Source organism: Streptomyces sp. NPDC021020, from assembly GCF_044333285.1.
Classification (GTDB): Bacteria; Actinomycetota; Actinomycetes; order Streptomycetales; family Streptomycetaceae; genus Actinacidiphila.
The window spans coordinates 454,254-567,400 of the sequence record NZ_JBIRQQ010000007.1; the positions used below are offsets into that span (position 1 = coordinate 454,254).

Consider the following 113,147-nt stretch of genomic DNA (forward strand, 5'->3'; position numbering starts at 1 on the left):
CGCGGCGCGGGCCTGCGGCTGCGAGCGCAGCTCGTGCCGGACGAGGGCGGGGTCCTCGGGTATGCCGTGGGCGGCGAGCGCGTCCCGGTAGCCGGCGTGCCGCTCGGCCTGGGTCCAGATGTCGTAGCGGTCGCCGAGGTAGGCGATGCGGGTGTGGCCGTGGCCGAGCAGATGGGTGACGGCGCGTCCGGCGGCGGCCCGGTTGTCGACGGTGACGGTGTCGACGGCGAGCCCCCTGGCGGGCCGGTCGACGCACACCACCTGGGTGCCGCCGTCCATCGGGCGTTTGAGGTAGGCGTGGCTGCCGCTGGTGGGGACGAGGATCAGGCCGTCCACCTGGCGGGCGGTGAAGGCGGCGATCACCTCGCGCTCGCGCTGCGGCTCGTCGTTGGTGCTGCCGACCAGGACGACGTGGCCGCGGCGGTGGGCCTCGTCCTCGACCGAGCGGGCCATCAGGGCGTAGAAGGGGTTGGCGAGGTCGTCGACGACCAGGCCGATGGTGGAGGTGCCGAGGTTCTTCTGGCGCAGGCTGCGGGCGTTGTCGTTGCGCTGGTAGCCGAGCCTGCGCACCGCCTGGCCGACGCGGGCCGCGGTCTCGGGGGCGACGCCGGGCGCGCCGGACACCACCCGGGAGACGGTCATGGGGCTCACGCCGGCCGCGCGGGCGACGTCCTTCATCGTCGGGCGGTTCACGGCCCTCCTCGTCGCTGTGCCGGCCGGCTGGTGCGTCGATGATGGCAGGGCGCCCGCCGCGGGCCGTGGCCGGGCCCGCCAGGACTCCGGCCACCGCGCGACGCCGCCCGTTCCCGGCGGCCCGGCCCCGCGCGGGCCGCCGGTGCGGAGCCGGCGTCAGCAGGCCGCCTGGTAGTAGTACTTCTTGATGTCGGGCTGGTCCATGTTGGCCTTGGTGATGGCGACCATGTCCGTGCCGATGTGCGCGGTGACCTGCTTCTTGTCGATCGCGGCGAGCGCCTGGTCGACGCCCTGCCGGCCGATGGCGCCGGGGTCCTGGGCGACCAGCACGTCGAGGGTGCCGTTGGTCAGCGAGGTGATCTCGTCGGGCTCCGCGTCGAAGGCGGCGACCTTGACCTTGCCCTGCTTGCCGGCCGCCTGGAGGCCGGTGGAGATGCCCTGGGCGGTGTTGGTGTTGCCGGCGAAGACCCCGCCGAGGTCGGGGTGCGCGGCGAGGGTGGACTGGATCTGGGAGGCGGCGGTGGCGGGCAGGTCGTTGTCGTAGAGCACCGGGAGCAGGGTGATGCCGGGGTGGTTCTGCTTCATCTCGTCGGTGAAGCCCTTGATACGGGCGTCGGTGGTGGACACCCCGGGCTTGACGCTGATGACGATCGCCGAGCCCTTGTCGCCCATGAGCTGGGCGAGCGCCTTGGCGGCGGTGCGGCCGCCCGCCTCGTTGTCGGACGAGATGCGCGAGACGCCGACGGAGGAGTCGCTGACGTCGGTGTCGACCAGGACGACCTTGGTGCCGGCGCCCTGCATCTGCTGGAGCGCGGGGGTGAGGGCGGCGGTGTCGACCGGGGAGATCAGCAGGCCGTCGGGGTGCTTCGCGGCGACCGAGTCGATGATCGGGCGCTGCACGGACACGTCCCACTGCGCGGAGCCGTTGACGGTGAGTTTGACGCCGCGCTTCTTGGCCTCCTGCTGGGCCGCGCAGGCCATGGTGATGTAGAAGGGGTCGCTCTTGACGCCGGTGATGAGGTCGAGGGAGTGCGAGCCGGACCCGCCGCCGGAGCCGCCGCCGCAGGCTGCGGTGGTGGCGGCGGTCAGGGCGAGCACGGCGCAGCAGCCGGCGATCCGGACGGTTCTTCTGGACTGGCGGAAGGACTGGCGCATGGCGGGCGGCCTTTCGTGGGTACGAGGGTGGGCCTTGCGGAGGAGCGCGCGGGGCGCGGGCGGTGCGGGTACGGCGGGCGCGCGGCAGCGGCGCGCGGGTCAGCGGCGGTCGGTGCCGCGGCGGCGGAGCTGGTCGACGTACACGGCGGCGACGAGGACGACGCCGATGGCGACGTCCTGCCAGTACTGCTGGACGCCCATGATGATCAGCCCGGTGCTGAGCACCGCGGGGATGAAGACGCCGATGACGGTGCCGAGCACGGAGCCGCGGCCGCCGAAGAGGCTGGCGCCGCCCAGCACGACGGCGGTGATGACCTTGAGGTTGTCGGTGGAGTGCCCGGCGATGGAGGTGCTGCCGAAGTAGGCCAGCCACATCACGCTGCCCAGGCCGGACAGCAGTCCGACCAGGGCGTAGACCTTGACCAGGTGCGCGTCGACGTCGATGCCGACGCGCCGGGCGGATTCCGGGTTGGAGCCGATGGCGTAGGTGTAGCGGCCGAAGCGGGTGAAGGCCAGGACGAGGCCGAAGACGAGGGTGGTGGCGAAGGCGATGACGACGAGCCACGGGATCTGGCCGAAGAGCTTGCCGAAGCCGATGCTGCGCTGGAGCTTGCCGGAGACGGCGCCGGCCGGGTCCTGGCCGCCGGTGATGATCTGGGCGACGCCGAGGGCGGCGCCGAAGCCGCCGAGCGTGACGATGAGCGGCGGGACCTTCGCCTTGGCGACCAGCCACCCTTGCAGCGCGCCCCAGACCAGGCCGGTGACGAGCGCGATGAGGGTGCTGACGGCGATGGTCCCCCAGCCGGCGTTCGCGCCGCCGTGGTGGATCGTGTATTCGGCGGACAGCACGGCGGAGAGCACGAGCACCGAGCCGACGGACAGGTCGATGCCGGCGACGATGACGACGTAGGTCATGCCGACGCCGAGCACCAGGTAGATGGCGGCGTTGGTGGCGATCTGGGTGATGTCGTAGCGGGTCAGGAAGGTGCTGGGCCGGGCGGCGGTGAAGAAGGCCACGAGCAGCGCGAGCACGCCGAAGGTCCAGGACTCGTTGGCGCGGGCGAGCCGCCGCAGCCACGGGGGCACGGCGGGGCGGCGGCGCGCGGGCTGCCGCTGCTCGTCCTTGGGCTGCCCGTCCTTGGGCTGGGCGGGGGCCTGGGCGGTCACCGGGGGCCGTCCTCTCCGCGGTCGGCGGCGGGGCCGCCGCCGGCCGTGTCCAGGGCGCCGGTCATGGCGCCGACGAGGTCCTCCACGCTGGTCCCGGCGGCGGCGAAGCGGGTGACCCGGCGGCCGAGCCGCAGCACCTCGATCCGGTCGGCGACGGACAGCACTTCGGGCATGTTGTGGCTGATCAGCACGACGCAGATGCCGCGGTCGCGGACCCGCCGGACAGTGTCGAGGACGCGGCCGCGCTGGACGACGCCGAGGGCCGCGGTCGGCTCGTCCATGAAGATGATCCGGTGCGCGAAGGCCACCGCGCGGGCGACGGCCACCGACTGCCGCTGCCCGCCGGACAGGGTCGCGACGGGGGCGCCGACGTCCTTGAGGTCGACGCCGAGCTCGGCGAAGGCCTTGACCGCGGAGCGGCGCATGGCCGCGCTGTCGAGGACCTTGAGACGGCCGAGGAGGCCGCCGCGGTAGATCTCCCGGCCGAGGTGGAGATTGGCGGCCGCGTCGAGGTCGGGGGCGAGCGCGAGGTCCTGGTAGACGGTCTCGATGCCGTGCCGGCGGGCGTCCAGCGGGCTCTCCATCCGTACCGGGCGGCCCTCGACGAGGATCTCGCCGCTGTCCGGGGTGACGGCCCCCGACAGGGCCTTGACCAGACTGCTCTTCCCGGCGCCGTTGTCGCCGATGAGGGCGACGACCTCGCCGGGGTAGGCGGTGAAGTCGGCCTCGTCGAGCGCGGTGACATGACCGAATCTCTTGGTCAACCGGCGTGCTTCCAGGAGCGGTTCTGCCATCGACGGTTCCTCCGGCGTCGTGGTGCACGGTGCTTGGTAACGTTCGCAAGCGTGCCGGGGATTCTGCGATCGTGATCATGTCATGTCAAGACATCGCGCACGGACCGGAGTTGCCCGTCCCGCTTCGGCGGCCGAATCAGATCCGGGGCCCCGCGCCGGGTATTGACATGCACTCAGCAGAGCCGCAAGATGCACACCGGCTTGGTAACGTTCACATCGACGGCGCCCCGCGACCCAGTTCGTCGCGGCCGCGGGCCGCCCCGCGTGTCGGACGTCCCGCTCGTCCCTGAGCCCCCCACAGTGCCCGAGAGGCTGCCGGGCCGTGCGTCATCACGGCCGGCCGCCGCCACGAGAAGGTGGTCCTTCGTGCTCCCTCCCGTGTTCCGCAGCAGAACCGCGGGCGCCGCCGGCGCCCTGTTACTCGCCGTCCTCGGCATCGGCGGCCTCACCGCCGCACCGGCCGCCCAGGCGGCGACCGACTACACCGGCTACGTCGACCCGTTCGTGGGCACCGACGACAGCAACGCCCCCAACCCGGTCGGCGGCGGCGCCGGCGGCAGCACCTACCCGGGCGCGGTGGCGCCGTTCGGCGGCGTGCAGTTCAGCCCGGACACCCCCACCGCGTCGCCGTCCGGCTACCGCTACTCCGACACCTCCGTGGAGGACTTCAGCCTCACCCACTTCGACGGAGCGGGCTGCCCCAACAACGAGGACCTGCCGCTGATGCCGTTCACCGGCTCGGTCGGCACCTCCCCGGGCAGCAACTGGACGAGCTACGCGTCCGGGTACACCAAGGCCAACGAGTCGGCCTCCCCCGGCTACTACAAGAACCGGCTCGACAAGTACGCCACCGGCGTGGAGCTGACCGCCACCACCCGCACCGGCATGGCCCGGCTGACGTACCCCTCGACGACCGGCGCGGGCCTGCTGATCAACACCAGCCGCAGCGCGACCGGCAATCGCAGCGGATCGGTGAGGATCAGCGGCTCCGAGCTGACCGGCAGCATCACCGCGGGCGGTTTCTGCGGCTCGTCGAAGACCTACCAGATCTACTTCGACATCCGCTTCGACCGCGCCCCGAGCGGCTACGGCACCTGGAACGGCGGTACGGTCTCCGCCGGTTCGACGTCCACGTCCGGAACGAACACCGGCGCGTACGTCACCTTCGACACCACCGGCAGCCAGACCGTGCAGGCCAAGATCGGCCTGAGCTACGTGAGCGTGGCCAACGCCCAGGCCGACCTCACCGCCGAGAACAACGGCTGGAACTTCGACGCCACCAGGAGCGCCACCTCGGCCGCCTGGAATTCGATGCTCGGCCGCGCCCAGGTCAGCGGCGGCTCGACCGAGAACCTCAAGAAGTTCTACACGGCGCTCTACCACGTCTTCCAGAGCCCCAACATCTCCAGCGACGTCAACGGCGACTACCGCGGCTTCGACGGGGCGGTCCACAACTCCTCCCGCCCGGTCTACCAGAACTACTCCGGCTGGGACATCTACCGCTCGTGGGCGGCGCTCATCGCGCTCATCGCGCCGACCGAGGCCTCGGACATCGCCAACTCGATGGTGCTGGACGGCCAGCAGGGCGGCCTGCTGCCCAAGTGGTCGCAGCAGACCAACGAGGACTTCGTGATGACCGGCGACCCCGGCCCGATCGTGGTCAGCAGCATGTACGCGTTCGGCGCGCGGAACTTCGACACCTCGGCCGCGCTCACGCTGATGGAGAAGGCCTCCAACGGCGGCACCGCGCAGGGCTCGCCGATCCGCGGCAACCAGGGCCCGTACACCAGCCAGCACTACCTGTCCGAGCCCTCGGACTCGCTCGAGTACAGCGCGTCGGACTTCGCGGTCGCGCAGTTCGCCAAGGCGCTGGGCAACACCTCCAGCTACAGCACCCACATGACCCGCGCCCAGTGGTGGCGCAACACCTTCGGCCCGGACTCCGGCTACATCCAGACGCGCAACTCCGACGGCAGCTGGTCCTGGCCGCTGCAGCCGGCCAGCCAGTCCAACTTCACCGAGGGCAACGCGGCGCAGTACACCTGGATGGTGCCGTACGACTACGCCGACCTGATCAACGCGATGGGCGGCCCGGCGACCGCGGCGCAGCGCCTGGACCACCACTTCACGCAGGTCAACGCGGGCCAGAGCCTGCCGTACTACTACATCGGCAACGAGCCCGAGCACGGCGTGCCGTGGGCGTACGACTTCGCGCGCGACCCGGCGGGCGCGGCGGACGCGGTGCGCAAGGTCATGACCGAGTCCTTCACGACCGGCGCGGGCGGCCTGCCCGGCAACGACGACCTCGGCGCCACCTCGGCGTGGTACGTCTGGGCGGCGCTCGGCATGTACCCGGTCACGCCCGGCGCGGACACCCTGGCCGTCAACGGCCCGCAGTTCCCCTCCGTGGTGGTCAAGCGGGCCGCGGGCGACATCACCGTCAACTCCTCCGGCACCGGCGGCTACGTCCAGGGCCTGAAGGTCAACGGCGCGGCCACCACGCACAACTGGCTGCGCTACCCGGACGTGTCCGGCGGCGCGACGCTCGACTACACCATGGGCGGCAGCCCGAGCACGACCTGGGGCACCGGCGCGGGTGACGTCCCGCCCTCCTTCCAGGACGGCGCGACCCCGCTCCCGGCGGCCCCGGACACCGGCCCCGACCTGGCCCTGGGCAAGACGGCCACCGGGTCCACCCCGTGTTCGAGCACGGAGACCGCGGCCAAGGCGGTCGACGGCTCGCTGAAGAACAACAGCAAGTGGTGCTCCAAGGACGCCAACCCCACGCTGACCGTGGACCTCGGGTCGGCGCAGACCGTGGGCTCCTTCGCGGTCGAGCACGCGGGCCTCGGCGGCGAGGACACCTCGTGGAACACCGCCGCCTTCCAGATCCTGACCAGCACCGACAACAGCACCTGGTCGCTCGCGGCGAACGTCACCGGCTCGCGGGCCAGCCGCACCTTCCACGCCATCGCACCGCGGCAGGCCCGCTACGTGCGGCTCGCGATCTCGGCGCCCACCAACACCGGCGGCGACACGGCGGCGCGGATCTACGAATTCCAGGTGTTCGGCAAGTCCGGCGGCGCGGCGGCCCCGCACGCCATCACCGGGCTGGCCGGCAAGTGCGTGGACGTCGCCAACTCCGGCACCGCCAACGGCACCCACGTCCAGCTCTACGACTGCAACGGCACCGACGCGCAGTCCTGGACGGTGGGCACCGACGGCACGGTCCGCTCCCTCGGCAAGTGCCTGGACGACGCGAGCAGCGGCACCGCCGACGGCACCCTGGTGCAGCTGTGGGAGTGCAACGGCAGCAACGCCCAGAAGTGGACGGTCAGCGGCACCCAGCTGGTCAACGCGGCGGCGAACAAGTGCCTGGACGTCCCGGGCTCGAACTCCGCCAACGGCACCCAGCTGGACGTGTGGACGTGCAACGGCGGCGCCAACCAGCAGTGGTCGGTGAGCTGACGGCCCGCTGAGGGGCGGGGGCGCGACCGCGCCCCCGCTCCGGACGCGTCACCCCACCCGCTGCCCCTTCCCGAGCGCGATGACCCCGGCCGCGGACACCGTGTAGAGCTCGCGGTCGCGGTCGGGGTTCACACCGATCACGGCGCCCGGCGGCACGTCGACGTTCTTGTCAAGCACCGCCCCGCGCACGATCGCGCCGCGGCCGACCCGCACCGCGTCGTGCAGCACCGAGCCCTGCACCACCGCGCCCGCGTCCACGACGACGCCGGGCGACAGCACCGAGCGGGTGACCTGGCCGCGGATGACGCAGCCGGGGCTGATGACCGACTCCCCCACGATGCCGCCCGCGGCGATCTTCGCGGGCGCCAGCTGGCCGGGGTGGGTGTAGATGGGCCACTTGCGGTTGTCCAGGTTGAAGGCCGGCTGGTCGGAGATGAGGTCCATATGGGCGTCGTAGTAGGCGTCCAGGGTGCCGACGTCGCGCCAGTAGCCGTGGTCGCGGGGGGTCTCGCCGGGCACGTGGTTGGTGTCGAAGTCGTAGACCTGCGCCACACCGGCCGCGGTCAGCCGGGGCAGGATGCTGCCGCCCATGTCGTGCACCGACTGCGGGTCCTCGGCGTCCGCGTGCAGCGCGTCGACGAGCGTCTTGGTGGTGAAGAGGTAGTTGCCCATCGAGGCGAAGACCCGGTCCGGGTCGCCGGGCAGGCCGGGCGGGTCGGCGGGCTTCTCCAGGAAGCGCTCCACCGCGATCCCGTCCGCGGCGGGTGTGATGACCCCGAAGGACGACGCGTCGGCGCGCGGCACCCGGATGCCGGCGACGGTGACGCCGGCGCCGTGCTCCAGGTGCTGGGCGAGCATCTGCCGCGGGTCCATGCGGTAGACGTGGTCGGCGCCGAAGACGGCGATGTAGTCGGGCTGCTCGTCGTACACCAGGTTGAGCGACTGCAGGATCGCGTCGGCGCTGCCCAGGTACCAGCGCGGGCCGAGCCGCTGCTGCGCGGGCACCGGCGTCACGTAGTTGCCCAGCAGGCTGGACATCCGCCAGGTGGTGGTCACATGGCGGTCCAGCGAGTGCGACTTGTACTGCGTCAGCACGCAGATCCGCATGACCTCGCCGTTGACGAGGTTGGACAGCACGAAGTCCACCAGGCGGTACGTACCGCCGAAGGTCACCGCCGGCTTGGCGCGGTCGGCGGTCAGCGGCATCAGCCGCTTCCCGGCGCCGCCCGCCAGCACTATGCCGAGCACCGAAGGTCCACCGCGCATCGCGTCCCCCTTGGGTCGTCTTCCGCCCCGCCGCATCGCCTGGCGCTACGCGGCGTCCAGCACCTGCCCGTACAGCTCCGCGGTCCGGCGGGCGACGGTGTCCCAGCCGAACTCCCCGACCGCGCGTTCGCGGCCCGCCGCGCCGAGCGCGGCCGCCCGCGCGGGGTCGGCGGTCAGCTCGCCGAGCGCGGCCGCGAGGCCTGCCTCGAACTCCTCGGGATGCTGCTCGTCGTAGGGCACCAGCAGCCCGGTGGCGCCGTGCTCGACGACCTCCGGGATACCGCCGACGGCCGAGGCGACCACGGCGGTGCCGCACGCCATCGCCTCCAGGTTGACGATGCCCAGCGGCTCGTAGACGGACGGGCACGCGAAGACCGCGGCGTGGCTGAGCAGCTGCACCACCGCCGGGCGCGGCAGCATCGCCGGGATCCAGTGCACCCCGTCGCGCACCGCGTTCAGCTCGTCGAACAGCGCGCGGAACTCCCGGTCGAGCGCGGGCGTGTCGGGCGCGCCGGCGCACAGCACGAGCTGCACCGCGGGATCCAGCGCGCGGGCGGCGCGCAGCAGGTGCGGTACGCCCTTCTGCCGGGTGATGCGGCCGACGAAGAGCACGTACGGCCGCGCCGGGTCGATGCCGATGCGGCGCAGGACGTCGGTGCGCTCGTCGGGGCGGTAGGCGCCGGTGTCGATGCCGTTGCGGATGACGTGGACGCGGTCGGGCCCGAGCGCGGGGTAGCAGGACAGGATGTCGCGGCGCATCCCGTCGGACACCGCGACCACCGCGTCCGCGGACTCCATCGCGGTGCGCTCCGCCCAGCTCGACAGGGCGTAGCCGCCGCCGAGCTGCTCGGCCTTCCACGGCCGCAGCGGCTCCAGCGAGTGCGCGGTGACGACGTGCGGCACACCGTGCAGCAGCTTGCCGAGGTGCCCGGCGAGCCCGGCGTACCAGGTGTGCGAGTGCAGCAGGTCGCGGCCCTGGAGGCCGGCGGCCATGGCCAGGTCGATACCGAAGGTGCGCAGCGCGTCGTTGGCGCCGTCCAGCGACGCGGGGGCGCGGTGCCTGACCACGCCGGCGTCCCGGTCGCCTTCGACCGCATCGCCCCAGCAGTGCACCTCGACGTCGACCAGCGTGCGCAACTGACTGGCGAGGAACTCCACGTGCACCCCGGCACCGCCGTAGACCTCCGGCGGATACTCCCGGGTCAGCAGCCCGACCTTCACCGGTGCCTCCCGCTCCGACACTCCCGGGCCGCGGGGCCGCGCAGTGCGGCGGCCCCGCGGCCCCTTCCGTGCCCTGTCCCTTCCCCGATCCGGGCCCCGCTACCGCGGCAGGGCGTTCCGGTGTGGCGGGCGGCGGCGGGTACGGGTTTCGGCCATGCCTTCACGGCCTGTCCGGAGTCCGGCATGTGAACCGGTTCGCAAGGTGTCACCCAGGGCGGTGACAGGTGATGGGGTGTCAGGCCACGGCAGCGACTGCTGTGATGTGCGGTTCGACCGTCCGTGCGCACCGGTCGCGTTGTGCGACCGCACCGGTGCGTGGGCTAAGCACACAACGCCCGCACACACGTACAGTTCGCCGGATCTGGTCCGCACCAGGGCTCGCCGGATTGACGCTTTATGGACGGCTGCAACCCCCGTAGCACGGGCACACGTAGGAGAGACAGGACGTGACGACCGACACCACACCGACCGCACCCCTACCGCTGCGCGCCGGCAGCCGGTTGGCACTGGCACTGGCGAGGGAAGAGATGATGCAGGAATACCACCGGTGGGAGACGGACCCGGCGACCGTCGTCGGTTTCGGGGCCCGCTGGCCGGTGTCCTGGGAGGTCTTCCAGGCGCGCTTCCACTCCGCCCACACGTCGGCTCACTACCAGCTCTTCGAACTCCTCCACACGCGGAGCGCGACACCGGTCGGCACAGCCGCGCTCAGCGTCGACCAGTCCGTCAACAACGCAGAATTCATCCTGGTGATCGCCCCGGAGCAGCGCGGCCGGGGATACGCGGCCGAGGCCACCGCCCTGACCCTGGAGTGGGCGTTCGCCATCGCGTCGCTGGACTCGGTGTGGCTCCAGGTGCCCGCCCCCCACACCCCCGCGGTGAACGCCTACGTGAAGGCGGGATTCCGGGCCGCCGGACGGCTGCGCAACGCCGCCCTGTGGCACGGCAGGCGGGTGGACAAGCTGCTGTTCGACTGTGTGCCCGACGACCTCGCGGAGAAGAGGTGACCACCTTGTCCTGCCCCGACGTGAACTGCCGCAAGGGCGGCTGCACAACCGACCCGGGCCGCGGCCGGCCCGCCGGCAGCGGCGGCGCCGAGCGCTGACCCGCGCCGGACCGCGGCAGCGGCCGCGCAGATCCTGCTCACCCGGCCTTTCCGGGAATCCCGGCTGTTCCGGTCTTTCCTGCCGTACTGGCACGATCGGGGCGGCCGGCCCTCTCCGACGGCGCCGCGCCTGGCGGAGGCGTCCGGCCGTCCCACCCCGCCCTACCTGCGTCAACCGGTTGAGCAGGGGCTTCTGTACAGGCCGATCAGGACGTACCGTGTGGGTGATCGACCCGCTGCCCAGCAAGAAGGACGTCCCATGGCCCTGTTCGACCTGCCGCTCGACCAGCTCCGCGAACGGCGCAGCAGTTCCGTCGAACCCGCGGACTTCGACCAGTTCTGGGCCGACACCCTCGGCCAGGCGCGGCAGCACGACCTGGCGGCCGTCTTCGAACCGGTGCAGACCGGGCTGACCACCGTCGACACCTACGACGTGACCTTCGCCGGCTTCGGCGGCCACCCGGTCAAGGGCTGGTTCACGCTGCCCGCCGGCACCACGGAACCGCTGCCGGTGATCGTGGAGTTCATCGGCTACGGCGGCGGGCGCGGCCGGGCGCACAGCCATCTGCTGTGGGCCTCGGCCGGCTACGCGCACTTCGTGATGGACACCCGCGGCCAGGGCGGCGGCTGGTCGGTCGGCGACACCGAGGACCCGGTCGGCAGCGCCCCGGCCACCCCCGGCTTCCTGACCCGCGGCATCGAGGACCCCTACGACTTCTACTACCGCCGGGTCTTCACCGACGCGGTGCGCGCCGTCGAGGCCGCCCGCTCCCACCCGCTGGCCGACGCCTCCCGTACGGTCGCGGCCGGGGTGAGCCAGGGCGGCGGCATCACCGCGGCGGTCGGCGGCCTGGTGCCGGACCTCGCGGCGGTCATGCCCGACGTGCCCTTCCTGTGCGACTTCCCGCGCGCGATCACGGTCACCGACGAGCTGCCCTACCGGGAGGTCGGCCGGTATCTGTCGGTGCACCGCACCCGCCGGGCCAAGGCGCTGGAGACCCTGGCGTACTTCGACGGGGTGCACTTCGCCGCCCGCGGCCGGGCGCCCGCGCTCTTCTCGACCGCGCTGGAGGACGAGGTCTGCCCGCCCTCCACCGTCTTCGCGGCCTTCAACGCCTACGCGGGCCGGGACAAGCAGATCGAGGTCTACGACTTCAACGGCCACGAGGGCGGCGGCGCCGACCAGCAGGCCGTGCAACTGAGTTGGCTCCCCGAGCGCTTGGCCGACCCCAAGCCGGAGTAGCGGCCGAAAAAGATTGCATGCTCCGCCGTTTCCGGGGCAGGTGGTACGCCATCAGTCGTACGAATGGGGCGATGAAGTGACCGCATACCTGGAACAGACCCGAAGCACGGACACGACGGCGACGGCGACGAAGGCGCCGCAGCAGGACGTACGGTGGCCGCAAGGATCCCAGGCGGCCACCGGAGGGCTGCCCTTTGTCGACGATCCCTCGGCGATGGCCCCGCAGGACGCGCGGGTCCTGTCCAAGCTGTTCTTCGACCGCCTCCAGGAGATGGAGGAGGGCACGCCGGAGTACGCGTACGCGCGCAACACCCTGATCGAGATGAACCTCTCGCTGGTGTACTTCGCCGCCGCGCGCTACCGCAACCGCCCGGCCACCGACCACGAGGAGATCGTCCAGGTCGGCACGATCGGCCTGATCAAGGCGATCGACCGCTTCGACCTCTCCCGGGAGACGGAGTTCACCACCTTCGCGGTGCCCTACATCGTCGGGGAGATGAAGCGCTTCTTCCGCGACACCAGCTGGGCCGTGCACGTACCGCGGCGGCTGCAGGAACTGCGGGTGGAGCTGAGCAAGGCCAAGGAGGCGCTGGCGCTGCGGCTGGACCGCGACCCGACCGTCGGGGAGCTGGCCGAGCACCTGGACCTGTCGGAGCACGAGGTCATCGAGGGTCTGGTGGCCGCCAACGGCTACACCGCGGGCTCCATCGACACCCCCTACTCCGACACCGACACCTCCTCCGACAGCGAGGGCCGCACCCTCGGCGAGACCTTCGGCGAGTGCGATCCGGCGCTCGACCTCTTCGAGGACTTCCACGCGCTGGCCCCGCTCATCGAGCAGCTGCCGGAGCGCAGCAGGCTGCTGCTGCAACTGCGCTTCGGCCAGGAGCTGACGCAGGCGGAGATCGGCGAGCGGCTGGGCTGCTCGCAGATGCACGTCTCCCGGCTGCTCAGCCGCACGATCGCCCGGCTGCGGGCCGGGCTGCTCGCCCAGGACTAGGCCGGGGATCCAGCACCCCGGCCCAGGCCTCCTTCCGGCCGCCGGTCCGCGCCTCAGGCGCGGCCGGCGGCCGGGGTCGTTCCGGAGGAGGAGGACGACGTCTGGGACAGCGGGGTGGCGATGTCCTCCAGCGACCGGCGCTCGGCCTTGACCGCCAGGAAGGCCGCGACCAGACCGGCCGCGCACATCAGCGAGGCGCCGATGACGAACGCGGTGACGGTGTCGGAGACCACGCCCGACTTCGTCAGGTCGGCGAAGACCAGCGGGCCGCTGATACCGCCCGCCGCGGTGCCGATCGCGTAGAAGAAGGCGATCGCCATCGCCCGGGTCTCCATCGGGAAGATCTCGGAGACCGTCAGATACGCGCTGCTCGCACCCGCCGAGGCGAAGAACAGCACCACGCACCAGCACGCCGTCATCGTCGTGGCGTTCAGCGAGCCGCGGTCGAAGAGCCAGGCGGTGCCGAACAGCAGCACGCCGGACAGCAGGTACGTCGACGAGATCATGACGCGCCGCCCGACGGTGTCGAAGAGGTGGCCGAGCAGCAGCGGGCCCAGGAAGTTGCCCGCCGCGATCACCGCGAAGTAGTAGCCGGTGTCGCCCGTCCCCACGCCGAAGAAGGTGGTCAGGATGTTGCCGAAGCCGAAGGTGATGGCGTTGTAGAGGAAGGCCTGGCCGACGAAGAGCGACAGGCTGAGCACCGCGCGCCGCGGATAGCGGGTGAAGACGGTCCGGGCGATGATGCCGAAGCCGATGCTCGCCCGCTGGTGGATGGTGATCCGCCCGGCCGCCTTCGGCAGCTTCTCGTGCTTCTCCCCCTCGATCTCCTTCTCGACGTCCGCGACCAGCCCGTTCGCCTCGTCGCCGTGGCCGTGGATGAACTGCCAGCGCGGGCTCTCCGGCACATGGCGGCGCACCAGCATGATCACCAGGCCGAGGACGACGCCGAGCGCGAAGGTCAGCCGCCAGCCGACGTCCTTGGGGAAGATGCTGGTGTTGAGCATGACGATGGACAGCAGCGAGCCGCCGATCGCACCCAGCCAGTAGCTGCCGTTGATGATGAGGTCGACCCGGCCGCGGAAGCGGGAGGGGATCAGCTCGTCGATCGCGGAGTTGATCGCCGCGTACTCGCCGCCGATGCCGAAGCCGGTCAGGAAGCGGAAGGTGAAGAACCACCAGGGCTGGAAGGACAGCGCGGTCATCGCGGTGGCGCTCAGATACACCGCGAGCGTGATCATGAAGAGCTTCTTGCGGCCGAAGCGGTCGGTCAGCCAGCCGAAGAACAGCGCGCCCGAGCACGCGCCCGCGACGTACAGCGCCGCGGCGATACCGGTGATCTGGGACGCCGTCACCGACAGGCCGCTGCCGGGCTCGGCGATCCGGCCCGCGATGTTGCCGACAGTGGTGACCTCCAGACCGTCCAGGATCCAGACGGTGCCGAGCCCGATCACGATCATCCAGTGCCAGCGCGACCACGGCAGCCGGTCGAGCCGCGCGGGCACGTCCGTGGTGACGGTGTCACCGGACTCCCCGCCGCCGCCGGGCACCGGCGTGTCCGCCTTCCCCGGCTCCCTGCCGCGCTCCTCGCCGGACGCCGCTGCGTCCGCAGATCCGGCCGCCGATCCGGGCATGAAGATCACCTCCGCCTCGCAAGTCTCACACCGGGCGGCGTTCCCGGCGCGGCCGCCACGCCCGGCGGGGAGCACCCCGTGGGGGTGATCCGCCACCGCCGCGCGCGGTGTGGTTGCGCCGGCGCCGCCCTGGTGGGTACGTCTGTCCCGTACGCCGTCCGCCACGCCCAGGAGGCCCGCCCGCCGTGCACCCGCTGCTCCGCGAAGCCCGCGACACACTCGTCCCGCGCCCCGCGGGACCGCACGGCCCGCTGCCGCCGCTGCTGCTCGCGCTCACCCTGGTCACGGGGCTGGTGGACGCCTTCAGCTATCTCGTCCTCGGCCATGTCTTCGTGGCGAACATGACCGGCAACGTCGTCTTCCTGGGTTTCGCGCTCGCCGGCGCGAGCGGCTTCTCGCTCACCGCCTCGCTGCTCGCGCTCGCCGCCTTCGCCGCCGGGGCGCTGCTGGGCGGGCGGCTGGCCCGCGCGCTGCCGGCGCACCGCGGGCGGCTGCTGCTCGCCGTCTGCGCCGCGCAGACCGCCCTGGTGCTGGCGGCGTGGGCGGTCGCGGCCGCCGCGGACCTGCCCGCGCGCGGGGGTGTGCGGGCGGCGCTGATCGTGCTGCTGGGCCTCGCGATGGGCGGGCAGAACGCGGTGGTGCGGCGGCTGGCCGTACCGGACCTGACGACCACCGTCCTGACGATGACGATCACCGGCATGGCCGCGGACGGCCGCCTCGCGGGCGGCCCGGACGCCAAGGCCGGCAGCCGGCTGCTGTCGGCGGCGGCGATGTTCGCGGGCGCGCTGGCCGGCGCCGCCCTCGTCGGGCACTCCGGGCAGGCGCTGCCGCTCCCGGTGGCCGCGGCCGTCCTCGCCGCGGTCAGCGCCGCGCTCCTGCCCTCCCGGCGCACCGCCGGGGGCTGGACGGCCTCCTGAAAAAAGACCGGCCGGATCCGGCGCGGGATGTACATCCGGGGGGTTGCCGATCGTCGTGAGGGTGACCGGGCACCATGGAGCACGGTCGCGAACCGCGGACGAGGAGATGTGCCATGAAGTACCTGCTGCTGATCTGCCAGGAGACCGCCGAGGGCTTTCCGGGGGCGACGCCCGAGGAGCTGGACGCCGAGCCGTGGGTCGAGGAGATGACGCGGCGCGGGGTGCGGCTGGACGGCAACCGGACCCGGTCCTCGGAGGACGCCACGACCGTACGGGTCAGGAACGGCTCCCGGCTCGTCACCGACGGGCCCTACGCCGAGACGAAGGAGCAGATGGCGGGCTTCGACATCATCGAGTGCGCCGACCTGGACGAGGCCATCGCGGTCGCGGCCGAGCACCCGGTGGCGAAGTTCGGCATGGTCGAGGTCCGGCCGTTCTGGACGGACTGAGGCCGGCGTGCGCGACGCGGTGAAGGAGGCCGTCGCCGCGGCCTGGTCCCAGGAGTGGGGCCGGGTCGTGGCGGCGGTGATCGGGCAGACCGGCGACTGGGACCTCGCGGAGGAGTGCGCGCAGGACGCGTTCGAGCGCGCGCTGGAGCGCTGGCCGCGCGACGGGGTGCCGCGCAGTCCGGGCGCCTGGCTGACCACCACCGCCCGCAACCGGGCGCTGGACCTGCTGCGCCGGGCCGCCAACGAGAGCGTCAAGCTGCGTCAGGCGGCCCGGCTCGAACCCGGGCCGCCGGACGCCGGATCCGAGGCGCTCGACGGGGACGACGGGCTGCCCGACGACCGGCTGCGGCTGGTCTTCACCTGCTGCCACCCCGCGCTGCCGCTGCCCGCGCAGGTCGCGCTCACCCTGCGGACCCTGACCGGGCTCACCACCGCGGAGATCGCCCGCGCGTTCCTGGTGCCCGAGGGCACGATGGCGCAGCGGCTGACCCGCGCCAAGAACAAGATCAGGAACGCCGGGATCCCCTTCCGGGTGCCCCCGCCGGAGCTGCTGCCCGAGCGCACCGAGGCGGTGCTGGCCATCCTCTACCTGCTCTTCAACGCCGGTTACGCGCCCGGGGCCGCGGGTCCCGACCAGCAGCGCGTCACCGCGGAGGCGATCCGGCTCGCCCGGCTGCTCGCCGGGCTGCTGCCCGGGGAGCCGGAGGCGGCGGGGCTGCTGGCGCTGATGCTGCTGCACGACGCCCGGGCGGCCGCCAGGACCGACGCCGCCGGGGATCTGGTGCCGCTGGAGGAGCAGGACCGCTCGCGCTGGGACCGGCAGCGCATCGCCGAGGGCACCGCCGTCCTGGAGGCGGCCCTCGGCCACCGGCGGCCCGGCCCTTACCAGGTGCAGGCCGCGATCGCCGCGTGCCACGCGGAGGCGGAGAAGCCGCAGGCCACGGACTGGGCGCAGATCGCCGGGCTGTACGGGGAGCTGGCCCGGATGGCGCCGGGGCCGGTCGTCGAGCTCAACCGGGCGGTGGCCGTCGCCATGGCGCAGGGCCCGGCGGCCGGGCTGGCCCTGGCGGACGCCCTCGACGCGTCCGGCGCACTCGCGGGCTACCACCTGCTCCCCGCGACCCGCGCGGACCTCCTGCGCCGCCTGGACCGCCCGGCGGAGGCAGCCGCCGCCTACCGCGCGGCCCTGGATCTGGCCCCGACGGAGGCGGAGCGCCGCTTCCTGGCCCGCCGCCTGGCGTCGCTGGGGTGACGGGGCCCCTGCGCGGCCGCCCGCCCGGCGCCCCGGGCTGCCCCGTGCGGTGATCTCCGCGGTCTTCCGCGCGTCGTGGCCGGCGGCGCAGTTCCCCGCGCCCCTGGCAGACGCTCACCCGGCGCGGCCGGTGCGGCGCCCCGCAGGGGCGCGGGGAACGGCGCGATCAGCCACGACGGTGGGACGATCGCAAAGACCATCGCACAAAGCACCCCGTGGCGCTCCCACGCCCCCGGCGGAGCCCACCGCGGCGAGCGGGGGAGCGCTCGCCGCGGAGGAGTTGTCGGGCCTACGGGCAACTCAGGTGCAGGCCACCCCGTTGAGGGCGAAGCCCGTGGGGGCCGCGTTGCTCGCGGAGTAGGTGGCCGTGAAGCCCGGGTCGACCGTGCCGCCCGCCGGGAGCGAGGGCGCCCAGGACGGGTTGGTCACCGTGACCTTCTGGCCGGACTGCGTGAAGGTGCCGCTCCAGCCGCTGCCGACCTGCTGGTCGCCGCCGAAGGTGAAGGTCAGCGTCCAGCCGTTCAGCGCGGCCGAGCCGGTGTTGGTGACCAGCACGTCCGCCTGGAGGCCGCCGGACCAGGAGTTGGTCACCTTGTAGACGGCCGTGCAGGCCGCGCCCGTACCGCCGCCCGGCGGGGTGCCGGTCGTGGTGGTCGTGACCGTCACCGAGGGGGAGGCCGCCGAGGCGTTCCCCGCGGTGTCGACGGCCTTGACCGTGAAGGTGTACGGCGTGCCCGGCGTCAGGCCGGTGACGGTGTAGCTCGTCGCCGTGGTGGTGGCGAGCAGCGTGGACCCGGAGTAGACCTGGTAACCGGCCAGCGGCAGGCTCCCGGGGGTGGCGGCGGGCCAGGTCAGGGTGACCGACGAGCCGGCGACCGCGGAGGCGGTGGGCTTGCCGGGCGCGCCCGGCGGGGTGGTGGCCGGCGGGGTCCCGCCGTCGCCGCTGGGCGCGGTGCCCCACACGGCGGTGGAGCCGTCGTAGAGCACCATGTCGTTCACGGTGACCGGGGTGGAGCCGGGCGTGGTGGAGACGCCCTGGTAGGACCAGTCCTTGGTGGGGTCGTGCGCCCCGGGGAAGCTCAGCCGGAACTGCACCTCACGGTGGAAGGCCGACTGCCCGGCGGGCGCGATGTCCTGGCCCTCGCAGCTGACCGTCACGTAGTAGACGCTGCCGGAGAACTGCGTCGGCCCGGTCGGCGCCGAGCACTGGTTGTACGCCGAGGACAGGGTGACCTGCGAGGGGCTGGTGCCCGGGTCGAGGGTGAAGTAGTAGCGGAAGCTGCCGTGCGTGAGGTGCCGGGCGGGCCAGCCGGACTTGTTGACCACCTGCACCTTCAGCTCGTAGAAGTTCGTGCCGGACGCGTTGACCGCGGCCTGGAGGAATTCCTCGGGCCCGTCCGGGGTCTCCTTGGGCGGGAAGTTCGCCAGCGGGCTGCCGCCGTACTCGTCGGTGAGAGCGGCCAGCGCGCCGGAGAAGCCCGCGTTGTAGTCCAGCGCGCCTTCCGTCTCGCCGTAGTTGGAGCGCTCGTCGGAGAAGCCGTCGTCCGCCGAGCCGGGGCCGCCGACCAGCAGGCCGTAGTCGAGGTGCCGGGTGGCGGCCGGTTCGGTCATGGACTGCGACCAGGAGCCGTGCGCGGCCCTGCTGTGCGGGTTCTGCGGCCACTTGGTGTTCTTGCCGGAGTTGGTGAAGCCGATCTCGTAGCTCTCCTTCAGCGGGTTGTCGCCGAGGACGTAGTCGATCTGCCGGGCGCCGAAGTCGTGGTAGGTCTGCGCCTTGACTGCGTCCCTGCCCTGCGCGGTGAGCCAGTCGGAGAACTGCAGCGCGGCAAAGGCGGTGTTGGACGAGTAGCGCAGCGAGCCCCAGGTGTCGAGGAAGGCCTCACCACCCGGCGAGTAGCTCACCTTCTGGCCGTTCACGCCGGTGGTCCACCAGTCGAGCCAGCGCTCGGCGTCGTCGATGTACGTCTGCTTGCCGGTGAGTTCGGCGAGCAGCACGTAGTCGCCGTAGGACTTGTCGTCCCACGCGAGCGTCCAGTTGTACTCGGGCGTGGTGGTCTGGTTCATCTTGGGCAGCTGCGCGTAGTACGTCTCCGCCTTCGTCAGGTACGTGCTGTCGCCGGTGGCGCGGTAGAGCCACAGCGCGCCCCAGACCAGCTCGTCCCAGTAGCCGCTCCAGGAGTTGTAGTAGCCCTGGGCGGCGGTGATGCACTTGTCGTACGTGCCGCGGTAGGTGTCGGCGAAGGTGTAGAGCTGCTTGGCGTTGGCCAGCAGGGTGGCCGAGTAGGCGGCGTCGCTCTGCTTGAAGACCATGGACGAGGACGCGAGGGCCGCCGCGGCCTCGCCCGCGAGGTCGGAGCCGGGGCAGGAGGCGTCGATCTTGAACGAGGGGCGCGGCGAGGGGTTGGCCTCGGGCGGGCCCCAGAAGGAGTGGTCGCTGCCGCCGTCGCCCACCTGTCCGTAGAGGACGTTGGCCGACGGGTGCGCCTTGAGCAGCCAGTCGTCGCCCCAGCGCAGGTTGCGCAGCAGGTAGGTGTCCTGGCCGCTCTTGGCGTAGCCGGACGCCTCGTCGATGCCGCCCCAGCCGAGCATGGTCATCGAGAAGGCCATCGGGAAGCCGAACTTCACTTCGTCGCCGGCGTCGTGGTAGCCGCCGGTCAGGTCCAGGCCGGCGTCGGCGCCGTCGGTGAGGTCGGAGTCGCCGCGCCAGGTGACGCGGTTGTCCGCGGGGAGCTTGCCGGAGCGCTGCGACTCGTAGAAGAGCATCGAGTCCTGGAGCGCCTCGGCGTAGTTGTAGCTCCCCGCGGCGGCGGGTGCGGCGGCCGGAGCGGCGGCGTGGGCCGCGGGGGCTCCGGCGGTGGCCGCCATGGTGAGCGGCAGCAGCGCGGCCGCGGCGGTGACCGCCGCGGTACGGGCGCGGCGGGCGGCGCTTCGCAGGGAGAGGGGTTTGCCGGTTCTGCGGGGCACGCGGGTTCTGGGCACGCGTCCTCCTGGGAGGGCATGGTCGTGGTGGGGGGAACGCGCCCGGGGGCGGGTGTGCGGCCGACCGGGAGTCGTCAGCCGCCCACCCGCCCATGGGAGCGCTCCCACATGCTGGCCCCGCAGCTCGCGCACCGTCAAGAAGTGTGCGTACGGCGGCGCAGGGGATGCGGGAAGCGGAAGGGCGGGGCAGGATGATCAACTCACGAGGGTTTTTCTTCCCGCCGCCCGGGAGGACGGGTGTCCCGGGCGGCGGGAGGAGCGGAAGAAGCAGCAGCCGCAGCCGTCCGGCCCCGCCGGACGACGACCGATGAGGTGTGAGGTCCCGCCGTGCGCCAGCCGACCCCCAGCCCCGCCGCCCCGCGCGCCCGCCGCGCGCCCGGAACCCGCGGCGGGCACCGTCCGCCACGCCGTCCCGGGCTGCGCGGCACCGGACTCGTCCTGGGCCTGATCGCCACCGCCACCACCGGGCTGGCCGCGTGCGGCGACGGCTCCGGCTCGTCCGGAAGCAGCTCGACGACCACGGCGACGACCTCCTCCCCCGCCTCGGCCACCCCGACGACCACCACCCCGGCGCCCACCACCACCTCGGCGTCGCCGTCGAAGACCGCCGCGCCGCCGCCCGCCACCGGCAAGCCCGCGAGCTGCGTCGACAAGGCGGTCGCCGGGATGAGCCGGACACAGCAGGTCGGCCAGCTCTTCATGACCTCCGTCACCAGCACCGGCATGACCTCCGCGCAGTCGAGCGCGATCACCGCGGGCCGCGTCGGCTCGGTCTTCCTGATGGGGCACACCAATTCCGGCACCGCGGCCGTCAAGCGGGTCACCGACCAGGTGCGCAAGCTCGCGCCCTCGGTCAAGGGCGCCAAGGTCGGCATGCTGATCTCCACCGACCAGGAGGGCGGCCAGGTCCAGGTGCTGAACGGCCCCGGCTTCAGCAGCATCCCGACCGCCGTCGACCAGGGCAAGCTCCCGGCGGCCACCTTGCAGAAGGACGCCGAGAAATGGTCGAAGGAGCTGAAGTCGGCGGGCGTCACGATGAACCTCGCGCCCGTCGCCGACACCGTGCCGCCCGACCTGACCAATGTCAACGCGCCCATCGGCAAGCTCCAGCGCGAGTACGGCACCAACCCCTCGGCGGTCGCCACCCACAGCACCGCCTTCCTGCGCGGCACCCTGGACGCGGGACTGCTCGCCAGCCCCAAGCACTTCCCGGGCCTCGGCCGGGTCACCGGCAACACCGACTTCACCCTCGGCGTCACCGACGACGTCACCACCCGCAACGACGCCTACCTCCAGCCCTTCCGCAGCGCGATCTCAGCGGGCGCGCCCTTCGTGATGGTGTCCTCGGCGATCTACTCCAAGATCGACCCCCACAACCAGGCGGCCTTCTCCTCCACGGTGATCCGCGGCATGCTGCGCGACTCGCTGGGCTTCAAGGGCGCGGTCATCTCCGACGACCTCGGCCAGGCCACCGCCGTCAGCGACCGCACGCCGGCCGAGCGCGCGGTGGACTTCCTCAAGGCGGGCGGCAACCTGCTGCTGACCGTCAAGGCCTCCGACATCGCGCCGATGACCTCGGCGGTGCTCGCGCAGATGCCCAAGGACAAGGCGCTCTCCAACGCGGTGTCGGACAGCGTGCGGCGGGTGCTGGCGGCCAAGCAGAAGGTGGGCCTGCTCAGCTGCGGCTAGCTCAGCTGCGGCTGGAGCGCGTGCCGAAGGCCGCGGCCGCCGCGCGCAGGGCCGCCGCGGTGAAGGCCGCGGCGAGCGGCGCCGGCTCCCCCGCCGGGCGGGCCAGCGCCACCCGGTCCTCGGGCAGGTCGGTGACCGGGCGGTAGACGACGTCGGGGCGGCGGTGGAGCAGGGCCGTGGAACGCGGCAGGTACGTCAGCCCGCGGCCCGCCGCCACGTACTCCAGCTTCTCCTCGACCGTGCGCACCGCCGGGGGCTGCCGCGGGCCGGACGCCTCGGCGTTGGTGCACAGGTGCAGGATCTCGGTCTGCGCCGCGCACTGCGCGGCCGTCAGCTCCCCGCTCGCGGCCAGCGGATGCCCCGCCGGGAGCGCCGCCATCCGCGGCTCGCCGTAGAGCGGGGTCAGCTCCAGCCCGGGCTCGACGACCGGCAGCCGGACGTACGCCACGTCGACGCGCCCGTCCAGCACGGCCGCGGCCTGGTCGTCCCAGTCGACGCGGCGCACCTCCACGGCGACGTCCCCGTGCGCGGCGCCGAAGTCGCGTACCGCCTCGGTCACCCGGATGCCGCTGCGGAAGCCCACCACCAGCCGCCCGGCCCCGTGCGCCGCCCGCCCGGCCCGGCGGCGGGCCGCGTCCGCGGCGGCGAGCAGCGGCCGCGCGTCGTCGAGCAGCCGCTCGCCCGCGGCGGTGAGCCGCACCCGGTGGCTGTCGCGGACGAACAGCTCGGCGCCCAGCTCCCGCTCCAGCGCGCGGATCTGCCGGCTGAGCGCGGGCTGCGCGATGAGCAGGTCCTCGGCGGCGCGGCCGAAGTGCAGCCGCTCGGCCACGGCCACGAAGTAGCGCACCTTGCGCAGGTCGAGATCCACGGGCCCCCGCCTCTCCCCCGTCCGCGCTCTGCCCGCGGCGATGCCCCGAGGGTATCGCCGCGGGCGGAACGGGTCTTGGACCGGGCGGCGGCGCCGCCCGCAGACTCGGAGGCGTCACGCAGGCCCGTACCAGGGGGAGTCGCCGTCATGGAGCAGGAAGCCGTCATGCAGCAGGATGCGGCCGTACGGCAGGAAACGGCCGCCGGTCAGGGGGCGGTGGTCCGCGGGTCCGTCGCCGTCGCCGTACCGGGGGCGGCGCGGCCGATGGCCGTGTACGTCGCCCGGCCCGCCGGGAAGGGGCCGTGGCCCGCGGTGGTCGTGGGCTTCGAGATGTTCGGGGTGACGCCGTACATCCGCCGGGTGGCCGACCGGCTCGCCGGTCTCGGTCTGCTCGCCGTCGTGCCCGACTTCTACCACCGCACCGCCCCGGGCCACTCCGGCACCGCCGACGCCGAGGGGCGGGCCCGCGGCCTGGAGCTGATCGGCCGGCTCACCCGGGAGGAGGTGGGCGCGGACCTGGAGGCGGTGCTCGACCGTCTGGAGCGGCGCCCGGACACCCGGGGGCTCCCGTCGATGGCCGGCTTCAGCCTCGGCGGGCACCTGGCGTGGTTCGCGGCGACGCGGGTCCCGCTCGCGGCCGTCGCCGCGGTCTACCCGGGCTGGCTGGACACCCCCGGCACCGCGCTGAGCCGCCCGGAGGCGCTGCTCGGCCTCACCCCGCGGATCGCCGACCGGGGTGGTTGCCGCGTGCTCTACCTGGCCGGCGCCGACGACCACGTGGCCACGCCCGAGCAGACCGCGCGGGTCCGCGAGCGCCTCGCCTCGGCGGGCGTGCCGCACGAGGTCGTCGTCTACCCCGGCACCCCGCACGGCTTTCTCGCCGACGAGCGCGACACCTACCGCCCGGCGGCGGCCGAGGACGCGTGGCGCCGGATCGCGGCCTTCCTGGCCCCGCGGGCCTGACAGCCGCTCAGCTCAGCGGGCGTAGACGGCGACGAAGTCGCGGGTGGCCCGGGTGTAGTAGCGGTCCGGGGGGTCCTCGAAGTCGAGGATGTTGCTGGGCTTCGGGTTCGAGGGGGTGCGGGTGCCGTCGTAGGACATGAAGGAGGGCCAGGCGCGGTTCATGTCGAGGGGCATCGCGCGGACCGCGCCGGCGCGCTGCATCAGTTCGGCGAGGGTCCGGGCGGAGAGGGCCTGGCCGACGACCATGACGATGTCGCCCTCGGCGGTGACGCCGACGCCGGAGCGGGGGACGAACATCCGGCTCTGGTCGCTGACGCCCCACTTGGAGTCGTTGCCGATGTCCGGGACGACACGGCCGTCGTCGACCATCAGCTCCAGGCACTGGCGCACGCCCACGACCTCGGGGGTCATCGTCACGTCGCGGCCCCAGACGCCGATGCGCATCGAGCCGTCGCGGTAGAAGACCTCGGAGGCGGCCCCGTCGCGCAGCTCGCCCGCGGTGCGGCCGTCGAGGTAGAAGCCGCCGCGGGAGCCGCCGTCGGTGATGCGGAAGCCGCCGTTCCAGGTGGCGACCAGGCCGGTGCGCTGCCCCTCGGGGACGGTGGGCGGCACGTCGAAGGTGCCGCCGGGCTCGCGGAAGCCGGGGTGCAGCTGGAAGCGGCTGTGCTTGCCGCTGATCCAGGCGACCGCCGCCTCGTACGAGGTGTGGTCGCCGTCCGGGCGGACGTAGGTGCCCTGCACGATCGGCTCGCCGTGGGCGGTGGCGAGGGTGCGGTAGACGCCCTCGCCGGGGAGGGCGGGGCTGACCGGCGGGTGCAGCGGGGCGTGCAGCGGGACGAGGGGCTGGGAGGGGAGGTGCGCGGGCGTGGGCACGGCCGGCTGGGTGGCCTGCATCCGGGCCAGCGCGTCGGCGGGCAGGTCGCCGCCGACCTTGGGCGGGTGCAGCTTGTACTGCACGTCCTCCAGCTTGTCGACGACGAAGCCGAGTTCGTGGTCGCGCGCCCATTCGGCGAGCCGGGCGGTGGTGCTGTCCTTGCCGGGGTAGGTGAGGGCCTGGCCGACGGACCAGCCGAGCCAGCCGGTGCAGACCAGGCAGGTTCCGGTCAGGCCGCGGGTGACGAGCCTGCGGCGGCGCAGCTGCTCGGGCGTCAGGTCGCGCCGGTGCTTCCACGGCAGCAGCCGCCGGCGCCGGCGGGGCGGCGGCTCCGCGGACCCGGGGGCCGGCCCTCCGCTGTCGCCCGGTTCGCCCGGGTCCTCCGTCCGCGGCTCGGTGGTCTGCCGGCTCATCCGCTCCCGTCCTCCGTCCGCGTCGCCCCCGTGCGGTGACCTCGCGCCCGAGATCTCGCGTCCCAGATCCTCCGTTCATCTGACTTTCCTGCCGTTACAGTGACCAATCGCCCACGGCGCGACAAGCACCCGACCGGCGGTACGGCCGACCGGCACCGTAGGGTGCCATCGGCGACGAAGGAGGGGGCCACATGGCGGCCGCGCACACGGTGACGGACGAGGCGGTGGACGGGCTGCTGGCCCGCGCCGGGATCGGGGCCGGGCAGGTCGTCTCGCGCGACCGGATACCCGGCGGCTCGTACAACGCGCTCTTCTCGGTCGGCCTGGCCGGCGGGGACCGGCTGGTGCTGAAGGTGCCGCCGCCGGAGGGCACCCCGCGGCTGCGCTACGAGGCGGAACTGCTGCGCGGTGAAGCGCTGTTCTACGAGCACGCCGCCGCGGTCGGCGTCCCCGCGCCGCGGGTGGTGCACACCGAGTGGCGCGAGGGCGCGGGCGCCCCGCCCTTCCTGGTGATGACCCACTCCCCCGGCGTGGCGTGGAACGGCGTCGCCGACGCGATGGCGCCCGGCGAGCACGAGCGGCTGCTGGGCGAGCTGGGCCGCCTGGTGGGCCGGCTGCACACGGTGCACGGCGACGCCGGCTTCGGCTACCCCGCGCAGGGCTTCGCCCCGCTCGCCGCCGACTGGCCGGCCGCCTTCGCGGCGATGACGGACGCGCTGCTGGCCGACGCCGACACGTACGGCCCGTGGCTGCCGCGCCCGGCCGCGGAGATCCGCGCGGTGCTCGCCGGCGGCGCGGCGGCGCTGGCCGAGGTGACGCGGCCGGTGCTGGTGCACTTCGACCTGTGGTCGGGCAATGTGCTGCTGGACGGTGAGCCGGGGGCGCGTACGGTTGCCGCGCTGATCGACGGGGAGCGGATGTTCTGGGGCGACCCGCTCGCGGACTTCCCGTCGCTGTCGCTGTTCTTCGGCCACCTGGAGGACGATCCCGCCTTCCTCGCCGGCTACGGCGCGGCGGGCGGGCGTACCTCCTTCGACACGGCCGCACGCGTGCGGCTCGCGCTCTACCGGTGCTACCTCTACCTGATCATGCTGGTGGAGGTGGTGCCCCGCGGCACCGGCGGCGAGCACCTGGCGTGGGTGCGGGAATTCGCCGGCCCCCGGCTGTCGGCGGCGCTCGACGCGGTCGCGGCGGGGAGCTGAGCCGGCCGGTGCGGGGTGCGGGGCAACCGCCCCGTACCCCGCGCCTCCGGCGGCCGGACCCGTGTCAGGGCAGCTCGGCGACCATGGCGGCGTACGACAGGCCCGAGCCGTAGCCCAGCAGCAGGGCGGTGTCGCCGGAGACGGCCGCGCCCGAGGCGAGCAGGGCGTCCATGGCCAGCGGGATGGACGCGCCCGAGGTGTTGCCGGTGGTGACGATGTCCTTGGCGACGGCGACCCGGGCGGGCAGGCCGATGGAGCGGGTCATGGCGTCGATGATGCGCTCGTTGGCCTGGTGCGGGACGAACGCGTCCAGGTCGTCCACGGTCAGCCCGGCCGCCTCCAGCCCGCGCACCGCGACCTTGGACACCTCGTACACCGCCCAGCGGAAGACCCGCTGGCCCTCCTGGCGCAGGGCGGGGAAAGGCTGCTGCGGGTCGGTGCGCAGCGCGTCCCACGGCACGCTCTGGGTGATCGCGTCGGCCTGCGAGCCGTCCGCGCCCCACACCACCGGGCCGATCCCGGGGGTGTCGGACGGGCCGACGACGCACGCCCCGGCGCCGTCGCCGAAGATGAACGCGGTCGAGCGGTCGGTCAGGTCGAGGATGTCGGTCATCCGTTCGACGCCGACGACCAGCACATGGCCGCCGCGCGAGCGCACCGCGTCCGAGGCGAGCGCGAGGCCGTGCACGAATCCGGCGCAGCCCGCCGAGATGTCGAAGCCGGCCGCGCCCACCGCACCGATCCGGTGGCCGATCTCGGTGGCGATCGCGGGCGTCTGCTTCAGGTGCGTGAAGGTCGCCGCGATCACCAGGCCGATGTCGGCGGGGGTGATGCCGGCCGCCGCGACGGCCTTGCTCGCGGCCTGCTCGGCCATGACGCCGAGGGTCTCGTCCGGTCCGGCCCAGCGGCGGGTGACGATGCCGGTCCTGGAGCGGATCCACTCGTCGGTCGAGTCGATGTGCGCGCACACCTCGTCGTTGCCGACGACCCGGCGCGGGCGGTAGGAGCCGACTCCGAGGATCCGGGCGTGCCGCGCACCGGCGGACTCCGCGATCTCAGCTTTCATGTGAGCCTTTCAGGCCGGTGGGCCGGTACGGATCGGATCACGGTACCGGGGGTGTGGTCTGCGCGGTCCCGGCGCCCGCCGCCGGCCGCCGGCCGCCGCACCCTATTCTATGGCGCGCGTAGATCGCGGGGACGAAGCCCGGCCACCCGTCCCGGCGCCCGCCATGTCCGCTGCCGGGACGCCCGGTTCGCGCCGCCGGAGGCGGCCGGGGCCGGGCACCTCGCGGGAGGGCCGCCAGGGGCCCGCCAGGGGGCGTACGGCGGCTGTGGGGCACAGCGGCGGCAATGCCAACCGAAGCGAACATGTTTCAACACGCAGGGGACATCACGGTCCGGCAACGCATCAGGAATTAGGCGTTGACGGCCATCTGCATGTGGCGTAGAACTACCCTGCAGTTGCGATGGCGTTTCATCTTGGTGACTTCTGTTGGAAACGGCTCGGGCCCACGGACCCGTGAGAGCCTCCGCTCCGTCAGCATTTCGCCTTCAGCTCTCCCACAAGTCCCCTATAAGCGCCCACACACACATGGAGGCACCATGTCGGACGTCGAGACGTCGGGTACCGATGCGGGCAGCAGCCCGTCCCCGACCCGGAGGAACCTGCTCAGGGGCGCGGCCGGCGCCGCGGGGCTCGCGGCTGTGTCCGGCGGGCTGCTGACGGCGTGCAGCAGCTCCGACTCCTCTGACGACAGCAGCAAGAGCGGCGACTCCGGCAAGCCGGTCGCGGGCAGCACCGTCACCTTCGGGTCGAACTACTCCGACCCGGCCGCCAAGACCGCGTTCGCCGCCCTCACGGCCGGGGCCACGGCGTCCTCGCAGGTGAAGGTGAAGATCAACACGGTCGACCACAACACCTTCCAGCAGAACATCACCAGCTACCTGCAGGGCACCCCGGACGACCTGTTCACCTGGTTCGCCGGCTACCGCATGCAGTACTTCGCCGCGCAGAACCTCGCACAGCCGATCGACGACGTCTGGGACAAGATCGGCGGCAACTTCAGCGACTCCGCCAAGCAGCTGTCCACCGGCCTGGACGGCAAGAAGTACCTGGTGCCGCTCTACAACTACCCCTGGGTGGTCTTCTACAACAAGAGCGAGTTCACCAAGCGCGGCTACGCCGTCCCGACCACGTGGGACGAGTACATCGCGCTCGCCAAGAAGATGAAGACGGACGGCCTGGTGCCGATCGCCTTCGGCGACAAGGACGGCTGGCCCGCGCTGGGGACGTTCGACATCCTCAACATGCGCATCAACGGCTACGACTACCACATCAAGCTGATGAAGCACGAGATCCCGTGGACCGACGCGGGCGTCGCCACCGTCTTCCAGCACTGGGCCGAGCTGATGCCCTACCTGCAGACCGGCGCCAACGGCCGGATCTGGCAGGACGCGGCCAAGACGCTGGAGACCAAGCAGGCCGGCATGATGTTCCAGGGCACCAACCAGGTCGCCGCGCAGTACGTGACCGACAAGGCGAACCTGGACGACCTGGACTTCTTCACCTTCCCCTCGGTGAACCCCAAGTGGGGCCAGGACTACATGGACGCCCCCACCGACGGCTTCATGCTCAGCAAGAAGGCCAAGAACCCCGAGGCCGCCAAGGCGATCCTGGAGTACATCGGCACCGGCCCGGCCGAGGCCGCGTACCTCAAGACCGACCAGTGGGACGTCGGCCTGGCCAACGGCCTCCAGGTGCCGACGTACAACGCGATCCAGAAGAAGTCGGTCGAGGTGATCGGCAAGTGCAAGTCGGTCGCCCAGTTCATGGACCGCGACTCCGACCCGGCCATGGCGAACGCGATGATCTCCATCATCCAGAAGTTCATCGACGACCCGAGCACGGGCAACATCGCCAAGCTGCAGAAGAGCGCCGAGGCTCAGGCGAAGTCGATCTACACCTCATGACCGAGACGTCCGCTGCGGACACCGCGGCAGCGGTGCGGGACGGGGCCGCCGCCGCCCCGTCCCCGCGCCGCCGCCGCGGCGGCGTCCGCAAACTCACCCGGCGCGACCGCGTGGTGGTCGCGCTGCTGCTGGGGATCCCGCTGCTGCTGGACCTGGCCTTCGTGTGGTTCCCGGCGATCGGCACCGTGCTGCTGTCGTTCACCAAGTGGAACGGCGTGGGCAGCCTGCACAGCGAGACCTGCAAGCCCAACGTGCCGTCGATCCTCAACAACGGCTGCTGGTACGGCATCCAGAACTACCACCAGGCCACCTCGATCTACCCGGAGTTCTGGCCCGCGGTCCGCCACAACCTCATCTGGCTGGCGGTCTTCGTGCTCATCGCGACCCCGCTGGGCATGCTCTTCGCCGTGGTCATCGACCGCGGCATCAAGGGCAGCCGGATGTACCAGAGCATCCTGTTCCTGCCGGTGATGCTGTCGCTCGCGCTGGTCGGCATCATCTGGGAGTTCGTCTACTCGCAGAACTTCGGCCTGATCAACACCGTCATCGGGCGCAACGGCAACGACAACGCCATCGACTGGCTCGGCAATCCGCACCTCAATCTGTGGGCGGTGCTGGTCGAGGCGACCTGGCGGCAGGCCGGCTATGTGATGGTGCTCTACCTGGCAGGGCTCAAGGCCGTCGACCCGACGCTGCGCGAAGCCGCGCGGATGGACGGCGCCAACGCCTGGCAGACCTTCTGGCGGGTGGTCTTCCCGGTGATGAAGCCGATCAACATCGTCGTGATGGTGGTCACGGTCATCGAGTCGCTGCGCGCCTTCGACCTGGTCTACATCACCAACAAGGGCATCAACGGCCTGGAACTGCTGTCGGTGCTGGTCACCTCGAACATCGTCGGCGAGACCCAGCGGGTCGGCTTCGGCTCCGCGCTGGGTGTCGTGCTGCTGGTCATCTCGCTGGTCCCGATCTCGGTGTTCCTCTACCAGACGTTCCGCCGGGAGGAAGCACCATGACGACCGAAGCCCTCACCCGGCCGGCCAAGGCGGCACGCCCGTCCGCGCCCGGCCGCCGGAGGACCCGGCCGTGGGGCCAGGCGGCCTCGCAGGTCTTCCTCATCGTGTCCTGCGTGCTGTGGCTGCTGCCGATCGCGTTCGCGCTGTACGTGGCGGTCCGGCCGTACTCCGACACCCGCAAGTACGGCTATGTCTCGATGCCGCACCATCTGACGTTCAAGAACTTCAGTGACGCGTGGACCCAGTCGGACATGCTGCACTTCTTCTGGAACTCGGTGCTGATCACCGTCCCCTCGGTGATCATCGTGCTGGCCCTGGCGTCCGGCGTGGCCTTCGTGCTGAGCAAGATCAACGTCAAGGTCAACATCGCGCTGCTGATCCTGTTCACGGCGGGCAACCTGCTGCCGCAGCAGGTCATCATCACCCCGCTGTACCGGATGTACCTGAAGATCACCCTGCCGCACTTCCTGAGCGACAGCGGCCTGATGTACAACTCGATCTTCGGTCTGGTCGCCATCAACGTGGCCTTCCAGCTGGGCTTCTGCGTCTTCGTGCTGAGCAACTACATGCGCGCGGTGCCGGACGAGATGTACGAGGCCGCGCTGGTGGACGGCGCCTCGCTGTGGACGCGCTTCTGGCGGCTCACGCTGCCGCTGTGCCGCCCGGCGCTCGCGGCGCTGGCGACCCTGCTGACCACCTGGATCTACAACGACTTCTTCTGGGCGATCACCCTGATGTCGTCGGGCGACAAGCGGCCGGTGACCTCGGCGCTGGCCAACCTCCAGGGGCAGTTCGTCAGCAACCAGAACATGATCGCGGCGGCGGCGCTCATCGCCGCCGTGCCGACCCTGGTCGTATACATCTGCCTCCAGAAGCAGTTCATCGCCGGCCTGTCGCTGGGTTCCAGCAAGGGCTGACGGCTGCTGCCCCGCGTGCGCGGGTGCCCGTCCGGACGGACGGGCACCCGCGCACGCGGCATTGACAGGGTGTTGGGCCCCTTCCATAGTGTGGGAGCGCTCCCATACGGCATCCGGATGCCACCCGGCGTGCGGATGCCCTACGGCGAGCAGCAACTCCCCCCACATGTCCAGGAGGTCCCCCCGTGCGCGCATCCTCGCGTCGGTTACTCGTCAGACCGTGGCTGTGGCCGGTGGCCGCGGTCGCGCTGCTGCTGCCCGCCCTGGTGGCGCTGCCCGCCGCCCACGGCGCCGCGGCCGGCTGCTCGATGACGTACACCGTCAACGAATGGGCCGGCGGCTTCACCGCGCAGGTCTCGATCACCAACCTCGGCCCGGCCGTGAACGGCTGGACCGCGAACTGGAGCTACCAGGGCGACCAGCACATCACCTCGGGCTGGAACGCCACCGTCTCCCAGAGCGGCGCGGCCGTCACCGCGAAGGACGCCGGTTACAACGCGTCCGTCCCGACCAACGGCCACGCCGACTTCGGGGTGCAGGGCACCTGGAGCTCGGCCGACCCGTCGCCGACGGTGATCACCTTCAACGGCACCGCGTGCACGGCAGACGGCACGCCGCCGACCCAGCCGCCCACCACTCCCCCGACGACGCCCCCCACCACCCCGCCGACCACTCCGCCCACGACACCTCCGACCACTCCCCCGACGACCCCGCCCACCACGCCGCCGACCACCGCTCCGCCGGCCGGCTGCTCGGGCGCGGTGATCTGCTCGGGCTTCGAGGACCAGACCGGCAGCACGCCGTCCGGCCAGTGGACGACCGCGGCGCCGGACTGCTCGGGCAGCGGCACCGCGACCGTCGACACCTCCGTCGCGCACAGCGGCAGCCGCTCGATCCGGGTGGACGGCCACGCCGGCTACTGCAACCACATGTTCGTCGCCAGCACCCAGGACCTGTCCTCGGTGGGCCCGACGGTGTACGTGCGGATGTGGGTGCGGCACACCACCGCGCTGCCGGCCGCGCACGTGGCCTTCGTGTCGATGCCCGACTCCTCGCAGTCCGGCAAGGCGCTGCGGATCGGCGGCCAGAACGGCGCCCTGCAGTGGAACCGCGAGACGGACGACGCGACGCTGCCCGCCCAGAGCCCGGCGGGCGTGGCGCTCAGCGCCCCGCTGCCGACCGGCAGCTGGCAGTGCCTGCGGTTCGCCATCGGCACCACGTCGCCGAACCTGGAGACGTGGCTGAACGACCAGGACGTGGCGGGTCTGCGGGTGGACGGCGTGCCGACCGCGGACATCGACCAGCAGTGGCTCTCGCGCACCACGCCGCCGCGGCCGACCGCGCTGCGCTTCGGCTGGGAGAGCTACGGCACCGGTGACGACACGCTGTGGTTCGACGACGTCGCCGTGGGCACCTCGCCGATCGGCTGCTGACACCGTCCGCGCGAAAGCGTGGGAGGCCGGCCCGCCCCCGTAACGGGTCGGCCTCCCACGCCTCTTCCCCGGGCGAGCCCCCGTACGGGTCCGCCCGGGGGGCCACGGCTCCCGGGTGACGCGGGGAAGGGGTCAGGAGCCGTCGGGTGTGTCCGGCAGCCGCTCCCGGATGGCGTCCATCACCGAGGAGTCGGTCAGCGTCGTCACGTCACCGAGCTCGCGGTTCTCCGCGATGTCCCGGAGCAGCCGGCGCATGATCTTGCCGGAGCGGGTCTTGGGCAGTTCGGCGACGACCAGGATCTGCCGCGGCCGGGCGATCGGCCCGATCTCCCGGCCGACGTGGGCCCGCAGTTCGGCCGCCGGGTCCTGCGCCGCGCCCTGCTCGGCGTCGCCGCGCAGGATCACGAAGGCGACGATGCCCTGCCCGGTCGTCGCGTCGGCCGCGCCGACGACGGCGGCCTCGGCGACCAGCGGGTGCGACACCAGGGCCGACTCGACCTCGGTGGTGGAGATGCGGTGCCCCGAGACGTTCATGACGTCGTCGACCCGGCCGAGCAGCCAGATGTCGCCGTCGTCGTCCTTCTTGGCGCCGTCCCCGGCGAAGTAGCGGCCCGGGAAGCGGGACCAGTACGTGTCGACGTAGCGCTGCTCGTCGCCCCAGATGGTGCGCAGCATCGACGGCCACGGGCGGGTGAGCACCAGGTAGCCGCCCGAGCCGTTGGGCACCGGCTCGCCCTGGTCGTCCACGACCTCCGCGGACACGCCGGGCAGCGCGCGCAGCGCCGAGCCGGGCTTGCAGGTGCTCGCGCCGGGCAGCGGGCTGATCATGTGGGCGCCGGTCTCGGTCTGCCACCAGGTGTCGACGACCGGGGTGCGGTCGCCGCCGATGGCCCTGCGGTACCAGACCCACGCCTCGGGGTTGATGGGCTCGCCGACCGAGCCGAGCAGCCGCAGCGACGTGAGGTCGTAGCCCGCCGGGATCGCGTCGCCCCACTTCATGAACGTGCGGATCGCGGTGGGGGCGCAGTAGAGGATCGTCACCTTGTACTTCTGCACGATCTCCCACCAGCGGCCCTGGTGCGGGGAGTCGGGGGTGCCCTCGTAGAGGACGGACGTCGTGGCGTTGGCGAGCGGGCCGTAGACGATGTACGAGTGCCCGGTCACCCAGCCGATGTCGGCGGCCGTCCAGTAGACGTCCCGCTCCGGCTTGATGTCGAAGACCGCCCAGTGCGACCAGGCGACCTGGGTGAGGTAGCCGCCGGTGGTGTGCAGGATGCCCTTGGGGCGGGCGGTGGTGCCCGAGGTGTACATGATGTAGAGCGGGTGCTCGCTGTCGAACGCCTCGGGGGTGTGCTCGGCGCTCGCGGCGTCGACCAGGTCGTGCCACCACGCGTCGCGGCCCTCGGTCCAGCCGACGTCCTGGCCGGTGCGCCGGACGACCAGCACGCTGTGCACGTCGGGGCACTGCTCCAGCGCCTCGTCCACGGCGGGCTTGAGCGCGGAGGCGGCGCCCTTGCGGTAGCCGCCGTCGGCGGTGATCACCACATGGGCGTCGCAGTCCAGGATGCGGCTGGCCAGCGCCTCGGCCGAGAAGCCGCCGAAGACCACCGTGTGCGGGGCGCCGATACGGGCGCAGGCCAGCATCGCGACGACGGTCTCGGGGATCATCGGCATGTAGATCGCGACCCGGTCGCCGGCCCGTACACCGAGCGACAGCAGCGCGTTGGCGGCGCGGCAGACCTCGTCCTTCAGGCCGGCGTAGGTCAGGGTGCGGGTGTCGCCGGGCTCGCCCTCCCAGTGGAAGGCGACGCGGTCGCCGAGGCCGGCCGCCACGTGCCGGTCCAGGCAGTTCTCGGCGACGTTGAGCCGGCCGCCGGTGAACCAGCGGGCGAAGGGCGCCCGGCTCCAGTCCAGCACCTGCGTCCAGGGCTCGGCCCAGTCCAGCCGGGCGGCCTGCTCGGCCCAGAAGGCCTCGTCGTCCGCGGCGGCCGCGTCGTAGGCCTCGGCCGTGACGTTCGCGTGCTCCGCCAGGGCGGCCGGCGGCGGGAACCGCCGGTCCTCCCTGAGCAGGTTCGACAGTGTCTCGTCGGACATCAGTGAGCGCCCTCGACCGGGCCGCCCTGCGTGGTGTCCGCCGCCGCGAACAGCGGCAGCACCCCGCGCTTCCAGGTGCTGTTGGTGACCACGGCGAAGGACGCGTACCAGGCGAGGACCGCGGTGACCAGGCCGAGCCAGCCGCCGACCTTGGTGATGCCGGTCGACTCCTCGAACTCCGCGACGGTCAGCAGGACGAAGGTCACCGACAGGGCGACGAAGACGGCCAGCAGCGCGCCGTTGGTGCGCAGCGCGGCCACGGTCATGTAGACGGTGAATATCGCCCAGATGAGGAGGAAGAGCCCGGTCGCCTGGTGCGCGGTGTCGGCGGGCAGCCCGCCCGCGACGAACTTCGCGTACCCGGCGTACGACAGCCAGAAGGCGCCGTAGGAGCAGAAGGCGGTCGCCCCGAAGGTGTTGCCCTTGCGGAATTCCCACATGCCCGCCAGCAGCTGGACCAGCCCGCCGTAGAAGAGCGCGAGCGGCAGCACGACGGCTTCCAGGCTCGCGTCGATCAGGTGGGCGTTGAAGGAGCTCAGGACGAATGTGGTGGCGGCGAAGCCGGCCAGACCGAGCGGGCCGGGGTCGGCGATCGTGGGCGCGGGCGCAGAAGTGCTCATCCGCGGTTCCCTCCTCATCGAGGTACAGCAGGGCGGTAAGGGAATTGACCGTTTCGGGTCGCGGCACACCGTAGGTCCGCGGACAACGGGCGGGGAGGCTACGGTCGGTGACATTCGCCCAGCGGTGCGCCCGGCACGACGGGCGGTACGCCCGGTGCGACCAGCGGTCGGCGAGCGGTCGGTGAACGGTCGGCCCGGTGCGCCGGGCGGTACGGCGGCGGGCCCGGCGGTACGGCGGCGGGTGGCCTCAGGCGCGCTCGGCGGCCGACGCGCGGGGGCCGGGCAGCGGTGCCGGGCCGGAACCGACCTCCTCGGGCAGGTGCATCCGCAGCATCACCCGGTCCACCGCGGCCGGTGAGAGGCGGTGCCGGGTCAGCAGCGACACCGTGACCATGACGGCGAAGGCGACCGGCACCGTCCAGGCCGCGGGCTGCTCCAGCAGCGCGGCGCTCCAGCCGCTGCCCGGCCCCCGGACGCTGGTGAGCACCACCGCGACGGCGGCCAGCCCGCCCCCGGCGACGAGCCCGAGCAGCGCCCCGCGGTCGGTCAGCCCGCGCCACCAGATGCCCAGCACCAGCAGCGGGCAGAAGGACGACGCGGCCACCGCGAAGGCCAGCCCGATCGCGTCGGCGACCGGCAGCCCGTCGGTCGCGGTGGCCATCACCAGCGGTGGCACCCCCGCGACCAGCGAGGCCCAGCGGAAGCCGCGCTTGGAGCCGTGCAGCAGGTCCTGCGACACCACGCCGGCCACCGACACGGTCAGGCCCGAGGCGGTGGACACGAAGGCGGCGAAGGCGCCCGCGGTGGCGAGCGCGGCCAGCAGCCGGCCGCCCTCCCCGGCCTGCGTGAGCTGCGGCAGCACCAGCACGGCGGTGTCGGTCTGCCCGGTGAGCAGCAGTTGCGGCGCCAGCACCCGGCCGAGCGCCCCGTAGACGGTCGGCAGCAGGTAGAAGGCGCTGAGCAGGACGAGCACCAGCAGGGTGGTCCGGCGGGCGGCCCGGCCGTCGGGGTTGGTGTAGAAGCGGACCAGGACGTGCGGCAGGCCCATGGTGCCGAGCAGGGTGGCGAGCAGGATCGAGTAGAGCGCGTACAGCGGGTGGGACCTGCCCCCCGCGCCGGACAGCGGGTTGGCCCAGCTCGCGCCGGTGGCGGGGGTGAGCCCGTGGCGGTGCGGGACGGGCGCGCCGCCCGGGAAGGTCAGCGCGGTGCCGCCGGACGCGGTGTGCTCGCCCTTGCCGAGCGTCACGGTGCCGGGGGCCGCGGGCCCGGCGGCGTACGTCCTGCCGTCGAGGGTGCCGGAGACGCGTACCGTCACCGGTGTGGTGACGTCGAAGCGCACCGCGTCCTGGAGGCGTACGACGGTGGCGCCGTGGAAGCGCGGGACGTCGGGGCCGGTCAGGGCGGGGGCGCCGGCCGAGCGCCAGGCCAGCACCAGGAAGACGACGGGCACGGCGATAGCGGTGAGCTTCAGCCAGAACTGGAAGCCCTGCACGAGCGTGACCGAGCGCATGCCGCCCGCCGCCGCGACCCCGACCACCACCACGGCGACGACGAGCGCCCCCGTCCAGCGCGGCGCGCCCGTCACCGTCTCCAGTGTCAGGCCCGCCCCCTGCAGCTGCGGCACCAGATACAGCCACGCGATGACCGCGACCAGCACCGCGGCCACCCGGCGCACCGCGACCGAGCCGAGGCGCTCCTCGGCGAAGTCCGGCAGGGTGTACGCGCCCGAGCGCCGCAGCGGCGCGGCGACCAGCAGGAGCAGCACCAGATACCCGGCGGTGTAGCCGACCGGGTAGGCCAGCATGTCCACGCCGTAGGCCATGACGAGCCCGGCGACGCCCAGGAAGGAGGCCGCCGAGAGGTACTCGCCGCCGATCGCCGCGGCGTTCCACAGCGGGGAGACCTCGCGGGAGGCGACGTAGAAGTCCGAGGTGGCGCGCGACAGCCGCAGGCCGTAGATGCCGAAGGCGGCGGTGGCGACCAGTACGACGGCGAGGGCGGCCAGGCCCAGGCCCGGGTTCACCGGGCGGCGCGCGGCGGTTCGTACGGCGGCTCCGTGCCGTCCGTGCCGTCCCGGTCGTCCGGTCGCCGCTCGGGCGCGGGCCGGGGCTCCGCGGGGTCCGGGCCGCCCAGCAGGTCGGTGAAGTCCCGCTCCACGCGCTCGGCGTGCCGGACGTGGAAGGCGGCCGCACCCACCAGCAGCGGGTAGGCCACGACGCCCAGCAGCAGCCAGGGCAGCCGGATCCCGAGGACGGTCGCCGTGCGCAGTCCGGGCAGCAGCGCGAAGGCGGCCGGCAGCCCGCCGAGCACCGCGCCGAGCACGGCCAGCACGCCGAGGGCGAGCCGCAGCTGGTTGCGCACCAGGGAGCGCACGTAGACCTGGCCGAGCTGCGGCTGTGCGTGCAGGTCGGCGGCGCGGGCGCGGGCGGAGTAGCCGCCGGCGCGGTGCCGGCGCGGCGCGGAGACGGCGACCCGGCGCGCCGCCTGGGGCGCCTCGCCCTGCCCGCCGGTCATACGGTGTCCGGTCCGGGCGCGGGCGCCCAGCGCACCAGCACGTCCCGCAGCTGGCGGGTGTGGCGGCGGCTGACGGGCAGTTCGGTGCCCGCGACGCGTACGGTCCAGTGCCCGGCGTCCGAGCGCAGCTCCTCGACGTGCCGCAGCGAGACGAGGAAGCTGCGGTGGATGCGCAGGAATCCGTGCGGCTCCCAGCGTTCGGCGAGCACCGCGAGCGGCACCCGGACCAGCGGTGCGCGGCCCGCGGTGTGCAGCCGGACGTAGTCGCCCTGGGCCTCGACATAGGCGACGTCGTCGCGGGAGACGAAGCGCGTGACCCCGCCGAGGTCGACGGGTATGCGCTCGGGGCCGGGGGCGCGGCGCTCGGCGGTCCGCTCCTCGCGGGGCTCGTCGCGCGGCTCCGCGGGCGCGTCCAGCAGCGCGGCGACCCGCCGCACCGCCTCGGCGAGGCGCTCGCCGCCGACGGGTTTGAGGAGGTAGTCGCAGGCCTTGAGGGCGAAGGCGTCGACGGCGAAGTCCTCGTAGGCGGTGACGAAGACGACCGCGGGCGGGTGGGCGAAGCGGCCGAGCACCCGGACCAGGTCGAGACCGTCCAGGCCGGGCATGCGGATGTCGCAGAAGACCGCGTCGACGGGCTCGGCCTCCAGCAGCCGCAGGGCCGCGGCGCTGCTGTCGGCGGCCAGCACCCGGCCGACCCGGTGGTCCCCGCGCAGCAGGTAGCTGAGGTCGTCCAGGGCGGGCGGCTCGTCGTCCACGGCGAGGATCCGCAGGGGTCTCATGAGGCGTGCACTCCGTTCCGGTACTTCGGCACCCGGACGTTGACCTTGGTCCCGGCGCCCGGCGCGGTCTCCACGACGAGCCCGTAGTCGTCGCCGAAGACCGCGCGCAGCCGTTCGTCGACGTTGCCCAGGCCCAGCGAGTCGCCCTCCGCCTCGCCCGCGAGCTGGAGCCGTACCTCCTCGGGGTCCATGCCCACGCCGTCGTCCTCCACGCTGATCCGGCACTCCGCGCCGGCGTCCTCGGCCCTGATGGTGATGAGCCCCGGGGTCGCCTTGGGGCCCAGGCCGTGCCGTACCGCGTTCTCCACGATGGGCTGGAGGCACAGGAAGGGCACCGCGACGGGCAGGACCTCGGGGGCGATCAGCAGGTCGACCCGCAGCCGGGCGCCGAAACGCGCGCGTTCCAGCCGCAGATACCGGTCCACCGACCGCAGCTCCTCGGCGAGGGTACTGAACTCGCCGTGCTTGCGCAGGCTGTAGCGCGTCAGCTCGGCGAACTCCAGCAGCAGCTCGCGGGCGCGGGCCGGGTCGGTGCGCACGAAGGACGCGATGGCGGTGAGCGAGTTGTAGACGAAGTGCGGGGATATCTGGGCGCGCAGCGCGCGCAGTTCCGCCTCGACCATACGGGTGCGGGAGCGGTCGAGCTCGGCCAGTTCCAGCTGGGCGATGACCCAGTGCGCGACCTCGCCCGCGGCCCGTACCAGCCCGGCGGACACCTGGCGGGCGTAGACGGTGAGCGCGCCGACCACCAGGCCGTCGACGACGAGCGGCACCACGACGGCGGAGCGCACCGGGCAGTCCAGGTCGGCGCAGTCGATCGCGCCGACCGGCACCAGCCAGGGGCGGCCGGCCTCCATCGCGTCCGCGGTGTGGGCGACGGCCTGCGCCGCGTGCCGGCGCCCGGCGCCGTCCCACGCCAGCAGCTCGCCGTCGGCGACCACGGCGAGCGCCGGGGTCGCCAGCAGCGCCCGCAGATGGCGCGCGGCCTTGCGGGCCGACTCGGGGTTGAGCCCGTCGCGCAGCAGCGGGGCGGCGAGCGAGGCCTCGTGCAGTGCGGCGAAGGCGGCGCGCTCCACCGGGGTGCCGAACGTGCGGCGCCCGCGGACCAGCCAGAACAGCGCGGCGGCCGCGCCGGTGATCACCAGCGTGACGGATACCCAGGTGATCGCCGACGTCATGAGCGGAATTATCGGCCCGGAGCGCGATCACGTCACGGGTGCGGTCGGGGCGGATTCGGTGCGCTTCTCGCGCTCCCCGTGCGCGCCCCCGCGTCCCCCGACGCCGGGCGCCGGGCCCCCGCGTGCTGCGGGGACCCGGCGCTTTCACCGGCAGCGCCGTCGGTCAGGGGAAGTTGACGACGTTGACGGGCGTGGTGTTCGTCGGGGTGACGGCGCCGGTGTCGTTGATGACATGGCTGATGGTGCCGACATTGCCCAGCGACACGGTGAGCACCGAGTGGAAGCGCACGCCGGAGGTGTTGGGCACCTCGAAGGCGTGGTAGTTGTTCACCGCGGGGTTGACGTTGAAGTAGCAGTAGCTGCCCAGGCCCCAGGCCTCGTGGCTGGTGACGTTGTCGGCCACCTTGTAGGCCGCGTAGCCGTTGCGGCCGTTGTTGGTCCAGGCTGCCTGGTTCGGCGGGTCGTACGGGTTCTCGTTCTGGAAGAAGATCGTGCGGCCGCCGTTGCCGTTCCAGATCACCTCGTACTTCTGGTAGTGCTCCACGAACAGGCCGGTCGCCAGCACGTTGTCGCCGTTGACGATCAGGCCGGTGTCGGCGGTGTTGGTGCCCCAGCCGACCGTGCCGGCGTTGCCGTGGTCGGCGCGCCAGGCCCAGATGTGGTCGATGAGCGTGTTGTCGCTGTTGACGACGAGCGAGGTGGTGGCCTTGCCCGCGCGCTCACCGCCGATCCGGAAGAAGACGTCCTGGATGCTGGTCGGGTCGCTCGCGTGGCTCGCGGCCGAGCCGGACGGGCCGATCGTCAGCAGCGCCTGCGAGTTGGTGGTGCCGGCGTCAAAGAGCAGGCCCTTGAGCCGGACCCCGTTGACGTCGGCGACCTGCATGGCGTTGACGCCGTTGTCGGGGACGAAGGTCGGGTAGCCGATGCCGAGCACCACGGTGTCCGCCCGGTTCACCTGGAGCGTCTGGTTCAGGTGGTAGACGCCCGGGGTGACGAACAGGTTGCAGCCGGCCGCCAGGGCGCTGTTGATGGTCGCGGCGGTGTCACCGGCCTTGACCACGTAGAACTGGCTCATCGGCAGCGAGCTGCCGGGGGTCGAGCCGTTCGCCCAGCTCGCGCCGGACGCGTTCTGCCGCAGCGAGGGCAGGAAGACGCGGTACTTGCCGCTGCCGTCGATGTAGAGGTAGGGCACGTCGCGCGAGACGGGCGTGGTGCCGAGCGTGGTCTCCGGCGGGTTGGGGAAGGTGTTGCCGGGCGCGCCGGTCACCCCGGAGAAGACCATGTTCCAGACGCCGCCGTCCCAGCTGCCCAGGTTGCTGTCGCGGGTGTACCACTGCTGCTGGGAGATGGACGCGGTCTGGCCGCTGACCTTGGTGTCGGCGATGTAGCCGCCGCTGGCCCAGCCGTAACTGGCCGGGTAGAGGGCGAGGTTGCCGTGCACGTCGATCCGGCGGAAGGGCGCGGCCTGTGCGACGGCCCAGCGGTTGGTGCCGCTGGAGGGGTTGATCGCCAGGTTCTCCGCGCTGCGCCAGAAGTTCTGGGTGGCGTTGCCCGCGTCGGAGGCGTTGAAGGCGTCGACGGTGACGTCGCCGTTGATGGTGACCTGGTCGGGGTTCTGGCCCAGGCCCGCGACGGAGGTGTAGAAGCCGACGTTGTCCTCGACGTTGTAGGTGCCCGGCTTGAACAGGTCGGCGACCCGGTTCTCGCTGAACTGCGCGGTGTTGGTGTCCTTCATCTGGTTGAACTGCGCGTCCAGCTGCGCCTGGATGGCGGCGTTGCCCATCGAGGGGTCGAAGACGTGCACGTTGGGCCCGAAGTTCGGGGTGTCGGACTGGCCGGTGCAGTTGCCCGCCGGCGGTGTCGTCCCACCGGTGCTGCCGCCGGTCGTGCCCGTGCTCGTACCGGTGCTCGTGCCCGTGCTGGTGCCGGTGCTCGTACCGGTGCTGGTGCCCGTGCTCGTCCCCGTGCTGGTGGCGCCCCCGCTGCCCTGGGTGTACGTGAACTGCGGGGAGTCGTACTGCGGGCCGTTCTTGGTGTACGTGAACGAGTACGTCAGGACGGTGCCGGCGGAGATCGGCGAGACGGTGTACGTCCAGCTGCTGCCGGAGGCGGCCATCTGCACGTTCTGCTGGCCGGCGGTGCCGACCTGGTAGTGGATGATCACGTAACTCGCGGGCGAGGTCGGGGTGAAGGTGACCTTCGCCTGCGTGGAGGTGGGTTCGGACACGCTCTGGGTGTAGTCGGAGGCCGCCGAGGCGCTTCCGGCGGTGCCGATCAGGCCCAGCAGCCCGGCGAGGGCGAGGACCAGCGCGGCCAGCAGCGCCACAGGGCGCCGGTAGGAGGGCGGCCGGGGCCGGTCCGGTCGGAGGGTTCTGCGCATGGTGGGGTCCTTTCCCTGGCTTCGTGAAGTGAACGCCAGGTCAGCGCGGGTGTGGGGGTTGAATCGCGCTCAGCACTGCGCATTTCAGGCCATGGCGCGGCCACGGCCCTTGGATTCAGCTGGTTGAAAACGCTCTCAGTCTGCGGATAGGGGAACCCCTGAATCCGTAAGGCAGTGTCAAGGGGGCCATGGCATGCCGTCAAGAAGAAGAGCGGGATTCACGCGCTGAACGCGTGAATCCCGCTCGGGTGGTGCGGTGGTGGGGCGCCGCTGCGCCGCTGCGGTGGTGGCTACTTGATGCCGGCCGCGCCGCACGCGGCGGCCGCGTCACCGGTGCAGATCTGCGCGGCGGTGTAGGTGCCGTCGGCGAGCACGGTGTCCTTGATGTTCGCCTTGGTCACCGAGACCGCGTCGAGCAGCTTGGCGGGCACGATGTCGCCGGAGCCGCTCTTCTTGGTGGTGTCGGCCACCGACTTGAAGTCCTTGCCCTGGAGCAGGTCCACCGCGATCTCGGCGGTCGCGAAGGCCTCCGGCTTGGCGGCCTTGTAGACGGTGGAGGTCTGGGCGCCCGTCAGGATCCGCTGGATCGCCGCGAGGTCGGCGTCCTGGCCGGTCAGCGGGACGTTGATGTCCTTGGCGTGCAGAGCGGTCGCGATACCGCCGGCCATCGTGTCGTTGGCGGAGTAGACGCCCTTGATGTTGTCCTTGCCGACCGAGCTGATCGCCGCGGTCACCTTCTGGTTGGCGACATCGCCCTTCCACAGGCCGGACTGCTCGTAGGCGATCGTCACCTTGCCGTCCAGGATCTTGTGCGCGCCCTGCTTGAACTCCGCCGCGTTGGGGTCGGCGTCGTCGCCGTTGATCATCACGATCTTGGACTTCGGGGTGGCGTTGGCGCCCATCGCGTCCAGCAGCGCCTGGCCCTGGAGCTCGCCGACCTTCTCGTTGTCGTAGGAGACGTAGGCCGACACCGGGCCCTGCGCGAGACGGTCGTACGCGACGACCTTGATGCCCTTGTCCACCGCCGCCTGGACCGAGGACTTGATGCCGATGTAGTCCTGCGCGTCCAGGATCAGCACCTTGACGCCCTTGGCGACCATCGCGCTGACCTGCTGCGCCTGCTTGGCCGGGTCGCCGCCCGCGTTCGCGTACTCCACGTTGCAGTCGGAGCACAGCTCGTGGATCTTCTGCTCGATGAGCGGCTTGTCGAACTTCTCGTAGCGGGCCGTAACCGTGTCCGGGAGCAGCAGGCCGATGGACTTCTTGCCGCTGTCGCTGCTGCTGCTGGCGCTGCTGTCCTTGTTGTCGGACTTCTTGTCGTCACCGGCCTTGCCGCACGCGCCCATGGCGAGGGCCAGCGCGGCCACTGCGGTTCCGACGACAAATCGACGGGCTGTCGTGTTCATTGCGGCAGTGCCTCCCCTGATAAGGCCGCCACGACGCGGCCCGCGTGCCGCGAAGTCAACTCGGCACCCCGGCCGCGCGTCAAGAAGTAAATCATCGGAGGGATAACGCACCGAGACCCCGTCACCCCGGCTCGGTGACCGACCGGCCGGGGTGACGGGGTCTTGCGGACAGATGTCCGAACGGGCCGGCAATCAGCCCAGCGAGGCGATGGCCTGGTTGAACGTCGCCGACGGGCGCATCACGGCGGCCGCCTTGGCGGGGTCCGGCTGGTAGTAGCCGCCGATGTCCGCGGGCTTGCCCTGGACAGCGATCAATTCGGTAACGATGGTCTCCTCGTGCTCGGCGAGCGTCTTCGCGAGCCCCTCGAAGGCCGCCGCGAGGGCCGCGTCGTCGGACTGCGACGCCAGCTCCTGCGCCCAGTACAGGGCGAGGTAGAAGTGGCTGCCGCGGTTGTCGATACCGCCGAGGCGGCGGCTCGGCGACTTGTCCTCGTTGAGGAAGGTGCCGGTGGCGCGGTCCAGGGTGTCGGCGAGGACCTGCGCCCGCGCGTTGCCGGTGGCGTTCGCCAGGTGCTCGAAGCTCGCGGCGAGCGCGAAGAACTCGCCGAGGCTGTCCCAGCGCAGGTAGTCCTCCTTGACCAGCTGCTGGACGTGCTTGGGCGCGGAGCCGCCGGCGCCGGTCTCGAACAGGCCGCCGCCGTTGATCAGCGGGACGACCGAGAGCATCTTGGCGCTGGTGCCCAGCTCCAGGATCGGGAAGAGGTCGGTCAGGTAGTCGCGCAGCACGTTGCCGGTCACCGAGATGGTGTCCTCGCCGCGGCGGATCCGCTCCAGCGAGTACGCGGTGGCGGCCTGCGGCGTCATGATCTCGATCGTGAGGCCGTCGGTGTCGTGCTCGGGCAGGTACGCGCGGACCTTGGCGATCAGGTTGGCGTCGTGCGCGCGGTCCTCGTCGAGCCAGAAGACCGCCGGGACGCCGGTGGCGCGGGCCCGGGTGACGGCGAGCTTGACCCAGTCGCGGATCGGCACGTCCTTGGTCTGGCACATCCGGAAGATGTCGCCGGCGCTGACGACCTGCTCCAGGACCGCCTCGCCGCTGCCGTCCAGGACCCGGACGGTGCCGGTGACCGGGATCTCGAAGGTCTTGTCGTGGCTGCCGTACTCCTCGGCGGCCTGGGCCATCAGGCCGACGTTCGGCACCGAGCCGATGGTGGCCGGGTCCAGGGCGCCGTGCGCGCGGCAGTCGTCGATGACGGTCTGGTAGACACCGGAGTAGCTGCTGTCCGGGATGACCGCGAGGGTGTCGGCCTCGTTGCCGTCCGGGCCCCACATGTGGCCGGAGGTGCGGATCATGGCCGGCATCGAGGCGTCCACGATGACGTCGCTGGGCACGTGCAGGTTGGTGATGCCGCGGTCGGAGTCGACCATGGCCAGCCGCGGGCCCTCGGCCAGTTCGGCCTCGAAGGACGCCCTGACCTGGTCGCCCTCGGGCAGCGACTCCAGGCCCTTGAGGATGCCGCCGAGGCCGTCGTTGGGGGTGAGCCCGGCGGAGGCGAGCACGGCGCCGTACTCCGCGAAGGTCTTCGGGAAGAAGGCGCGCACGACGTGGCCGAAGATGATCGGGTCGGAGACCTTCATCATGGTGGCCTTCAGGTGCACCGAGAACAGCACGCCCTCGGCCTTGGCGCGGGCCACCTGGGCGGCCAGGAACTCGCGCAGCGCGGCGACCCGCATCACGGAGGCGTCGACGACCTCGCCGGCCAGCACCGGCACCGACTCGCGCAGCACGGTGGTGCTGCCGTCGTCGCCGGCCAGCTCGATGCGCAGGGCGCCGTCGGCGGCGATCACCGCGGACTTCTCGGTGCTGCGGAAGTCGTCGGCGGCCATGGTCGCCACGTTCGTCTTCGACTCCGGCGTCCAGGCGCCCATGCGGTGCGGGTGGGCCTTGGCGTAGTTCTTGACCGAGGCGGGCGCGCGGCGGTCGGAGTTGCCCTCGCGCAGCACCGGGTTGACGGCGCTGCCCTTGATCTTGTCGTACCGGGCGCGGATGTCGCGCTCCTCGTCCGACTTGGCGTCGTCCGGGTAGTCGGGCAGCGCGTAGCCCTGCTGCTGGAGCTCGGCCACGGCGGCCTTGAGCTGCGGGATGGACGCCGAGATGTTCGGCAGCTTGATGATGTTCGCACCCGGCGTACCGGCCAGCCGGCCCAGCTCCGCGAGCGCGTCGTCGATCCGCTGCCCCTCCTGGAGGTACTCCGGGAAGGCGGCGATGATCCGGCCCGCCAGCGAGATGTCACGGCTCTCGACCGTGACGCCGGCCGTCGAGGCGTAGGCCTCGACCACCGGCAGGAACGAATACGTCGCCAGGGCAGGCGCCTCGTCGGTGTGCGTATAGATGATGGTCGAGTCAGCCACCGGTTACTCCGCTCCAGTTTCCAGCACTACGTTGCCGGCATCGAGAACATTGCTTGATATCAAGATATCCCGTTCCCGTCGGGAGCACGACGAGGGGGCGCGCCTGCCGCGGCGCGCCCCCTCGTCCGCCATCGCCACCCGGCCGCGCTCCGACCGGACGGGCTAATCCGGCGCGCCCCCGTACCGCGCCCGTGTTTCGGTGGATTCCTCACGCACCGCAGCGGTGCGCTCACTCGACAGCGACCACAGCCTGCCCCGGGGGCAGGCGGGAAGCGGTAGCCATGGCGTCACGTGCACGGGGCTCGGGACTGGTCGGCGAGCTGGCGGCGGAGTTCGCCGGGACGATGATCCTGCTGCTGATCGGCGCCGGGGTGGTCGCCCAGGTGGTCGCGGGCGGCGAACTCACCGCCCCCAAGGGGGGCCTCGGCGGGCACGACGCGATCGCCTGGGCCTGGGGCCTGGGCGTGACGCTCGGTGTGTACGTGGCCGCCCGGCTCAGCGGCGCGCACCTCAACCCCGCGGTGACGGTGACGCTCGCGGCCTTCAAGGGCTTCCCGTGGCGCAAGGTGCTGCCGTACGCGCTGGCGCAGACCGCGGGTGCCTTCGTCGCGGCGCTGATCGTGCGCTGGAACTACAGCGAGATCCTCGGGCACGCCGACCCCGGGCACACCTTCAAGACGCAGATCGTCTTCTCCACGCTGCCCGGCAACGGCTCGGTGAGCCCCGGGGTGCACGAGTGGGGCGCCTTCCGCGACCAGGTGATCGGCACCGCGATCCTGCTGATCCTGATCCTGGCCGTCACCGACGTGCTCAACACCCCGCCGGGCGCCAACCTCGGCGCCTTCATCATCGGCCTGATCGTGGTGGCGATCGGCATGGCCTACGGCGCCAACGCGGGCTACGCCATCAACCCCGCCCGTGACCTCGGCCCCCGGCTGGCCAGCTTCATCACCGGCTACCACACCGCCTGGCGGGACCAATGGGGCAATCTCTACTGGTGGGTGCCGATCGCCGGCCCGCTGGTCGGCGGGGTGCTGGGCGGGGCGATCTACAAGATCTTCGTGGGGCGGTTCCTGCCCACCGCCGAGCCCGAGCCGCCGGGCCGGGTGCCGGCGTCGGAGTCCTGACGCGGCGGGGCGGAGCTGTCGCGGACCACCAGGGACGTCGACAGCTCCACCCGCAGCACGTCGGGGGTGCGGCCCTGGACGAGCTGCAGCAGCATGTCGGCGGCGGCCGCGCCCATCTCGGCGAGCGGCTGCCGCACCGTCGTCAGCGGCGGCGGCGACCAGCGGGCCTGCGGGAGGTCGTCGAAGCCGACCACGCTCAGGTCGTCGGGCACCCGCAGGGCCCGCTGCCGGGCGGCCTCGTAGACGCCCAGCGCCATCTGGTCGCTGGAGGCGAAGACCGCGGTGGGCGGGCGCGGCGCGGCGAGCAGCGCGGCGCCGAGGGTGAAGCCCGACTCGTGCGAGAAGTCCCCCTCCCGCACCAGGTCGTCGTCGACCTCGGCGCCCGCGGACTCCAGGGCGGCGCGGTAGCCGTCCAGCCGGGCGCGGCTGCACAGCAGGGCGGGCGGCCCGGTGATGATGCCGATCCGGCGGTGGCCGAGGCCCAGCAGGTGCAGCACCGCGCTGCGGCCGCCGGCCCAGTTGGTGGCGCCGATGGTCGGGATGTCGAAGGTCGGCACGCCCGCCGGGTCGATCACCACGAGCGGCATGCCCAGCCGCCGCAGCTCGGCGTTCAGCTGCGGCGCCGGCTGCGAGGTGACCAGGATCGCGCCGTCGGAGTTGCGCGAGCGCACCCCGACCAGCCACTGCTGCATGGAGGCGGCGTGGTGGTGCACGGCGGAGACCACCGCGCCGACGCCCGCGGCGTGCGCGACCTTCTCCACGCCGCGCAGGATCTCGACCGCCCAGGGGCTGTCGAGGTCGTTGAAGACCAGGTCGATGAGGTTGGCGCGGCTCGTCCCGCTGCCGGCGCGGCGCCGGTAGCCGTGCTCGGCCAGCAGGTCCTCGATCCGGCGCCGGGTGGCCGCGGCGACGTCGCTGCGCCCGTTGAGCACCCGGGAGACCGTGGGCAGGGACACCCCGGCCTCGCGGGCGATGTCGGCGATCGTGACCCGGCCCGCGCTGTCTGCCGCCACCGGTGCCTCCTGTCGCAGGTGGGGTCCCAGCATAGGCAACGGCCCGGGCCCGCAGCACGGGTGCGCGGCGGGCGCCGCCCGCGCCGCGCCCACGGGCCCGCGAGTACGGGCCAGTTGCGGCGGGAGGGTTGACGGGACCGGCCCCCGCTTCTAACGTCACGCTGAAACTTCCGAAAGCATTTCGCAAGTTTCGACGCTCCGGGGCGTCCCACCACGACCTCCGCGCGGGCACCTTCCCGCTCGCCGCGGCGGGCACGGCGGCGCTCTCGTGGTCAGCGCCGATGACCACGAGAGCGTTGACCGGGTCTCCGGCGACCCGGCCGCGGATCTGGCGCGGCCCGCGGTGTGCGCCCGAAAAGTTTCGGCCAGCGAAGGACACGCATCACCCATGACCCTCACGGCGACCAACCCGGTCCTCCCCGGCTGCTTCCCCGACCCGTCGGTGATCCGTGTCGGGCAGGACTACTACCTGGCCAGTTCGTCCTTCGCGTACTACCCCGCGATCCCGCTGCACCACAGCCGGGACCTCGTCCACTGGCGGCCGATCGGCCACGCGATCGACCGCGGGGACCAGATCGACCTGGGCGGCATCCGGGCGAGCGGCGGCATCTACGCGCCGACGCTGCGGTACGCCGGCGGCCGCTTCCACCTGGTCTGCACGGTCGTCGACGGGCGCGGCGCCTCCGGCAACTTCCTGATCAGCGCCGACGACCCGGCCGGCGACTGGTCCGACCCGGTGTGGCTGCCCGAGGCACCCGGCTTTGACCCCTCGCTCTTCTTCGACGGCGACGGCTCGGCCCATCTGCTCGGCACCCGCGAGATCCCCGGCACCGGCGGCCGCACCGAGATCTGGCTGCGCGGCCTGGACCTGGAGGCCGGCAAGCTCACCGGCCCCGAGCACGTGCTCTTCCGCGGCGCGCTGGTCGACGCCCGCTGGGCCGAGGGCCCGCACCTCTACCAGGTCGACGGCTGGTACGTGCTGCTGCTCGCGGAGGGCGGCACCGAGCACGAGCACGCCGTGACGGTGGCCCGCAGCCGCGAGCTGACCGGCCCGTACGAGAACCACCCCGGCAACCCGGTGCTGACCCACCGCCACCTGGGCCGCTCCTACCCGGTGTCCGGGGTGGGCCACGCCGACCTGGTCCGGACCCCGGCGGGCGACTGGTACGCGCTGGCGCTCGCCTCCCGCGTCTACGGCGGCCCGCACTCCAACCTGGGCCGCGAGACCTTCCTGGCCCGCGTGGAGTGGGAGCACGGCTGGCCGGTGTTCAACCCCGGCGAGGGGCGGCTCACCGACCACGTCGAGGTCGCGCTGCCCGCGCACCCCTGGCCCGTGCCGGACACCACCGACCACTTCGACGCCGGCACGCTCGACACCTCCGTCTGGAACCTGCTGCGCGGACCCGCCACCGACGCGTACAGCCTCACCGAGCGGCCCGGCCACCTGCGGCTGCGGCTGCTCCCGCAGACCCTCGCCGAGCGCAGCACCCCCGCCTTCGCCGGGCGCCGCCAGCAGCACATCGACTGCGCCGCCGAGACCGAGCTGGACTTCACGCCGGGTGCGCCCGGCGAGGCCGCGGGGATCGCGGTGCTCCAGAACGACACCCACCACATCACGCTGCTGGTCACGACCGCCGAGGACGGCGGCGCCGTGGTCCGGCTGACCGCGCACGACGCCGGTACGAGCACCGTGCGCGGCGAACTCCCCGTCGGCCCCGGCCCGCTGCGGCTGGGCCTGCGCACCCGCGGCCAGGCCTACACCTTCTCCGTGGCCCAGGCCCCCGACGGCCGCCGCGACGTCGGCACCGTGGACGGCCGCTTCCTCAGCAGCCAGGTCGCGGGCGGCTTCACCGGCGTCTACCTCGGCCCGTACGCGACCGGCCCCGCGGGCGGCGCGAACCACGCCGACTACGACTGGTTCCGCTACGGCCCCGCGGCCGAGTAGGGCCCCATGGACCCCGCCGCCGGTGCGGGGAGGGAGAGCCGTACGCCCGGCGCGTGGGCCGGGCGTACGGCGCCACGGCCGGGGACGCCTTGAGGGGGGCGTCCCCGGCCCCGGACGCGCCGCCCGCGCCCGTACGGCATGCCGGCCGGGCGGCGGCGCGGCGCCCGACGGGCCTGGGCCCCGCGGCCCGCGCGGCGCTCCGGCGGCCTCAGGACAGCCGGTTGACCGCGGAGGCGAACAGCGCCGGGCAGCGGGCGGCGGCCGGGACGATACGGCGGGCCGACCAGGGGTGGTCGCGCAGCCACAGCAGGGAACCGGTCAGCAGCCGGTAGTCGCGTGTGACGCGGCGCCATGCCGCGTCGTAGTCCTGCGGGCGGTCCGCCAGGACGCAGCGGACCAACTGCTCGGCCGAGGCCAGCGCCACCGCGACGCCCTCGCCGGTCAGCGCGTCGACGTAGCCCGCCGCGTCGCCCACCAGCAGCACCCGGCCCGCGCGCCTGGCGCGCACCCGCTGCCGCATCGGACCGGCGCCGCGGGCGGCGGTCGCGGCCTGCGCGGGCAGCCGCTCCAGCAGCCGCGGGAAGGCGGCGAGTTGCGCGGCGAACGGGCCGCGGCCGGCGGTCAGCACGGCGACGCCCACAAGACCGGGCGCGACCGGCGTGACGTACGCCTCGGCGCGCGCCGACCAGTGCACCTCGACGACGTCGCTCCACGGCGCCACCGCGAAGTGCCGCCGCAGCCCGTAGCGGGCGGGCCGCTCCCCCGCCGCGGCCGGGCCCGCGTCGGTGCCGAGCCGCAGCGCCCGCCGCAGCGGCGAGTGCAGGCCGTCGGCCGCGGCCAGGTAGCGGGCGGTGATGCCGGCGGCGGTGACACCGCGGGCGTCCTGCCGCACGCCGTCGACCCGCAGCGGCAGAATCCGCACGCCGAGTCCCGCCGCGGCCTGCGCGAGCGCGGCGTGCAGCGCGGTGCGCCGCACCCCGCGGCCGGGCGCGCCGCGGAAGCGGGCCTCCGCGCGGTGGCGCCCGTCGAGGTACGCGATGCCGTGCAGCGGGACCCCCGGGACATCCACGCCCAGCGCGGCCAGCCGCCGTACCGCCGAGGGCATCAGGCCCTCCCCGCACGCCTTGTCCACCGGCCCCGGCCGCGGCTCGGCGACCACCACCTCCAGGCCCGCGCGGGCGGCGTGGATCGCGGTGGCCAGACCCGCCGGACCGCCGCCCGCCACCAGCAGGTCGATCACGCGGGCGCCGCCGTCGCGAGCGCGGCGTTCTCGCACCGCAGCCGCACCGCGAGCAGCGCGGTGTTCGCGAGGCCGAAGCACAGCGCCGTCAACCACGCCCCGTGCACCAGCGGCAGCGCCGCTCCCTCCACCACCACGGCCAGGTAGTTGGGGTGCCGCAGCACGCGGTACGGCCCGCGGTCCACCAGCGGCAGGCCGGGGACGACGATCACCCGGGTGTTCCAGCGCGGCCCCAGCGTCCCGACGCACCACCAGCGCAGCACCTGCGCGGCGAGGGCGAGCCCCAGCATCGGCCAGCCCAGCGCGGGGACGAACGGCCGCCCCAGGGCCTGGACCTCGGCCAGGCAGCCGACCAGCAGCCCGGTGTGCAGCAGCACCATCACCGGGTAGTGCCCCGCGCCGTACTCCGTACCGCCGCGCGCGAGGCTCCAGCGCGCGCCGCGGCGCGCCGCGGCCAGTTCGAGCAGCCGCTCGGCGGCCACCAGCAGCACCAGCAGGGTGTACCAGGACATCGGCGGCCTACCAGCGCAGCAGGACGGTCTCGGAACAGAAGCCCGGCCCCATCGCCATCACCAGCCCCGGGCTGCCGGGCAGCGGCCGCTCCCCCGCGAGCACGTCGCGCAGGATGTGCAGCACCGACGCCGACGAGAGGTTGCCGACCTCGGCGAGCGAGCGCCAGGACGCCTCCAGCGCGCGGGCCGGCAGGTCCAGCGACTCGCGCACCGCCTCCAGCACCCGCGGGCCGCCCGGATGGCACACCCAGCCGGTCACGTCCCGCGGCTTCAGCCCGTGCCCGGCGAGGAAGTCCTCGACCTCCGGCCCGACGTGACGGCGCACCAGCCGGGGCAGCTCGCCGCCCAGCACGATACGGAAGCCGCCCGCGCCGATGTCCCAGCCGAGCAGGCCCTCGGTGTCCGGGTAGAGCCGGCTGCGGGCCGCCACCACCTCGGGCCCGGCCGCCGCCCGCTCCCGCCCCACCGCCACGACCGCGGCGGCGCCGTCCCCGAACAGCGAACCGGCCACCGCGTTCGCCGCGGAGGTGTCGTCGCGCTGGAGCGTCAGCGAGCACAGCTCCACCGACAGCAGGACGGCCACCGCGCGCGGGCTCGCCTGCAGGTAGTCGTGCAGCCGCGCGAGGCCCGCGGCCCCGCCCGCGCAGCCCAGCCCGAACAGCGGCAGCCGCTTCACGTCCGGCCGCAGCCCGAGCCGCCCCGCGAGCCGCGCCTCGACGGACGGGGCGGCCACGCCCGTGACCGAGGTGGAGATGACCAGATCCACCTCGTCCGGCGCGATGTCCGCCGCCTCCAGCGCGCCGCGCACCGCCTCGCCGCCCAGCACCTGGGCCTGCTCGATGAAGCGGTCGTTGGCCTCGCCGAAGCTCGTGAGCTGCGCGTAGCTTTCGAGGGGGAGCGCGAGGTGCCGGGTCCGCACGCCGGACGCGGCGTGCATCCGCGCGAGGACGTCCCGTCCGGGCGTACGGGAGGGCTCCGGCGTCCGCGCCGCCGGGCTCGGCGTCATGCTCGCGAGCGCTTCCGTGATCTCGTACTGCTCGTACCGGTACGGCGGAAGCACTGCGTGGACGGCGCCGATTCGGGTCATTTGCTCAGCATACGTACGATTTGCGCTCATATGCCCCGCAGGCGTGGCGTGTCGTCCCGGGAGGCGGGAGGCGGTACGGGCTTCTCCGCGGCCCCTTTCGCCACGGGGTGCCTCGGGAGGTGCGATTCGCGACGTTGCGGTGAGTGGGGGGCTGAGCGCGCAGTTCCCCGCGCCCCTTTCGCCGCGAGGTGCCGCGCAAAATACTTCTCGCGACCTTCCCGCCGTGTTGGTTGCTCGCGCGGTTCTCCCCCGAGGCTTCGCCGGGAGGTGCCCCCCATGCGCCCCTGATTCGGCCACCTGCGCCGCATGCGCCAGCCTCCCCCACCCGTCCCGCGAGGGGTGCGCGGCGTGGGGGCGGCGGGTCGGCGGGGTGGCAGGGCATCGTGGCGGGAATGGGCGTGAGCGGTGTGGTGAGGGCGAGTCATCCGGAGGCGTGCGGCGTGGTCACCGCGCTGGTGGCCGCGCTCGCGGCGGTGTCCGGCGCCAGCGCCGCGCATTGCGTGCTGCTCGGCGCCGCCGTGCTGAGCGGCCAGCTCTCCGTCGGCTGGTGCAACGACGCCGTGGACGCCCCGCGGGACACCGCGGCCGCCCGCCGCGACAAACCGCTCGCCGCGGGCGCGGCGGGCCGCGGGGTGATCGCCGCGGCCGCGGGCTGCGCGCTCGCCGCGTGCGTCCCGCTCTCCCTCACCGTGGGGCGCCTCGCCGGGGCCGCCCACCTGGCGGGTGTGGCGGCGGCATGGGCGTACAACCTCGGGGTGAAGCGCACGGCGGCCTCGTGGCTGCCCTACGCGCTGGCTTTCGGGCTGCTCCCGGCGTTCGTGACGCTGGGCCTGCCGGGCCACCCGTGGCCGCCCGCGTGGGCGCTCGCGGCGGGCGCGCTGCTCGGCGTGGGCGCGCACGTCACGAACGTGCTGCCGGACATCGACGCGGACCTGGCCGCGGGCGTGCGCGGCCTGCCGCAGCGGCTGGGCCGGCGGCGCTGCCGGGTGCTGGGCCCGCTGCCGCTGCTGGCCGCCTCGGCGGTGCTGGTGTTCGGACCGCCGGGACCGGCGGGGCCCGCGGGCTGGGCGGCGCTCACGCTGACCGGCACTCTGGCGGCGGCGACCACGGCCACGCCGGCGGGCCCGGCGGAAGCGAGCCGTCTGCCCTTCCTGACGACGCTCGTCCTCGCCGTCACCGCCGTGGCCCTGCTCGTGCTGCACGGCGGCTCGCTCGGCCCGCGCTGACGGTTCAGCGCACCGACCTGCGGTGCCGCCGGGCGCGCAGCGCCAGCAGGTCGAGCGGGATCAGCACGAGGCAGGCCGCGACGGCCACCAGCTGCGCCACCGCGGCGACCCACTTCTCCGTGTACCAGACCGGCTCGTACATGTCCGGCACCGGGCCGAGCTTCCCGACGTCCACGTAGCGGTAGACCATGATGAGCGCGAAGCCGCCCGCTGCGACGAGCCAGCCGAAGACGGCGGAGGGCAGCCGCCGCCAGACCAGCACGAGCAGCGCGGCCAGCGCGGAGATCGCCGCCTCGATGCGGAAGAGGTCGCCCTGGCTGAAGGTGGCCTTCACCGCGTCGTACTGCGGGGCGAGGTCGGCGTGGACGTACGCGTCGACCGCGAGGCCGGCGGCCGCGAGCACGCGTGCGGTCCACTCCAGCACCAGCTTCGCCATCGCGGTTCCCTCGCCTCGTCGTGCGGCCGCCTCCCGGTCAGGTTGCGTCCTGCGGGCGTCCGCCGCGCGTCGCGGGCGGCCGCACGGGGGACGGAGCGGTGCCGGGAACACGCCGGCGGCCGCGCCCGCCGGAGACCCGGGGGCGCGGCCGCCGCGGCGTCAGAGGCTGCCGTACGACTGCAGGACGTACGCGCACTGGGTGTAGATGTAGCCGCTCTGGAAGGTGCGGCTGTCGGCGACCGGCGTCGTGTCGTCGCTGTCGTCGAGCGGCTTCTGCATGATGTACGAGGTGCCGACGGGCACGTGCAGGGTGTGCTTGGCGTAGTGCGCCTTGCTGTCCTTGCAGGCCAGGCTCTGCGCGAGGGAGTCGCTCATGTACGCGCTGCACCCGCTGCACCCCTTGAGGGTGAAGCTGCCGGTGGTCTTGCCCGTGTAGAGGATCTCGATCGGGTCGGGGCTGTCGTTGGTGAAGGTCACGCTGATGGAGCCGCCGCTGCCGGTGCCGGGCATCTTCTTGCCCGCCGCGGGGATCTTGGTGGCTATCTCCGCGGCTATGGCGATCCGCTGCGCGGAGGCGTGGTTCTTGTCCTTCGGGTATTTGCTCTTGAAGTCGTTCAGCGTCTCCAGCGCGTCGTCGAAGCTGCCGTCCTTGTACTGCGACACGCCGCAGTTGTACATGCCCGTCTCGGTGTAGGCGTTCGCCTTGCGGACGTCGGCGTCGAGCGTGCCGGCGATACCGGCCTTGTCACCGGGCAGTTCGCCGGCGTCGGAGCCGAGGGTGTCCAGCTTGTCGAGGGCCGGGCAGGGGTCGCTGCCGGTGACGAGCTTGCCGGTGCTGTCGATCTCCGCGCGCAGCGCCGGCTCGACCTTCGCGGCCTGCGGCGAGTGGGGGAAGGTGGTGAGCAGCGTGCCGAGCTTGCCGCTCTCGCTCGCGGCGCCGTCGGTGTAGGACATCAGCTCGGTCCAGCCGCACTCGTACAGCGAGGTCGCGAGCTTGTCGTCCGGCGTGGTCGCGAGCGAGCCGACCGCGTCGGCGTCGATGTGCTGCGGGACCGTCGTCCGCAGGTAGGTGAGCGGGTCGATCGCGTCGCAGTACTTCTTCTGGTCGTACGCCCCGCCGACTGCGGTGTAGAAGGTCTTCATCCGGTCCGGCACCTTCTTGCCGGCCTTGGAGTCCGCGTGCTTGGTGTGCAGGTCGTTGTACGTGCCGAGGGCGGAGTCGAAGTCGCTCTTGGCGGACGCGAACGGCTTGGCCTTGGCCGCCTGGACGAGCTTGTCGGCCTTGTCGAGCCGGTCCAGCAGCTGCTGCTGGACCGCGTCGTCCTTGGCGCCCTTGTAGTAGACGGCCGCGCCGGCCGGCACCGCGAGCAGCACCAGGCCCATCAGCAGCGCGAGCGGCGCCTGCGGCGGGAAGGACAGCCGGGTGCGCAGTCCGCGCAGGGCGCCGTGCGCGGCGGTCAGCGCGAGGAAGACCAGGTACGTCACGAGCATGCCGCCGGACACGCCGTCGGGGTCGGCGGGCAGCGCGGTGAACAGGAAGATGCCGGTGCCGATCAGCGCCACGACCAGGGCGAGCCAGCGGCGGGTCACCAGGTAGCCCAGGCCGAGGCCGCTGAGGTTGAGCAGGCCCACGGCCACGGCGCGCAGCGGATCCGCGGGCGCGGGCGGGACGGGCGGGGCGGGAGGCGGCGGCGGGGGTCCGAAGGGCGGCGGGCCGAAGGACGGCGGGCCGAACGACGGCGGCCCCGGAGGCGGCGGGGGCGGAGGCGGGCCGAACGCACCGCCGCCGGGCCGGCCGCCGCTCTCCCCGTACCCGCCGCCGTTGTCGCCCTGCTGGCCCCAGCTCATGGCAAAACCCCCCGGAATCCGGTCCCCACCCATGGAAAGTACGCGCGTACCGACACTGCCGAGCGCGTGAGGGCCCATTTATATCTGATGCCGAGGACAGCGCGCCGGTTCCCCCCGAACGGGTGAAGATGCGGGGGCGCCGGGGCGGGCGCAGGCTGGACGGGTGACAGCCGGGGGGCGGCGGCGCGCGCCGCGCCCTCCCGGGACCTCCCGACGCCGGGGAGCGAGCATGGGCGAGACCGAGGTGCTGGTGGTGGGCGCGGGCCCGGTCGGGCTGACGGCGGCGCTGGAGCTGCGCCGCCGGGGCGTCGCCTGCCGCGTCGTCGACCGGCGCACCGAACCGCAGCCGTACGCCAGAGCCGTCGGGGTGCTGCCGCGCACCTTCGAGGTGTGGGACGCGATGGGCCTGGTGCGCGACGCCCTGGAGGCGGCCGTGCCGCTGTACGGCCAGTTGGTCTTCGTCGACGGCCGCCCGGGTCCACGGGTCGAGCTGCAGCTGCCGCCGGACGTCCCGTACGGCTTCGCGGCGCTGCCGCAGGACGCCACCGAGCGGCTGCTGACCCGGCATCTGGAGGCCTACGGCGGCCGCGTCGAGCGCGGCACCGAACTGCTCGGCCTCGAACAGGACGGCGACGGGGTGCGCGCCCGGCTCGGTGCGCCCGGCGGCGCCGAGACCGTACGGGCCCGCTATCTCGTCGGCTGCGACGGGGCGCACAGCCGCACCCGGCAGGAGCTGGGGATCGCCTTCGAGGGGGACGCCTTCCCCGAGGAGTACATGCTCGGCGATGTCGAGGTCGACTGGGACCTGCCGCCCGGCTACGCGGTCCGCTCGCTGCACCACGACGCCGCGGGCGAGGTCGACGACCTGCTGGTGTGCGTGCCGCTGCCCGGGCGGGGCCGCTACCGGATGTCGATGCGGGTGCCCGGCGAGCTGGCGGCGGGGCCGCCGGAAGGGGCTTCGGCGGAGGTCGCGCACGGCCTGGAGGCCGGGCGGGCGCCGGAGCTGCGGCACATCCAGGACGTGCTCGACCGGCTCTCGCCGCGGGAGGTGACCGCGCGGCGGCTGCGCTGGTCGTCCGTCTTCCGCATCAGCCACCGGCTCGCCGAACGCTACGGCGCCGGGCGGGTGCTGCTCGCCGGGGACGCCGCGCACATCCACCCGCCGACGGGCTCGCAGGGCATGAACACCGGCATCCAGGACGCGTACAACCTCGCCTGGAAGCTCGCCCTCGCCGTGCAGGGCGCCGCCGCGGACGGGCTGCTCGGCAGCTACGACGCGGAGCGGCGGCCGGTCGGCGCGGAAGTGGTGGGGCGGACGGTCCTGCACGCCCGGCAGGGCGGCACGGAGGCGGACGTGCTGCGCGAGGCGCAGCTCCTCGTCTCCTACGCCGGCAGCCCCCTCGTCGGCCCCGCCGGCGAGGGCGAGGGGCCCCGGCCCGGCGACCGGGCCCCCGACTGCCACGGGCTGACGGGCGACATCGCGGCCTACCCGGTACGGCTCTTCGACCTGCTGCGCAGCCCGCACCACACGCTGCTGCTGTACGCCGACGACGATTCCCCCGTGCGGGAGCTGCGGGCCTGCGCGACGGCCGCGCGGAGCGCCGCGCACGGGCGGCTCAACGTCTTCGCGGTCCTCGCGCCGGGCGCGGAGGGCGACGGGCTCGGGGTGCCGCGCGTCCACGACCGCGACAAGGCCTTCCGCCGGGCCTACCGGGCGGCGCCGCCCGAGGCCTTCGTGATCCGCCCCGACGGCCACCTCTCGGCCCGCCTGCCCGCCCCCACCCCGTCCGCCCTCACCGCCCACCTCCACAAGACCTTGCGGGCTGCTGCGTAGGCGACGCGCGGGGCGGTCACCGGGCCGGGGCGCCGAAGCGGGCGAGGTAGTGCCAGACCTTCTTCAGTGCCTGCGGGTCGTGGTCGCTGGAGTGCTCGGCGGCGCCGATGACATGGGGGTCGAGGACGCCGTCGACGGCGATCCGGGCGGCCAGGTCGACGTACTCCTGGCCCCGGTAGCCGGAGCGGCCGCGCAGGTCGGCGGTGGCGAGCCGGAAGCCGGCGTGCCATTCCACGGGGCAGCCCAGGCGCAGCGCGGCGGCCTCGACCGGCGTGCCGCGGTAGCAGGGGTCGAGGACCAGGGCCTCCACGTGGCGGTCGGGGCGGACGGGGCCGTGGACCTGCGCCTCGACGTAGTCGTCCAGGTCGTCCTGGCGGTCGGCGAGGGCCAGTTCGACCAGCCGCATACGCGCCGCCACGCCGAAGTCCGCGGGCTCGTGGAAGCTGTCGGGGTAGCAGAAGGTGGTCCGCGCCAGCGGCCCGGCGGTCAGCCGGAAGTGGGCGGAGCCGAACCGCGGGGCGCCGCCGGCCGGCTTGCGGCGGAAGTTCAGCGCGCCGTAGACGGGCCGCTCGTGGGCGGGCGCGTCGTCGTACGCCCCGGCGAAGATCCGGCTCTCCCAGCGCCACCGGTCGCCGCCGGGGCGGGCGGTCAGCCCGCCGTTGCTCGTGCCCGTCACGAACTGCGAGCGGTAGACGCCGTCCTCGGCCATCGCGTCCAGGATCGGCCTGCCGCGCACCAGGCGGTCCGGGTGGAAGTTGAGGGTCACCCGCAGCGCCGGGTCCAGCGGAGGCCCGGACGCCAGCCCGGCGATGTGGCCGAGCGCCCTTTCCTGCGGGGTGCGGGAGGTCGCGGAGGTCATCGGCACAGTGTTCCGCCCGGTGGGCGGCGGGCGCACGCGGATTGCCCGCGGGACAGCCCTCAGCGCGGGGCCCCGCCGGACGGGCGGCGGCGGAGAAGGAGGCGGCGGGGGCGCGGGACGGGCGGGGGCTCCTCGGCGGCGTGGTGGCGCTTGGCGCGCAGGACGGCGGCCTGGACGCGCAGGCGTTCCGGGTCGAAGCCCGGCGGGGCGTCCGCGCCGCCCACGAGCGAGGCGAGCAGCGCTTCCTGGGCCGCGCCCAGGGCGGCCCGCTCGGCCGCGGTCATACGGGGCACCCGCGCGCGACGGCGGCGCGGATCGCGGCGAGCTCGCCCGCGATCTCCGCGTCCGTCGGATAGGCGCCGTCGCGTTCGAGGAGGACGCCGGGCAGCCGGGCCCGGCCCGCGAGGTCGGCGAGCAGGTCGAGCACGGGCGCGGGCACCGGGTGGGTGTGGGTGTCGTGCCACACCCCGTCGCGTTCGACGCCCCCGGCGACGTGGACGTACCCGAGGCGCTCCAGCGGCAGCTCCCGCAGGACCTGGTGCGGGTCGATGCCGAGGTTGACCCGCGCGGTGTGCAGGTTGGCGACGTCCACGAGCAGCAGCGCGCCCGTGCGGCCGGCGATCTCGGCGAGGAACTGCCCCTCCGTCAGCTCCTCGCCGGGCCAGGCGAGCAGCGGTGCGATGTTCTCCAGCGCCAGCGGTACGGGCAGCTGGTCCTGGGCGATCCTGACGTTCTCGGCGACGACGGCGACGGTGTCCCACGTCCGGGGCACCGGGATCAGGTGCCCGGCCTCCCACTGCCCCGCCCGGGTGAAGGCGATGTGCTCGCTGACCAGTGGCGCGTCCAGCGCTTCCGCGCACGCGGCCAGGTGCGCGAGCCGCGCGGGGTCGGGGCGCTCCGCGCCGCCCAGCGACAGCGAGACGCCGTGCGGCACCACCGGGACCCCGCGTTCCCGCAGCACCGCCAGGGACGGGAAGAGCCGCCGCGGGTCGATGCCCTCCGCGATGGCCTCGACGAAGTCGACGCCGGGCAGGCGCTCGACGGTCAGGTCGATGGGGCGGCGCCAGCCGATGCCGTAGCCCAGCTCGGGCGCGGCCGCGGGCGTCATCCGCCGCACCCGCCGCAGCCGCCCCCGCACCCACCGCCGCCGCAGCCGCCGCCCCCGCTGTCGCCGCCGCCCGAGTCCGTGCCGCAGCCCGCGCCGCCACCGCTCGCGGAGGAGGTGCTCAGTCCGCCGAAGAGCGCTTCGCGCAGGTCGCCGTCCATGACCGCGCCCGCGCCGATCAGCGCGACCCCCATCACCGCCGCCGGCGCGAGCGGGTTGCCGCCGCCGAACACCGCGGGGGCTCCCGCGTGCGCGGGGGCCGCGCCGCGGGCCTGCTCCAGCATCCGCTCGGCCGCGGGGGTGCGGCGCGGTGTGGAGCCGCCGACCATCAGCAGGACCATCGCGCTGACCGCCAGCTCGGCCAGCAGCAGGCCCACCGGGTGGTGCCGGTGCACGCCGTAGCCGAGCCGGGCCGTCCCGGCGCAGAAGACGGCGAGCATCGGGGCGAGTTCGGCGACGGCGGACGAGGCGCGCTGGTTCGGCGTCAGCAGCAGCCCGCGCGCGGTGGCGTGGGCGACGACCTGGTCGACCGCGGCGCCGTGCGCGACCCGGTCCCGGACCGTTGTGAGGGTGGCACCGTGGGTGCCGCTCACGGCGTGGACGACCTCCCCGGCCACCCTGTCGGCGGGTGCGGGGGCGCCGCAGGACGTGATCCGGTGGTCGCGGCCGACGCGCAGCCGGCCCTCGGCGACGAGGGCGTGGACGGCGGTGTCCACCACACGCGTGCGGCCGCCGCTCAGCACGGCGACGGTGTAGGGGTCGGCCGGCACCCAGCCGGTGCCCGGGGCCGCGGCGAGCTTCTTGCGCCGGTTCGCGCGGATGAGGGCGGTGCCGATGCCGGCGAGAACGAATGCCGCCGCGTAGGCGGCGAGGAACGCGGGTCCGCTCATGCCTGTCACCTCCACCCGGGGTGACGCCCCCTCAAGTCCGCCCGGTTCCCACCGGGCTGGGGGCCTTTACGCCCCGGTCGGGGTCACCGCAAGGTCACCGTCAGGGTCGCGCCGTACGTGTGGCGGGTCGTCACTCGCAGCGTCGTGCCGCCCGCTTCCCGGTGGGTGGTGATCGCCGGGGAGGGGGTGGCGGGGCGCAGGGGGCGGCCGGCGAGGTGGAGGGTCAGCGAGTCGCGCGCGGTGGTGGGGTCGGCGACGGCCACCTCCACCGTCCCGTCGCGCGCCTCGCGCACGAGGACGCACGCCGGTCCGTCGACGGTGAGGCGCCCGGCGCGGTGCCGCCCGGGCGTGAAGGTGTTGACGCCGAGCAGGCCGAGCCCGGCGTGCCGTACGGCCTGGACGGCGGTGGTGTTGGCTAGCACCGAGACGGGCCCGGCGGCGGTGTACGCCCGCAGCCGCGACTCGCTCGCGCCGGGGAGGATCGCGTACGCGAACGCCGTGTGCGGGGCGCCGGCGGCCTGGTGGAAGGTCAGGGTGAAGACCTGCTTGGTGACGGCCGTGTTGGGGTTGCTCAGCCGTACGGTGCGGCGGCTGCGGGTGACGGTGTCGAGCGCGGCCGTGGCGTCCGGCAGGTGCGGGCCGAGGAGGGCGTAGCCGACCGCCGTGCCCTGGGTGGCGTCGGCGTACCGCAGCCAGGACAGCGGCGCCGTGCCGGGGCCGGTGACGGGGGCGCCGTGCCGGGTGCGGCCGGTGAGGGTGACGGCGGCGGAGGCCCCGGCGATGCGCGCGTCGGCGGTCGTGGTGACGGCACGCCCGGCGGAGTCGCCGACGCCCGCGGCGAGCACCACGATCTCGTCGTCCAGCATGAACCACGACCTGGTCGCGTCGGCGGCGCGGTAGGCGGTGAAGTCGGCCGGGAGCAGGCCCGCTTGCGCGGCGGTCCAGGCGGCGTCGGGCGCGTAGACCATGGCGGCGCTGCCGTACGGGCCGAGGGCGGCGCCGCCGGAGTGCGCGTTGGTGCCGCGCGGGAAGTAGACGTAGGCGTTCTGCGACTCCGAGGAGGAGGTGAAGCCCGCGGCGGGGTTGTCGTACCACTGCGTCCCGTACAGCTCGGGGACGCTGAGCCGGGTCTCGTCGGGGGCGGTGACTCCGGCGAGCCGGTCGGGCGGCACGGTGGTGAAGTAGTCGACGCCGAAGCTCTGCGTCTGGTCCTGCCCGGCGAGGTAGAGGTAGTGGGCGCCGGCGCCCTGGTGCCAGGGCAGCAGGTTCTCGCCGCTCATGTACTCGTAGCCGCTGATGCGCGCGGAGCTGCGGGCCAGCACGAAGGTCCAGCCGGGGCGGCGGTGGACGCTGCGGTCCATGGCGGGGTAGGCGCTGTGCAGGGCCGCGGGGTTGATGTCGCGCGCGGGGACGGCGGGGTCGGCGAGGATCGCGGCGTACGCGGCGACGCTGACCGGGGAGACGAATGCGGCCGGGTCGGGCGCCGCCCGGGTGACCTGGTGCAGGTACTTGGCGTACGAGGCGAGCGCGGCGGAGTGCCCGGCGGTGGCGTGGCCGGACAGGTCGGTGACGGCCTCGACGACGGGGGCGGCGTCGGCGTATCCGGTGCCGGTCCGGGAGACGGCGCGGCCCTTGACGGCCTCGGTCATCCAGCCCTCGACGATCAGCGGCGCGAAGCTGTCGGCGACCCAGCCGGCGGCGATGTCGGCGAGGCCGCCGCCGTCCGGCGCGTAGCCCGTGCTGTCGAGGAGTTTGACGGTCTGCGCGACGCGGGTGAGCAGCCCGGTGCCGTAGGAGCCGGTGTAGGCGACGGAGGAGTGCTGGAGGAAGGAGCCGTCGGCGTAGAAGCCGTCGGTGACACCGTGCCGGAGCGCGTACGGGTCGACGGTGGCGTAGACGGTGAGCTGGTCGGTGACGGCCTTGGTGATGCGGGCGGCGTCGCCGAGCGCCGCGCCCTGCAGGATGCGGTTGGTGGTGATGTCGGCGAGGTTGGCGCCGGTGTGGAAGCGCGAGTCGAGGTCGACGTCGCCGTCCTTGCCGTTGCGCAGGTACGCGTCCATGGCCGCGACGTAGGTGGCGGTGAGGTCGGGCGCGGTGGCGGCGAGGGTGTCGCCGAGCAGCACGAGGGTGCGGCCGGCGTAGGTGGAGATGCCGATCTCCCAGGTGAACCAGTTGCCGTAGTAGCCGGCCGACTGGTCGCCGTAGTAGTGGTCGTAGAGCCAGGTCAGGCCGTCGACGACGCGCTGCTGCACGGCGGTGTCGGCGAGCAGCGCGGAGCCGGGGGCGCGGGTGGCGACCGCGATCTCGTACAGGTACTGGAAGGAGGTGCTCAGGTGCGGGTCGCTGGTGCCGAGGTCCAGGCCGTGGAAGAGCTCGCCGCTGCCCGCGGCGTCCATCGCGGCGAGGTGGGAGGTGGCGGCGGACTGGATGGCGGCGAGCTTGCCGGCGACCTCGGGGCGGGCGTTGGAGTCCGCGGTGCCGCAGAAGACGGCGGTGGCGTTGGCGACGACGCGGGCGGCGTCGTCCGGGTCGGCGGCGTGCGCGGCGGGTATCCGCCCGGCGAGGGCCAGCAGGGCCCCGGCGGGGAGCGTCGAGAGCAGGGTACGGCGGGACATCTGCACGGCGGACGCTCCAGCGGTCGGCGGACAGCGGCGGCGCCGCGGCGGGCCGGGCGCCTGACGCATTCAAGCAACCTTGGCCCCCGCTGTCACGGGGTGCGACACGCGTCCCGCCGGTACGCACGCACGCGTCGGCTCCGCGCCCGCCCGTCCGGCGCACCCGCCCACCCGGCCCGCCCGGACGTTCACGGCACCACGATCACCGGCCAGCGGCGGGTCCTGACCAGGCGGACGCCCGGGGAGCCGAACAGCCGGTGCCGCAGGCCGCGGGAGGTGCCGATGACGACGGTGTCGGCGCGCAGGTCGTCGGCGGTCGCCGCCAGGCCCGTCGCGACGCTCGCCGACCGCAGCAGGTGGAATTCCCAGCGGGGTGCGGGCAGTCCGGGGGCGGACCCGAGCCCGCGGGCGATGCGGTCGCGCAACTGCGCGGCGAGCGCGACGTCGTCGGTGGCGAGCATCCACGCGACGCCGCCGAACATCGCGGCTGCGTGCTGCGGCAGCACGTGGACGAGCACCAGCAGCGCGTCCTGCCGGCGGGCGAGGCCGACGGCGTAGGCGACGGCGCGCCAGGAGGAGTCGGAGTCGTCCACACCGACGACGACCACCCGGCCGCCGCCCCGCGGGGCGGCGGCCCGATCGGATCCCACGGCCTCGCGCCGTGCCCGCTGCTACGCGGCCGGCCCGTCCGTGCCGTCCGCCGCGGCGGTCGCCTCGTCGGCGCCGGCCGGCGGCTCCTCCTCGCGCCGCTCGAAGGCCGCCCCGGTGGTGCGCAGCGGCACTTCCTTGAGCATCGTGGACAGCAGCATCGCCAGCACCAGGACACCGCCGCAGACCAGGAAGGCGAGGTTCATGGCGTCGGTGAAGCCGACCTTGAAGGGGTGGCCGAGCACCGGGTCGAAGTGGCTCAGGAACGACGTGTCGTTGAGGCTGTCCGAGCCGCCGCCGGTGAGCGTCTTGAGCTGCTCCGGGTGCGCGGCCGCGGCCTGCTGGAATTCCTGCGTGCCGCGGGCGGCGGCGAAGGCGGAGCTGATCTTGCCGGGCACGACGGAGTAGACGATGGACAGGAAGACGGCGACGCCGAGCGTGCCGCCCATCTGCCGGAAGAACGTCGTCGACGACGTCGCCACACCGATGTCCTGCGGCGGGACGGCGTTCTGCATGGCCAGCACGATGGTCTGGAAGTTCAGGCCGAGACCGGCGCCGATCAGGAACATCGCCGCGTCCGCGTACAGCAGGCTGCTGTCGGCGTCGATCTGCCAGAGCATCAGCATGCCGGCGACGAGCAGGGCGCAGCCGATGACCGGGAAGATCTTGTAGCGCCCGGTGCGCGAGGTGATGATGCCGGAGACCGCCGAGAAGACCATGATGCCCAGCACCAGCGGGAGCATCAGCAGGCCGGCCTTGGTGGGCGAGTTGCCCTTGACCAGCTGGAGGTAGAACGGGATGAGGGTGATGCCGCCGAACATCCCGATGCCGATGATCGCGGACTGGGCGGAGCCCAGCGCGAAGACGCCGTTGCGGAAGAGCCGCAGCGGCAGCAGCGCCTCGTCGCCCGCCCGGCGTTCGGCGAGGAGGAAGCAGACGATGCCGACGACGCCGACGATGTAGCAGCCGAGCGAGCGGCCGCTGCCCCAGCCCCACTCGCGGCCCTGCTCGGCGACGATCAGCAGCGGCACCAGGGCGACGACGAGCGCCGTGGCGCCGAACGAGTCGACCTTGTGCGGGCGCTTGTCCTGCTTGAGGTGCAGCACCTTGGCGACGACGACGAGCGCGGCGATCCCGATGGGCACGTTGACCAGGAAGATCCACCGCCAGCCGTCGATGCCGAGCAGCGAGTCCTGGCCGGCGAGCGAGCCGCCGATGACCGGTCCGAGCACGCTGGAGGTGCCGAAGACCGCCATGAAGTAGCCCTGGTACTTGGCGCGTTCGCGCGGCGGGATGATGTCGCCGATGATCGCGAAGGCCAGCGAGAACAGGCCGCCGGCGCCGATGCCCTGGAAGGCGCGGAAGGCGGCGAGCATGTACATCGACGTCGAGAGCATGCACAGCGCGGAGCCGACGATGAAGACGGATATCGCGAAGAGGAAGAAGGGCTTGCGGCCGTACTGGTCGGACAGCTTGCCGTAGAGCGGGGTGGCGATGGTCGAGGTGATGAGGAAGGCGGTCGTCACCCAGGCCTGTGCGGTCAGTCCGTCGAGGCTCTCGCCGATCTTGTAGATGGCGGTGGAGACCACGGTCTGGTCGAGTGCGGCGAGGAACATCGCCAGCAGCAGGCCCGACAGGATGATCATGATCTGCCGGTGCGAGTAGCCTGTCGGCGGTGCGGCTGTACCGGTCTGCGCGGCATCTGCTTGGGCGCTCATAGGGTCTCTCTCTCCAGATCCTGCTTGCCCTGGGCAACGATACTGCCGTGCGACCGAACCTTCGAACGGGCGGGCGTCAATACCCGTTATGCAGCCGGTTGTTGCGCATGATGCCGGTTATGATCAGCCTGACGTACTCCGCCGCCTTCATCACGTTCTTCTCGGTGATCGGGCCGCCCAAGGTCCTGCTCGCCTTCGCGGGGCTCGCCCAGCACCATCCGCGGCGGGATCTGCGCGTCATCGCGCTGGTGTCGTCGGCGGGCGCGGTGCTGATCGGCGTGGCGACCGGCCTGTCCTCGCCCTGGCTGCTGGAGCTGTTCCACATCTCGACGCCCGCGCTGGCGCTGGCCGGCGGGGTCATCTTCTTCCTCTACGCGGTCGGCCTGGTGCTCGGGATGCACACCGGGGCCGAGGCGCCGGGCGACGACGGGCCCGACCTGACCAGCGGAATGCGGCAGTTGCTGATGCCGTACGTGGTCAGCCCGCTGGCGATGACCGGCCTGCTGATCGAGACCGCCGAGCGCACCGACTGGGGCTGGCGCGGCACGGTGGTCGCGGCCTTCGTCACCGTCATCGCGGTGGACCTGGCGTGCGTGCTGCTGCTCGGGCCGCTGCTCCAGCGCACGCACCACACCGTCGTCGAGCTGGTGGCCCGGCTGCTGGGGCTGCTGCTCGCGGCCGTCGGCGTCGACCTCGTCCTGGACGGTCTGCTGGACCTGGGCGTCAGCGCGCTGGGGCACCGCTCCTGACGGGCCGCCGAACCGCGGCCGCCCACCGTACGGGAGCCGCGCCCCAGGGCCGGGGCATCTTAAGCCCGCCGCCCGCATGTACCGCAGGAAAATGCCAGAACTCCCCGGAACGAGCGGCACTGTGCGTAACGTACTCGTCACCGCCGGACAGGCGGTCGCGCGGCAGCGTGCGGCGAGGGGAGTCGTGTGTCCGGGATCGACGAGTGCCTGCTGCGGGCGATGGCGCTGCCGGGGGCGCGCGGCGCCGCCCTGGTGGAGTGGATCAGCGGGCTGGCGCTCGGGGTGATCGGCGAGGCCGCGGCCGGCGACCACGAGACCGTCGCGGCCGAGACCGCCGACTACGCCCGCGCCACCGCGGAGCACCCGGTCTTCACCGCGGGCCACACCGGTCCCGGCCCCGCCGCCGAGGAGGCGGTGGTGCTCACCCGCAGCGGCTACCACCTGATCCGCTTCCTCGAAGCCCCGTACGAGGGCGGGGTGTTCCTCTACGTCTGGCTGGACCGGGCGCAGGCGAACCTGGCCCTGGCCCTGCGCAGGATGCGGGAACTGGCCGAGGAGCTGGTCGTGGCATGACGGCCCGCGGTGCGGGCGGCGGCGGTACGGGCGGCCCGGCGGCGCACTCCCCCATGCTCGCCCGGCTCGCCGGGGAGCGCGCGACCGGCGTGCTGTTACGCGACACCGGCGCGCTCTACCTCGACCGGGGCGCGGTGGTGCACGCCGAGAGCCCGGCGGCGCCCGGTATCGAGGTACTGCTCACCGCCGGCGGCCGGATCGGCCCGGAGGCCTGGCAAGAGGCGGTGGCCGAGGCGGGCGCGGAGTGCGCGGTGGGGCGGCGGCTCGTGGAGCGCGGCCGGATCGCGGCGGGCGAGCTGGAGATCGGCCGGCTCGGCGCGCTGCACGACGCGGCCTGGTTCGTCCTCGCCCCGGCCGCGGGCCCGACCCGCTTCCGGCACGGGGTACGGCACTGGTTCGGCTCGCCCGGCGGCGGGGTGCCGGTGGCGGCGGTGGAGGGCGAGGTGTCGCGGCGGCGCCGGCTGCTGGAGCGGCTGTGGCCGCACCCGGAACTGGACACGGCGCCCGTGACGCCCGCGCCCGCGGCCCGCGCGGCGGGTGCCCGCCCGCCGTACCTGCCGCGCGGCCAGGCCGCGGTGCTGGGCCTCGCGGACGGGGTGCGGACCCCGTCGGCGATCGCGGCGCTGCTGGGGCGGCCCGCCTTCCACGCGCTGGTGGACGTCCGCCGGCTGGCCGCGCTGGGCCTGGTGGAGACCCCGCCCGCGGGGAGCGGGCAGCCCGGCCGGGCGCCGGCCTGGGTGCAGAGCATCGGCGACACCCCGGACGCGGCGCTGCTGCGCCGGCTGCTGGTCGCCCTGGAGCGGTTGTGAAGGGGGCGCGGCGGTGAAGCGCGTGCTGCAGCGGCGTGCCCTGCGTGCCGAGAGGAGAAAGTCGATGGCCCACGAAGCCGCGATACGCACCGAGTTGGAGGGCCTGCGGGCACGGTTGCCGGACGTGACCGGCGCGGTCGCCGCGACCGCCGACGGTCTGCTGCTCGCCGCCGACCCGCCCGGCCTGCCGGCCGAGGGCTTCGCGGCGCTGAGCGCCGCCGCCCTCGGCGTGGGGCTGCGGCTGACCGACGCGGCGGGCCAGGAGTCCTTCCGCGAGCTGCTGATCCGCAGCGGCGACGGCTGCGTCGCGCTCTACCCGGCCGGGCGCGACGCCGTCCTGCTGGTCCTGGCCGGGCCGCACACCAACGTCGGCCGGCTGCACCTGGAGTCGCGCCGCAGCGGCGCCCGGGTGGCCGCGCTGCTGGACGGCTCCACCGCGCGGCCCGAGCGTACGGCGGCGCTGCCCGCCGGCGGCGGCGCGCCGTGACCGGCGAGCAGCGGCCGCGGGCGGCGCGCGGCGGCCGGGCCGCCCGGCCGCGCGCCCGGGAGGGCCGCGAGGCGGCCGGAGCGGCAGCGCCGCCCAAGACCCCTCATCCACCGCAAGCACCTGACACACCGTCGAAGGGAAGCAGGAAGATCATGGCCAACACCGAAACCGCCCTCAAGGACGCGATGACCTCGATCGAGGGCGTCATAGGCGTGGCGCTCGTCGACTACACCAGCGGCATGGCGCTGGGCACGATCGGCGGGAGCAAGGACCTCGACCTCACCGTGGCCGCGGCGGGCAACACCGACGTGGTCCGCGCCAAGGCCCGCACCATGGAGATGCTCGGCCTCAAGGACGAGATCGAGGACATCCTCATCACGCTGGGCTCGCAGTACCACCTGATCCGGCTGCTGCACGGCCGCGGCAAGTCCGGGCTCTTCCTCTACCTGGCGCTGGACCGCGGCCGGGCGAATCTGGCGATGGCCCGGCACCAGCTCAAGTCCATCGAGAACGACCTGGAGGTGTGAGCCAGGCCGCTCCCCCGTCTTCCCCCGCCCCGCCGGGCGCGCCGTTGGTCGCTTCGGGTGACCTGCGGCCGCAGCGCCCGGCGGCGGCGGGCCAGGCGTGGTGTGCTGGGGCCGACAGCGCGGCAGCGGCCGCGGCGACCGGCGGCGCGGGGGGAGCGGACGTGGACGTGGACGACGCACCGGACCCGGGAGCGGGCCGGGACACGGAGCCGGGTACGGGACCGCAGGCGGGTCCCGGCGGCGGGCGGCTGTGCCTGGTGACGGGGGCGACCGGCTACATCGGCGGGCGGCTGGTCCCCCAGCTGCTGGCCGCCGGCTACCGGGTGCGCTGCCTGGCCCGTACACCGGTCAAGCTGCGCGACCAGCCGTGGGCGGACCGCGCCGAGGTGGTCGCCGGGGACGTGACGGACGAGGCGTCGGTGGCGGCCGCGGCGGAGGGCGCCGACGTCGCGTACTACCTCGTGCACTCGCTCGGCAGCGGGCGGGACTTCGAGGCGACCGACCGCCGGGCGGCCCGGATCTTCGGCGAGCGGGCGCGGGCGGCCGGGGTGCGGCGCATCGTCTACCTCGGCGGGCTCACCCCGCACGGGGTGCCGCGCCGCGAGCTGTCACCGCATCTGCGCTCGCGCGCGGAGGTCGGCGAGGTGCTGCTGGCCTCGGGGGTGCCGACGACCGTGCTGCGGGCGGCGGTCATCATCGGGTCGGGCTCGGCGTCGTTCGAGATGCTGCGCTACCTCACCGAGCGGCTGCCGGTGATGGTCACGCCGAGCTGGGTGCGCACCCGGGTCCAGCCGGTGGCCGTACGGGACGTGCTGCGGCTGCTCGTCGGCAGCGCGGCGATGCCCGCGGACGTCAGCCGGGCCTTCGACGTGGGCGGCCCCGACGTGCTCACCTACCGGGATCTGATGCGCCGTTACGCCGCTGTCGCGGGGCTCCCCAAGCGGCTGATCGTCCCGGTGCCGGTGCTCACCCCGCGGCTGTCCAGCCTGTGGATCGGCCTGGTCACCCCCGTCCCGGCGGGAGTGGCCCGGCCGCTGGCGGAGTCGCTGCGGCACGAGGTGGTCTGCCACGAGCACGACATCGAGGCGTACGTCCCCGACCCGCCGGGCGGCCCGGTCGGGGTGGACCGCGCCCTCACCCTGGCGCTGCGCCGGGTGCGGGAGGCGCAGGTCGACACCCGCTGGTCGTCGGCGGCCGTCCCGGGCGCCCCCAGCGACCCGCTGCCGACGGACCCGGACTGGGCGGGCGGCAGTCTCTACACCGACCGGCGGCAGGCGGTCGTCGACGCGAGCCCGCAGGCGCTGTGGCGGGTGATCGAGGGCATCGGCGGCGAGCACGGCTGGTATTCGCTCGGCGTGGCGTGGGTGGTGCGCGGGCTGGTCGACCGGCTCTTCGGCGGGGTCGGGCTGCGGCGCGGGCGGCGGGACGCGCACCGGCTGCGGGTCGGCGACTCGCTGGACTTCTGGCGGGTCGAGGAGATCGAGCGCGGGCGGCTGCTGCGGTTGCGGGCCGAGATGCGGCTGCCGGGTCTGGCGTGGCTGGAGATGTGCGTCGACCGGGATTCCGAGGGGCGCACCCGCTACCGGCAGCGGGCGGTCTTCCTGCCGCGCGGGCTGCTGGGCCACGCGTACTGGTGGGGGGTCGCGCCCTTCCACGCCGCCGTCTTCGGCGGCATGGCCCGCAACATCGCACGGGCGGCGGCGCGTTCGGCCGAGCAGGAGAAGACGGGAGGCGCGGGCGGATGAGGCGCGCGGTGGTGCTCTTCACGGGTGATCTGCGGCTGCACGACCATCCGCCGCTGCGGGCGGCGCTGGCGGCGGCCGACGAGGTGGTGCCGCTGTTCGTGCGGGACCCGGCGGTGGCGCGGGCCGGTTTCGCGGCCCCGCACCGGACGGCCTTCCTCGCCGGGTGCCTGGCCGACCTCGACGGTGGGCTGCGCGAGCGGGGCGGGCGGCTGGTGGTGCGCGAGGGCGACCCGGCGGAGCAGGTGTGCGCGGTGGCCGCCGAGTGCGACGCGGCCGAGGTCCATCTCGCGGCGGCGGACAGCGGTTTCGGGCAGCGCCGCGAGGACCGGCTGCGGCGGGCGCTGACGGCGGCGGGGCGGCGGCTGCACGTGCACGACACGGTCGTCACGGCGGTGCCGCCGGGCGCGCTGACCCCGCAGAGTTCGGACCACTTCGCGGTGTTCACGCCGTACTTCCGGCACTGGTCCGGCTACCGGCTGCGGGACACGCTGCCCGCGCCGCGCCGGGTGCGGGTGCCGGACGAGGTGGGCTCGGCGGCGCTGCCGAAGGTGCCCGCGGGTCCCGCGGAGGGCGGCGAGGGGGCGGCCCGGCGGCGGCTGACGGCATGGCTGCGCGGCGGCCTGACGGGGTACGCGACGGGGCAGGACGACCTGGCGGGCGACCGCACCTCGCGGCTGTCGCCGCATCTGCACTTCGGGACGCTGTCGGCGGTCGAGACGGTGCACCGGGCGCGGGCGGCGGGCGGTCCGGGCGCGGAGGCGTTCGTGCGGCAGCTGTGCTGGCGGGACTTCAACCGGCAGCTGCTCGCGGTCCGCCCGCAGGTGTCGGCGGCCGACTACCGCACCCGGCACGACCGCTGGCGTACCGGCCGGGCGGCGGAGGCGGACGCGCAGGCCTGGCGGGAGGGCCGGACCGGCTACCCGGTGGTGGACGCGGGGATGCGCCAGCTGCGCGCGGAGGGCTGGATGCACAACCGGGCGCGGCTGCTGGTGGCGAGCTTCCTGACCAAGACGCTGTACATCGACTGGCGGGTGGGCGCGGAGCACTTCCTGGAGCTGCTGGTGGACGGCGATGTGGCCAACAACCAGCTCAACTGGCAGTGGGTCGCGGGCACCGGCACGGACTCCCGGCCGAACCGGGTCCTCAACCCGCTGCTGCAGGCGCGCCGTTACGACCCGGACGGCGGTTACGTCCGCCGCTGGGTGCCGGAACTGGCCGCGGTGGAGGGGCCCGCGGTGCACGAGCCCTGGAAACTTCCGGCGGCCGACCGCAAGGGGTATCCGGAGCCGCTGATCGAGCTGCCCGACGGTCTGGCGCGCTTCCGGCAGGCCCGCGGCCTGGACTGAGCGGCACGGCGGGACGTAACGGCGCGGGGCGCCGGCGGAACGGGGTGTGTCCGGGATATTGACCGGCCGGGAAGCAGGCCTTAGGTTGCGTCCGCAAGTTGCGTGATCGATTCCGAAACATTCGGAGTGCCGACCCGCCGAGCACTGCCGTTCCGCCTGCCCGAAGGACCCCCATGAGGAGAATGACCCGCGCCGTCGCACTCGGCGCGGTCGCCGCGGTCGCGGCGGGCGTGCTGGCCGTCGTCGTCCCGCACCTGGTGTCCGGCACGTCCGGCTCGGGCGAGGACGCACCGCCGGCGGTGACCGCGGCCGGTCCGCCGCTGCGCGTGTCGGCGCAGCAGGCCGGCATCCGCGTCGGCACGGCCGTCGACTCCGACGCGCTGGCGCACGAGGCGCCGTACGCGGCGAAGGTCGGCAGCGAGTTCTCCTCGGTCACCCCGGAGAACGTGATGAAGTGGGAAGCCGTCGAGCCGTCCCGCGGCCGTTACGACTACACGCAGGCCGACGCCCTGGTGGCGTACGCCGAGGCGCACGGCCAGCTGGTCCGCGGTCACGCGCTGGTCTGGTACCAGCAGCTGCCGCTCTGGCTGACGGCGCAGGACTTCGGCGCGGACGAGCTGCGGCAGATCCTGCACGACCACATCACCAGCGAGGTCACGCACTTCAAGGGCCGGATCTGGCAGTGGGACGTCGTCAACGAGGCCTTCGCCGACGACGGCTCGTACCGCACCGACATGTGGCTGCAGAAGCTCGGCCCCGGCTACATCGAGGACGCCTTCACCTGGGCCCACGAGGCGGACCCGAAGGCCGTGCTCTTCATCAACGACTACGGCACCGAGAGCGCGGGGCCCAAGAGCGACGCGCTGTACGACCTGGTCGCCAGGCTCCGCAAGAAGGGCGTCCCCGTCCAGGGCGTCGGCTTCCAGGGCCACCTCGACACGCGCTACCCCGCGCCGCGCGACCTCGCCGCCACCATGGGGCGCTTCGACGCGCTCGGCGTGCAGACCGCGATCACCGAGGCCGACGTGCGCATCCCGCTGCCCGCCGACAGCGGCGAGCGGGAGGCGCAGGCGCAGGCGTACCAGGTGCTGCTGGACGGCTGCCTGCGCACCCCGCACTGCACCGGTTTCACGGTGTGGGGCTTCACCGACAAGCACTCCTGGGTGCCCGACTCCTTCCGGGGCGAGGGCGAGGCGGCGATCCTCGACGAGGACTACCGGCCGAAGGGCGCCTACGCCGCCCTCGCCCAGGACCTGCGGCAGGCCCGCCGCTGACCCCGCTCCCCGCCAGGACCGGGCCGGCGGCTCGGACCGGTCCTGGCGGGGTCACCACCGTCCCGGGTAGTCCGGACGGCGCAGCGCCGGGACCGCCCGGTTGCGGGCCCCGCGGGCTCGGCCTTGACTCGTCGTGACATCCGGTGGCGGCGAGAGGAGAAGCGCCATGCTGTCGGCGCGCAGCCTTTTCACGGAGATCCTCGACAACGACGACTCCTTCCGGCTCTTCTGCTCCATCGCGGCGAGCGGGGAGTCGCAGGGCGGCTGGGAGAACGGCCGGATCGCGGCCCTGGTGCCGCCCGCGCTCGCGGAGCTGGCCCCGAAGATCGCCCGGCACGGCGCGGACGAGGAGAAGCACGGCCGGATCTTCAACGGCCTGCTGCACGGCCGCCACCTGGAACCGGCTCCGGTGCCCGCGGACACCGACTACACGATGCTGCTGGAGCGGTCCGGGATCGGCCTCGCACACTCCCGGCTGAAGGCCGACGAGCCGCTGAGCGAGCAGGACATCGTCACCTATCTGGCGCACAGCCGGGTGACCGAGCAGCGCGCCTCGGAGCAGATGGCGCTGCTGGTCAAGCTGTTCGGCACGCATCCGGAGATCGGCCGCGCGGTGCGCCAGATCGCCCGCGACGAGGACAACCACCTCGCCTACTGCCACGAGGAGCTGCTCCGGCTGACCGCGGCCGGCCACGGGCGGCTGATCCAGCGCACCCTGCGCGAGTGCGCCGCCGCCGAGATCGCGATCTACCGGGACGTCAGCGTCGCGGTGATGACGCACATGGGCGAGATCCTGCGCTGGTCCGCGGCGAAGTCGGCGCTGCTGCGGGCGGGCATCCACGCGGTGTACAGCTACGAGCGGCTGGTCGGCCGGCGCCGGATGACGAGCCTGGCCATGCCCGAGCCGCGGCTGCGCAACGCGCTGGGCGGCGGGCCGGTCGCCGCCGAGGCGACGACCTGAGGACCGCCCGGCCCCGTACCGCCCGGCGTACCGTCAGCGGCTGCGCACCAGCTCGCGGACGGCGTCGGCGAGCGGCCCCGGCTGGTCCAGCGGCAGCAGGGTGCAGCTGTCGGGGACGACGACCAGCCGGGCCCGCGGGATCTGCGCCGCGAGCCGGCGGCCGTGCTCGGGCGGCATGACCCGGTCGCCCTCGGCCCACACCACCAGCGCGGGCCGGTCGAGGCCGGGCAGCGCGGCGGCGGCGCGCTCCAGGGCGTGCCGGTCGGCGGCGATGCCGCGCAGCACCCGGACCGCGTCCCGCCGCACACCGGCGTCGGCCAGCAGGGCGCGCATCCAGCGGGCGGTGGCGGCGTCGCCGCGCTTGGTGAGCTGCCCGAACGCGACGGGCAGCCGGCGCATCGGGCGCAGCCGCATCTGCTGCATGAACAGCCCGAACAGGGCGGGCGGCAGCTTGCCGGTGAGGACCACGGTCCGGCCGGTCAGTCCCGGCGGGAAGTTGTCGTAGGCGTCGCAGGAGGCGAGGACCACCGCGCCGACCCGTTCCATCGCGGCGGCGGCGCCCGCGTCCTGCTCGGCGGCCTGCGCGACGAGCAGCTGGACCAGCGCTCCCCCGGTGTCGTTGCCGACCAGCGTGACGTCGCGCAGGTCGAGGCGTTCCAGGAACTCGCCCACGAGCCGGGCCAGTCCGGCGGGTGACAGGTCGGCGCCGTCGCGCGCGGGGCGGGTGTGGGCGCCCATCGGCAGGGTCGGTACGAGGACCCGGTGGCCGTCGCGCAGCCGCGCTGCCACCTCGTCCCACAGCGTGCCGTCCATCAGCAGGCCGTGCAGCAGCACGACCGCGGGGCCCGTACCGCCGGTGTCGCGGTAGTCGACCGGACCCGCGGACAGCTCGACGGTGCGGGTGGTCGGGAAGGTCTCGGTGGTCATCGGCATCGGGCTCCTCGCGGCGGTGCGGTCGGCACATGCTTCCAGCCTCGTATACATCGTAAACTATACACCGTACACAATGCATCTGACGCGCCGACGGTTTCCAAACTGGTGCCGTCCCCGCTCTTGCCCTCACCTACGGCGCTCATTAGTTTGTTCGCTGAACTGACGAACAAACACTTTGTGCCTGTTTCGGCACGGACAGTTCCTCTCCTGCGCACACTTCCCCCTTCCCTAGGTGGCGATGTGAGTTCTCCTCTGCTCCGAATGCGGGGAATCACCAAACAGTTTCCCGGCGCCAAGGCGCTGGACGGTGTCGATCTGGAGGTACGGGCCGGTGAGGTGCACTGCCTGCTCGGCCAGAACGGCGCCGGGAAGTCGACCCTCATCAAGGTGCTGGCCGGCGCGCACCAGCCGGACGGCGGCGATCTGGCCTGGGACGGAGAGCCCGTCACGCTGCCCAGCCCGACCGCCGCCATGCGGCACGGCATCGCGACCATCTACCAGGAACTCGACCTGGTCCACGGCCTGTCGGTGGCCGACAACATCTTCCTGGGCCACGAGCGGGCCCACTTCGGCGTCACCCGCCGCGGCGAGACCGCGGGCGCGGCCCGCGAACTGCTGCGCTCGCTCGGCCACCCGGAGATCTCCCCCGGCACCGAGGTCGGCAGCCTGTCGCCCGCGCAGCAGCAGATCGTCAGCATGGCGCGGGCGCTGTCGCACGACACCCGGCTGATCGTGATGGACGAGCCGTCGGCGGTGCTCACCCAGGACGAGGTCGGCAACCTCTTCCGGGTCATCGGCGACCTGACGGCCAGGGGCGTCGCCGTCCTCTACATCTCGCACCGGATGGGCGAGATCCGCACCATCGGCCACCGGGTGACCGTCCTCAAGGACGGCCGCACGGTCGCCGCCGGGCTGCCGGCGAGCACCCCGACCGCCCGGCTGGTGGCGCTGATGACCGGCCGGGAGGCGTCGTACGCCTTCCCCGAACGGCCCGCGGCCGAGGATCCGCGGCAGCGCACCGAACTGCTGCGGGTCGAGCACCTGACACTGCCGGGCAGCTTCGAGGACGTCAGCTTCACCGTGCACGCCGGCGAGATCGTCGGGCTGGTGGGGCTGGTCGGCTCGGGCCGTTCGGAGATCCTGCACGCGGTGTACGGCGCGTCCCGCCCGTCGTCCGGCACGGTCCGGGTGGACGGCGCGGTACTGCCGCCGGGCCGGGTGACCGCGGCGGTACGGGCGGGGGTGGGGCTCGCCCCCGAGGAGCGCAAGGGCCAGGCGCTCTTCCTGCACGACAGCGTCGTACGCAACGTCAGCGTCTCCTCGCTGGGGCGCTTCGCGCGCTTCGGCTGGGTGGACCGGCGCCGGGAGCGCGCGGCGGCCGCCGAGCGGGTGGCCGCCCTCGACCTGCGGCCGGCCGACCCCTCCCGCGCGGTCGGCACGCTGTCCGGCGGCAACCAGCAGAAGGCGGTGCTGGCCCGCTGGCTGCTGCGCGGCTGCCGGGTGCTGCTGCTCGACGAGCCGACCCGCGGGGTGGACGTCGGCGCCCGGGCCGAGCTGTACGCGCTGGTGCGCGAACTGGCGGACTCCGGGGTCGCGGTGCTGTTCGTGTCCAGCGAGGTCCCGGAGGTGCTCGGGCTCGCCGACCGGGCGCTCGTACTGCGCGAGGGCCGGATCGTCCACGAGGCCCCGGCCGCCTCGCTCAAGGAATCCCATGTACTCGACCTCGTGATGGAGGAGAGCCGCACATGAGCGACCAGACCACCCCGAGACCCGCGAAGGACGCGCCGCCGCCGTCCGGGTCCGGCGCCGCAGCGACCGGCACGCCGTCGCCGGTCGAGCCCGCACCGGGGAAGCCCGCCACGGACGCGGCCGCCGGGGGCGCGGCGCGGTGGGCGCGGCTGATGCCGCTGAGCCAGATGCACAGCCTCGGCCTCGTGGTGGTGCTGCTGCTGCTCGGCGTGGTCGGCACCACGACCTCCGGGACCTTCCTGACCAGCAACAACATCCTCAACATCCTCACCAGCGCGGCCGTCATCGGGGTCATCACGGTGGGCCAGACGTTCGTCATCATCGGCGGCGGCATCGACCTGTCGGTGGGTGCGATCGTGGCCGTGGCGTCGGTGTGGTGCACCACGGTGGCCACCCAGTCGCACGGGCTGGCCGGGATGCTCTTCACCGCGGTCGTCGTCGGCGCGGCGGTCGGGCTGCTCAACGGCTTCCTGATCGCGTACGGCAAGATCGTCGCCTTCATCACCACGCTGGCGATGATGGCCTCGGCCCGCGGTGTCGCCGAGCGGATCTCCGACCGGCAGTCGCAGGTGGTGACGGTCGACTCCTTCAACCGGATCGCGACGGACAAGTTCCTGGGCGTCCCGCTGCTGGTGTACCTGATGGCCGCGATCGTGGTCGCCGGCTGGCTGCTGCTGAACCGTACGACGTTCGGCCGCCGCACCTTCGCCGTCGGCGGCAACCCGGAGGCCGCCCGGCTCGCCGGGATCGCGGTACGCCGCCACACCATGCTGCTCTACCTGCTGTCCGGGGTGTGCTGCGGTGTCGCGGCGGTCATGCTCACCGCCCGTACCACCAGCGGCGCGAGCAACCTCGGCAACCTCTACGAGCTGGACTCGATCGCCGCGGTGATCATCGGCGGCACCCTGCTGGCCGGCGGGCGCGGCTCGCTCGTCGGGTCGATCCTCGGCGTCCTGGTCTTCACCACGATCACCAACATCTTCGTGCTGAACAACCTCACGACGGACACCCAGGAGATCGCCAAGGGGCTGATCATCATCGGCGCCGTGCTGCTGCAGCGCACCCGCGCCGGCCGCGCCGCCCCGGCCACCTGACGTCCCGTCCGCTCCGCCCCCGAAGCCCCACCCCCGCTCTCCCCCACCCTCCGACCTTCCCGACGAAGGGACCACCCGCATGAAAGAGACCGGATCCGCCGCGATGGGCCGCAGAAGCATGCTGCTCGGCGCGGGCGCGCTGGGCAGCGGTCTGCTGCTGTCGGCGTGCACCAGCAACGCGAGCAACGACGACGCCGAGGCCAACGTCAAGGCGACGGACGCGGCCTCCTCCGGCACCCCGGGCAAGCACGTCACGATCGGCTTCTCCGCACCCGCCGCCGACCACGGCTGGATGGCGGCGATCACCAAGAACGCCAAGGCGCAGGCCGGGCAGTACTCGGACGTCAGCTTCCAGGCGGCCGAGGGCACCAACGACGTCAACGCGCAGATCAGCGCCGTCCAGACGCTCATCGACAAGAAGGTCGACGTCCTGGTGGTCCTGCCCTTCGACGGCAAGGCCCTCACCGCGATCGGCGGCCAGGCGATGGACGCAGGGATACCGGTGGTCAACCTGGACCGGGTCTTCGACAACTCGCTCTCCTACCGCACCTGGATCGGCGGCGACAACTACGGCATGGGCGTCAACGCGGGCCAGTACATCGCGAAGACGCTGAAGGCCAAGGGCGTGAGCAAGCCGGTGATCGCCGAGATCGCCGGTATCGACAACCTGGACCTCACCAAGCAGCGCAGCCAGGGCTTCAAGGACGCGCTCGCCAAGGCGGGCTTCTCGGTCGGCATCCGGCAGGCCGCGCAGTTCACCGCGGACAGCGGCCAGCAGGTCATGAGCAACGTGCTCCAGGCCCGCTCGAAGATCGACGCGGTCTGGAACCACGACGACGACCAGGGCATCGGCGTGGAGGCGGCCATCAAGCAGGCCGGACGCAGCGAGTTCTTCATGGTCGGCGGCGCCGGGTCCAAGCACGCCATGCAGCAGATCAAGGCGGACAGCGGGGTGCTGAAGGCCACCGTCGTCTACCCGTCGAGCATGTCGGCGTCGGCGGTGACGCTCGCCCGGCTGATCGGGCAGAGCAAGGGCATCGGCGACCTGGTGGAGCAGGAGGTGCCGACCTTCATCACGCTCTTCTCGGCGACGGTGACCAAGGACAACGTCGACCAGTACCTGCCGACGTCCTTCACCTGACCTGCCGGGAAGCGCACAAGTGCCCCGGGCCGTCGCGGCCCGGGGCACTTCGCCATGCGGTGGGGGTCACACGGTGGCGAGGTCGAACTCCTCCCACGGGCCGATCGCCGCCCGGTTGGCGATCAGCGGCTGCGCCCCGGCGTTCTCCGCCGTCACGTACTTGCCGTTGACGCCCGCCTTGAGGCTGACGCTGCCGTCGGAGTTGTGCACGAGCTGGAAGGTCTCCCAGGAGCCGGCCGTCGCCCGGTTGGCGATGAGCGACTGCGCCCCGGCGTTCTCCGCCGTCACGTATTGGCTGTTGGCGTGGGCGCGCAGCGCGATGTTGCCGCCGCCGAGGTCGATCTCGTCGAAGGTCTCCCAGGGGCCCACGGTGTCGCGGTTGGCGATCAGCGGCGAGGCGCCGGCGTCGTCGGCGGTCACGTACTTGCCGTTGGCGTGCGCCTTGAGGCTGATGCCGCCGGTACCGCTGCCGGGGGTGCCGGGGGTGCCGACCCCGGCGCCGGTGTACACCATCCAGTTGACGTTCATCAGCGCGCCGGGCCCGGTCCTGCCCGACGGGTTGCGGGCGACGTAGTAGACCTTGCCGCTGCCGGTGGGCACGTTGCTGAGGTTGGCGGTGACGTCGGTGTACGTCTGCCAGGCCCCGGTGCTGGGGACGGTGGCGGTGCCGAGCAGCGGGCCGTTCGCGGCGTTCCAGCGGACCTCGATCCGGCCGCCGGAATTCGCCGAGGCGGCCCGGAAGGTCACCGCGGTGGTGTTGTCCAGCGCGATGGGCGACTCGGTCCAGTAGTCGCCGTCCTCGATGAAGCCGATGTCCTGGCCGCCGCCCGCGCTGTCGGCGCCGTTCTCGACCGTGACACCCGGGGTGTCGGTGCCCTGGCCGTCGCTCGCCCGGCCGGTGTCGGTGAAGAACTCCGCCTGCTTGTGCTTGGGCTGAAGGGTGATCTGGGCGCGCCCGGTGAGCGGGGCCGCGCCGCCGGAGCCGCCCTTGTCGGTGTAGCTGGCCTCGATGACGTAGAAGACGTTGTCGCCGTCGCTGTGGCCGTTGGACAGCGTCGTGGTCACCGTCGCGCTGCACCCGGTGTACTGGTCGAGCGGGTGGCCGTGGGTGTCGTGGCCGAGGATGGCCTGGATCTTGACCTGGTTGCAGTCGACCGTGCCGTCCTCGGGATCGGTGACCGTGACCGAGAAGCTGACCTTGTCGCCCCAGTCGAACAGGCCTCCGTCGGGCGGCGAGTGGATGGTGAGCGTGGGCGCGGTGTTGCCGGCCGTGATGGCGACGCTCGATGTCGCGGACTTGCCCGCGCTGTTGGTGACGGTCAGCACGGCGGTGTAGTTGCCGACCGCGTTGTAGGTGTGGCTGGGGTTGGCGGTGGTGGAGGTGGAGCCGTCGCCGAAGTCCCACTTGTAGGTGAGGCTGCCGCCGGCCGGGTCGCTGGAACCGCTGCTGGAGAAGTTCACCGCGAGCGGGGCCGGACCGCTGGTCCTGTTCGCGGCCGCCTTGGCGACCGGCAGGGCGCCGCCGTTGAGGTAGTCGATGCGGTAGATGCCGGCGTCGGCGTTGTTGCCGCCGTAGCCGGTGCCCCACTCGACCATGTAGAGGGCGCCGTCAGGACCGAACTTCATGTCCATCGGCTTCTTGAACGACACCGAGGGCAGGAACGGCTGCATGTCGTCGATGCCCGTGCTGTCCGACTTCACATGGAAGGTGTAGACCTTGCTGGTGTTCCACTCGGAGAAGATCGCCTGCCCGTCCATGGCCTGCGGCCACTTGCGGTCCGAGCTGAGGTTGGCGTCGTAGCGGTAGACCGGGCCGGCCATCGGGGCGCCGCCGCTGAGCAGCGGGAAGTTGTTCGGGTCGGCGCTGTAGTGGTACCAGACCGTCGCCGGGGTGGCCGGCGGCAGCTTGGTCAGACCGGTGTTGTTCGGCGAGTCGTTGGTCGGGCCGCCGGCGCAGTCGAAGGGCTGGCCGGAGGTCTTGGTCGCGAAGTTGTAGTCGATGTAGGGGGTGTTGTTGCCGATGCAGTACGGCCAGCCCGCGTTGACCGGCTTGCTCAGCAGATCCCACTCGACGGTGTTCTGCGGTCCGCGCGCGGAGTTGGCCGCGCCTGCGTCCGGGCCGTAGTTGCCGACCACGGCGTTGCCGGTCTTCGGGTCCAGGGCGAGCCGGAAGGGGTTGCGGTAGCCCATCGCGTAGATCTCGGGCCGCGTCTTGGCGGTGCCGGGCGGGAAGAGGTTGCCGGACGGGATGGTGTACGTGCCGTTGGCCTCGGGGTGGATGCGCAGCACCTTGCCGGACAGGCTGTTGGTGTTGCCGGCGGTGCGCTGCGCGTCCCAGGCGGCGCGGCCGGACTGCTCGTCGATCGGGGCGTAGCCGTCCGAGGCGAAGGGGTTGGTGTTGTCGCCGACGGAGAGCCACAGGTTGCCGTTCTTGTGGTCCATCGCCATGCCGGCGCCGTGGTGGCAGCACTCGGCGCGCTGCACCGGGAGTTCCAGCAGCACCTTCTCGCTGGACAGGTCCATCGTGGACCCGTTGACGGTGAAGCGGCTGAGCCGGTCCACGCTCGCCGCGGCGGGCGAGTAGTAGAGGTAGATCCAGTGGTTGGTGGCGAAGGCCGGGTCGAGGGCCATCGCCAGCAGGCCGCTCTCGTTCGCCGTGAAGACGTCGAGGTGCCCGGCGGTCACCGTGGTGCCGCCGGTGTTGATGATCCGGACGTCGCCGAGCATGTCGATGAAGAAGACCCGGCCGTCACTGGCGATGTCCAACTGGAGCGGGTTTCCGCCCGAGTTGTTCAGCAGCACCTTCTGGAAGCTGCTGTCCGGGACGCCGGCGACGGCCGGTTTCACGGCGGCGGGGTGCGCGGCCGCGGCGTTCGCCGGGGCGGTGGTGAGCACCGCGAGGGCGGGCAGCGCGAGCAGCGCCACCAGCAGGGCCAGCCAGCCGCGCAGGCGGCGGCGCACCCCGGGGCGCTTATGTGGTCGTACGGGCAACACGTGGGTCTCCTCGGTGAGGGGGATGGTCATGTGCGGACGATTCGGGTCGCCGCGATCATGGTCATGACACTCCACTACGGCCGCGGATGGCGGTGCGGCCGTGGCGGAGAGGTGCTCCGCGGTACGCGGTCCGGGCGCATGCGGAGGTGTGGCGTACGCCGTACGGGGGCGTACGCGGCAAAGGGGGTGGTGCGGGGGTGCGGCCTCAGCGGGTGGTGAGGTCGAACTCCTCCCACGGGCCGATCGCGGTCCGGTTGGCGATCAGCGGCGCCGCGCCGGCGTTCTCGGCCGTGACGTACTTGCCGTTGGCCGCGGCCTTGAGGCTGATGCTGCCGTCGCCGTTGTGGACCAGCTGGAAGGTCTCCCACTGCGCCACCGCGCCGCGGTTGGCGATGAGCGACTGCGCCCCGGCGTTCTCCGCCGTCACGTACTGGCTGTCGGTGTGGGCGCGCAGCGCGACGTTGCCGCCGCCGAGGTCGATCTCGTCGAACGTCTCGTGGGTGCCGACCGTGGAGCTGCTCGCGATGAGCGGCGCGGTGGCGCTGGGCGCCGTCACGTACTTGCCGTTGGCGTGCGCCTTGAGGCTGACGCCGTGTTCGGCGGGCGGCGGGGTGGAGTCCACCGAGCAGTCGGCGGGCACCACGCCGGCGGCGGTCCGGATACCGCCGAGCAGCAGCTGCAGGAACTCCGGTTCGGCGTAGCTCTCGGCGGTGTGGCCCATGCCGGTGTACCAGGCGCGGCCGCCGTCGTAGTCGTGGCACCAGGTGGTGGGGTGGTCGTCGCCCATCGTCGAGCCGGTGTAGGTGCTGTCGTCGACCGATGCCAGGACGTGCACCTGGGAGCGGGGGTTGGTCTGGAAGTCGTACCACTCGTCGGTGTGGGTGTACGCGTTCGGCAGCCCCTGGGTGGAGGGGTGGACGTGGTCCTCGACGTGGACGGTGGCGGCCTGGATGGCGGGGTGCTGCTTGAAGTAGGCGCCGACCAGGCTCCCGTACCAGGCCCAGGAGTAGCCGCTGTCGGAGGCCGCGTGGACGCCCACGTAGCCGCCGCCGTTCTCGATGTAGCGCTGGAAGGCGTCCTTCTCGGCCTGTGTCGTGACCGGGTCGCCGGTCGCGGACAGGAAGACGACGGCGGCGTACTGCGCGAGGTTGGCGTCGGTGAAGACCGAGTCGTCCTCGGTGGCGTCGACCGTGAAGTTGTTCTGCTGCCCGAGCTGCTGGATGGCGGCGATGCCGGCCGGGATGGAGTCGTGGCGGAAGCCGGTGGTCTTGGAGAAGACCAGGATCTTGAACGGTGCCGCCGCGGCGGAGTGCGCGGCGGGCGCCCGGTCGGTCGCGGCGCCCGCCGAGGGGGCGACGGCGGTCAGGACGGCCGCCGCGGTCAGGCTCAGGGCGGCGGCAAGGGCAAGGCGGGTGCGTGGGCGGGGGGTGCGCATGGCGGCTCCTCGTGGAACGCACGTGCTGCGGGATGGGGGGATGTACCGCAGGGGACGACGGACCGCGCCGGGGCGCGGCGGAGCACGTCTGCTCGCACCGGGCAGCGACGGGTCCGTCTCACGGTAGGGCGGCATCACCTCGGGGAAAATGCGCCACCAAGGGATGCTTCCAGCCTGCCTGCGGCCCGCTGATCAGCGCAAACCACAAGCAGGGTGATGGATTGGTTCGTTGGGTCAAAAAACTAATTGCCCGACAGCGGAGCGTCAAGGGTTGTCGCAGACATGCCCGCAAGGCTCCGGGAACGCGGGGCGGAGGGCCGGGGGGCGCGCCGCTTCCGCCGCCACCGGGGCGCGGGCGGGCGGGGATTGACGGGCCGTCAGGCCTCCGGGCTGGTCAGGTCGATGTACGCCGACGGGTCGCGCAGGATCGCCTGCACCCCCGCGCCCGCCGCGCCGCGTACCGCCGCCTCGGTGCCGAGCCCGGAGACCTGGAGCCGGTCCGAGCGCCAGCGGCCCGAGGTGACCCGCTCGTGCAACTGCACCTGGAGGCTGGGCACCAGCCAGGGCGCGAGCGTGGCGTAGATCCCGCCGATCACCACCTCCGGCGGGTCCAGCAGATTCACCGCGCCGGACAGCGCGACGCCGAGCGCCCGCCCGGCCACCGCCAGCGCCCTGACCGCGGCCTCGTCCCCGTCGGCGGCCAGCGCCGCGAGCCGGTCCACCGGCGCGTGCGTCTCCGCCGGGGCGTCCCGCAGGGCCTGCCGGCGGGCGCCGCCCGCGCGGGTCCCGGCCGCGGGCGCGGCCGGGACCGAGCCGAGCCGGGTCGCGCTCGCGGTGTCCAGCTCCGCGGCCTCCAGCAGCGCGTCCTGGCCCGCGTACCGCTCCAGGCAGCCGCGCGCGCCGCAGCCGCACTCGGGCCCGTCCGGAATCACCGTGACGTGGCCCAGCTCACCCGCGAACCCGCCGCCGCGGAACAGCGTGCCGTCCACCATCAGCCCGGCGCCGATGCCGATCTCGCCGGACACGTACAGGAAGCTCGCCCCGGCGCCCGCCGGGCGCTCCTGGAATTCCCCGATCGCGGCGAGGTTGGCCTCGTTGTCCACCGCGACCGCCGGCCGCTGCCGGCCGAGGCCGCGGCCGAGCAGCTCGGCGGCGGGGACGTGCCGCCAGTCCAGGTTGGGCGCGTGCAGCACCTTGTCGTCGTGGACCAGGCCCGGCACCCCGAGCGTGACCTGGACCGGCGCCAGCCCGGCGCGGCGGGCCGCCGCGATGGCCCGCGCGGCGAGCCGGCCCGCCGCGTGCAGCGTCTCCTCGGCGTCCCGGCCGCGGTTGTCGGCGCGTTCGGTGAGCCGCACCCGGGGCGCGCCGGTGAGGTCGGCGACGCAGACCGCGGTGTAGTCGACGTTGACCTCGACGCCGACACCGGCCGCGCCCTGCGGGTTGAGGGCGAGCGCGCCGCCCGGCCGGCCGACGCGGCCCTGGTTCTCCGGCACGTGCTCGACCACCAGGCCCGCCAGCCGCAGCTCCTCCACGAGGGAGGACACGGTTGCCTTGGTCAGCCCCACCCTGGCCGCGACGGTGGCCCGCGAGGCGCTCTCACTGGCCGCGACCTGACGGAGCACCAGCGCCAGGTTGTGCCGGCGCATGCTCTGCTTGCTCGCCGGCTGCCCGCCGCCGTTCATCACACTGCGACCTTTCTCCGCGAGCGCGGACCGCGACGGGTCCGGCCCCGGAAACCTCTTAGGCCCATTAATTGATTCAATAAACTAATAGTTGCTTCGCAGCAGGTCAACGACCCACAGGACATGCACAGGAAGCGACAGCCGTCTCCCCGGAGCCTACGGCGGCGGGTGCGGCGGGTGACCGCGCCCCGCTCACGATGATCGTTGCGGATGCCGGGAACGCACCTTACGCGGCGACTTCCGCGGTACGCATCCCGGCCCCCGGCAGCCGCCGCGGACCCACCCCCAGAGTCGCCCGACCGGCCCTGGCCCGTGGTGCGTTCAACGGATTCTTGACCGCCTCTTGCCGCGCGGGGAAGCGGTGATTAGTTTATTTGCTGAACTGACGAACCGCTACGCCGGCGTCGAGGGCGCGGGCGGCACGGCCGGACCGCAGGGGCCCGGCGGGCGCCCGTCCCTCCCCGCTCCGCCGGCGCGTCCCGGCTGCGTACGGCGCCGTGCATGCCGCTGTGCGCGGCGCCCCCGCACCCCGCCCCCCGCACCCCGCACGTACCGTCCCCGCACCGGCTCCGTACGCGCACCTCCCGCGGCGCCCGCCGATCCGCCCGCCGCGGCCCGCTCCCCCGCAACTCCAGGCACCACTCGGCCCCGCCAGTCCTGCCCGGCACGCCCGCGGCAGGCACGACCCGGAGGTGAAGGCATGGGATCCGCCACCGCACACGGCAGCCGGCTGGGGGTGTGGATCGTCGGCGCGCGCGGTTCGGTCGCCACCACGGCCGTCGTCGGCGCCGCCGCGCTCGCCGCCGGGCTCGTGCCGCCGACCGGCTGCGTCACCGAACTCCCCGACTTCCGCGGGGCGGGCCTCACGCCCTTCTCCGGCCTGGTGTTCGGCGGCAGCGACGTCACCGGCGTCCCGCTGGCCAAGCGCGCCGAGCAGCTCGTCGCGGCCGGGGTGCTCCCCGCGGACCTGCCCGCCGCGGTCGGGCCCGCGCTCGCCGCCGCCGAGCGGGAACTCCGGCCCGGCGTCGCCGCCGCGGCCGGCCGGCAGGCGCCGCAGGCCACCGCGCTCGCCCGGCAGCTCACCGACTTCCGCGAGCGGCACGGGCTGGAGCACGTCGTCGTGGTCAACCTCTCCTCGACCGCGCCGCAGCCCGCCCCGCACCCCGCCTTCGCCGACCTCGCCGCGCTGCGCACCGCCCTGGCCGGGCCCGAGCCCGTCCTGCCGCCGCACGCGCTGTACGCGTACGCGGCCCTCGGCGCGGGCTGCGGCTACGTCGACTTCACACCCTCCGGCGCGATGCGGCTGCCCGCGCTCGACCAGCTCGCCGCGGCGGCCGGTGTCCCTTACACGGGCAACGACGGCAAGACCGGCGAGACGCTGGTACGCAGCGCGCTCGCCCCGATGTTCGCGCACCGCGCCCTGCGGGTCCGCGCGTGGTCCGGTACGAACCTGCTCGGCGGCGGCGACGGGGCGACCCTCGCGGACCCCGCGGCGGCGGCGAGCAAGAACGCGTCCAAGGGGCGCAGCCTCGCCGAACTCCTCCCCGACCCGGTCGAGGGCGAGGTGCACATCGACGAGGTGCCCGCGCTCGGCGACTGGAAGACCGCGTGGGACCACATCGCCTTCGACGGCTTCCTCGGCGTCCGGATGACGATGCAGTTCACCTGGCAGGGGTGCGATTCGGCGCTGGCCGCGCCGCTGGTCCTGGACCTCGTGCGGCTCCTCGGCCTCGCGATGACCCGCGGCGCGGTGGGGCCGCAGCCGCAGTTCGCCTTCTTCTTCAAGGACCCGCTGGCCGCGGACGAGCACCGGCTCGTCCCGCAGTTCGAGCGGCTCCTCGCATGGGCGAGTCGCGCGCCCTCGGCGCGGTGAGCTGCCCCGGGTGCGCTCCGGGCTGCCACGTGCGGTGGGTTCCGCGACCTTGCGGTGGTGGGGCTTCGCGCTGTGCCCCGCGCCGCTGCGCCACGGGCTGCCTCTTGCGGCACGGTCGCGACGTTGCGGTGGTTGGGGGGGCTGCTCGCGCAGTTCCCCGCGCCCCTTTCGCCCCGCCCTGCTGCCGCGGGCCGTCCCGCGACCTCCGGCCGGTGGGAGGTTGCTCGCGCAGTTCCCCGCGCCCCTGGGGTGCCCTCTGCGGTGGCCGCAAGGCTCGGGGGGTCCATCTGCGCGGGAGGGTGGGCGTTTTCAGGGGCGTGTGGGGGCACCTCCCGGGCGGGGCTTGGGGGAGAACGGAGCGACAAGCCCCCGCCGGGGGAAGGTCGCCAAACGCACCGCATCACGCAGGACGAAGCGAACCCGGCGGAGGGACGAGGCATGAGCAGGCTCAGGGGCTACGCGGAGCTCGTGCGGGCGCCCGCCGCGCTGACCGTGCCCGGGGACGTGGTCGCGGGCGGGGCCGCGGCGGGGTGGCCGTACGGGGGGCGCAGTGCCGGGCTCGGCGGTGCGTCCGTGCTGCTCTACTGGGCCGGCATGGCCCTCAACGACTTCGCGGACCGCGAGGTCGACGCCGTGGAGCGGCCCCGGCGCCCGATCCCGGCGGGCCGGGTGACCCCGGCGGAAGCGCTGGCCGCCGCCGCGGCGCTCACCGCGGCGGGCCTCGCGGCGGCGCGGGCGTCCGGCGGACGCCCCGCGCTCCGCTCGGCAGCGGCGCTCGCCGCGGTGGTGTGGGCGTACGACCTGGCGCTCAAGGACACCGCGCTGGGCGCTCCCGCGATGGCCGCGGCCCGCGGCCTGGACGTACTGCTCGCGGCGGGCCCGGCGGGCCGCCGGGCGGCGGCGCCCGCGGCCGCGGCGGTCGCCGCCCACACGTGCGTCGTCATGGCGCTGAGCCGCCGTGAGACGCAGGGCTCCTCCCCCGCCCTGCCGGAGGCCACGCTCGCCGCGACGGCGGCCTTGGCGGCGGGCGTGGCCGCTGCCCCGGGGGCGCCGGCGCGGGACAGGGCCGCGGCAGCCGCCCTGCTCGCGGTGTACGTCCGTACGTTCGGCGGCGCGCAGTTCGACGCGATCCGCAAGCCCGACGCCCGCCGGCTGCAGCGGGCGGTCGGCGCGGGCATCCTCGGCGCGATCCCGCTGCAGGCGGCGCTGGCCGCCCGCGCGGGCGCGACCCGGGCCGCGCTGCCGCTGCTCGCGGCGCTCCCGCCGGCCCGCCGGCTCTCCCGGAAGGTCTCACCGACATGACACCACCCGCAAGGCTGCGTTTCGGCTACGGCACCAACGGCTTCGCCAACCACCGCCTCGACGACGCCCTCGACGTGATCGCGGGGCTGGGCTACGAGGGCGTCGCCCTGACGCTGGACCACGCGCACCTCGACCCGTACGCGCCCGACCTGCCCGCGCGGCTGGCGGCCGTGCGCCGCCGGCTGGACGCGCTGGGGCTCGCGGTCGTGGTGGAGACCGGCGCCCGCTACCTGCTCGACCCCTGGCACAAGCACTCCCCCACGCTGCTGCACGAGGACGGCCGGGAGGTCCGGGTGGACTTCCTGGAGCGGGCGATCCGGATCGGCGCCGGACTGGGGGCGGAGGCCGTGTCGTTCTGGAGCGGGGTGCTGCCGGAGGGCACCGCGCCGGAGCACGGCTGGGAGCTGCTGGCCGAGGGCTGCGCGCGGCTCGCGGCGACGGCGGCCCGCGAGGGCGTGCAGCTGGGCTTCGAGCCGGAGCCGGGCATGCTCGTCGAGGATCTCGCGGGCTACCGGCGGCTGCGCGACACCCTGGGCTCCCCCGCGTCCTTCCGGCTGACCCTGGACATCGGGCACTGCCGCTGCCTGGAGCCGCTGCCGGTCGCGGAGTGCGTGCGCGAGGCGGCCGCGGACCTGGTGAACGTGCAGATCGACGACATGCGGCGGGGGGTGCACGAGCACCTCGAATTCGGCACGGGCGAGATCGACTTCACGCCCGTGCTCGCGGCGCTGGAAAGCTCCGGCTACCGCGGCCTGGTCGCGGTCGAGTTGCCGCGGCACAGCCACAGCGCCCCGCAGACGGCCCGCCGTTCGCTGGCCTTCCTGCGCGAGCACGCGCGCCCCGCGCCCGTCCCGCCGGCGCGGGCGGTGGACGCCGAACTCTCCCCGGCGGCACGGGAATGGCTGGCGGCTGCGCTGGCCCGGGCCGCCGCCGACCCTGCCGCGCTGCTCGCCGACTTCCCCGCGGCGGGGCGGGCGTGCGGGCGCAGGCCCCTGGGCGCGCCGGGCTGGGAGGGCTGGACGGTGGACGAGGCCGTCCGCACCGTGCTGCTGGCGGGCGCGCCCGCGCCCGTGGTCGGCGATCTCTACGCCCGCGGCGACCGGGCCGAACGCCGGGCGGTGCTGCGGGCGTTGCCGTATCTGGAGCGGGCGGACGGCGCCGCGGCGCCGCTGCTGGGGGACGCGCTGCGGACGAACGACACCGCGCTGGTGGCCGCCGCGCTGGGCCCGGCCGCGGCCGTGCTGGACGACGCGACCTGGCGGCAGGGCGTGCTGAAGTGCGTCTTCCTGGGTGTCCCGCTCGCCTCCGTGGCCGCCCTCGATGCCCGCGCGGACGCCGAACTCGCCCGCATGCTGCTGGACTTCGCGCACGAGCGGGTCGCGGCGGGGCGGGAGGTGCCCGCCGACGTCCTGCCGCTGCTGCGCCGCCACCCGGCGCTGCTGGCCGCCTCCCCGATCCACGCCGAGGCGGATTCGCCGGAGCCCCGCAGGGCCGAGGCGGCCCGCCGGGTGCTCGCCGCCCTGCGCTGACCCGCCGCATCCCCCGCTCCGCCCCCCCACCGGCAGCCCCGACCGAGGAGCACCCCATGCGTATCTTCGACCCGCACATCCACATGACCTCCCGCACCACCGACGACTACCGGGCGATGCACGCGGCGGGCGTACGGGCCCTGGTGGAGCCGGCGTTCTGGCTCGGCCAGCCGCGCACCTCGCCGGGCAGCTTCACGGACTACTTCGACGGCCTGCTGGGCTGGGAGCCCTACCGCGCGGCGCAGTTCGGGATCCGGCACCACTGCGCGATCGGCCTCAACCCGAAGGAGGCCAACGACCCGCGGTGCGCTCCCGTGCTGGAGCTGCTGCCGCGCTACCTCGCCAAGGACGGGGTGGTAGCGGTCGGGGAGACCGGCTTCGACTCGGTGACCGCCGCCGAGGAGAAGGCCTTCACCGCCCAGTTGGCGCTCGCCGTGGAGCACGGCCTGCCGGCGCTGGTGCACACCCCGCACCGCGACAAGGCCGCGGGCACGGCCCGCTCGCTGGACGTGGTCCGGGAGTCGGGCATCGCGGTCGAGCGCGTCGTGGTCGACCACCTCAACGAGCTGACGGTACGCCAGGTGCTGGACTCCGGCTGCTGGGCGGGCTTCTCGATCTACCCCGACACCAAGATGGAGCCGGACCGGATGGTCGCGATCCTGCGCGAGTACGGCACCGAACGGATCCTGGTCAACTCCGCGGCGGACTGGGGCCATTCGGATCCCCTGCGCACCCGCGCGACCGGCGAGGCGATGCTCGCCGCGGGCTTCTCCGCGGCGGACGTCGACCAGGTGCTGTGGCGCAATCCGGTGGCCTTCTACGGGGCGAGCGGCCGCCTCAACGTGACGGAGGCGGCCCACGGCCACGGCGATCTGTTCGAAGGCAACTCCATCCAGCGCGGCGCCCGTTGAGCGAGGAGGACCCGATGCGACTGCTGCACCCGGACGGCACCGCCGTCCATCTCGGTTACTGCACCAACGTCCACCCGGCGGAGGACCTGGCCGGGATCCTCGGCCAGTTGGACCGCTTCGCGGTGCCGGTCCGCGAGCGGCTGGGCTCCGACCGGCTCGGCCTCGGCCTGTGGCTGGCCCACGACGTGGCGCGCGAACTCGCCGCCGACCGCGCCGCGGTGGCCCGGCTGCGCGCCGAACTGGCCGCCCGGGGGCTGGAGGTGGTGACCCTCAACGGCTTCCCCTACCGGGGATTCCACGCCCCGGTGGTCAAGGGCGCGGTCTACCACCCGGACTGGACGACGGCCGACCGGCTCGCGTACACCCTCGACCTCGCCGACGTGCTGTCGGTGCTGCTGCCCGACGACGTGCCGCACGGCAGCATCTCCACGCTGCCGCTGGCCTGGCGGGAGCCGTGGGACGGCGCCCGCCGGGCGGCGGCCGGGGAGCGGATCCGCGCGCTGGAGGCGGGGCTCGCCGAGCGGGCGGTACGCGACGGGCGCCCGGTGCGGGTCGGCTTCGAGCCCGAACCGGGCTGCGCCGTCGAGACGGTGGAGCAGGTGGAGGCCGAACTCGCCGGTTTCGCGGGCGGTCTGCTCGGGCTGTGCCTGGACGTGTGCCATCTGGCGGTGGCGTTCGAGGACCCGGCCGACGTGCTCGCCCGGCTCGCGGACGCGGGCCTGCCGGTCGTCAAGGTGCAGGCGTCGTGCGCCCTCCAGGCCGCCGACCCGGCCGACCCTGCCGTACGCGAGGCGCTGGCCGGCTTCTGCGAGCCGCGCTTCCTGCACCAGACCCGCGAACGCGCCTCCTCCGGCGCGGTGTCGACCGCCGACGACCTCGGCGAGGCGCTGGCCGGGCCGGGCGCGCTGCCGGGCGGGGCGCCCTGGCGGGTGCATTTCCACGTCCCCCTGCACGCGCCGCCGCAGCCCCCGCTGACCGGCACCTCGGACGTACTGGAGCGCACCCTCGGGCTGCTGCTGGGCGGCGAGGCGGCGCTCGCCGACCACATCGAGGTCGAGACGTACACCTGGTCGGTGCTGCCCGCGGCGCAGCGTCCGGACGGGGACGCGGCGCTCGCCGCCGGGATCGCCGCCGAAGTGGCGTGGGCCGCAGGCACGTTGACCGGACTCGGGCTGAAGGAGGCGGCGGCGTGAGCCGGCGGCGCGGCCGGACGGTCGTGCTGGACGTCGTGGGACTCACCCCACGGCTGCTGCCGCACATGCCCGCGCTGCGGGCGGTGGCGGAGCAGGGCTTCAGCGCCGAAGTGGCCACCGTCTTCCCGGCGTTGACCTGCCCGGTGCAGTCCAGCATGCTCACCGGGCTGATGCCGGACGGGCACGGGATCGTCGGCAACGGCTGGTATTTCCGCGACGCCGGGGAGATCTTCCACTGGCGGCAGTCCAACAGCCTGGTCGGGGGCGACAAGCTGTGGGCCGCGGGCCGCCGCGCCGACCCCGGCTACACGGTCGGCAACATCTGCTGGTGGTACGCGATGGGCATGGACGTCGCGGCGACCGTCACCCCGCGCCCGGTCTACCACTACGACGGGCGCAAGTCCGAGGACTGCTACGCCCATCCGCAGGCCCTGCACGACGAGCTGACCGAAAAGCTGGGCCGCTTCCCGCTGTTCAGCTACTGGGGCCCGCGCGCCGGCATCGCCTCCACCCGCTGGATCGTGGCCGCCGCGGAACACGTCCTGGACACCCGCGCCCCCGACACGCTGCTGGTCTACGTCCCGCACCTGGACTACGAGGTGCAGCGGCACGGCCCCGACGGCCCGGAGGCGGCGGCCGCGGCCCGCGCGGTGGACGCCGAACTCGCGCCGCTGCTCGCCCGGTTGCGGGCCGACGGCAGCACGGTGGTGGCGCTCAGCGAGTACGGGATCACCGCCGCCCGCCGCCCGGTCGACGTGAACCGGGCACTGCGCCGCGCGGGGCTGCTGAACGTCCACGTCCAGCAGGGCATGGAATACCTGGACCCGTGGACCTCGCGGGCCTTCGCCGTCGCCGACCACCAGGTGGCGCACCTGTACGTCCGCGACCCGGCCGACCTGCCGAGGGTGCGCGACCTCGTCGGGCAACTGCCCGGCGTGGACGAGGTGTTCGACCGCGACGGGCAGGCGGCCCTGCGGATCGGCCACGAGCGGGCGGGCGACCTGGTCGCGGTGGCCGAGCCGGACGCGTGGTTCACGTACTACTACTGGCTCGACGACGACCTCGCGCCGGACTTCGCCACCGGCGTGGAGATCTTCCGCAAGGCCGGCTACGACCCGGCCGAACTCTTCCTGGACCCCACCGACCCGACGGTCAAGGTGCGGGCGGCGATGTCGGTCGCCAAGCTCAAGCTGGGCATCCGCACCTCGCTCCAGGTCGTCGGTCTGGACCCGTCGTGCGTGCGCGGCAGCCACGGCCGGCTGCCCGACGACCCGCGGGACGGCCCGCTGCTGCTGTGCTCCGACCCCGCGTACGGCAAGGACCGCTACCACGCGACGGAGGTGAAGGACCTGCTGCTGCGCCTCGCCGGGCTCGGCGGCTGACCCCTCCCCGGGGGCGTCACCCCTGCGCGAGCAGGGCGTCCGCGGCGTGCAGCACCTTGCCGAGCGCGGCCGTCAACTGCTCGCGCTCGGCGGCCCCGAGACCGGCGGTGACCTGCTGCTCCAGCCGCAGTCGCTCGGCCTCCACGGGCTCGCGCAGCGCCCGTCCCGCGTCGGTGAGCCACAGCCGCACCAGCCGGTTGTCGCGGTCGTCGCGGCGCCGCTCCAGCAGCCCCGAGGCCGTCATGCGGTCGGCCATCTTGACCACCGTGGGCGTCGTGACGTGCAGCTTGGCCGCGACCTCGCCGGGCGTCCGGCCGTCCTGCTCCCACAGCGCGGCGAGCAGGTGGTGCTGCCCGTAGTGCAGGCCGAGGCGGCGCATGCCCTGGTCGGCGAGGGCGCGCAGCGCCTTGGTCGTCCGGCTGTGCAGGTCCAGGAATTCGGGCATCGCGTCGGGTCCCACTCCCCCCGCGGGCGGGGCGCCGGCGGCCGCACGCGAGATCAATTGACGGCTAATCATTAACCGGCTAGCGTTCCGTTCCGTCAGGTCATTAGACGGCAAACGACCTTGGGAACAGCCATGCTACTCGTCACCGGAGCCACCGGGAACATCGGACGCGAGCTGGTCCGGCAGCTCGACGCGGCAGGGGACGCCCCGCGCGTCCTGGTCCGCGACGCGGGCCGGGCGGCCGGCCTGCCCGCCCGCGCCGAACGCGTCGTCGGCGACTTCACCGACCCGCCCGGCCTCGCCGCGGCCTTCGCGGGCGTCGAGCGGGCCTTCCTGCTCACCCCCGGCATCTCCACCGCGACCACCGCGAACGCGGTCGCCGCCGCCCGGGCGGCGGGCGTACGGCACCTGGTGCTGCTGTCGTCCACCAACGTGCTCGGCGACCCGATGCCCGCGATGGGCCGCTGGCACCACGCCCGCGAGGAGATCGTCCGCAGGTCCGGCATACCGGCGACCATCCTGCGCCCGGTCGGCTTCATGACCAACGCGCTGGACTGGCTGCCCACGATCCGCGCGGGCCGCTACGTCCTGGACCCCGTCGGCCCGGGCCGGATGACGCTCATCGACCCGGCGGACATCGCCGCGGTGGCCGCGCACGTCCTCACCACGGACGGCCACGCGGGCCGGGCGTACGCGCTCACCGGCGCCGAACCGCTCACCGTCGCCGAGCAGGCCGCCATGCTGTCGGCGGCGGCGGGCACCACCCTCACCACGCGGCCGGTCGCCACACCCGAGGAGGCGGTCGCCGCCCGCTTCCCGAACGGCGCGCCGCCCGCCCTCGCCGAGGCGATCGTCGAGGGCTTCCGGCTCATGCGGGCCGACACCGAGGGCTTCCGCACGGACACCGTCGAGCGACTGCTGGGCCGGCCGCCCGCCGGTTTCGCCGACTGGTGCGCCCGGCACTCCGACGTCTTCCGCGCGGCGGCGGCCGAGGCGCCCGGGGTGGTCGGAGCGGAGGACGCCGGGGGCTCAGGCGGCGAGTGACGCCGCGTCACCCATCACCACGACCGGGTGCAGCGCCGGGTCGAGGGTCGCGAGCAGCTGCTTCATGTGCGCCTCCGAGACGCTCACGCAACCGTGCGTGGGGCCGCCGTGGTCGACGTGGAACCAGATGCCGCCGCCCCTGGCCGCACCCAGCGGCCGCGTCCAGTCCAGCGGCGTCGTCCCGGGCTTGCGGTTGTAGTCGATCGCCACGACGTAGTCGAAGGACCCGGCGAGCGGCTCGCCCTCGAAGCCGCGCCCGCCGATGTGGAAGCCGCCGGAATGGTGGTAGGGCAGCTTGCTGCCGGGGTCGGCGCGCAGCCCGCCGGCGTCGGAGAGGGTGAAGACGCCGATCGGCGAGCGCAGGTCGCCGCCGTGGTGGTCGGCGGTCCAGCCGTCCTTGGCGTTGTGCGCGGGCCATGCGGCACCCGGCTGCCAGCCGTCGGCGGTCCAGCTGTAGACCACGACCGTGGCCTGCGAGGAATCGATTCCGCGACCGGCGACCACGACCAGCTGGCGGCTCTGCCGGGGTATGCGCGCGAGGGTGTCGGGGCCGATCCCGGCGGGCATCCGCGGCGCCGGCGACGCCGTCGTCGGCGCCGGGGCCGGCACGGTCCGGACGGCACCCGGCGGGGTGCCGCCGGACGTCGCCGCGTGGTCCTGCGCGCCGGACCCGACGGCGGTGCCGCAGCCGGCGAGCGCGGTGAGCACGACCGCGCCCAGACCGGACAGCAGGACGCGCGGGGAGGGGGAAACCATGGGGGTGAAATCCTTCGGTACGTAAGTATGTGCGAACAACGGGGTGTTGCGGGCGCCTACCCGCTGCGCGCCGCCGCAGTCGGCGACGCCGCGACGCGCGCCCTGCCCCGCGCGGGCGGGCGCGCCCCGCCCCGGGTGACCGCCGCCGTACGTGAATCACTGGCCATACCTCTAGCAACCATCCGGCCCCACCAGCGGGTTGCCCCCGAAGCCGCACGAATCCGCGCCCGCGTGAAGCGCCCCCCAGCCGGGCCGTGCGCCGAACACCGGTCCGCCGCCGCACCCGAAAGCCGGAATACGCGCCGCCCGCAGGTCCGCACGCGGCCGCTCGCACCGGACGCGCGTCCACGGGCGGGCCCTGACGTCAGGAGGTCACAGCGACCAGAGGCCCTTCGCCGTTGTCGTCACACCGCCCGCCAGGGCGAGGGTGAGGATCACCACGCGGGCCCAGCGTTCCGGGACGCGGTCGGCCAGGGTGCGGCCGGCGAAAGTGCCGACCGCCATGCCGGCGGCGGCCAGCGCCCATACCGGGGCGGCCAGTTGGGGCAGGCTGCCCTTGGCGGCCAGCGAGAAGGCGTTGACCACGACCCCGTAGAACTGCGCGTTGGGCACGAACTCCGCGACCGACCACTCGGCGTTGACCGCGTAGAGCGACACCGCGGGGCCGCCCACACCGGCGGAGGCGTTCATGAAGCCGCTCGCCGCGCCCGCGGTGAGCGCTCCCCCGCGGCCGCGCAGCGCGGGCACCCGCACCCCGCAGGCGATCACCGCGACGGCCAGCACGACCACCAGGCCCATCCCGGTGAGCAGGCTCGGCTCGGGCACATGGCCGAGCGCCCACGCCCCGGCCGGTACGGTGCAGGCCGCGGCGGCGACGAGCGGCAGCATCGCGCCCAGCCGCACCCGGCGCCAGGTGTCGATCAGGCCCACCGCGCTGATCACCAGCGACGCGCAGTTGGACAGGCCCACCCCCTCCGCCGGCCCCACCAGCAGCACCAGGGAGGGGACCGCGACCAGCGCGAACCCCATGCCGGACATGCGCTGCACGGTGGATCCGGCGAGGACTATGCCGGCCAGCGCGAGCGCGTCGGCGGGACCGTTCACGCCGTGCCGCCGCGGCGGACCAGCGCGGCCCGGGCCACCGCCGCGTAACCGGCCAGGCCCACGGCGGCGCCCGCGCCGCCGCCGAAGGCCACGGCCGGGATCAGGTCGAAGACGGTCGCGTCGCGCAGCGGCGGCCCGTCCCAGCCGGCCAGCCGCGTCGCGACGCCCACCGCCGCGGCCGCGCCGATCAGTACGGTCGCCGCCGCCTTCGTCCGGCGGGACAGCCGCATCCGCCGCGCTCCCCGGGCGGGCGCGGGAGCGGGCGTTCGAGAGGGAGCGGCAGCGGCGCCCCGCAGGGTGCGGGCGCCGTACCAGCCGATCGCGCCGAGGCCCAGCACGGACGTGGAGAACTGGAGGTCGTAGTAGAGGGGATGCCCCAGCACGGTGCGGTCCAGCACCGGCAGCAGGCGGACGCCCACCCGGCCGCCGTGCGTGAAGGCGTCCCAGGCCACGTGGGTGGCCGCGCCCGCCGCGGCGGACAGCGCGAACCAGCCCGCGCCCGCGGCACCGCGGCTGCGTCCGGTGGGGGCGGTGAGCGCGTCGGCGGCGTCGGCCCAGCGGGCGGGCAGCAGCGCGAGCAGCGGCTCGCGCAGCAGCCAGTGCCACCCGGCGGCCAGCAGCGCGGCGATCGCCACGTCCGCGGTGGGGATGCCGAGCGGGCTGTGGGTGAATTCCCCGTAGCCGAAGGTGCCGTGCACCAGCGACTCGGTGAAGTACGGCACGTCCGGCGCGAGCGACCCGGCGACGAGCGCCGAGGCCACCAGCGGGCCGCGGGGCCGGCCGCCGGGCAGCAGCGGGAGCACGGCGGCGGGGTGGCTCAGTGTGAACGGCACCCCGCCATTCTGCCCCCCGCCCGCGCCCGCCGCCCGGGCGGCCCGGGCGGGGGTGTCCCCGTCCGGGCCGCCGGTGCCGGAGTGGCGTCAGGGCGTGTAGACCTGCGGCCGCGGCGGGGTCGGCATGCCGTTGCCGAGGAAGAAGCTGGGGTGCGGGGGCTGGTTGTAGGCCGTGTTCTGCCACGCGAGGGCGGTGCGGTACTGCGTGTCGTGCAGCAGCGTGGTGATCCGCAGGTCGGTCGGGGTCGGGGTCGAGTAGATCCGCAGCGCCCGGTTGTCGGTCGTGGGCCAGACGACCTCCTCGCGCCAGTCGCCGAGCAGGTCGCCGGACAGGGCCGGGGTGGCCTTGGTGCCGTTGTTCGAGTGGACGCCGGACGCGGTCAGCAGCCGGGTGTCGGAGCTGGTGCCGTACTTGTCGATGTGGGTGCCGTCGAGCAGTTCGCGCACCGGGTCGCCGTCCCACCAGGCGAGGAAGTTCGTGGAGCCCGGCTTGCGGCCGATGTTCTGGCCCTTGGCGCTGAACAGTCCGCTGACACCGGAGGACCAGGACTCGGCGCCGGCGCTGCCGGCGTAGATGTCGTCGGAGACCCCGCGGCCGTTGTCGCAGCCGCAACTGGGGTTGGACCACAGGATCTGGCCGGTCTTCGCGTCGGCGAACCAGGCGGCGAGCTTGGAGGTGTCCTCGTCGACCTTGAAGACCTCCAGGCCGGGGTGGCTCGGGTCGAGGTCGCCGACGTGCAGGGCGTCGCCGTGGCCCTGGCCGGTGTTCCACAGCTTCGCGCCGTTGTCGTCGATCGCCATGGCGCCGTACTCGATCTCGTCCTTGCCGTCCCCGTCGAGGTCGGCGGTGGCGAGCTGGTGGTCGCCCTGGCCGGCGTAGGAGCTGTTGCCGGAGTCGTTGCTGTCGAACTTCCAGCGCTCGGTGAGCTTGCCGTCCCGCCAGTCCCACGCGGCGATCACCGTGCGGGTGTAGTAGCCGCGGGCCATGATGATCGACGGGCGCTTGCCGTCGAGGTAGGCGGTGCCGGCCAGGAAGCGGTCGACGCGGTTGCCGTACGAATCCCCCCAGGAGGAGACGGTGCCGCGCGGCGGGTCGTAGTTCACGGTCTGCATGGCCGCGCCGCTCTGCCCGTTGAAGACCGTCAGGTACTCGGGGCCCGACAGGACGTAGCCGGAGGAGTTGCGGTAGTCGGCGCCGGAGCTGCCGATGACCTTGCCGGCGCCGTCGACCGTGCCGTCGGCGGTCTTCATGACGACCTCGGCCTTGCCGTCGCCGTCGTAGTCGTAGACCTGGAACTGCGTGTAGTGCGCGCCCGAGCGGATGTTGCGGCCGAGGTCGATGCGCCACAGCCGGGTGCCGTCGAGGGTGATGCCGTCCATGATGGTGTCGCCGGTGTAGCCGGACTGCGAGTTGTCCTTGGCGTTGGTCGGATACCACTTGAGGACCAGGTCGAGCCGGCCGTCGCCGTCGAGGTCGCCGACCGAGGCGTCGTTGGCCTCGTAGGTGTAGGCGACGCCGTCGGGGGTGGTGCCGCCGGCCGGCGGGGAGATCGGCACGTCGTGGTAGCCGTTGGCGAAGGACAGCGAGGCGGGCGACGCCGCCTGCTCGGCGCCGTTGACCACCGCGCGCACGGTGTACGACGCGCTCGCCGACGCGCCGCTGTCGAGGTAGTCCGTCGCGCCGGTCAGCGGTGCGGAGTTGACCTTGGTGCCGTCGCGGTAGACGTTGAAGGCGACGCCGTCCGGGTCGGTGCCGAGCCAGCGCCAGGACACCAGGTTGGCGGAGCCGCTGCGGACCGAGACGACCCCGCGGTCCAGCTTCTCGACCTGGCGGCCCTGCCCGGTGGCGGGCGGGCTCGTCGGGGGCGTGGTGGGGGGTGTCGTCGGGACGGTGGTGGGGGGCGTGGTGGGCGAGGTGGTGCCCGTGCAGGCCACGCCGTTCAGGGCGAAGTCGGTGGGCGTGGTGGCGGTGGCCGAGCCGGTGAGCGCGCCGTTGAAGCCGAAGGAGGCGGTGCCTCCGGAGGGGACGGTTCCGTTGTAGTCGACGTTGGTCGCGGTCACCTTGGCGGCGCCGAGCGTCACGTTCGCGCTCCACGCCTGGCTGACGGTCTGGCCGGTGCCGAACGTCCAGGTGAGGGACCAGGACGTGACGGCGTCGCCGAGGTTGTGGATCGTCACGGACGCGCCGAAGCCGCCCTGCCAGGAGTTGGTGACGGAGTAGTCGACGCCGCATCCGGCCGTGGCCGCGGCGGCGCCGGGCGGCGCGTGCACGGCCCAGGCGGCACCGGCCGCGACGAGCGCGCCCGCGGTGGTCGCCGCCCAGACGCGGCGGCGGTGCGGATGTGGCTGAGGGGTGGTCATGGATCCTCCTTGTCGCGTGGGGGGAAGGAGCGTGACCCGCAGCCATAGTGGGAGCGCTCCCACACCCGGGTCAACGGGCGCGCCCGTATTCCTCCCGCGTCCCCGGGGAACGGCGATCCGGACCGGCGGACGGCGCCTGCGGGGCGGCGCGCCCGCGCCGCCCCGTGACGCGGGCCGGGGTTTCGCGACCCGGCGTGCGCGGCAGAGGGCCGGGGGGCGGGGCCTGGAGCCGGCGCCCGCAGCCCGGGGCGGGGCCGTGGGCCTGGGGCCGTGGGCCCAGGCCCGGAGCCCGTGGGGCCGGGGCCCACACCCCCCGCGCCGCACCGCCGCGACCACGACTCCCGCCGCCCCGAGCCCACAGCTCGCGGTCGGCAGCCCGCGACCCAGGGCCCCCCGCCTGGCGACCCGCGCAGCACGCCCGTGCCCGGGCCCCCGCCCGGGCCGTGGGCCCAGGCCCGACCCGCGCGGCACGCCCGTGCCCCGGCCCCCGCGCCACCCCCGCGGGTCAGGCCTCCGGCGGGGCCGCCTCGCGTAGGGTGCCGGCGGCCAGGTGGAGGCGGCGGGTGATGCCGATCGCGGCGAGGAAGTGCTCGTCGTGGCTGACGACCACGAAGGCGCCCTGGTAGGCCGTCAGTGCCGACTCCAGGCGGGCCACCCCGCCGAGGTCGAGGTTGTTGGTCGGCTCGTCGAGCAGCAGCAGTTGCGGCGCGGGCTCGGCGTACAGCACGCAGACCAGCGTCGCGCGCAGCAGCTCGCCGCCGGACATCGCGCCGACCGGCAGCTCGGTGGCGCGCGGCCCGCGGAAGAGGAAGCGGGCCAGCAGGTTCAGCCGCTCGGCCACCGGCATACCGGGGGCGTAACCGGCCAGGTTGGCGGCGACGGACTGCTCCGGGTCCAGCAGGTCCAGCCGCTGCGAGAGGTACGCCGAGCGGCCCGCGGCCCGGGTCACCCGGCCGGCGTCGGGCTCCAGGTCACCGCTCAGCAGCCGCAGCAGCGTGGACTTGCCCGCGCCGTTCGCGCCGGTCAGCGCGATCCGCTCGGGGCCGCGGACGACCAGGTCGGCGCCCTCCCCGGCGAAGACCTCGCGCTGCCCGAGACGGATCCGCAGGCCCTCGCCGGTGAAGACCGTGCGGCCGGCGGGCACCCGGGTGGCGGGCAGGTCCAGCACGATCTGGTCGTCGTCGCGCACCGCGCGCCCCGCCTCGTCCGCCCGGGCCCGCGCGTCGCCGAGCCGGGCGGCGTGCGTGCCGCCCGCCTTTCCCGCGGATTCCTGGGCGCGGCGCTTGAGCCCGCCGGCGACGATCTTCGGCAGCCCGGCGTTCGCGATGTTGCGGGCGGCGTTGTTCGCCCGCCGCTCGGCGCGCTCGCGGGCCTGCTGCATCTCCCGTTTCTCCCGTTTGACGTCGGCCTCGGCGGCCCGCAGGTTCTTCAGGGCGACGTCCTGCTCGGCGGCCACGGCCTCCTGGTAGGCGGTGAAGTCGCCGCCGTACGTACGGATCACGCCGTCGTCGAGCTCGGCGATGCGGTCCATCCGGTCGAGCAGCGCGCGGTCGTGGCTGACCAGCAGCAGGCAGCCGGTCCACTCCTCGACGACGGTGTGCAGCCGCTGCCGGGCCTCGCCGTCCAGGTTGTTGGTCGGCTCGTCGAGCAGCAGCACGTCGGGCCTGCCGAGCAGTTGCGCGGCCAGCCCCAGGGCGATGGTCTGGCCGCCGCTGAGGGTGCGCAGCCGCCGGTCGAGTGCGACGTCGCCGAGGCCGAGCCGCTCCAGCTGGGCGCGGCTGCGGTCCTCCACGTCCCAGTCGTCGCCGATGACGGCGTAGTGGCGCTCGTCGGTGTCGCCGGACTCGATGGCGTCCAGCGCCGCGATAACCGGAGCGACCCCGAGGACGTCGGCGACGCGGAGGTCCCCGCTGAGCGGCAGCGTCTGCGGCAGGTAGCCGAGCACGCCGCCGACGGTGACGGTGCCGCCGGTGGGCTGCAGATCCCCGGCGATCAGCCGGAGCAGGGTGGATTTGCCCGCGCCGTTGGGGGCGACGAGCCCGGTGCGGCCGGGGCCGACGGTGAAGGACAGGTCCTGGAGGACCGGGATGTCCCCGGGCCAGCTGAAGGACAGGTGGGAGCAGATGATCTGGGCGTCGGACATGACAAGACCTCGGGTACGGCAGGGCAGGGAGCGCGCGCGCTCACCGGCGGGCGTTCAGGGACGACGAAGCGGCCCCCGGCGGTGCACCTCGTGCGCCGCCCGGTGGCCCGGGGCTCCGGACTCACCCGGAGATGTCGTCGTCACCCGCCACGCGTGGCCTCTCTCGTCCCGGACCTGCGGGCCCGGACCTGGTCTTCCTGCTCCACCGACTGTACCAAGGCCCTTCCCGGTCCGGGGGCGGGCGCGCGGTCAGCCCCGCGGCCGCGCCCGGGCGACGACGCGGAACACCGGCACGGCCGGGGCCGCGGCGGCGAAGGCGTCGGCGGTGGGCTCGTCGACCAGGCCGTTGCGCAGGAAGGCGCCGACGCCCATCGGGTTCTGCGCCGGGAATTCCCGCAGCACGACGCCGCGCTCGCCCACCGGCACCTCGACGAGGTCGACCTCGCGGGTCTCGCGGCCGCGGGTGAGCGTGCCGCGGCCGGCCGCGCGGGCGTTCTTCACCCAGTCCGCGTGCGGGTAGGCCTGGCAGATGTAGGTGGCCCCGTGGATGGTCACCGGGGCGACCGGGGTGGTGCGCGGGATGCCCGTCCTGCGGCCGGGAAGGGTCAGCAGCTGCATCGGCCCGAAGGGCAGCCCGACGCGGTGGAAGAGGACGACCACCCGGTTGCGCACCCGGTCCCTCGTGCTGATCGCGCTGTGCGTCGTCATGGCAGGCATCCTGCCATGGCCCGGATCTGACACAATGTCACGTATGCGCGGCCGTGCCGTCAGTCGCCGTGCATGCCCGCCATGTCGTACGGGTCGGTGACGCCCTCGTAGGCCAGCGTCAGGGACATGCCCTGCGAGGCGTGCACCAGGTTGTGGCAGTGGACCATCCACAGGCCCGGGTTGTCGGCGGTGAAGGCGACCTTCCACACCTCGCCCGGTTTGACGTCGAAGGTGTCCATGGTCAGCGGGCTGCCGGTCACGGGGTCGCCGTTCCGGGACAGGATACGGACCGAGTGGCCGTGCAGATGCCAGGGATGGGTGGCCAGGCTGCGGTTGACCACGGTCATCTCCACCCGGTCGCCCTTGCGCACCACGAGGGTCGGCACGTCGGGGAAGGCGTGGCCGTTGACCGTCCAGTCGCGGCCCTTGACCGGCCCGGACAGCGACAGGCCGCGGTCCAGGACGAGGGTGAAGCGGCGGTCGAAGGGGCCCGCGTCGGTGGCCGGGCGGGCGGCGGGGCGGCCGTAGGAGAGCAGGTCGAGTGCGGGCCAGGACGCGGTGTCCGGCGCCGCCGCGGCCTTGCCGCCGCCGGGGAGCAGGCGCAGGCCGTGCGCCCGGTCGTCGTCGACCAGCAGCGCGACGGAGCCGGACGGCATGGTCAGCCGCAGGTCGTAGCGGCCGCCCGCGGCGAGGCTGAGCGCGGTGTCCCGCAGGGTGCCGGGGCCGTCGAGGGCGTTGCCGTCCACCGCGGCGAGGGTGAAGGGCGCGCCGGCCAGGGTGAAGCGGTGGGTGACGTTGTCGGTGTTGATCAGCCGCAGCAGGACCGGCCTGCCGGGCGCGACCTGCCGGGTGTCGAGGGTGTCGCGGTCGCCGACGGCGGTCACACCGTCGAAGGTGTGCACGGGCACCGGGATGTCGGCCGCGCCGGTCGCGGCCTGCGCTCCCGCGGGCCGCGGCGTCACGACGAGCGAGCCGAACAGCCCTTTCTGCACGCCCTGGTTGGAGTCCTGGTGGGTGTGGTACCAGTACGTGCCCGCCTGGGCGGCGAGGAAGCGGTAGGTGAGGCTGTGCCCGGGGGTGACGGCGTCCTGGGTGAGGCCGACGGCGCCGTCCTCGGCGGACGGTACGTCGTAGCCGTGCCAGTGGATCGACACCCCCGCGGAGATGTCGACGTTGTGCAGGGTGACCTCGACCAGGTCGCCCTGGACGGCGGTGATCGGCGGGCCGGGCACGGTGCCGTCGAAGGTCCACGCGGCGACCTTGCGGCCGGAGGCCAGGGTGACGGTCGCCTTGCGGGCCTGGAGGCTGTAGCGGCGCACGGTGCCGCCGGGGTCGGGGGCGGACGGGCCGGTGAGGGTGGCCACCGAGACGCCCTTGGCGGGCGGGTAGGCGATCGCGGGTCCGCCGCCGGCGTCGGTCGCCGGGGTGCCTGCGAAGGTGGTCAGCGCGCCCGCCACCCCGACCACGAAGGCCACTCCCCCGGCGCCGAGCACGACACCGCGCGGCCGCCCGTCCAGCACCCACCAGGCGGCCAGCGCGAGCAGCGCCACGAGCGCGACGGTGACCAGTGCGACGGCCACGGTGACCGGGTAGCCGATCAGCAGCGTCACGACCAGGCCCGCGAGGGCGGCGATCCCGGCGGCGAAGAGCGGTACGGCCACCGGCGCGGTGTCGCCCTCCAGCGGACCGCGGGCCAGCGCCGGCCGGAGCAGCCGCCGGGTGGCGACGACCGCGGCGGCCGCTGCGGTGACGGCTTGCAGCGGCAGTTCGAGCAGCGCCTTCTCCTGGACGAACCACCAGCCCCCGCCGGTGCCGAGCAGGACGACGAGCACCACGCGTATCGCGGTCAGCAGCAGGCCGAGGCCGGTGAGGGCGGCGGCGATCAGCGCCTTGCGGGAGACGGCGGTGGCGCCCGCCGCGAGCCAGGCCGCCGCGGTGAGCGCGACGGCGAGCAGGTCGAGGGTGATCAGGTCAGCAGTCACGGGCGGTGTCCTCGTCGTCCCTGTCTCGCGTCCGGTGGATGAACGTGTGCAGGCCGCACCGCGCCGGGGGACGCAAGCGCACGGCTCCGCCCGCACCGTCCCCGCCGACAGCCCGATAAATCTAACATGCTGTCAAAGCACGCCACCCTGGCCCCCGGGATCCCGGAGACGGGCCGCCCGCGCCCGCGCGGATATCCTGACGGCCATGCACGACGACCCGGGGACCCGCGGCGGCGAGGCGGGACGGCGCCGCCGCTCCGACGCCGAGCGGAGCATCGCCGCCATCCTCGACGCCGCACTCGCGTGCGTCCCGCTCGACGGGAACGTCAACATGTCGGCCATCGCCCGCACCGCGGGGGTGAGCCGGGTGACGCTCTACACGCACTTCCCCACCCGCGAGGCGCTCGTCGACGCGGCGCTGGAGCGCGCCTTCACGCAGACCCTGGAGGCGATCGCGCTGCTGCCGCTGGACGACGGCCCGCCGCGCGAGGTGCTCGGGCAGCTGATCGGCTCCTCCTGGCAGGTGCTGGAACGGCACCGCAACCTCTACCGGGTGGCCTCCTCCACGCTGCCGCCGGAGCAGCTGCGCGGCTACGCCGAGTCGGTGCTCGGCACGATAGGGCGGCTGGTGCGGCGCGGCCGGGATTCCGGCGACTTCCGCACCGACCTGCCGGCCGACTGGCTGGTCGCGACCGTCTACACGCTGATGCACCTGGCCGCCGAGGAGGTCGCCGAGGGCCGTCTGGAGCCCGCCGCGGCCGGCGATCTGGCGAGCCGGACGATCCTCTCGCTGATGACCGCCGGCGCCACGCCGTAGCCCCGCGCGCGGCGTGCGGCCGCACGCTGCACGGATTCCGGGACAACCCCTAAGTCCCCCTGGAGGCCGGGTGATGCGGGGCCGATCTCGCTACCCTTGGTGCGCAGACCGACTCAGCCGGTGTCGTTCCGTCACGGCCGGATTCCGGCATGCCCGCATTCCGAAAGGACGCCCGTCATGCGCAAGGTCTTCCTCGTCCTGTGTGTCCTGCTGCTCGTGGCGATAGGCGTGCAGTTCTACCTCGCCGGCGTCGCCGTCTTCACCAAGCCGCAGACGGACAGCACCTTCGACGCGCACAAGGTGAACGGGGAGATGATCATCCTGCCGCTGGCCGTGGTCGCCACCGTCGTCGGCGCCGTGGCCAAGGTGCCCCGCAAGCTGATCGGCACCACCTTCCTGATCGCGCTGCTGGTGCCCGTGCAGGTCCTCATCAACACCATCGGCGGCCGGGACGACGACAGGAGCAGCACGGCCGGAACCGTCATCATGGGCTTCCACGTGATCAACGGCCTGATCATCCTGATGGTCGCCCGCGCCGCGTTCGACGGCGCCCGCGCCCTGATGAGGTCCGGCGCCGACCGGCAGCCCGCCGCCACGCCCGCGGCCCCGGGCGCCGGCTCCGACTCGGCCGCCGACCCGGTCGGCTGACACCCGCGCCGCTCGCGGCGCCCCCCGTCCGGTGGCCGTCTCCTCGCCTGTCAGAGGAGACGGCCACTGCTGCGTTCCCGGCCGCGGCTCCGATCCCAACTGCCCCGAACGCTCGTCGAATTGGCGTGCCTTCAGTACGGTGAACACGCCCGGCCCGGGGTTCTTCCGGTCGGATATCATGACCGGATCACCGAGTTGCACAGAACAACCGCCTCTACGGCGCCCCTCGCCGTGGCGGCGGCGCGCCGATCAGGGGTTGTCCCTCGCAACCCCACGGAGGTGGTAATGCACGCCGAACCGCACCACGTGCTGGAAATGGCGATGGACGGCCTGTTCAGGCAACGTGGTGTGCTGGACCCGTCGCGGGCCGTGCCGGGGCTCGGGGCTTCGCTGTCGGAAGCCCTGGCGCTCGGTTACCTGTCCGCCGGACCGTGCGTGCAGCACGAACTCGGCTCGTACCTGAGCCTGGAGAAGAGCACCGTGAGCCGGCTGGTGGCCGGCATGACGGACAAGGGCTGGGTCGAGCGCGCCCGCGACCCCAGCAACCGGCGCTTCCAGAAGGTGGTGCTGACCGCCGCGGGCCGCCAGGTCGCCGTCCGGATCGCCGAGGCGACGCGGCTGCGGCACGAGCGCTGGCTCGCCGCGCTGTCCGCGGAGGAGCAGCGGGCCCTGGCCGTCGGGCTGCCCGCGCTGCTGCGGGCCATGTCCACCGAGTGCGGGGCCGGGCAGGACGCCGGCTGAGGCCCGCGCCTGCGGGTGCCGCGGTCAGGTGGGGGGCGCGGGGGCCGGCGAGGAGGTGAGCGGGATACCGCGTACGAGCTGGACCATGACCACGACGACCCCCGCCGTCACGCACTGGTCGCTGAGGTTGAAGATGCCGCCGTGCCCGACCTGGATGAAGTCCAGCACCGCCCCGCGCCCGAAGGCCGGGGTGCGGAAGAGCCGGTCGGCGAGGTTGCCGCCCGCGCCGGCGAAGACCAGCCCGAGCCCGACCGCCCAGCCGGTGGAGCGTATCTCCGGCGCCTTGCGGGCGATGAAGGCCAGCACGCAGATCGCCAGCACGGTGAAGACGAGCGTGGCGCGCGGCGCGAAGGAGCCGGCGGCCCCGGAATTGCGGTAGGCCGTGAAGGTGACCAGCCCGCCGAGTACGTGGCTGGGCTGGTGGCCCTCCACCAGTTCGGCCGCGACCGCCTTGGTGGACTGGTCGACGGCGAGCCCGGCCGCCGCCGTGATCCACAGCGCGCGCTGCGCCACACCCCATCCCGGCATCGGCAACCTCCCGCGTCCTCGTCGCACCGTCCACGAGCCTACGCCCGCGGCCCGCCGCCTCCCACAGCCGTCCCGGCCGCCGCGCCCTGACCGGCGTCTTTCCGAACATTGCCCCGAACGGCCCTGCTGCCCGGCCCCGCGGGCGGGAAGGCTGGACCCGGACGACTCCCCCGCCGCCTGGAGGCCAGCATGCCCGACGCATCCGAACCCGCGACGCCCCCGACGCATCCCGGCCCTGACCTGCCCGACGACGAGCTGCGGGCCCTGGACGCCCACTGGCGGGCCGCGAACTACCTCGCGGTCGGCCAGATCTACCTCATGGACAACCCGCTGCTCACCGAGCCGCTGCGCCCCGAGCACATCAAGCCGCGGCTGCTGGGCCACTGGGGCACCTCCCCCGGGCTGAACCTGGTGCACACCCATCTCAACCGGGTCGTCCGCGCCCGCGGTCTGGACGCGATCTGCGTGTGGGGCCCCGGCCACGGCGGGCCCGCGGTGCTGGCGAACTCCTGGCTGGAGGGCAGCTACACCGAGACCTACCCGGACGTCACACGGGACGCCGCGGGCATGGGCCGGCTCTTCAAGCAGTTCTCCTTCCCCGGCGGCGTGCCCTCGCACGTCGCACCCGAGACCCCTGGCTCCATCCACGAGGGCGGCGAGCTGGGCTACTCGCTCAGCCACGCGTACGGCGCCGCGCTGGACAACCCGGATCTGCTGGTCGCGTGCGTGATCGGCGACGGCGAGGCCGAGACCGGGCCGCTCGCGGCGTCCTGGCACAGCAACAAGTTCCTCGACCCGGTCCACGACGGCGCGGTGCTGCCGATCCTGCACCTGAACGGCTACAAGATCGCCAACCCCACCGTACTGGCCCGCCTCCCGCGCCCCGAGCTGGACGAGCTGCTGCGCGGCTACGGCCACGAGCCGCTCCACGTCAGCGGCGACGACCCCGCCGAGGTGCACCGCGCGATGGCCGCGGCGATGGACACCGCGCTGGACCGTATCGCCGCCTTCCAGGACGCCGCCCGCAGCGGCGGCTCCACCGAGCGCCCGCGCTGGCCGGTCATCGTGCTGCGCACGCCGAAGGGCTGGACCGGGCCCGCCGAGGTCGACGGGGAGCCGGTCGAGAACACCTGGCGCGCCCACCAGGTGCCGCTGGCCGGAGTCCGCGACAACCCCGGGCACCTGCGGCAGCTGGAGGAGTGGCTGCGCTCGTACCGCCCGGCCGAGCTGTTCGACGAGGACGGCCGCCCGCGCCCGCAGGTGCTGGCCTGCGTGCCGGCCGGCGAGCGGCGGCTCGGCGCCAACCCGCACGCCAACGGCGGGCTGCTGCTGCGCGACCTGCCGCTGCCGCCGCTGGACCGCTTCGCGGTGCCCGTCGACACCCCCGGCGGCTCGCAGCACGAGCCCACCCGGGTGCTCGGCGAGCTGCTGGACTTCGTCATGGCCGAGACGGCCGGCCGCCGCGACTTCCGGCTCGTCGGGCCCGACGAGACCGCGTCCAACCGGCTGCAGGCGGTCTACCAGTCGACCGGCAAGGCCTGGCAGGCCGAGGTCCTGGCCGTCGACGAGGACCTGGACCGGCACGGCCGGGTCATGGAGATCCTCTCCGAGCACACCTGCCAGGGCTGGCTGGAGGGCTACCTGCTGACCGGCCGGCACGGCCTTTTCTCCTGCTACGAGGCCTTCGTGCACATCGTCGACTCGATGGTCAACCAGCACATCAAGTGGCTGCGCACCACCCGCGCGCTGCCCTGGCGCCGCCCGATCGCCTCGCTCAACTACCTGCTCACCTCGCATGTGTGGCGGCAGGACCACAACGGCTTCTCGCACCAGGACCCCGGGTTCATCGACCACGTCCTCAACAAGGCGCCCGAGGTCGTCCGGGTCTACCTGCCGCCGGACACCAACACCCTGCTGTCGGTCGCCGACCACGTCCTCGCCTCGCGCGACTACGTCAACGTGGTGGTCGCGGGCAAGCAGCCGTCCTTCGACTGGCTGCCGATGGACGCCGCGATCGCGCACTGCGCACGCGGCGCGGGCCTGTGGGAGTGGGCCGGCAGCGAGGACGTACGGCGCGGTCCCGACGTGGTGCTGGCCTGCGCGGGCGACGTCCCCACCCTGGAGGTGCTGGCCGCGGCCCAGCTGCTCCGGCACCACCTGCCGCAGCTGGCCGTACGGGTCGTCAACGTCGTGGACCTCGCGCGGCTGCTGCCCAAGGAGGAGCACCCGCACGGGATGTCGGACGCGGAGTGGGACGCGCTCCTCACCCCGGACAAGCCGGTGATCTTCGCGTACCACGGCTATCCGTGGCTGATCCACCGGCTCGCCTACCGCCGCCGCGGCCACGACCACCTGCACGTGCGCGGCTACAAGGAGATCGGCACCACGACCACGCCCTTCGACATGGTGCTGCGCAACGACCTGGACCGCTACCGCCTGGTCATGGACGTCATCGACCGAGTCCCGGGCCTCGCGGTCACCGCGGCGGGCGTCCGGCAGCACATGGAGGAGGTCCGGCTGCGCCACCACGCGTACATCCGCGAGCACGGCGTGGACCTGCCGGAGGTCGCGGAGTGGCGCTGGCAGGGCTGAACGCCCCCTGGTGCGGGCGCCGTCCCGTCAGCGCGGGACGCGGGCCCGGCCGGCGGGGGTGCCGGGCGCCGCGGCGAGGTCCGCGAGCAGGGTCAGGGCCGAGGCCAGCCCGCCGGGGTCGCCGAGGGCGTCGAGCAGCCGGGCGTGGTCGGCGGCGACCGCCGCGGCCGCCCGCTGGTGCAGCGCGCGGCCGCGCGGGGCCAGGTGCAGCAGCACCCGGCGGCGGTCGCCGGGGTCGGCGCGGCGGTGGACCAGGGTGTCGGCGACCATCCGGTCGACCAGCTTGGTCAGGCTCGGCGCGGGCATCAGCGCGTAGTCGGCGATCTCCGACATGGGCAGCCCGCCGGCCCCGGCGACCGCGCTGAGCACCCGCCACTGCTCGACCGAGCAGCCCTCGGCCGCCAGCAGCTCCGACTGCCGCGCCACGACGAGTCGTTCGGCGCGGCTGAGGACGAGCGCGAGGTCGCGTCCGGGCTGGCGCGGCGGCTGCGAGGGCATGTTTGCCGGTGTCCTTTCCCGGGGCTACTGTTCGGCCACATTAGGAGGTCTCCGCAAGGGTGCCGGGACCGGGTCCGACATTCCCCGCCGTCCGCCGCGCCGCAGCGCCGCCCACGTGCCCTCGCCCCTTCCGGAGGTGGCCGCATGCTCCCGTCGGCCCGCAGCCCCCGCACCGCGCCGCCGGGCGGGCCCGCCTCCCATGGCGCCGACCGGCCGCTGACGGTGGCCCTGGTGGTGCCGCTGCACGGCCCGGGCGGCATCCTCGGTCCGTCCTGCGAGCTGGCCGCGCAGCTCGCCGCGGAGGAGCTGAACGCCGCGGGCGGGGTGGCGGGCCGGCCGGTGCGGCTGCTCCCGGTGGACGGGGCGGGGCCGCCGCGGCAGGTGGCCGCCGAGGTCGAGGCGCTGGTGCGGCTGGGGGCGGTCGACGCGGTGGTCGGCTGGCACATCTCGGCGGTGCGCCGGGAGCTGGCCCCGCGGGTCGCGCACCTGGTGCCGTACATCTACACCGCGCAGTACGAGGGCGGCGAGCGGACCCCGGGCGTCTTCCTGACCGGCGAGACGGACCGCCGCCAGCTGGGTCCCGCGATGCGGATGCTCGCGGAGGCGACGGGGGTACGGCGCTGGTTCACGGTCGGCAACGACTACGTGTGGCCGCGTGTCACGGCGGCCGCGGCCCGGCGGTACGCGCGGGAGTGCGGCGGGCGCACGGTCGGCGAGGCGCTGCTGCCGCTGGGCACCGACGGCTTCGGCCCGGTGCTGCGGCAGATCGAGCGCGCGGAGGCGGACGCGGTGCTGATGCTGCTGGTGGGCGCGGACGCGGCCGGCTTCAACCGGGCGTTCGCCGCCCGCGGGCTGCCGGCCCGCTGCCAGCGGCTCAGCACCCACATGGACGAGAACATCCTGCTGGCCAGCGGCGCCGACGGCACCGCCGGCCTGTGGGCGGCGGCGGGCTACTTCGCGTCGCTGGCCACCGCGCAGTCGCTGGACTTCGCCGGGCGGCTGGCCGGCCGCTTCGGGCCGGACGCCCCGGTGGTGGGCAGCCTCGGCGAGTCCTGCTACGAGGGCCTGCGGCTGCTGGGCGCGCTGGCGGGGCCGGCGGGCGGCTGCGACGTCCGGGCGATGCACGCGGTGCGGCAGTCGGTCGGGTACGAGGGCCCGCGCGGCGCCCTGCGGCTGCGCGGCAGCCATCTGGACCAGCCCGTCTACCTCGCCCGGGCGGACGCCTTCGACTTCGCCGTCCTCGCCCAACTGTGACCACGCTCCTCCCCGCCGGAGCCGCCAACGGCCGTGCACGGCACGGGCATTGACAGTACCCCGGGCATTGACAGTACCTTCCGCAGGAAATATTTTCTGGGGGAAGCATCTGCCTGCGGCGCCCGCACCCTCGACGGCACACCGCCCGCCCGCAACAGCGGGCCAGCCGCACCGCGGCGGGCCGCCTTCCAGGGCCCGCGTCCCCGGGCGCGCGGCGGAATTGTGCACGCAATTCCGCGCGCCAGGCAAACCCATTCCCCTTTTCTCGACGTTCTTTCTACGCGCGTCACACCAATTCCCTTCCGGTCGCCCTTCTTAAAGAGCCGGACATCGCCGGGAAACACGCGAGCGGGACTCTTCCAACGCCACCGGGGCCTCGTTCCCGGGCGGCGGAACCACGACCCGCGGACGTAAAAAAGGGGAGTTCTCGTGACGGACACGGTCGACACCTCCGCGCCCCCCGGCGGCGCCACCGGCACCAGGACCCGCCGGTACAGCAACTGGGCGCGGAACACCACGTTGGAGGACTACTCGCTGCGCTACGCACCGAAGTCCTTCCGCCGCTGGACCCCTTACGTGGTGGCCACCACGGCGCTCGGCGGCATCGCCTACCTCGCCGACTTCGCGATCGGCGGCTCCATCGCGATCTCGCACGGATTCGGCAGCGCACTGCTGGCGATTCTCGCCGCCGCGGTCACCATCTTCCTCACCGGAATTCCGATCTCGTACTACTCCGCCCGCTACTGAACTTGAATGCGTGATGTCGGTCAGCCGTCCATGATCAGGCCGGTGCCGGCGAGGCAGCTGTTGACCAGGTCGGGGTGGTGCTGGATCTG

Annotated in this window: 89 protein-coding genes and 1 pseudogene (1 of these 90 only partly in view); 43 read left to right on the top strand and 47 right to left on the bottom strand. The window is 73.8% G+C overall.

Annotated elements, in window-relative coordinates:
* The 4 genes from ACH4SL_RS23335 to ACH4SL_RS23350 all read right to left on the bottom strand — a co-directional run.
* Positions 1–693, bottom strand: the 5' portion of a protein-coding gene (locus ACH4SL_RS23335) for a LacI family DNA-binding transcriptional regulator (RefSeq protein ID WP_398448555.1). 315 nt of this gene lie to the left of the window's left edge; the window shows 693 of its 1,008 coding nt (coding positions 1–693); the start codon lies at positions 691–693; its stop codon lies off the left edge, out of view.
* A 156-nt stretch (positions 694–849) separates the two neighbouring features.
* Positions 850–1,848, bottom strand: a complete 999-nt coding sequence (locus tag ACH4SL_RS23340) for an ABC transporter substrate-binding protein (protein ID WP_398448557.1) — start codon at positions 1,846–1,848, stop codon at positions 850–852.
* Positions 1,849–1,947: 99 nt separating this feature from the next.
* Positions 1,948–3,015, bottom strand: coding sequence for an ABC transporter permease (locus tag ACH4SL_RS23345; RefSeq protein ID WP_398448559.1), 1,068 nt, complete (start codon positions 3,013–3,015; stop codon positions 1,948–1,950).
* Positions 3,012–3,809 (bottom strand): ATP-binding cassette domain-containing protein, encoded by a 798-nt coding sequence (locus ACH4SL_RS23350; RefSeq protein WP_398448562.1) that lies wholly within the window; start codon positions 3,807–3,809, stop codon positions 3,012–3,014. Before ACH4SL_RS23350 ends, ACH4SL_RS23345 begins: the two co-directional genes overlap by 4 nt.
* Before the next feature lie 366 nt (positions 3,810–4,175).
* Here ACH4SL_RS23350 and ACH4SL_RS23355 point away from each other — a divergent pair, with 366 nt between their 5' ends.
* A complete protein-coding gene (locus ACH4SL_RS23355) occupies positions 4,176–7,277 on the top strand; it encodes a GH92 family glycosyl hydrolase (protein ID WP_398448564.1) in 3,102 nt (1,033 codons plus the stop codon).
* 48 nt (positions 7,278–7,325) lie between these two features.
* Here the strand turns inward: ACH4SL_RS23355 and glgC are convergent, their stop codons facing one another.
* Positions 7,326–8,543 carry a glucose-1-phosphate adenylyltransferase gene (gene glgC / locus ACH4SL_RS23360; protein WP_398448566.1) on the bottom strand — a complete coding sequence of 406 codons (1,218 nt, stop codon included), beginning with the start codon at positions 8,541–8,543 and terminating at the stop codon, positions 7,326–7,328.
* Positions 8,544–8,588: 45 nt separating this feature from the next.
* Positions 8,589–9,764, bottom strand: a complete 1,176-nt coding sequence (gene glgA, locus ACH4SL_RS23365) for a glycogen synthase (protein ID WP_398448568.1) — start codon at positions 9,762–9,764, stop codon at positions 8,589–8,591.
* 446 nt (positions 9,765–10,210) lie between these two features.
* Between glgA and ACH4SL_RS23370 the strand changes: the two genes are divergently transcribed.
* The 3 genes from ACH4SL_RS23370 to ACH4SL_RS23380 all read left to right on the top strand — a co-directional run bounded on the left by ACH4SL_RS23370 (position 10,211) and on the right by ACH4SL_RS23380 (position 13,112).
* On the top strand, positions 10,211–10,771 hold the full coding sequence (locus ACH4SL_RS23370; protein WP_398448570.1) for a GNAT family N-acetyltransferase: 561 nt from the start codon (positions 10,211–10,213) through the stop codon (positions 10,769–10,771).
* A gap of 357 nt (positions 10,772–11,128) precedes the next feature.
* A complete protein-coding gene (locus ACH4SL_RS23375) occupies positions 11,129–12,112 on the top strand; it encodes an acetylxylan esterase (protein ID WP_398448573.1) in 984 nt (327 codons plus the stop codon).
* A gap of 76 nt (positions 12,113–12,188) precedes the next feature.
* Complete coding sequence (locus tag ACH4SL_RS23380; protein ID WP_398448575.1) at positions 12,189–13,112, top strand: RNA polymerase sigma factor SigF; 924 nt, start codon at positions 12,189–12,191, stop codon at positions 13,110–13,112.
* Positions 13,113–13,165: 53 nt separating this feature from the next.
* On the opposite strand, the gene ACH4SL_RS23385 is transcribed toward ACH4SL_RS23380, so the two are convergent.
* On the bottom strand, positions 13,166–14,743 hold the full coding sequence (locus ACH4SL_RS23385; RefSeq protein ID WP_398448577.1) for an MFS transporter: 1,578 nt from the start codon (positions 14,741–14,743) through the stop codon (positions 13,166–13,168).
* A 185-nt stretch (positions 14,744–14,928) separates the two neighbouring features.
* On the opposite strand from ACH4SL_RS23385, the gene ACH4SL_RS23390 reads away from it, so the two are divergent.
* The 3 genes from ACH4SL_RS23390 (at position 14,929) to ACH4SL_RS23400 (ending at position 17,361) form a co-directional block, all read left to right on the top strand.
* Positions 14,929–15,660 (top strand): YoaK family protein, encoded by a 732-nt coding sequence (locus tag ACH4SL_RS23390; RefSeq protein WP_398448579.1) that lies wholly within the window; start codon positions 14,929–14,931, stop codon positions 15,658–15,660.
* A 113-nt stretch (positions 15,661–15,773) separates the two neighbouring features.
* Positions 15,774–16,109 carry a YciI family protein gene (locus ACH4SL_RS23395; protein WP_398448581.1) on the top strand — a complete coding sequence of 112 codons (336 nt, stop codon included), beginning with the start codon at positions 15,774–15,776 and terminating at the stop codon, positions 16,107–16,109.
* A 7-nt stretch (positions 16,110–16,116) separates the two neighbouring features.
* Positions 16,117–17,361: an RNA polymerase sigma factor gene (locus tag ACH4SL_RS23400; RefSeq protein WP_398448583.1), complete on the top strand. Its 1,245-nt coding sequence runs from the start codon at positions 16,117–16,119 to the stop codon at positions 17,359–17,361.
* A 300-nt stretch (positions 17,362–17,661) separates the two neighbouring features.
* Here the strand turns inward: ACH4SL_RS23400 and ACH4SL_RS23405 are convergent, their stop codons facing one another.
* Complete coding sequence (locus tag ACH4SL_RS23405) at positions 17,662–20,340, bottom strand: glycoside hydrolase family 9 protein (protein WP_398448585.1); 2,679 nt, start codon at positions 20,338–20,340, stop codon at positions 17,662–17,664.
* Positions 20,341–20,667: 327 nt separating this feature from the next.
* Here ACH4SL_RS23405 and ACH4SL_RS23410 point away from each other — a divergent pair, with 327 nt between their 5' ends.
* A complete protein-coding gene (locus ACH4SL_RS23410; RefSeq protein ID WP_398448587.1) occupies positions 20,668–22,029 on the top strand; it encodes a glycoside hydrolase family 3 N-terminal domain-containing protein in 1,362 nt (453 codons plus the stop codon).
* A 1-nt stretch (position 22,030) separates the two neighbouring features.
* Here the strand turns inward: ACH4SL_RS23410 and ACH4SL_RS23415 are convergent, their stop codons facing one another.
* Positions 22,031–22,897: a LysR family transcriptional regulator gene (locus ACH4SL_RS23415; RefSeq protein WP_398448589.1), complete on the bottom strand. Its 867-nt coding sequence runs from the start codon at positions 22,895–22,897 to the stop codon at positions 22,031–22,033.
* 147 nt (positions 22,898–23,044) lie between these two features.
* Between ACH4SL_RS23415 and ACH4SL_RS23420 the strand changes: the two genes are divergently transcribed.
* The gene (locus tag ACH4SL_RS23420; protein ID WP_398448593.1) at positions 23,045–23,860 is read left to right on the top strand and encodes a dienelactone hydrolase family protein; all 816 of its coding nucleotides are present in this window, start codon (positions 23,045–23,047) and stop codon (positions 23,858–23,860) included.
* 12 nt (positions 23,861–23,872) lie between these two features.
* On the opposite strand, the gene ACH4SL_RS23425 is transcribed toward ACH4SL_RS23420, so the two are convergent.
* Positions 23,873–25,147, bottom strand: a complete 1,275-nt coding sequence (locus ACH4SL_RS23425; RefSeq protein WP_398448595.1) for a phosphodiester glycosidase family protein — start codon at positions 25,145–25,147, stop codon at positions 23,873–23,875.
* A 191-nt stretch (positions 25,148–25,338) separates the two neighbouring features.
* On the opposite strand from ACH4SL_RS23425, the gene ACH4SL_RS23430 reads away from it, so the two are divergent.
* Positions 25,339–26,349 carry a phosphotransferase family protein gene (locus ACH4SL_RS23430; RefSeq protein ID WP_398448597.1) on the top strand — a complete coding sequence of 337 codons (1,011 nt, stop codon included), beginning with the start codon at positions 25,339–25,341 and terminating at the stop codon, positions 26,347–26,349.
* A gap of 64 nt (positions 26,350–26,413) precedes the next feature.
* Here ACH4SL_RS23430 and ACH4SL_RS23435 read toward each other — a convergent pair whose 3' ends face one another.
* The gene (locus tag ACH4SL_RS23435; RefSeq protein ID WP_398448599.1) at positions 26,414–27,415 is read right to left on the bottom strand and encodes a beta-ketoacyl-ACP synthase III; all 1,002 of its coding nucleotides are present in this window, start codon (positions 27,413–27,415) and stop codon (positions 26,414–26,416) included.
* A 536-nt stretch (positions 27,416–27,951) separates the two neighbouring features.
* Here ACH4SL_RS23435 and ACH4SL_RS23440 point away from each other — a divergent pair.
* From ACH4SL_RS23440 to ACH4SL_RS23455, 4 genes are all read left to right on the top strand, one after another.
* A complete protein-coding gene (locus ACH4SL_RS23440; protein ID WP_398448602.1) occupies positions 27,952–29,319 on the top strand; it encodes an ABC transporter substrate-binding protein in 1,368 nt (455 codons plus the stop codon).
* A complete protein-coding gene (locus ACH4SL_RS23445) occupies positions 29,316–30,332 on the top strand; it encodes a carbohydrate ABC transporter permease (RefSeq protein ID WP_398448604.1) in 1,017 nt (338 codons plus the stop codon). Before ACH4SL_RS23440 ends, ACH4SL_RS23445 begins: the two co-directional genes overlap by 4 nt.
* The gene (locus tag ACH4SL_RS23450; protein ID WP_398448606.1) at positions 30,329–31,249 is read left to right on the top strand and encodes a carbohydrate ABC transporter permease; all 921 of its coding nucleotides are present in this window, start codon (positions 30,329–30,331) and stop codon (positions 31,247–31,249) included. The genes ACH4SL_RS23445 and ACH4SL_RS23450 overlap by 4 nt, the downstream gene beginning before the upstream one ends.
* Before the next feature lie 185 nt (positions 31,250–31,434).
* On the top strand, positions 31,435–32,682 hold the full coding sequence (locus ACH4SL_RS23455; RefSeq protein ID WP_398448608.1) for a cellulose binding domain-containing protein: 1,248 nt from the start codon (positions 31,435–31,437) through the stop codon (positions 32,680–32,682).
* 132 nt (positions 32,683–32,814) lie between these two features.
* Here the strand turns inward: ACH4SL_RS23455 and acs are convergent, their stop codons facing one another.
* From acs to ACH4SL_RS23500, 9 genes are all read right to left on the bottom strand, one after another.
* Complete coding sequence (gene acs / locus ACH4SL_RS23460) at positions 32,815–34,776, bottom strand: acetate--CoA ligase (RefSeq protein WP_398448610.1); 1,962 nt, start codon at positions 34,774–34,776, stop codon at positions 32,815–32,817.
* Entirely contained in the window at positions 34,776–35,396 is a 621-nt protein-coding gene (locus tag ACH4SL_RS23465; protein WP_398448612.1) for an acetate uptake transporter, read from the bottom strand. The genes acs and ACH4SL_RS23465 overlap by 1 nt, the downstream gene beginning before the upstream one ends.
* A 247-nt stretch (positions 35,397–35,643) precedes the next feature.
* Positions 35,644–37,419 carry a cation acetate symporter gene (locus ACH4SL_RS23470; RefSeq protein ID WP_398448614.1) on the bottom strand — a complete coding sequence of 592 codons (1,776 nt, stop codon included), beginning with the start codon at positions 37,417–37,419 and terminating at the stop codon, positions 35,644–35,646.
* Positions 37,416–37,910, bottom strand: coding sequence for a hypothetical protein (locus ACH4SL_RS23475; RefSeq protein ID WP_398448616.1), 495 nt, complete (start codon positions 37,908–37,910; stop codon positions 37,416–37,418). Before ACH4SL_RS23475 ends, ACH4SL_RS23470 begins: the two co-directional genes overlap by 4 nt.
* Positions 37,907–38,689, bottom strand: coding sequence for a LytR/AlgR family response regulator transcription factor (locus ACH4SL_RS23480; RefSeq protein ID WP_398448618.1), 783 nt, complete (start codon positions 38,687–38,689; stop codon positions 37,907–37,909). The genes ACH4SL_RS23475 and ACH4SL_RS23480 overlap by 4 nt, the downstream gene beginning before the upstream one ends.
* Positions 38,686–39,867, bottom strand: a complete 1,182-nt coding sequence (locus ACH4SL_RS23485; RefSeq protein WP_398448620.1) for a sensor histidine kinase — start codon at positions 39,865–39,867, stop codon at positions 38,686–38,688. The genes ACH4SL_RS23480 and ACH4SL_RS23485 overlap by 4 nt, the downstream gene beginning before the upstream one ends.
* 163 nt (positions 39,868–40,030) lie before the next feature.
* Positions 40,031–42,247 carry a hypothetical protein gene (locus ACH4SL_RS23490; RefSeq protein ID WP_398448622.1) on the bottom strand — a complete coding sequence of 739 codons (2,217 nt, stop codon included), beginning with the start codon at positions 42,245–42,247 and terminating at the stop codon, positions 40,031–40,033.
* Positions 42,248–42,537: 290 nt separating this feature from the next.
* On the bottom strand, positions 42,538–43,653 hold the full coding sequence (locus tag ACH4SL_RS23495; protein WP_398448624.1) for a sugar ABC transporter substrate-binding protein: 1,116 nt from the start codon (positions 43,651–43,653) through the stop codon (positions 42,538–42,540).
* Between the two features lie 192 nt (positions 43,654–43,845).
* Complete coding sequence (locus ACH4SL_RS23500) at positions 43,846–46,065, bottom strand: NADP-dependent isocitrate dehydrogenase (RefSeq protein WP_398448626.1); 2,220 nt, start codon at positions 46,063–46,065, stop codon at positions 43,846–43,848.
* A 281-nt stretch (positions 46,066–46,346) separates the two neighbouring features.
* Between ACH4SL_RS23500 and ACH4SL_RS23505 the strand changes: the two genes are divergently transcribed.
* Positions 46,347–47,192, top strand: a complete 846-nt coding sequence (locus tag ACH4SL_RS23505; RefSeq protein WP_398448628.1) for an MIP/aquaporin family protein — start codon at positions 46,347–46,349, stop codon at positions 47,190–47,192.
* Here ACH4SL_RS23505 and ACH4SL_RS23510 read toward each other — a convergent pair.
* Positions 47,114–48,238, bottom strand: a complete 1,125-nt coding sequence (locus tag ACH4SL_RS23510) for a LacI family DNA-binding transcriptional regulator (protein WP_398448630.1) — start codon at positions 48,236–48,238, stop codon at positions 47,114–47,116. The genes ACH4SL_RS23505 and ACH4SL_RS23510 overlap by 79 nt on opposite strands.
* Positions 48,239–48,593: 355 nt before the next feature.
* Here ACH4SL_RS23510 and ACH4SL_RS23515 point away from each other — a divergent pair, with 355 nt between their 5' ends.
* Complete coding sequence (locus tag ACH4SL_RS23515; protein WP_398448633.1) at positions 48,594–50,150, top strand: glycoside hydrolase family 43 protein; 1,557 nt, start codon at positions 48,594–48,596, stop codon at positions 50,148–50,150.
* Positions 50,151–50,358: 208 nt separating this feature from the next.
* On the opposite strand, the gene ACH4SL_RS23520 is transcribed toward ACH4SL_RS23515, so the two are convergent.
* The 3 genes from ACH4SL_RS23520 to ACH4SL_RS23530 are packed head-to-tail and all read right to left on the bottom strand — an operon-like array spanning position 50,359 to position 52,989.
* Positions 50,359–51,390 (bottom strand): NAD(P)/FAD-dependent oxidoreductase, encoded by a 1,032-nt coding sequence (locus ACH4SL_RS23520; RefSeq protein WP_398448785.1) that lies wholly within the window; start codon positions 51,388–51,390, stop codon positions 50,359–50,361.
* Positions 51,387–51,902, bottom strand: coding sequence for an isoprenylcysteine carboxyl methyltransferase family protein (locus ACH4SL_RS23525; RefSeq protein WP_398448635.1), 516 nt, complete (start codon positions 51,900–51,902; stop codon positions 51,387–51,389). The genes ACH4SL_RS23520 and ACH4SL_RS23525 overlap by 4 nt, the downstream gene beginning before the upstream one ends.
* Before the next feature lie 7 nt (positions 51,903–51,909).
* Complete coding sequence (locus ACH4SL_RS23530) at positions 51,910–52,989, bottom strand: type III polyketide synthase (RefSeq protein ID WP_398448637.1); 1,080 nt, start codon at positions 52,987–52,989, stop codon at positions 51,910–51,912.
* 392 nt (positions 52,990–53,381) lie between these two features.
* On the opposite strand from ACH4SL_RS23530, the gene ACH4SL_RS23535 reads away from it, so the two are divergent.
* A complete protein-coding gene (locus ACH4SL_RS23535; protein WP_398448639.1) occupies positions 53,382–54,215 on the top strand; it encodes a UbiA family prenyltransferase in 834 nt (277 codons plus the stop codon).
* A 4-nt stretch (positions 54,216–54,219) separates the two neighbouring features.
* Here the strand turns inward: ACH4SL_RS23535 and ACH4SL_RS23540 are convergent, their stop codons facing one another.
* Together ACH4SL_RS23540 and ACH4SL_RS23545 are read right to left on the bottom strand one after the other, a co-directional pair.
* Positions 54,220–54,651, bottom strand: a complete 432-nt coding sequence (locus ACH4SL_RS23540) for a hypothetical protein (protein WP_398448641.1) — start codon at positions 54,649–54,651, stop codon at positions 54,220–54,222.
* Between the two features lie 159 nt (positions 54,652–54,810).
* Positions 54,811–56,499, bottom strand: a complete 1,689-nt coding sequence (locus ACH4SL_RS23545) for a hypothetical protein (protein ID WP_398448643.1) — start codon at positions 56,497–56,499, stop codon at positions 54,811–54,813.
* A 229-nt stretch (positions 56,500–56,728) separates the two neighbouring features.
* Here ACH4SL_RS23545 and ACH4SL_RS23550 point away from each other — a divergent pair, with 229 nt between their 5' ends.
* Entirely contained in the window at positions 56,729–58,333 is a 1,605-nt protein-coding gene (locus ACH4SL_RS23550) for an FAD-dependent monooxygenase (RefSeq protein ID WP_398448645.1), read from the top strand.
* A 16-nt stretch (positions 58,334–58,349) separates the two neighbouring features.
* Here ACH4SL_RS23550 and ACH4SL_RS23555 read toward each other — a convergent pair whose 3' ends face one another.
* From ACH4SL_RS23555 to ACH4SL_RS23585, 7 genes are all read right to left on the bottom strand, one after another.
* Positions 58,350–59,192 carry a DUF3626 domain-containing protein gene (locus ACH4SL_RS23555; protein WP_398448647.1) on the bottom strand — a complete coding sequence of 281 codons (843 nt, stop codon included), beginning with the start codon at positions 59,190–59,192 and terminating at the stop codon, positions 58,350–58,352.
* Between the two features lie 59 nt (positions 59,193–59,251).
* Complete coding sequence (locus ACH4SL_RS23560) at positions 59,252–59,476, bottom strand: hypothetical protein (RefSeq protein WP_398448649.1); 225 nt, start codon at positions 59,474–59,476, stop codon at positions 59,252–59,254.
* The gene (locus tag ACH4SL_RS23565; RefSeq protein ID WP_398448651.1) at positions 59,473–60,300 is read right to left on the bottom strand and encodes a DUF692 domain-containing protein; all 828 of its coding nucleotides are present in this window, start codon (positions 60,298–60,300) and stop codon (positions 59,473–59,475) included. The genes ACH4SL_RS23560 and ACH4SL_RS23565 overlap by 4 nt, the downstream gene beginning before the upstream one ends.
* A complete protein-coding gene (locus tag ACH4SL_RS23570; RefSeq protein ID WP_398448653.1) occupies positions 60,297–61,187 on the bottom strand; it encodes a TIGR04222 domain-containing membrane protein in 891 nt (296 codons plus the stop codon). Before ACH4SL_RS23570 ends, ACH4SL_RS23565 begins: the two co-directional genes overlap by 4 nt.
* Before the next feature lie 83 nt (positions 61,188–61,270).
* Positions 61,271–63,808, bottom strand: coding sequence for a polysaccharide lyase family 8 super-sandwich domain-containing protein (locus ACH4SL_RS23575; protein ID WP_398448655.1), 2,538 nt, complete (start codon positions 63,806–63,808; stop codon positions 61,271–61,273).
* A gap of 182 nt (positions 63,809–63,990) precedes the next feature.
* Complete coding sequence (locus ACH4SL_RS23580) at positions 63,991–64,452, bottom strand: universal stress protein (RefSeq protein ID WP_398448657.1); 462 nt, start codon at positions 64,450–64,452, stop codon at positions 63,991–63,993.
* Positions 64,453–64,473: 21 nt separating this feature from the next.
* Positions 64,474–66,168, bottom strand: coding sequence for an MDR family MFS transporter (locus ACH4SL_RS23585; protein ID WP_398448659.1), 1,695 nt, complete (start codon positions 66,166–66,168; stop codon positions 64,474–64,476).
* Positions 66,169–66,287: 119 nt separating this feature from the next.
* Between ACH4SL_RS23585 and ACH4SL_RS23590 the strand changes: the two genes are divergently transcribed.
* The 9 genes from ACH4SL_RS23590 to ACH4SL_RS23630 all read left to right on the top strand — a co-directional run bounded on the left by ACH4SL_RS23590 (position 66,288) and on the right by ACH4SL_RS23630 (position 74,639).
* The gene (locus tag ACH4SL_RS23590) at positions 66,288–66,917 is read left to right on the top strand and encodes a MarC family protein (protein WP_398448661.1); all 630 of its coding nucleotides are present in this window, start codon (positions 66,288–66,290) and stop codon (positions 66,915–66,917) included.
* Positions 66,918–67,103: 186 nt separating this feature from the next.
* Positions 67,104–67,490: a hypothetical protein gene (locus tag ACH4SL_RS23595; protein WP_398448663.1), complete on the top strand. Its 387-nt coding sequence runs from the start codon at positions 67,104–67,106 to the stop codon at positions 67,488–67,490.
* Complete coding sequence (locus ACH4SL_RS23600) at positions 67,487–68,299, top strand: transcriptional regulator (RefSeq protein WP_398448665.1); 813 nt, start codon at positions 67,487–67,489, stop codon at positions 68,297–68,299. The genes ACH4SL_RS23595 and ACH4SL_RS23600 overlap by 4 nt, the downstream gene beginning before the upstream one ends.
* Before the next feature lie 64 nt (positions 68,300–68,363).
* A complete protein-coding gene (locus tag ACH4SL_RS23605) occupies positions 68,364–68,786 on the top strand; it encodes a roadblock/LC7 domain-containing protein (protein ID WP_398448667.1) in 423 nt (140 codons plus the stop codon).
* A 152-nt stretch (positions 68,787–68,938) separates the two neighbouring features.
* Positions 68,939–69,313, top strand: coding sequence for a hypothetical protein (locus ACH4SL_RS23610; protein ID WP_398448669.1), 375 nt, complete (start codon positions 68,939–68,941; stop codon positions 69,311–69,313).
* Between the two features lie 248 nt (positions 69,314–69,561).
* A complete protein-coding gene (locus tag ACH4SL_RS23615) occupies positions 69,562–71,058 on the top strand; it encodes an SDR family oxidoreductase (RefSeq protein ID WP_398448788.1) in 1,497 nt (498 codons plus the stop codon).
* Entirely contained in the window at positions 71,055–72,404 is a 1,350-nt protein-coding gene (locus ACH4SL_RS23620) for a cryptochrome/photolyase family protein (protein ID WP_398448671.1), read from the top strand. Before ACH4SL_RS23615 ends, ACH4SL_RS23620 begins: the two co-directional genes overlap by 4 nt.
* Positions 72,405–72,577: 173 nt before the next feature.
* Entirely contained in the window at positions 72,578–73,678 is a 1,101-nt protein-coding gene (locus tag ACH4SL_RS23625; RefSeq protein ID WP_398448673.1) for an endo-1,4-beta-xylanase, read from the top strand.
* Positions 73,679–73,844: 166 nt separating this feature from the next.
* A complete protein-coding gene (locus tag ACH4SL_RS23630; RefSeq protein WP_398448675.1) occupies positions 73,845–74,639 on the top strand; it encodes a ferritin-like domain-containing protein in 795 nt (264 codons plus the stop codon).
* A gap of 33 nt (positions 74,640–74,672) precedes the next feature.
* Here ACH4SL_RS23630 and ACH4SL_RS23635 read toward each other — a convergent pair whose 3' ends face one another.
* Positions 74,673–75,566, bottom strand: coding sequence for an alpha/beta fold hydrolase (locus ACH4SL_RS23635; protein ID WP_398448677.1), 894 nt, complete (start codon positions 75,564–75,566; stop codon positions 74,673–74,675).
* Positions 75,567–75,833: 267 nt separating this feature from the next.
* Between ACH4SL_RS23635 and ACH4SL_RS23640 the strand changes: the two genes are divergently transcribed.
* The 3 genes from ACH4SL_RS23640 (at position 75,834) to ACH4SL_RS23650 (ending at position 79,556) form a co-directional block, all read left to right on the top strand.
* Complete coding sequence (locus tag ACH4SL_RS23640; protein WP_398448679.1) at positions 75,834–77,321, top strand: sugar ABC transporter ATP-binding protein; 1,488 nt, start codon at positions 75,834–75,836, stop codon at positions 77,319–77,321.
* Positions 77,318–78,415: an ABC transporter permease gene (locus tag ACH4SL_RS23645; RefSeq protein ID WP_398448681.1), complete on the top strand. Its 1,098-nt coding sequence runs from the start codon at positions 77,318–77,320 to the stop codon at positions 78,413–78,415. The genes ACH4SL_RS23640 and ACH4SL_RS23645 overlap by 4 nt, the downstream gene beginning before the upstream one ends.
* A gap of 79 nt (positions 78,416–78,494) precedes the next feature.
* Entirely contained in the window at positions 78,495–79,556 is a 1,062-nt protein-coding gene (locus ACH4SL_RS23650; RefSeq protein ID WP_398448683.1) for a substrate-binding domain-containing protein, read from the top strand.
* Positions 79,557–79,622: 66 nt separating this feature from the next.
* Here ACH4SL_RS23650 and ACH4SL_RS23655 read toward each other — a convergent pair whose 3' ends face one another.
* The 3 genes from ACH4SL_RS23655 to ACH4SL_RS23665 all read right to left on the bottom strand — a co-directional run bounded on the left by ACH4SL_RS23655 (position 79,623) and on the right by ACH4SL_RS23665 (position 85,667).
* Entirely contained in the window at positions 79,623–82,580 is a 2,958-nt protein-coding gene (locus tag ACH4SL_RS23655; protein WP_398448685.1) for a PQQ-dependent sugar dehydrogenase, read from the bottom strand.
* A gap of 175 nt (positions 82,581–82,755) precedes the next feature.
* Positions 82,756–83,985: a ThuA domain-containing protein gene (locus ACH4SL_RS23660; protein ID WP_398448687.1), complete on the bottom strand. Its 1,230-nt coding sequence runs from the start codon at positions 83,983–83,985 to the stop codon at positions 82,756–82,758.
* A 377-nt stretch (positions 83,986–84,362) separates the two neighbouring features.
* Positions 84,363–85,667, bottom strand: a complete 1,305-nt coding sequence (locus ACH4SL_RS23665; protein ID WP_398448689.1) for an ROK family protein — start codon at positions 85,665–85,667, stop codon at positions 84,363–84,365.
* A 700-nt stretch (positions 85,668–86,367) separates the two neighbouring features.
* Between ACH4SL_RS23665 and ACH4SL_RS23670 the strand changes: the two genes are divergently transcribed.
* The 6 genes from ACH4SL_RS23670 to ACH4SL_RS23695 all read left to right on the top strand — a co-directional run bounded on the left by ACH4SL_RS23670 (position 86,368) and on the right by ACH4SL_RS23695 (position 93,857).
* Entirely contained in the window at positions 86,368–87,540 is a 1,173-nt protein-coding gene (locus ACH4SL_RS23670; RefSeq protein WP_398448691.1) for an inositol-3-phosphate synthase, read from the top strand.
* 438 nt (positions 87,541–87,978) lie between these two features.
* The gene (locus tag ACH4SL_RS23675) at positions 87,979–88,842 is read left to right on the top strand and encodes an SCO3242 family prenyltransferase (protein ID WP_398448693.1); all 864 of its coding nucleotides are present in this window, start codon (positions 87,979–87,981) and stop codon (positions 88,840–88,842) included.
* On the top strand, positions 88,839–90,371 hold the full coding sequence (locus ACH4SL_RS23680) for an EboA domain-containing protein (protein WP_398448696.1): 1,533 nt from the start codon (positions 88,839–88,841) through the stop codon (positions 90,369–90,371). Before ACH4SL_RS23675 ends, ACH4SL_RS23680 begins: the two co-directional genes overlap by 4 nt.
* 56 nt (positions 90,372–90,427) lie before the next feature.
* On the top strand, positions 90,428–91,282 hold the full coding sequence (locus ACH4SL_RS23685) for a TatD family hydrolase (RefSeq protein WP_398448698.1): 855 nt from the start codon (positions 90,428–90,430) through the stop codon (positions 91,280–91,282).
* A 14-nt stretch (positions 91,283–91,296) separates the two neighbouring features.
* Positions 91,297–92,475, top strand: a complete 1,179-nt coding sequence (gene eboE, locus ACH4SL_RS23690) for a metabolite traffic protein EboE (protein WP_398448700.1) — start codon at positions 91,297–91,299, stop codon at positions 92,473–92,475.
* Positions 92,472–93,857: an alkaline phosphatase family protein gene (locus ACH4SL_RS23695; protein ID WP_398448702.1), complete on the top strand. Its 1,386-nt coding sequence runs from the start codon at positions 92,472–92,474 to the stop codon at positions 93,855–93,857. Before eboE ends, ACH4SL_RS23695 begins: the two co-directional genes overlap by 4 nt.
* Positions 93,858–93,873: 16 nt before the next feature.
* On the opposite strand, the gene ACH4SL_RS23700 is transcribed toward ACH4SL_RS23695, so the two are convergent.
* On the bottom strand, positions 93,874–94,302 hold the full coding sequence (locus ACH4SL_RS23700; protein ID WP_398448705.1) for a MarR family winged helix-turn-helix transcriptional regulator: 429 nt from the start codon (positions 94,300–94,302) through the stop codon (positions 93,874–93,876).
* A 132-nt stretch (positions 94,303–94,434) separates the two neighbouring features.
* On the opposite strand from ACH4SL_RS23700, the gene ACH4SL_RS23705 reads away from it, so the two are divergent.
* Positions 94,435–95,346 (top strand): NAD(P)H-binding protein, encoded by a 912-nt coding sequence (locus ACH4SL_RS23705; protein WP_398448707.1) that lies wholly within the window; start codon positions 94,435–94,437, stop codon positions 95,344–95,346.
* Here the strand turns inward: ACH4SL_RS23705 and ACH4SL_RS23710 are convergent.
* The 7 genes from ACH4SL_RS23710 to ACH4SL_RS23740 all read right to left on the bottom strand — a co-directional run bounded on the left by ACH4SL_RS23710 (position 95,332) and on the right by ACH4SL_RS23740 (position 105,233).
* On the bottom strand, positions 95,332–96,102 hold the full coding sequence (locus ACH4SL_RS23710; RefSeq protein WP_398448709.1) for a L,D-transpeptidase family protein: 771 nt from the start codon (positions 96,100–96,102) through the stop codon (positions 95,332–95,334). The genes ACH4SL_RS23705 and ACH4SL_RS23710 overlap by 15 nt on opposite strands.
* A gap of 372 nt (positions 96,103–96,474) precedes the next feature.
* Complete coding sequence (locus tag ACH4SL_RS23715) at positions 96,475–97,206, bottom strand: sulfite exporter TauE/SafE family protein (protein ID WP_398448711.1); 732 nt, start codon at positions 97,204–97,206, stop codon at positions 96,475–96,477.
* Positions 97,203–98,039: a DUF4184 family protein gene (locus tag ACH4SL_RS23720; RefSeq protein WP_398448713.1), complete on the bottom strand. Its 837-nt coding sequence runs from the start codon at positions 98,037–98,039 to the stop codon at positions 97,203–97,205. The genes ACH4SL_RS23715 and ACH4SL_RS23720 overlap by 4 nt, the downstream gene beginning before the upstream one ends.
* An 87-nt stretch (positions 98,040–98,126) precedes the next feature.
* A complete protein-coding gene (locus tag ACH4SL_RS23725) occupies positions 98,127–100,400 on the bottom strand; it encodes a cellulose binding domain-containing protein (RefSeq protein ID WP_398448715.1) in 2,274 nt (757 codons plus the stop codon).
* Positions 100,401–100,905: 505 nt separating this feature from the next.
* Positions 100,906–102,543, bottom strand: coding sequence for an ABC-F family ATP-binding cassette domain-containing protein (locus ACH4SL_RS23730; protein WP_398448717.1), 1,638 nt, complete (start codon positions 102,541–102,543; stop codon positions 100,906–100,908).
* Between the two features lie 249 nt (positions 102,544–102,792).
* On the bottom strand, positions 102,793–103,251 hold the full coding sequence (locus ACH4SL_RS23735; protein ID WP_398448720.1) for a nitroreductase family deazaflavin-dependent oxidoreductase: 459 nt from the start codon (positions 103,249–103,251) through the stop codon (positions 102,793–102,795).
* A 59-nt stretch (positions 103,252–103,310) separates the two neighbouring features.
* Positions 103,311–105,233, bottom strand: coding sequence for a multicopper oxidase family protein (locus ACH4SL_RS23740; protein WP_398448722.1), 1,923 nt, complete (start codon positions 105,231–105,233; stop codon positions 103,311–103,313).
* A 205-nt stretch (positions 105,234–105,438) separates the two neighbouring features.
* On the opposite strand from ACH4SL_RS23740, the gene ACH4SL_RS23745 reads away from it, so the two are divergent.
* The 3 genes from ACH4SL_RS23745 (at position 105,439) to ACH4SL_RS23755 (ending at position 107,439) form a co-directional block, all read left to right on the top strand.
* Entirely contained in the window at positions 105,439–106,050 is a 612-nt protein-coding gene (locus ACH4SL_RS23745) for a TetR/AcrR family transcriptional regulator (protein ID WP_398448724.1), read from the top strand.
* A gap of 177 nt (positions 106,051–106,227) precedes the next feature.
* Positions 106,228–106,698, top strand: coding sequence for a DUF6220 domain-containing protein (locus ACH4SL_RS23750; protein ID WP_398448726.1), 471 nt, complete (start codon positions 106,228–106,230; stop codon positions 106,696–106,698).
* Positions 106,699–106,983: 285 nt separating this feature from the next.
* The gene (locus tag ACH4SL_RS23755; protein ID WP_398448728.1) at positions 106,984–107,439 is read left to right on the top strand and encodes a MarR family winged helix-turn-helix transcriptional regulator; all 456 of its coding nucleotides are present in this window, start codon (positions 106,984–106,986) and stop codon (positions 107,437–107,439) included.
* Positions 107,440–107,463: 24 nt separating this feature from the next.
* On the opposite strand, the gene ACH4SL_RS23760 is transcribed toward ACH4SL_RS23755, so the two are convergent.
* Positions 107,464–107,967 (bottom strand): signal peptidase II, encoded by a 504-nt coding sequence (locus ACH4SL_RS23760; protein WP_398448730.1) that lies wholly within the window; start codon positions 107,965–107,967, stop codon positions 107,464–107,466.
* Positions 107,968–108,156: 189 nt separating this feature from the next.
* Between ACH4SL_RS23760 and ACH4SL_RS23765 the strand changes: the two genes are divergently transcribed.
* Positions 108,157–110,559: a phosphoketolase gene (locus ACH4SL_RS23765; protein WP_398448732.1), complete on the top strand. Its 2,403-nt coding sequence runs from the start codon at positions 108,157–108,159 to the stop codon at positions 110,557–110,559.
* Positions 110,560–110,586: 27 nt separating this feature from the next.
* Here ACH4SL_RS23765 and ACH4SL_RS23770 read toward each other — a convergent pair whose 3' ends face one another.
* Positions 110,587–111,057, bottom strand: a complete 471-nt coding sequence (locus ACH4SL_RS23770; protein WP_398448735.1) for a MarR family winged helix-turn-helix transcriptional regulator — start codon at positions 111,055–111,057, stop codon at positions 110,587–110,589.
* A gap of 144 nt (positions 111,058–111,201) precedes the next feature.
* Here ACH4SL_RS23770 and ACH4SL_RS23775 point away from each other — a divergent pair, with 144 nt between their 5' ends.
* Together ACH4SL_RS23775 and ACH4SL_RS23780 are read left to right on the top strand one after the other, a co-directional pair.
* Complete coding sequence (locus ACH4SL_RS23775) at positions 111,202–112,311, top strand: substrate-binding domain-containing protein (protein WP_398448737.1); 1,110 nt, start codon at positions 111,202–111,204, stop codon at positions 112,309–112,311.
* Between the two features lie 429 nt (positions 112,312–112,740).
* Positions 112,741–113,055 (top strand): annotated as a pseudogene (locus ACH4SL_RS23780) (hypothetical protein); the annotation flags it as partial.
* Positions 113,056–113,147 lie beyond the last annotated feature (92 nt).

Coding starts and splice junctions, on each gene's coding strand:
- ACH4SL_RS23565 (WP_398448651.1), bottom strand. CDS start 60,300: ATGACGCCCGCGGCCGCGCCCGAGCTGGGCTACGGCATCGGCTGGCGC.
- ACH4SL_RS23525 (WP_398448635.1), bottom strand. CDS start 51,902: ATGTCCTGGTACACCCTGCTGGTGCTGCTGGTGGCCGCCGAGCGGCTG.
- ACH4SL_RS23750 (WP_398448726.1), top strand. CDS start 106,228: ATGCGCAAGGTCTTCCTCGTCCTGTGTGTCCTGCTGCTCGTGGCGATA.
- ACH4SL_RS23620 (WP_398448671.1), top strand. CDS start 71,055: ATGAGGCGCGCGGTGGTGCTCTTCACGGGTGATCTGCGGCTGCACGAC.
- ACH4SL_RS23625 (WP_398448673.1), top strand. CDS start 72,578: ATGAGGAGAATGACCCGCGCCGTCGCACTCGGCGCGGTCGCCGCGGTC.
- ACH4SL_RS23735 (WP_398448720.1), bottom strand. CDS start 103,251: ATGACGACGCACAGCGCGATCAGCACGAGGGACCGGGTGCGCAACCGG.
- ACH4SL_RS23665 (WP_398448689.1), bottom strand. CDS start 85,667: ATGAACGGCGGCGGGCAGCCGGCGAGCAAGCAGAGCATGCGCCGGCAC.
- ACH4SL_RS23540 (WP_398448641.1), bottom strand. CDS start 54,651: ATGGCGAAGCTGGTGCTGGAGTGGACCGCACGCGTGCTCGCGGCCGCC.
- glgC (WP_398448566.1), bottom strand. CDS start 8,543: ATGCGCGGTGGACCTTCGGTGCTCGGCATAGTGCTGGCGGGCGGCGCC.
- ACH4SL_RS23755 (WP_398448728.1), top strand. CDS start 106,984: ATGCACGCCGAACCGCACCACGTGCTGGAAATGGCGATGGACGGCCTG.
- ACH4SL_RS23555 (WP_398448647.1), bottom strand. CDS start 59,192: ATGACCTCCGCGACCTCCCGCACCCCGCAGGAAAGGGCGCTCGGCCAC.
- ACH4SL_RS23445 (WP_398448604.1), top strand. CDS start 29,316: ATGACCGAGACGTCCGCTGCGGACACCGCGGCAGCGGTGCGGGACGGG.
- ACH4SL_RS23745 (WP_398448724.1), top strand. CDS start 105,439: ATGCACGACGACCCGGGGACCCGCGGCGGCGAGGCGGGACGGCGCCGC.
- eboE (WP_398448700.1), top strand. CDS start 91,297: ATGCGACTGCTGCACCCGGACGGCACCGCCGTCCATCTCGGTTACTGC.
- ACH4SL_RS23490 (WP_398448622.1), bottom strand. CDS start 42,247: ATGCGCAGAACCCTCCGACCGGACCGGCCCCGGCCGCCCTCCTACCGG.
- ACH4SL_RS23650 (WP_398448683.1), top strand. CDS start 78,495: ATGAAAGAGACCGGATCCGCCGCGATGGGCCGCAGAAGCATGCTGCTC.
- ACH4SL_RS23585 (WP_398448659.1), bottom strand. CDS start 66,168: ATGAGCGCCCAAGCAGATGCCGCGCAGACCGGTACAGCCGCACCGCCG.
- ACH4SL_RS23610 (WP_398448669.1), top strand. CDS start 68,939: ATGGCCAACACCGAAACCGCCCTCAAGGACGCGATGACCTCGATCGAG.
- ACH4SL_RS23385 (WP_398448577.1), bottom strand. CDS start 14,743: ATGCCCGGATCGGCGGCCGGATCTGCGGACGCAGCGGCGTCCGGCGAG.
- ACH4SL_RS23730 (WP_398448717.1), bottom strand. CDS start 102,543: ATGTCCGACGCCCAGATCATCTGCTCCCACCTGTCCTTCAGCTGGCCC.
- ACH4SL_RS23435 (WP_398448599.1), bottom strand. CDS start 27,415: ATGAAAGCTGAGATCGCGGAGTCCGCCGGTGCGCGGCACGCCCGGATC.
- ACH4SL_RS23640 (WP_398448679.1), top strand. CDS start 75,834: ATGCGGGGAATCACCAAACAGTTTCCCGGCGCCAAGGCGCTGGACGGT.
- acs (WP_398448610.1), bottom strand. CDS start 34,776: ATGTCCGACGAGACACTGTCGAACCTGCTCAGGGAGGACCGGCGGTTC.
- ACH4SL_RS23725 (WP_398448715.1), bottom strand. CDS start 100,400: ATGACCACCCCTCAGCCACATCCGCACCGCCGCCGCGTCTGGGCGGCG.
- ACH4SL_RS23660 (WP_398448687.1), bottom strand. CDS start 83,985: ATGCGCACCCCCCGCCCACGCACCCGCCTTGCCCTTGCCGCCGCCCTG.
- ACH4SL_RS23705 (WP_398448707.1), top strand. CDS start 94,435: ATGCTACTCGTCACCGGAGCCACCGGGAACATCGGACGCGAGCTGGTC.
- ACH4SL_RS23495 (WP_398448624.1), bottom strand. CDS start 43,653: ATGAACACGACAGCCCGTCGATTTGTCGTCGGAACCGCAGTGGCCGCG.
- ACH4SL_RS23465 (WP_398448612.1), bottom strand. CDS start 35,396: ATGAGCACTTCTGCGCCCGCGCCCACGATCGCCGACCCCGGCCCGCTC.
- ACH4SL_RS23760 (WP_398448730.1), bottom strand. CDS start 107,967: ATGCCGGGATGGGGTGTGGCGCAGCGCGCGCTGTGGATCACGGCGGCG.
- ACH4SL_RS23340 (WP_398448557.1), bottom strand. CDS start 1,848: ATGCGCCAGTCCTTCCGCCAGTCCAGAAGAACCGTCCGGATCGCCGGC.
- ACH4SL_RS23510 (WP_398448630.1), bottom strand. CDS start 48,238: ATGCTGGGACCCCACCTGCGACAGGAGGCACCGGTGGCGGCAGACAGC.
- ACH4SL_RS23425 (WP_398448595.1), bottom strand. CDS start 25,147: ATGAGCCGGCAGACCACCGAGCCGCGGACGGAGGACCCGGGCGAACCG.
- ACH4SL_RS23605 (WP_398448667.1), top strand. CDS start 68,364: ATGGCCCACGAAGCCGCGATACGCACCGAGTTGGAGGGCCTGCGGGCA.
- ACH4SL_RS23700 (WP_398448705.1), bottom strand. CDS start 94,302: ATGCCCGAATTCCTGGACCTGCACAGCCGGACGACCAAGGCGCTGCGC.
- ACH4SL_RS23530 (WP_398448637.1), bottom strand. CDS start 52,989: ATGACCCGAATCGGCGCCGTCCACGCAGTGCTTCCGCCGTACCGGTAC.
- ACH4SL_RS23630 (WP_398448675.1), top strand. CDS start 73,845: ATGCTGTCGGCGCGCAGCCTTTTCACGGAGATCCTCGACAACGACGAC.
- ACH4SL_RS23645 (WP_398448681.1), top strand. CDS start 77,318: ATGAGCGACCAGACCACCCCGAGACCCGCGAAGGACGCGCCGCCGCCG.
- ACH4SL_RS23535 (WP_398448639.1), top strand. CDS start 53,382: ATGGGCGTGAGCGGTGTGGTGAGGGCGAGTCATCCGGAGGCGTGCGGC.
- ACH4SL_RS23635 (WP_398448677.1), bottom strand. CDS start 75,566: ATGACCACCGAGACCTTCCCGACCACCCGCACCGTCGAGCTGTCCGCG.
- ACH4SL_RS23670 (WP_398448691.1), top strand. CDS start 86,368: ATGGGATCCGCCACCGCACACGGCAGCCGGCTGGGGGTGTGGATCGTC.
- ACH4SL_RS23350 (WP_398448562.1), bottom strand. CDS start 3,809: ATGGCAGAACCGCTCCTGGAAGCACGCCGGTTGACCAAGAGATTCGGT.
- ACH4SL_RS23430 (WP_398448597.1), top strand. CDS start 25,339: ATGGCGGCCGCGCACACGGTGACGGACGAGGCGGTGGACGGGCTGCTG.
- ACH4SL_RS23440 (WP_398448602.1), top strand. CDS start 27,952: ATGTCGGACGTCGAGACGTCGGGTACCGATGCGGGCAGCAGCCCGTCC.
- ACH4SL_RS23570 (WP_398448653.1), bottom strand. CDS start 61,187: ATGAGCGGACCCGCGTTCCTCGCCGCCTACGCGGCGGCATTCGTTCTC.
- ACH4SL_RS23675 (WP_398448693.1), top strand. CDS start 87,979: ATGAGCAGGCTCAGGGGCTACGCGGAGCTCGTGCGGGCGCCCGCCGCG.
- ACH4SL_RS23775 (WP_398448737.1), top strand. CDS start 111,202: ATGCTCCCGTCGGCCCGCAGCCCCCGCACCGCGCCGCCGGGCGGGCCC.
- ACH4SL_RS23450 (WP_398448606.1), top strand. CDS start 30,329: ATGACGACCGAAGCCCTCACCCGGCCGGCCAAGGCGGCACGCCCGTCC.
- ACH4SL_RS23550 (WP_398448645.1), top strand. CDS start 56,729: ATGGGCGAGACCGAGGTGCTGGTGGTGGGCGCGGGCCCGGTCGGGCTG.
- ACH4SL_RS23590 (WP_398448661.1), top strand. CDS start 66,288: ATGATCAGCCTGACGTACTCCGCCGCCTTCATCACGTTCTTCTCGGTG.
- ACH4SL_RS23560 (WP_398448649.1), bottom strand. CDS start 59,476: ATGACCGCGGCCGAGCGGGCCGCCCTGGGCGCGGCCCAGGAAGCGCTG.
- ACH4SL_RS23545 (WP_398448643.1), bottom strand. CDS start 56,499: ATGAGCTGGGGCCAGCAGGGCGACAACGGCGGCGGGTACGGGGAGAGC.
- ACH4SL_RS23680 (WP_398448696.1), top strand. CDS start 88,839: ATGACACCACCCGCAAGGCTGCGTTTCGGCTACGGCACCAACGGCTTC.
- ACH4SL_RS23770 (WP_398448735.1), bottom strand. CDS start 111,057: ATGCCCTCGCAGCCGCCGCGCCAGCCCGGACGCGACCTCGCGCTCGTC.
- ACH4SL_RS23600 (WP_398448665.1), top strand. CDS start 67,487: ATGACGGCCCGCGGTGCGGGCGGCGGCGGTACGGGCGGCCCGGCGGCG.
- ACH4SL_RS23420 (WP_398448593.1), top strand. CDS start 23,045: ATGGAGCAGGAAGCCGTCATGCAGCAGGATGCGGCCGTACGGCAGGAA.
- ACH4SL_RS23395 (WP_398448581.1), top strand. CDS start 15,774: ATGAAGTACCTGCTGCTGATCTGCCAGGAGACCGCCGAGGGCTTTCCG.
- ACH4SL_RS23505 (WP_398448628.1), top strand. CDS start 46,347: ATGGCGTCACGTGCACGGGGCTCGGGACTGGTCGGCGAGCTGGCGGCG.
- ACH4SL_RS23765 (WP_398448732.1), top strand. CDS start 108,157: ATGCCCGACGCATCCGAACCCGCGACGCCCCCGACGCATCCCGGCCCT.
- ACH4SL_RS23685 (WP_398448698.1), top strand. CDS start 90,428: ATGCGTATCTTCGACCCGCACATCCACATGACCTCCCGCACCACCGAC.
- ACH4SL_RS23375 (WP_398448573.1), top strand. CDS start 11,129: ATGGCCCTGTTCGACCTGCCGCTCGACCAGCTCCGCGAACGGCGCAGC.
- ACH4SL_RS23655 (WP_398448685.1), bottom strand. CDS start 82,580: ATGACCATCCCCCTCACCGAGGAGACCCACGTGTTGCCCGTACGACCA.
- ACH4SL_RS23485 (WP_398448620.1), bottom strand. CDS start 39,867: ATGACGTCGGCGATCACCTGGGTATCCGTCACGCTGGTGATCACCGGC.
- ACH4SL_RS23515 (WP_398448633.1), top strand. CDS start 48,594: ATGACCCTCACGGCGACCAACCCGGTCCTCCCCGGCTGCTTCCCCGAC.
- ACH4SL_RS23710 (WP_398448709.1), bottom strand. CDS start 96,102: ATGGTTTCCCCCTCCCCGCGCGTCCTGCTGTCCGGTCTGGGCGCGGTC.
- ACH4SL_RS23475 (WP_398448616.1), bottom strand. CDS start 37,910: ATGACCGGCGGGCAGGGCGAGGCGCCCCAGGCGGCGCGCCGGGTCGCC.
- ACH4SL_RS23480 (WP_398448618.1), bottom strand. CDS start 38,689: ATGAGACCCCTGCGGATCCTCGCCGTGGACGACGAGCCGCCCGCCCTG.